This is a genomic window from Aporhodopirellula aestuarii (assembly GCF_023701485.1).
Classification (GTDB): domain Bacteria; phylum Planctomycetota; class Planctomycetia; order Pirellulales; family Pirellulaceae; genus Rhodopirellula; species Rhodopirellula aestuarii.
The window spans coordinates 57,672-173,014 of sequence record NZ_JAMQBK010000078.1; the positions used below are offsets into that span (position 1 = coordinate 57,672).

Annotated in this window: 57 protein-coding genes and 1 other RNA gene (2 of these 58 cut by a window edge); 33 read left to right on the forward strand and 25 right to left on the reverse strand. The window is 57.2% G+C overall.

Annotated elements, in window-relative coordinates; all coding sequences use genetic code 11:
• A protein-coding gene (locus NB063_RS25850; protein WP_407652716.1) for a DUF4159 domain-containing protein crosses the window boundary here: on the reverse strand, nt 1–1,987 show its 5' portion. Its footprint begins 494 nt before the window's first position; 1,987 of the gene's 2,481 nt are visible here — the first part of the coding sequence; the start codon lies at nt 1,985–1,987; its stop codon lies off the left edge, out of view.
• Nucleotides 1,988–2,284: 297 nt separating this feature from the next.
• On the opposite strand from NB063_RS25850, the gene NB063_RS25855 reads away from it, so the two are divergent.
• On the forward strand, nt 2,285–3,277 hold the full coding sequence (locus tag NB063_RS25855; protein WP_250932002.1) for an AAA family ATPase: 993 nt from the start codon (nt 2,285–2,287) through the stop codon (nt 3,275–3,277).
• Nucleotides 3,278–3,468: 191 nt separating this feature from the next.
• Here the strand turns inward: NB063_RS25855 and NB063_RS25860 are convergent, their stop codons facing one another.
• The 3 genes from NB063_RS25860 to NB063_RS25870 form a co-directional block, all read right to left on the reverse strand.
• The gene (locus NB063_RS25860) at nt 3,469–4,710 is read right to left on the reverse strand and encodes a Glu/Leu/Phe/Val family dehydrogenase (RefSeq protein WP_250931925.1); all 1,242 of its coding nucleotides are present in this window, start codon (nt 4,708–4,710) and stop codon (nt 3,469–3,471) included.
• 354 nt (nt 4,711–5,064) lie between these two features.
• The gene (locus NB063_RS25865) at nt 5,065–5,580 is read right to left on the reverse strand and encodes an NUDIX hydrolase (RefSeq protein WP_250931926.1); all 516 of its coding nucleotides are present in this window, start codon (nt 5,578–5,580) and stop codon (nt 5,065–5,067) included.
• A gap of 284 nt (nt 5,581–5,864) precedes the next feature.
• Entirely contained in the window at nt 5,865–12,032 is a 6,168-nt protein-coding gene (locus NB063_RS25870) for an alpha-2-macroglobulin family protein (RefSeq protein WP_250931927.1), read from the reverse strand.
• 205 nt (nt 12,033–12,237) lie between these two features.
• Between NB063_RS25870 and NB063_RS25875 the strand changes: the two genes are divergently transcribed.
• Entirely contained in the window at nt 12,238–14,937 is a 2,700-nt protein-coding gene (locus tag NB063_RS25875; RefSeq protein WP_250931928.1) for an MGH1-like glycoside hydrolase domain-containing protein, read from the forward strand.
• 29 nt (nt 14,938–14,966) lie between these two features.
• On the opposite strand, the gene NB063_RS25880 is transcribed toward NB063_RS25875, so the two are convergent.
• Complete coding sequence (locus tag NB063_RS25880) at nt 14,967–16,775, reverse strand: SLC13 family permease (RefSeq protein WP_250931929.1); 1,809 nt, start codon at nt 16,773–16,775, stop codon at nt 14,967–14,969.
• Nucleotides 16,776–17,212: 437 nt separating this feature from the next.
• Here NB063_RS25880 and NB063_RS25885 point away from each other — a divergent pair, with 437 nt between their 5' ends.
• The 3 genes from NB063_RS25885 (at nt 17,213) to NB063_RS25895 (ending at nt 20,523) form a co-directional block, all read left to right on the forward strand.
• Nucleotides 17,213–17,515: a DUF3311 domain-containing protein gene (locus NB063_RS25885; RefSeq protein WP_250931930.1), complete on the forward strand. Its 303-nt coding sequence runs from the start codon at nt 17,213–17,215 to the stop codon at nt 17,513–17,515.
• A complete protein-coding gene (locus NB063_RS25890) occupies nt 17,512–19,170 on the forward strand; it encodes a sodium:solute symporter family protein (RefSeq protein ID WP_250931931.1) in 1,659 nt (552 codons plus the stop codon). Before NB063_RS25885 ends, NB063_RS25890 begins: the two co-directional genes overlap by 4 nt.
• 165 nt (nt 19,171–19,335) lie before the next feature.
• Nucleotides 19,336–20,523 (forward strand): ribonuclease D, encoded by a 1,188-nt coding sequence (locus NB063_RS25895; RefSeq protein ID WP_250931932.1) that lies wholly within the window; start codon nt 19,336–19,338, stop codon nt 20,521–20,523.
• Here NB063_RS25895 and NB063_RS25900 read toward each other — a convergent pair.
• The gene (locus tag NB063_RS25900; protein WP_250931933.1) at nt 20,484–21,824 is read right to left on the reverse strand and encodes a lipopolysaccharide biosynthesis protein; all 1,341 of its coding nucleotides are present in this window, start codon (nt 21,822–21,824) and stop codon (nt 20,484–20,486) included. The two genes, NB063_RS25895 and NB063_RS25900, sit on opposite strands and share 40 nt — an antisense overlap.
• A gap of 155 nt (nt 21,825–21,979) precedes the next feature.
• On the reverse strand, nt 21,980–23,038 hold the full coding sequence (locus tag NB063_RS25905) for an FHA domain-containing protein (protein ID WP_250931934.1): 1,059 nt from the start codon (nt 23,036–23,038) through the stop codon (nt 21,980–21,982).
• 776 nt (nt 23,039–23,814) lie between these two features.
• Here NB063_RS25905 and NB063_RS25910 point away from each other — a divergent pair.
• Both NB063_RS25910 and NB063_RS25915 read left to right on the forward strand, forming a co-directional pair.
• On the forward strand, nt 23,815–40,704 hold the full coding sequence (locus NB063_RS25910; RefSeq protein WP_250931935.1) for a GEVED domain-containing protein: 16,890 nt from the start codon (nt 23,815–23,817) through the stop codon (nt 40,702–40,704).
• 317 nt (nt 40,705–41,021) lie between these two features.
• Nucleotides 41,022–43,478, forward strand: a complete 2,457-nt coding sequence (locus NB063_RS25915; RefSeq protein WP_250931936.1) for a dockerin type I domain-containing protein — start codon at nt 41,022–41,024, stop codon at nt 43,476–43,478.
• Between the two features lie 104 nt (nt 43,479–43,582).
• Here NB063_RS25915 and argF read toward each other — a convergent pair whose 3' ends face one another.
• The 3 genes from argF to argB are packed head-to-tail and all read right to left on the reverse strand — an operon-like array spanning nt 43,583 to nt 47,111.
• Nucleotides 43,583–44,524: an ornithine carbamoyltransferase gene (gene argF / locus NB063_RS25920; RefSeq protein ID WP_250931937.1), complete on the reverse strand. Its 942-nt coding sequence runs from the start codon at nt 44,522–44,524 to the stop codon at nt 43,583–43,585.
• Nucleotides 44,521–46,251, reverse strand: a complete 1,731-nt coding sequence (locus tag NB063_RS25925) for an aminotransferase class III-fold pyridoxal phosphate-dependent enzyme (protein ID WP_250931938.1) — start codon at nt 46,249–46,251, stop codon at nt 44,521–44,523. Before NB063_RS25925 ends, argF begins: the two co-directional genes overlap by 4 nt.
• Nucleotides 46,248–47,111, reverse strand: a complete 864-nt coding sequence (gene argB, locus NB063_RS25930) for an acetylglutamate kinase (protein WP_250931939.1) — start codon at nt 47,109–47,111, stop codon at nt 46,248–46,250. Before argB ends, NB063_RS25925 begins: the two co-directional genes overlap by 4 nt.
• 412 nt (nt 47,112–47,523) lie before the next feature.
• Between argB and NB063_RS25935 the strand changes: the two genes are divergently transcribed.
• Together NB063_RS25935 and NB063_RS25940 are read left to right on the forward strand one after the other, a co-directional pair.
• Nucleotides 47,524–49,128 (forward strand): 2-isopropylmalate synthase, encoded by a 1,605-nt coding sequence (locus NB063_RS25935; RefSeq protein ID WP_407652719.1) that lies wholly within the window; start codon nt 47,524–47,526, stop codon nt 49,126–49,128.
• A gap of 123 nt (nt 49,129–49,251) precedes the next feature.
• Nucleotides 49,252–49,788: a M41 family metallopeptidase gene (locus NB063_RS25940; protein ID WP_250931940.1), complete on the forward strand. Its 537-nt coding sequence runs from the start codon at nt 49,252–49,254 to the stop codon at nt 49,786–49,788.
• A gap of 15 nt (nt 49,789–49,803) precedes the next feature.
• Here the strand turns inward: NB063_RS25940 and NB063_RS25945 are convergent, their stop codons facing one another.
• From NB063_RS25945 to ilvN, 6 genes are all read right to left on the reverse strand, one after another.
• Nucleotides 49,804–50,178: a DUF2237 family protein gene (locus NB063_RS25945; protein WP_250931941.1), complete on the reverse strand. Its 375-nt coding sequence runs from the start codon at nt 50,176–50,178 to the stop codon at nt 49,804–49,806.
• 86 nt (nt 50,179–50,264) lie between these two features.
• Nucleotides 50,265–51,401, reverse strand: coding sequence for a Gfo/Idh/MocA family protein (locus tag NB063_RS25950; protein WP_250931942.1), 1,137 nt, complete (start codon nt 51,399–51,401; stop codon nt 50,265–50,267).
• Nucleotides 51,382–53,223 (reverse strand): SpoIIE family protein phosphatase, encoded by a 1,842-nt coding sequence (locus tag NB063_RS25955; protein WP_250931943.1) that lies wholly within the window; start codon nt 53,221–53,223, stop codon nt 51,382–51,384. The genes NB063_RS25950 and NB063_RS25955 overlap by 20 nt, the downstream gene beginning before the upstream one ends.
• A gap of 72 nt (nt 53,224–53,295) precedes the next feature.
• Nucleotides 53,296–53,898, reverse strand: a complete 603-nt coding sequence (locus tag NB063_RS25960) for a DUF4254 domain-containing protein (protein ID WP_250931944.1) — start codon at nt 53,896–53,898, stop codon at nt 53,296–53,298.
• 4 nt (nt 53,899–53,902) lie between these two features.
• A complete protein-coding gene (gene ilvC / locus NB063_RS25965) occupies nt 53,903–54,907 on the reverse strand; it encodes a ketol-acid reductoisomerase (protein ID WP_250931945.1) in 1,005 nt (334 codons plus the stop codon).
• A gap of 151 nt (nt 54,908–55,058) precedes the next feature.
• Complete coding sequence (gene ilvN / locus NB063_RS25970; RefSeq protein ID WP_250931946.1) at nt 55,059–55,601, reverse strand: acetolactate synthase small subunit; 543 nt, start codon at nt 55,599–55,601, stop codon at nt 55,059–55,061.
• Nucleotides 55,602–55,869: 268 nt separating this feature from the next.
• Here ilvN and cysS point away from each other — a divergent pair, with 268 nt between their 5' ends.
• From cysS to NB063_RS25990, 4 genes are all read left to right on the forward strand, one after another.
• On the forward strand, nt 55,870–57,489 hold the full coding sequence (gene cysS, locus NB063_RS25975) for a cysteine--tRNA ligase (RefSeq protein WP_250931947.1): 1,620 nt from the start codon (nt 55,870–55,872) through the stop codon (nt 57,487–57,489).
• Complete coding sequence (gene ruvC / locus NB063_RS25980; protein ID WP_250931948.1) at nt 57,471–57,998, forward strand: crossover junction endodeoxyribonuclease RuvC; 528 nt, start codon at nt 57,471–57,473, stop codon at nt 57,996–57,998. Before cysS ends, ruvC begins: the two co-directional genes overlap by 19 nt.
• Before the next feature lie 763 nt (nt 57,999–58,761).
• Nucleotides 58,762–59,352: a sigma-70 family RNA polymerase sigma factor gene (locus NB063_RS25985; protein ID WP_250931949.1), complete on the forward strand. Its 591-nt coding sequence runs from the start codon at nt 58,762–58,764 to the stop codon at nt 59,350–59,352.
• Entirely contained in the window at nt 59,345–64,039 is a 4,695-nt protein-coding gene (locus NB063_RS25990) for a WD40 repeat domain-containing serine/threonine protein kinase (protein ID WP_250931950.1), read from the forward strand. Before NB063_RS25985 ends, NB063_RS25990 begins: the two co-directional genes overlap by 8 nt.
• A 334-nt stretch (nt 64,040–64,373) precedes the next feature.
• Here NB063_RS25990 and ftsH read toward each other — a convergent pair whose 3' ends face one another.
• Nucleotides 64,374–66,590 carry an ATP-dependent zinc metalloprotease FtsH gene (ftsH, locus tag NB063_RS25995; RefSeq protein ID WP_250931951.1) on the reverse strand — a complete coding sequence of 739 codons (2,217 nt, stop codon included), beginning with the start codon at nt 66,588–66,590 and terminating at the stop codon, nt 64,374–64,376.
• A 202-nt stretch (nt 66,591–66,792) separates the two neighbouring features.
• Here ftsH and dxr point away from each other — a divergent pair, with 202 nt between their 5' ends.
• The 3 genes from dxr (at nt 66,793) to NB063_RS26010 (ending at nt 75,365) form a co-directional block, all read left to right on the forward strand.
• On the forward strand, nt 66,793–68,109 hold the full coding sequence (gene dxr, locus NB063_RS26000; protein WP_250931952.1) for a 1-deoxy-D-xylulose-5-phosphate reductoisomerase: 1,317 nt from the start codon (nt 66,793–66,795) through the stop codon (nt 68,107–68,109).
• Between the two features lie 61 nt (nt 68,110–68,170).
• Nucleotides 68,171–70,291, forward strand: a complete 2,121-nt coding sequence (locus tag NB063_RS26005) for a site-2 protease family protein (protein ID WP_250931953.1) — start codon at nt 68,171–68,173, stop codon at nt 70,289–70,291.
• A 436-nt stretch (nt 70,292–70,727) separates the two neighbouring features.
• The gene (locus tag NB063_RS26010) at nt 70,728–75,365 is read left to right on the forward strand and encodes a DUF4332 domain-containing protein (protein ID WP_250931954.1); all 4,638 of its coding nucleotides are present in this window, start codon (nt 70,728–70,730) and stop codon (nt 75,363–75,365) included.
• Nucleotides 75,366–75,514: 149 nt separating this feature from the next.
• Here the strand turns inward: NB063_RS26010 and NB063_RS26015 are convergent, their stop codons facing one another.
• Both NB063_RS26015 and NB063_RS26020 read right to left on the reverse strand, forming a co-directional pair.
• A complete protein-coding gene (locus NB063_RS26015) occupies nt 75,515–77,035 on the reverse strand; it encodes a tetratricopeptide repeat protein (protein WP_250931955.1) in 1,521 nt (506 codons plus the stop codon).
• Nucleotides 77,035–78,594 (reverse strand): sigma-70 family RNA polymerase sigma factor, encoded by a 1,560-nt coding sequence (locus tag NB063_RS26020; protein WP_250931956.1) that lies wholly within the window; start codon nt 78,592–78,594, stop codon nt 77,035–77,037. The genes NB063_RS26015 and NB063_RS26020 overlap by 1 nt, the downstream gene beginning before the upstream one ends.
• A gap of 889 nt (nt 78,595–79,483) precedes the next feature.
• Here NB063_RS26020 and NB063_RS26025 point away from each other — a divergent pair.
• Nucleotides 79,484–80,020, forward strand: coding sequence for a hypothetical protein (locus NB063_RS26025; RefSeq protein ID WP_250931957.1), 537 nt, complete (start codon nt 79,484–79,486; stop codon nt 80,018–80,020).
• A gap of 598 nt (nt 80,021–80,618) precedes the next feature.
• Entirely contained in the window at nt 80,619–80,945 is a 327-nt protein-coding gene (locus NB063_RS26030; protein ID WP_250931958.1) for a hypothetical protein, read from the forward strand.
• An 825-nt stretch (nt 80,946–81,770) separates the two neighbouring features.
• On the opposite strand, the gene NB063_RS26035 is transcribed toward NB063_RS26030, so the two are convergent.
• Nucleotides 81,771–82,436: a hypothetical protein gene (locus NB063_RS26035; RefSeq protein WP_250931959.1), complete on the reverse strand. Its 666-nt coding sequence runs from the start codon at nt 82,434–82,436 to the stop codon at nt 81,771–81,773.
• Between the two features lie 424 nt (nt 82,437–82,860).
• Here NB063_RS26035 and NB063_RS26040 point away from each other — a divergent pair, with 424 nt between their 5' ends.
• From NB063_RS26040 to NB063_RS26055, 4 genes are all read left to right on the forward strand, one after another.
• Entirely contained in the window at nt 82,861–86,781 is a 3,921-nt protein-coding gene (locus tag NB063_RS26040) for a protein kinase domain-containing protein (RefSeq protein WP_250931960.1), read from the forward strand.
• Nucleotides 86,782–86,959: 178 nt separating this feature from the next.
• A complete protein-coding gene (locus NB063_RS26045; protein ID WP_250931961.1) occupies nt 86,960–90,142 on the forward strand; it encodes an NAD(P)-binding protein in 3,183 nt (1,060 codons plus the stop codon).
• A gap of 37 nt (nt 90,143–90,179) precedes the next feature.
• A complete protein-coding gene (locus NB063_RS26050; protein ID WP_250931962.1) occupies nt 90,180–90,650 on the forward strand; it encodes a DUF3237 domain-containing protein in 471 nt (156 codons plus the stop codon).
• A gap of 235 nt (nt 90,651–90,885) precedes the next feature.
• Nucleotides 90,886–92,073, forward strand: coding sequence for an OmpP1/FadL family transporter (locus NB063_RS26055; protein WP_250931963.1), 1,188 nt, complete (start codon nt 90,886–90,888; stop codon nt 92,071–92,073).
• A 123-nt stretch (nt 92,074–92,196) separates the two neighbouring features.
• Here NB063_RS26055 and NB063_RS26060 read toward each other — a convergent pair whose 3' ends face one another.
• Nucleotides 92,197–93,480: a glucose-1-phosphate adenylyltransferase gene (locus NB063_RS26060; protein ID WP_250931964.1), complete on the reverse strand. Its 1,284-nt coding sequence runs from the start codon at nt 93,478–93,480 to the stop codon at nt 92,197–92,199.
• A gap of 27 nt (nt 93,481–93,507) precedes the next feature.
• Nucleotides 93,508–94,494 (reverse strand): ferredoxin--NADP reductase, encoded by a 987-nt coding sequence (locus tag NB063_RS26065; protein WP_407652725.1) that lies wholly within the window; start codon nt 94,492–94,494, stop codon nt 93,508–93,510.
• Between the two features lie 267 nt (nt 94,495–94,761).
• On the opposite strand from NB063_RS26065, the gene NB063_RS26070 reads away from it, so the two are divergent.
• The 4 genes from NB063_RS26070 to feoB all read left to right on the forward strand — a co-directional run bounded on the left by NB063_RS26070 (nt 94,762) and on the right by feoB (nt 100,323).
• On the forward strand, nt 94,762–96,282 hold the full coding sequence (locus NB063_RS26070; protein WP_250931966.1) for a hypothetical protein: 1,521 nt from the start codon (nt 94,762–94,764) through the stop codon (nt 96,280–96,282).
• A 2-nt stretch (nt 96,283–96,284) separates the two neighbouring features.
• Complete coding sequence (gene hemG / locus NB063_RS26075) at nt 96,285–97,778, forward strand: protoporphyrinogen oxidase (RefSeq protein ID WP_250931967.1); 1,494 nt, start codon at nt 96,285–96,287, stop codon at nt 97,776–97,778.
• A 257-nt stretch (nt 97,779–98,035) separates the two neighbouring features.
• Entirely contained in the window at nt 98,036–98,266 is a 231-nt protein-coding gene (locus NB063_RS26080) for a FeoA family protein (RefSeq protein WP_250931968.1), read from the forward strand.
• A complete protein-coding gene (gene feoB, locus NB063_RS26085) occupies nt 98,263–100,323 on the forward strand; it encodes a ferrous iron transport protein B (RefSeq protein ID WP_250931969.1) in 2,061 nt (686 codons plus the stop codon). The genes NB063_RS26080 and feoB overlap by 4 nt, the downstream gene beginning before the upstream one ends.
• A gap of 94 nt (nt 100,324–100,417) precedes the next feature.
• Here feoB and NB063_RS26090 read toward each other — a convergent pair whose 3' ends face one another.
• Nucleotides 100,418–101,734 (reverse strand): HD-GYP domain-containing protein, encoded by a 1,317-nt coding sequence (locus NB063_RS26090; protein ID WP_250931970.1) that lies wholly within the window; start codon nt 101,732–101,734, stop codon nt 100,418–100,420.
• 328 nt (nt 101,735–102,062) lie between these two features.
• On the opposite strand from NB063_RS26090, the gene NB063_RS26095 reads away from it, so the two are divergent.
• The 4 genes from NB063_RS26095 (at nt 102,063) to NB063_RS26110 (ending at nt 106,228) form a co-directional block, all read left to right on the forward strand.
• Nucleotides 102,063–104,009 (forward strand): alpha/beta hydrolase, encoded by a 1,947-nt coding sequence (locus NB063_RS26095; protein ID WP_250931971.1) that lies wholly within the window; start codon nt 102,063–102,065, stop codon nt 104,007–104,009.
• Nucleotides 104,010–104,179: 170 nt separating this feature from the next.
• Nucleotides 104,180–104,553: a transfer-messenger RNA gene (gene ssrA / locus NB063_RS26100) on the forward strand.
• Nucleotides 104,554–104,816: 263 nt separating this feature from the next.
• Nucleotides 104,817–105,167 (forward strand): VOC family protein, encoded by a 351-nt coding sequence (locus NB063_RS26105; RefSeq protein WP_261367596.1) that lies wholly within the window; start codon nt 104,817–104,819, stop codon nt 105,165–105,167.
• 221 nt (nt 105,168–105,388) lie between these two features.
• A complete protein-coding gene (locus NB063_RS26110; RefSeq protein WP_250931973.1) occupies nt 105,389–106,228 on the forward strand; it encodes a PP2C family protein-serine/threonine phosphatase in 840 nt (279 codons plus the stop codon).
• A gap of 143 nt (nt 106,229–106,371) precedes the next feature.
• Here NB063_RS26110 and NB063_RS26115 read toward each other — a convergent pair whose 3' ends face one another.
• Complete coding sequence (locus tag NB063_RS26115) at nt 106,372–107,355, reverse strand: site-2 protease family protein (protein WP_250931974.1); 984 nt, start codon at nt 107,353–107,355, stop codon at nt 106,372–106,374.
• Between the two features lie 433 nt (nt 107,356–107,788).
• Here NB063_RS26115 and NB063_RS26120 point away from each other — a divergent pair, with 433 nt between their 5' ends.
• The 3 genes from NB063_RS26120 to NB063_RS26130 all read left to right on the forward strand — a co-directional run bounded on the left by NB063_RS26120 (nt 107,789) and on the right by NB063_RS26130 (nt 113,564).
• Nucleotides 107,789–108,574 (forward strand): class I SAM-dependent methyltransferase, encoded by a 786-nt coding sequence (locus NB063_RS26120; RefSeq protein ID WP_250931975.1) that lies wholly within the window; start codon nt 107,789–107,791, stop codon nt 108,572–108,574.
• Nucleotides 108,575–108,863: 289 nt separating this feature from the next.
• Nucleotides 108,864–110,366 (forward strand): efflux RND transporter periplasmic adaptor subunit, encoded by a 1,503-nt coding sequence (locus tag NB063_RS26125; protein WP_250931976.1) that lies wholly within the window; start codon nt 108,864–108,866, stop codon nt 110,364–110,366.
• 87 nt (nt 110,367–110,453) lie between these two features.
• Entirely contained in the window at nt 110,454–113,564 is a 3,111-nt protein-coding gene (locus NB063_RS26130) for an efflux RND transporter permease subunit (protein WP_250931977.1), read from the forward strand.
• Between the two features lie 441 nt (nt 113,565–114,005).
• On the opposite strand, the gene NB063_RS26135 is transcribed toward NB063_RS26130, so the two are convergent.
• Nucleotides 114,006–115,343: the 3' portion of a sigma-54-dependent transcriptional regulator gene (locus NB063_RS26135; RefSeq protein WP_250931978.1), read on the reverse strand. Its footprint extends 75 nt past the window's final position; 1,338 of the gene's 1,413 nt are visible here — the last part of the coding sequence; the start codon falls outside the window, past its right edge; it ends in the stop codon at nt 114,006–114,008.

Sequence of the window (115,343 nt, forward strand, 5' to 3'; positions counted from 1 at the left end):
ATTGCTCCGTCAACGCGATCGGTTCGTCGACCGCAATGACCTCGACGGTGAGCTTCTCGCGAATGATCAACGCCGCATTGGGCAACGCCCGCTGCACCTGTTCTTCCCCGGCACCGAGTGCGCCGGCGGCGATCGGGATCGCTCCACGAGTCGGTTCGGGAGCTTCACCGGCGACAATCACACTGGCACCATCCAGTTTGTCCTTCAACTCACGTCCAGTGGCGTAGGCGAGGATATTTTCGCCGATCGTGATCCCCGCGACCACTTCGCGTCCGATCTTGCCCGGCAAATCCACCCCCCGAAGCAACGGAGCCCCTCGCGACCAACGGCACGTCAGGCTGCGAGGGGAATAAAACACCGGAGTTCGACAACACGCGCCGACACCATAGATCCAATAATCGCTGGCGATCGCGGCGGGATCCACGGGTGCCTCAGCAAACCAAACGGGATGCGACGTCGGTAATCGGTCGAGCCTTGATTGCGGGAACCATTCGCTGCACAGAGAAACGACACTGCGTTCAAACGCTTTGCCGTCACCGCACCCGTCGCCGGCAAGTGAATCGAACAGAATCGTGCCGCCTTGGTCGAGATACTGTTTCAAATTCTCTCGCAGTTTAACGCTGAAGTCCAACGTCCCCGATCCGGTGATGACCAGCACCGGTGATTTCAACAAGTCCTGAGCGGTTGCTTGATCAGCCACGATCGTCTGCCACGTGAGTTCTTTGGACCAATCGCGTTCAACATGCCGGACGAGTTCTCGCAACGCACCCGAATGCGGGAGCGAATCAGACTCTTTGTCGTTGACTCGCACGACCACATCACCGCGTCGGGCGGCATCGGCAGTTCGCAGCGACGGATGATCGAGCCGTCCGACGACAACTTGACGTTTCCCTTTTGCGAGAAACAGCAGCGCGAACGCGGTAGCAATGTCACGGTTCGATTCGACTACGCCCCCGCCTTTCCAAAACCCTTGAAACGCGTCCTGCAAACTGACCAAACGTTCGGCGCCTTCTCGATACCAATCGCGGTTCCCGATCAGCCGCCGGCCTGACAAACGCCCGACGCGTTCGACGGCATAGAGGTAGTAGTAATAGCTCAGCATTTCGTTGCCGGGATTGGCCCGGATCGTGAAGATTTCGCTGAGGAAATCCAATCCCCGTTCGAGTGCCTGATCCGTCGCGCCGCCGCCACAGCATTCGAGTCGATCGGCGTTTTTCGAATCGTCGAGATCATTCAGGCTGCTGCCACAAATCAGCAGCGACGCGATTCCGGCACACGTCATCGAACCGCTCGGCGTTGGCCCACCGTACGACCATCCCCCTCGCCGCAACTGAATTTTCCGCCAATACGCCGCCGCCGATTCGAACACTTCGGGAGCGACTTCGATCCCACGTTCCGCGGCCGCCCCTAGGGCGAGGACCGCGAACTGGGCGTTGGACGGATCACCGTTGCCGTGACCAATCCCATAAGTCCAGGCACCTTGATTTCGTTCATTTGGTCCCTTTTGTTGCTCAGTCAACCAAGCGACGTTGCGTCGAATGCGGGGCAAATCCTCCAACGCACCGACGGCACAAAACACGAGAGTTTGCAGCGATATGGAATACGTCTGTTGCGGTTCGAAGGTCCGCAAGTACTCGATCGCTCGGATCAGATCAGGATCTTGGCGTGAGACGCCGGCGTTCACCCAAGCGAGCGTACAGAGTGCCGAAAGCCCACACGATTGGCCCCCGTATTCGTCCCAGCCGCCACGTTCGGTTTGTGACTTCCGCAAATACTCGATCCCGCGATCAATCGAACGCTGCACCGTGATCGCATCGATTTCCGCGGTGGCGGGAGACAGACCGCTCATCGCGACGAGCAAGATGATTGCGATCCGTAACGCGGCCCCCCCAGCATGCCACGACGGGGTCACACCACTGGCACATGCCGGTTCGGTATCCTGATGCCTCACGTCGATTTCCTCATCCATGTCGCTGCGTCTACTCATTGTCGTCAACTTCGTGCGAGAACCCGATTTTGATTTTCACTGGTAACGCCTAGACTGATAACGTTACCCTGCACCGTGCAGCTGAACTCGGCTGTTTTCGAAATTCCAATCGCTCCACGAGCCCAAGCTCCCCCGATGACAGATCCGTCTTCGCCCACCCCACCGCCCGTGGTGAACCAACCTGCGACGCCTCCAGTGTCCCCGAAAACCGCAGCGTCTGCAAATCCGCCTGCGGCGAACACGGCACCGTCAACGCCCAACGCGGCCGCATCGGGGAAACCTCGCAACTTCGCCGATGTGTTACGTGAATTCGCCGAACATCAACAGCGGATGCGTGACGAACTCGGCAAAGTCATCGTGGGCCAAAGCGACACCATCGAACAATTGCTGGCAGCGATTTTTACCCGCGGCCACTGTTTACTAGAGGGGGTCCCAGGGCTAGCCAAAACGTTGATGGTCAGCACGCTGTCGGAAATCCTTGACGTCACCTTCAAACGGGTGCAGTTCACGCCCGATTTGATGCCGTCGGACATTACCGGAACGCAGGTTCTCGAGGAAGACGAATCGGGTCGGAGATTGTTCCGTTTCGTCGAAGGGCCCATTTTCACCAACATTCTGCTAGCCGACGAAATCAACCGGACGCCTCCGAAAACCCAAGCGGCGTTACTCGAAGCGATGCAAGAACGGCAGGTTTCGATCGGTCGCGACACCCACGCGTTGCCCGATCCGTTCTTTACCATCGCCACCCAAAACCCGGTCGAACAGGAGGGCACCTATCCGTTGCCCGAAGCCCAACTCGACCGGTTCATGTTCAACATCAGAATCGACTACCCGACGGCCGATGAAGAAGAACGCATCCTCACCGCGACGACACGTGGGGAGGCACCAACGGTCAATAAGGTGTTGTCGGCCAGAGCGATTTTGACGTGTCAAAAACTCGTCTCTAGCATTGCGGCCGGACCGCTGGTGATCCGCTACGCTTCCCAACTCGTTCGTGCCACCCGCCCGAGCGATGAATCGGCGCCGGATTACGTTCGTGAACTCGTCGATTGGGGCGCCGGCCCCCGTGCGGGACAAAACCTGATCGCCGGCGCCAAAGCGATCGCGGCGATGAACGGCCGATTTAATATCGAACCAGGAGATATCCAACGCATCGCACTGCCCGTCCTTCGGCACCGCATCGCGACCAATTTCCAGGCTCAAGCCGAAGGGATGGACACCGACGCAATCGTCAAACGGTTGCTCAAAGACATCGCAGTCCCCGAGCCACCCAAGATGACCAAATCGTAAGGCGACTAAGGACCGGGCTGGAAATGCCGGCCCGATCGGGTCGTGGAGATCGCCAAATTCGCTCCACCGAGGATTTCCGGCGAAATTGACATGTCATTTGGCTGTTTACTCGGCAGCGAACAGCCCGACTGTTCTTGAGCGTGCCAGTCGCTTGCGTTTCCAACACCTCCGTCACGTCGGGACCTGGACGGCTACGCGTTTCCGGCTAGCTCGGTGGCTCGTTTGACTCTTGAGATGCCGATCATGTAGGCGGCCGTTCGCAGCGACACGTCGTGCTGAGCCGACATTTGCCACACGTCTTCGAACGCTTCATTCATCGTGTGGTCGAGTTCCTGACGGACGCGATCGAGTGACCAGCGATAATGCTGGCGATTTTGAACCCATTCAAAGTAACTGACCGTCACCCCGCCGGCATTGGCGAGGATGTCAGGCAAAATGGTGACGCCGCGTTCATTGAGGATTTTGTCCGCCGCCGGATTCGTGGGTCCGTTGGCAGCCTCGACGATTACCGTCGCCTTGATTGCATCGGCGTTCTTCTCCGTAATCACACCGCCCAGCGCCGCGGGAATCAGCACGTCCATATGTTCGAGCTTCATTAACGCATCCAACGGCAAATGCTCGGCACCATCAAAGCCTTCGAGCAACCCTTTCGGATGCGCCAATTTATGACGGAGCAATTTAGGAAGGTTCAATCCTTCCTCATTGAAGTAGGTCCCCGTGATGTCCGAAACGGCAACGATCGGGAACTGCCCCTCGTGCAAGAACTTCGCCGCATGCGATCCCACGTTTCCAAAACCCTGGATTGCGATCCGCGTTTTCTCTGGTGCCATCCCGAGGCGTTTGATCAGTTTCTGAGTCAGCGTACCGACGCCCCGCCCGGTGGCCTCTTCACGCCCTTTGGCACCGTATTCCTCAACCGGCTTGCCCGTGATCACGGCGGGATTGAATCCGTGATATTTTTCCCATTGGTTACGGAACCAGCTCATCACTTGGTGATCGGTGCCCATGTCGGGAGCCGGGATGTCCGTATCGGGGCCGACGATATCGTGAATCTGATCCACAAACGCACGGGTTAGCCGTTCGATTTCGTTTTTTGACAACTGCGCCGGATCAACCCCGATTCCGCCTTTGGCACCACCGTAGGGCAAATTCACGACGGCGGTTTTCCAAGTCATCAGACTGGCAAGAGCTCGCGATTCATCCAAGTCGACTTCCTGGTGGTATCGCAACCCGCCTTTCATCGGTCCGCGAACGTGATCATGTTGGACACGAAAACCTACGAAATTGGCGAGTTTGCCGTCGTCACGGCGAATGGTCACCTGCACCTGGATTTCACGATCAGGCATCAGCAACAATTCTCGAAGCTCTTCACTGATATCGAGCTGATCGGCCGCTTCGTTGAAAAAGTACCGCGTGGCTTCGAACGCTTTCATGATGAACTTTCATGCGAAAAGGAAGAGACGAGAAACGACGAGCATGCAGAGAATTGTAGCGTGAGAACAGGTGACCTCGACACTCCATTCACAACCTCCCACTGACTACCACGATACGCCGTCGGCGCGGTGGAAGCGACCACGATGAAACCGGATCGCGATGTGCAAATTTTTTCCGATTTGCCTTCGGCATCCCCCGGTCGAAACGTTCGTATTCGCTGGCGAGCCGTCGTCTCATACGCGAACCAAACGACATCCCCAGCTGCCGACCAGCGTACCCACGGCCGGCGCCGAAAGGTACACCCACAAATTTGTCAAATACCCCGACGCATTGGCGTTGAAGCGACACGAGCACTACAAGTATCCCAATAGAAAACTCTGCAACCCCACCAAGGTTTTGGAATCGCGAATTTCATGTTCGCGCACCAATCGTACGACTTCCTCACGCGTCACGATACGCGTCGCGATTCGCTCAGTCGGTTCGAGTCGCTGTTCCCCCGCCGTCAGATCGCGTGCGACAATCATGTGCATCATTTCGTTGCCAAGCCCTGGCGCTGAATAGAACTCACAGATGACATCGAATTGCTGGGCGGTGTAACCGGTCTCCTCCGTCAGTTCGCGGGCGGCGGTTTCCAGCGGCGGTTCGCCCGGATCACGTGTCCCGGCGGGTAATTCGAGCAGCGTTTCCCCCACTCCGGTGCGTTCATTTTCAATCATCACGATCGTGTCTTCGTCGAGCAACGGTAGGAGCACGACCGCCCCCGGGTGTCGAACGTACGCCCGACGATGGACCTGACCATCTCGCGACGGCAACTCCATTTCGACAACATCAAAACGGCTGGTCTGCAAAAGCAGATTGAAATCAGACACGGTGGATCAATTCCTCACGGTTGCGATTCTCGGGCGGCAAAGCCCAAAACCGACACGGGCGACAGGCTGGCCCAAAGAGTAGAAAAAACCGACGCGGCCTAACACTCCCCTGCCGTCAGTTTCAGTCGCACCGCAGACTTGACACAGGCATGGATCTGTCGGGGGAACAAAAAACCCTCCCGCGACCGAAGCCGAGGAGGGTCAAGATAGGTAACTTATAGCCAGTCAACGCCCGCACAACAGGCGTCCGCCATGGGCGACATCCTAAGCGGCTTACCTTCGGATCAGTCGCCCACTTTCATCTCGTGGCTTTCACTATGACTGTTGTACTGCGGGGCATACATCGATTCGATCGTCGCGAGACCGGACTGATAACGCCCGCGTAACTGCACACGACTTCGCGACTCGAGCACGTAGGTTCCCTTCGGGAGATAGTCGATAAAGAAATGCTCGGCGGCATCACGTGTGCTTTGGTAATACCCCAGCCCATCTCGCCATCGATATCCCGACAAGACGTTCGTCGGTTCCGTTCCGCTGCCACGAGAATCCTTGAGGTGAATAAACTCCATCGCTCGTGAACTGCGAACGATCAAGCGAGAAACGAGTTCGTCACCGACCTTGATAGGTGTTCCGTCAACGTCGACGTTGTCCGTACCGTCGCCGGCAACGAGCCCACCGACCACCGGTCGCAGAACCTCGCCAGACGGCGTGCTCCGCACTACAAACAGTTGCTTTTGAATTTCCAGTGGAGTGCCTTCGTGCGGCGTGACCTCATCGATGTTCTGAAAATACTTCCAGTGAACACCACCCCAGGCGATTCCCGGTGTGGTCTTGGTCACGGTGATCGCCCCCATTTCCGGCGTGATCTCGGATCCTTCGAAACGTTGCTGGAAGAATCCTGTCCCCGCTTCGACGTTTTCTTGCACCACTTCCGTCTCGCCGACCTTCACATCAACAAGCGTTTGATCAGCAAGCAGCCCGGCACCTCGCAACAACAACGCGTACACCGCATCCGCTGTCGCTTTGGTGGTCTCCCAAGAGCGAGTTTCTTTTTGACGCAGCAACCATCCTTTGCACGATTCGACCGATTCCTGATCCGATGCGACTTCGTCGAACATCTCGATCATCATCGCTTGGGTTTCGATATCGGCTTGATACCAGAACCAACCATGGACTTCGTCGTTCCAATGCATCCCGGTTTCGTCCGTCACGCTGCGTTCCTTCAACGAAGCGACGATCGCCATCGCGTCATCACCACGTCCGAATCGTTTGAGGGCCACCGCGAGGTGAGCCTGACTCATCCGGGGCTGCGTCAACCAATGTTTCGCAGCTTGATCAAGCCAATACTCCAATGCCGGACGAGATGCCGCGTCAATGTCGGCATCACGCAAGAAGAAACTGCGTCCGTAAAGATACATCGCGATCGTCGTCGACAGATGGTTCGTGTTTCGATCCTTCGATTTGATCTCCGTGTAGACCTTCTTCGAGTAAGCATCCAAATGCGAAAGCGATTCGATCGCCGACGAAACATCGACATCCACACCCAAATGTCGCAGCCTGCCGTAACCGGTCGCAAGATACAGCGTGATGAACGGATTTGAACGACCGCCCGGGAACCAAGGCCAGCTGCCGTCGTCGAGCTGCAGGTCTTCGAGCCGTTTGGTCAGCCGGGCGACTTGCTCGTTGACGCGATTTTGGTCGAACAAGATCCCCACGTTGCGGCGTGCTTCGGACTCCGATTCCGCTTCGATCACCCACGGCGTTTCCGTCAACGCGATCGAGGCGAGATCTTCGTTCTGTTGCAGCGGCGACTCGAGCGCGTCACGCCCAGCGGGCTGGCCTTTGATCGCTCGAGGTTGGTTTCGCCAAATCTCGAACACGCGTTCGATCTTCGGGTCCGACGTCGCGATGTGCCGTGCCAACAGGTTCGCATATAACCGGTTGAACGTCTGCTCGCTGCACTCGTGCGGGTAGTCCATCAGGTAAGGCAGCGCCATCACGGCGTACCACGCCGGGTTGGACGTCATCTGAACCGTCAACGATTCGTTGCGAATCGAATTGGGATCCAGCGACGCGAGCTTGTCGAGCGTGAACGTTTTGGTTTCCTTGCCGTCGATCGGAAGAGCGATCGATTCGTGCACCAAAATCTTTCGTGACAGAACCGGCAGGTAGCCTTCCTCGCCGTCGGAAAGCCGGCCCGTCGACGCGACCGCTTTGTAAACCAGGAAACCGAGACCGTCTGGAACCTGGATCGGCCAAGAGAACGTCTGCGACCGGCCCGCCGCTACCTCAAACGATTGTCGGACCTGTGCATTACCGATCTTTGCGTCAACGCTTTCTCCGGTGCGTGCATCGGTGAATTCAAACGCAACGGTTCCTGTTTGGATCGTCGCGGATTGGTTGCTGACCTTGACCGTCAATTCGATCTCATCACCCTCACGCAGGATGCGTGGCGGATTCGGTTGAACCATTAACTCTTTGCTGGTGACTGCCGTATCGGTGATCAATCCGCCCGCCAGATCCGCGGTGTGTGCGAACCCGAGCAATTTCCAACGAGTCAACGCTTCGGGCATCGTAAAACTCATCGTGACGACACCGTTCTCGTCGGCGGTCAATTCCGGGAAAAAGAACGCGGTCTCGTTGAGATTTTTCCGTGGCGAAACATCCGACAAATCGATGTCGCTGCCGGGTTTATCGGTTGGAGGCGGTGCCGAATCCGCCATATCAGCACTTTCCGCTTCGTCCATTGCGAGCGCACTGTCGGCCATCATCATCGGCGCGGCTGAGGGCATTGGCATGCCTTCCTCAGCAATCATCCCTTTCTGCATCATCCGGCCGCCAAAAGCTCGACTTCGCATCATCCCGAACCTCATTACGGCGGCACCTTGCAGTTCTGGCGGATAGTCTCGATAGGTAGGCGTCGCCGAGGGAATCGGAATCGAGCGATGCACCGAAATCTGCTGCAGCCCCTCCCATCGATTCTGGTCGTTCACCGAAACGCGCGAGTAATCGGTGTAAAACAAACCAAACCCTGACAGAAAATCATGAGGAGCGAACGCATCGAGCGACGCGTCATATAACGTCGCGACCATCTCCGCCGCCCGCTTCATCGCCGCATCGGTGCTACCGGATTTGTCTTCGATGATCGCAGTCCAAGTTTCCTGTTGGCCCGGTTTAAGTTTGGACAAGAACCGTTCCCAACGGACGGTGAGTTCTTTATTGCTCCACGGTACATCAATCCGCTGCTCGTTGAGATAGAACCGGTTCTCTCGCACCATCCAGACACGCACGGTGAATCCGCCTCGCAGACTCTCATCGATATCGAGCGTGATTTGTGACTGCGTGCGATTTTTCGGTGTCCAGTATCGTTGCAGGGCTTTTCCGCGATGCGAAATTTCAACGAGTGCACGCGCCGACTCATAGCCGCTGCCCCAAACGGCCCGGAACGTATCACCAGGCTCGACACTGGCACTTTGCACGGCGAACAAATCGGCAATTTTGAGCTCACACTCTTCCGCATCCGGGTCGATCACCCGCAACGGCAAGATTGCCGAGACAGACTGGCCAGCGGAATCGACCGCGGACAACACGGCGCGGAAGTGCCCCGCCTCGAGTTCGACTTCCAAGCTCGCATTACCGGATTCGTCAGTCGTTAACTCAACCGTTTTGATGGTTCCATCGATCGGCCAAGAGTTCGGCTCTTCCGGGCGAACGACATCCTTGGGGGCATCATCGGCGTCTCCGCGAGGAGCCCAGTAGGGAACCGGATAACCAATTTGTCGGCGTCCGATTTTGTCGGGCGATTGGAGCGAGTGAATCTTCACGGTCACTTTGCTCGACACCGGGCCGCCTTGGAGCGTCCGCGTGGCGACCTTGATCTCGATCGGCTCCTCGTCGGTCAACCACTGTGGCGTCGCCGTGCTCAACGTCGCTTCCATCATCGTGTAGCCGACCAACACGGTCGTCGATCCTTCGCGAGTCTCGCCTGTCGTATCGATCACGTCCGCTTCGATTTTGTAGCGAAATTTCGGCTCACTTTCGCGGTCCACCGTACGATCCGGAATCGCTTCGAATGAGACCGAGAACTTACCCGCATCGTCGGTTTTGGTTTCCCCTTCGGCGATCGTTTGCGGCGGCATCGGCGACGGCGGCATCCACCAACATCGGTACCACCACCACGGCGGCAATTCCGTTTCACGAACGACGCGGTAGCGAACCGTCGCTCCGTCAATCGCGGCTCCGGTGTACGCGGTGGCAGTTCCTGTCACCGTGACGGATTCGCCGAGACGCACCGGGGCGGTTGGAGATTCCACCTTCACTTCGAACTTGGGACGTTTGTATTCTTCCACGCGAATCCTCTGGGAACCCTGGTAGGCCCCTCGCGTTCGCAGCATCATCTGGCCGGTCAGTCCACCCGAAGGAAGATTAAAGCTGCCATGGCAACTGCCGAGTTCATTGCACCGCAGTTCAGCCGTCTCAACCACCTTGCCGTTTGCGTCGAGCAGCTCGACACTGATTTTTTCGTCGGGAGCAACCGCGTATTCGCCCTTGGCTTGATTGGAACGCGTGCAGATCAGTTTGTATCGGACGATTTGCCCCGGCCGGTACAACGCACGATCGGTGAAGAAATGGCTCCGCGTGACGTCATGCGACGGGCGACTGCGTTGATGATAAATGTGGTACTCGTCCGACCACAGCTGATCCTTGCCACGTGAGGCGAGAAAATTGATGTTGTGCAACGACTCGCCCGAAAACTCGAACCGCCCCTCTTTTGTCGTCTTGAGTGTTTCCCTTAATTGTGGCTCGCTGATTCCGCGCCGTGGTTGACTCTTCCTTGCCCAGACGTCGACACTCACGCCCGCGAGTGGTTCCCCGGTCAAGGAATCGAGCACATAGCCGGTGAGCACGCCTTCTTCATGACGAGACTCCACCACCATCGACAAACCACTGACCCACACATCCGTGATCGCGGTATAGCTGTCGCCCAACGGAAAATCTTCCGATGTACTGGCGAGCAAGTAATAGGCGCCGCGTGGAACATCGACCCGCGAGGCAACGTCCTCGGTTCGTTCGCGATAGTCGTCTGTCTCAGGTAAGGCTTCCGTCCACGCGATAACGGGAGTCCGCTTGGTCAACATTTGACGCCCGACTTCGGTCAAATTACCTGGACGACGCCCCGACTTCCGCAGCGATTCGAAATCGAGTTGGACGAGGCGGAAGTGGACCTTGGTGACGTTGCGGTACCTGACCGTAATCACGGGACGCGACGAATCGTCTAGCTGCGGGTTCCAAACCTGTTCGGTTGAAAGGTCGATCGAAGGAGCTTCGATTTGTTTCACCAACGCGCGACACGCTGCTGCTCCCCGACTATTCGGATGTGCTTTGATCGCTGCGAGTGCGATTTCACGAGCAAGAGCGGGATCATCGTCTTCGCGTGCTAATTGGGCGAGTTTGAATTGGGCTCGTGTCGAGATTTCGCTCTTAGCATTTCGCATGACAAACGATCGCAACGCCTCTTTCATCCCATCGCCCACCGCGTGCTCATCGGCAAACTCAAGCCGGTGCAAGTCGGTGTCGATCAACGCGGCTGAGTTTGCGTCGTTGCGATGAAAAGCGAGCCATTCCTGATACAGCGTCGTGGCGCGGTACAGCGGCGAACGCAAATCGGTTTCCGGAACCTGCCACGAGATGAACTGGTCCACGTCTGCGAAAATCGGCGTTCCCACTTCCAATTCGAAACGGTCGGCCGGGCCGCTGTAGGTTTCGTTCGCGTCAGAGTAAAAATCGATCGCATCAGCGACGATAAAATCGTAAAGCGTTGGGCGATACTCATCAGGAGCGTTTCCCCCCACCAACAAGTCCGAATAATCTTCGATCGCGGTTTCTTGTAATGTCTGCTTACTGCCGTCGTCGTTAAGGGCGGATTCGAACAGAGCCGCCGATTGGGCAACAATCCGCTGCCGCGTCCAGGTCGAGATGTCTTCGAACGATTTGATCACGACCGGCTTCTCGGCGTCGACAATCCCCGGATCGACCTCCGTTCGGTCGCGAAAACGCCATTGGTTTTGGGAGTAGTAGCCCCAAAACCAATTTGCCAACAAACCGCGAATCACCGGACGGGTTGCCGGTGGGGCGGTTTCCAAATCGGCTTGCAATCGGACGATTCGATGCACTTCATCGCGTCCCTCGAGTTGTCCGTCGAGCGTCGCCCGGGTGGCCAACAAGCGAACAACGAGATCATGATCGCCCTTTTCAATCGCCCCAGGCAATTGTTTTTCGATTTCCGAGATTGCCGTTTTAGGTAACCCTTTGTTGATTGCCGCTTGAATCGGCTCCCACGAACGCGGTTGCGGGTTATTAGGTGGCGCAGCAGGCATGTCGGTCATCGTTTGGCCAGCAAGCAACAGGACTAGGAAGGCAAGAACGCCGATTAGACCATAGCGAGAGTTCATGGGAGTTTCGTGGGGAGAAGAGTGTCGAAGCAGTTTTTAACCAGAGGGTGCACACTTGCAATGAAGATAACGAACGAACCATAACTTCATTAGGCGGATTTCCATAAGAAATTGTGAGTCCCCGTCGCGGGGCATCTTCCGGGAAATGGTCAGGGCAGTATCATCGTTTCGTAACCGGTTCCGCCACGAGTAATTGCGTCGACCCATGCCAACACCTGAACACCAACGATTGCGACAGGATTCCGCGAGGGAAAAGAACTGGAAGCGTTGGGGACCGTATCTTTCGGAGCGGCAATGGGGGACGGTTCGCGAGGATTATTCCCCGGGTGGCGATTCGTGGAGCGATTTCCCTCACGATCATGCCCGCTCGCGTGCCTACCGGTGGGGTGAGGACGGACTGCTGGGGTTTACCGATCGCCAATGCCGGCTGTGTTTTTCGATCGCGTTGTGGAACGGCAATGACACGATTTTGAAAGAACGCCTGTTTGGTTTGACGGGCCCCGAGGGCAACCACGGCGAAGACGTCAAAGAGATCTATTACTACCTGGATTCCACACCGACGCATTCGTTCGCCCGCGCGATGTATCGTTATCCACACGCGAGATACCCGTATCGCGAACTGGTCAAAACCAACGCACAACGCGGTTATCTTGATCCAGAATACGAAATCGTCGACACGGGGCTGTTTCATGAAAATCGGTTTTTCGATGTCACGGCGACTTATGCGAAAGCGGACGCGGACGATCTATTAATCGAAATCTCGGTGACCAATCAAGGCCCTGATGCAGCGCCGATCACGCTCTTGCCCACGCTCTGGTTTCGAAACACCTGGGTCTGGGGGTGCCGACACGAAGGCTGCTCCGCCAAACCGCGTATCGAAAAACGACGAAACGCAACTGGACACGTTGTCCAAACGAAACACGACACGCTCGAACCGTTCACGTGCGTTTTTGAATCGCAAGACACCAGCGAATTGTTGTTCACCGAAAACGAAACCAACTTCGCCAAACTATTTGACGGCAAGAATTTTTCGGCCTACACCAAAGACGCGTTTCATCGCTATGTGGTCAATGGCGAGACCGAAGCGGTCAACCCGAAACACTATGGCACCAAAGTCGCAACGGCTTATCAATGGAATTTGGCGCCTGGCGAATCCCGCCGAGCACGGGTGCGGTTGACGAAGAGTTCCCCCGGCCCGACACCTGATCTTACGGACGGCTTTTCGGATGTGCTGCGTCTGCGGAGCAACGAGGCGGACGACTTTTACGCTCACGTCATTCCCGAAAAAGAAACCGACGCGCAGCGTCATATTTCAAGGTCAGCCTACGCGGGGCTGATGTGGACGAAACAGTTCTATCACTACATCGTCTCCGATTGGCTCGACGGGGATAAGGACGTGATGACGCCGCCGGAAGCTCGCAAGAGCGGCCGCAATCGTGATTGGCGACATCTCTACGCCCGAGACATTTTGTCGATGCCCGACAAATGGGAATACCCGTGGTTCGCCGCGTGGGATTTAGCATTTCATATGATTCCCGCCGCTCGGATTGACCCCGAGTTTGCCAAACGCCAATTGATGTTGCTGTTGCGGGAATGGTACATGCATCCCAATGGCCAACTTCCCGCGTACGAATTCTACTTCGACGATGTCAACCCACCCGTGCACGCGTGGGCATGCTTGCGTGTGTACCAAATGGAAGCCGAAGCGGGTCGGCGCGACACCATGTTTCTGAAACAAACCTTCCAGCGTCTGTTGCTGAACTTCACGTGGTGGGTCAACCGCGTCGATAGCAACGGGGACAATGTTTTCGCAGGCGGATTCCTTGGCTTGGACAACATCGGTGTGTTTGATCGCAGCAAAGGGCTCCCCGAAGGCGCCCAGCTCGAACAAGCCGACGGCACCGCGTGGATGGCGTTCTACTGCGGCACGATGATGTCGATGGCCCTCGAATTGGCGCGCGAAGATAAATCCTATTCCGACATGGCGTCCAAGTTCCTCGATCACTTCATTCGCATCATCGACGCGATGAATGGCCGCGGCGAAGGCGGTTTGTGGGATGAGGAAGACGGATTCTATTACGACCATTTGCAAATCGACGGCGAAACGATGCCGATGCGAGTGAAGTCACTCGTCGGGTTGTTGCCTCTGATTGCGATCGAAGTCCTCGATGACGAACTGCTCGATGAACTGCCCGGGTTCCGCAACCGGCTCACGTGGTTCATCAACAACCGCCTGATACTTGCCACCCACCTGCTATTTGGCGAGAACGATAAAGGGCATCGCGAAATATTGATCGCGATCCCCAGTCGCGAGCGTCTCGAACGAGTCCTCAAGGTAATGCTCGATGAAAACGAATTCCTCTCAGACTTTGGAATCCGTTCCCTCTCGAAAGCACACGAAGCCAACCCGTACAAAGTTACGGTCCGTGGCCAAGAGAGCACGGTCGCGTACGTCCCGGGCGAATCCGACAGTTGGATGTTTGGCGGCAACAGCAACTGGCGAGGCCCGATCTGGTTCCCGACGAACTATCTGCTGATCGAAGCGCTCCATCGCTACCATGAATTCTTCGGCGACGACTTCCAAATTGAATGCCCCACCGGATCGGGTGTGATGATGAATTTGAAAGAGGTCGCCAGCGAAATCAACCGTCGATTGTCATGCATCTTCCTATCGCCCGAAGGCGGCGGTGCCCGGCCCTGCTTGATCGGCAGCGGTATGATCGGTGACGAGAAATTGTGGCAGGACCACGTGCTGTTCTACGAGTACTTTCACGGTGACACCGGCGAGGGCCTCGGCGCGTCTCACCAAACCGGATGGACCGCTCTCATCGCGACCTGCATCGAACAGCTCCACGGACGCATCTACGAAGGTGCCCCCACGGAAACGCAGATGCCAGACAAGTAAGCAACGCGAAATCGATTCACGTAGACGCGTCAGCCGATCCCATACCAAGTCGACAACATGATCATCGTGGTCACAAACACGATCACACTCAACGGAAACCCGAACACGAGATAATCCTTCAACTGATAGCCGCCGACTCCATAAACCATCGTGTTGGTTTGGTATCCAAACGGCGTCAGAAAACTCGCAGACGCTGCGATCATCACGCATACAATTAATGGCGTCGGATCCATGTGCGTTGTTGCCGCGGCCGACCATGCAATGTGAAACATGATCACCGCGGCAGCGCTATTGGTGACCAGTTCGGTGCAGATCACCGTCGCGATGTAGATCGCCGCGAGTATCCACAACGGGTTGTCCCCCGCCAACTGCAACAGACCACTGGCAATCGCTTCGGCGGCACCACTTTGACGCATCGCTTCGCCAATGCCGATTGCGGCGCCCACGATGATCAGCACGGACCAATCGACGCTTCGCCTCGCTTCACCGGTCGTGCAGCAACGGAATGCGATCATGGCGACCGCAGCGAGCATGGCGGAAGTGAGAATCTCCATCAATCCGAGTGCCGCGACCAACACCATCGCGATCGTGATGACGAGCGACAGCGTCGCCTTTTCGTGCCTGCGCACCTCGCCATGCTCAACGCGGCTGACCAGATAAAAATCGCTCGAACCACGTTGGCGATGCAAGAACGACGGCGACGCTTCGATCAGCAACACATCCCCCGGCTCGATCCGCACGTCACCGAGTTTCCCCATCAAGCGTTGGCCCCCACGGGCGACCGCGACAACCGCTGCGTTGTAATTGGATCGAAACTTTCCTTCTCTGATCGTTTTCCCGATCAGTGAACAACGTGGGCTCACGACGGCTTCGATCAACGTCCGTTGCCACGCGGGCACTTCGAGTTTTCGAGACTGTCCGTCGGGCGTCGTTAAACCTCGAATCTTGCGAAGGTCCACAACGCTGTCCAACGCTCCGACCAAGATCAAAATATCGTGCCCATAAACCCGCTGTTCAGGCTTAGCCGCTTCGATACGCCCATCGGCTCGCTGGATTTCCGCGACGTAGAGCCCGGGCAGTGCCCGCAACCCTGCCTGCTGGATCGTCTTGCCGACCAACGGTCCGGTCGGATCGACCTGCATTTCGACCGTATATTTCTGTGGGTCGTCCGAAACGGAAATCGCCGCTTTGCGTTCGGGCAAAAGCCAGCGCGATGCAAAGATCATGTAGACCAAACCGAGTATCGTCGCGGGAATTCCAACGATCGCGGGGGTAAAGAACCCCAGGGCTTCGCCGTCAAAGTGCTTTTCGGTGTACAGATCTCGTACGATCAAATTGGTGCTTGTCCCCATCAGCGTGCACATCCCACCGAGGATCGCAGTGTAGGACAACGGCAGCAACAGCCGGCTCGGCGAGACGCCGATCCGCTTGCTGACGTCATTGATGACGGGCAGTAACGCCGCAACCACTGGTGTGTTGTTGAGAAACCCGGACACGACGGCGACCGGGCCCAGAATCCGCACCAGCGCACTGCGCAGCCCCTTGACTCCGCCGAGCAGCCATCCGGTTGCAAACTCGGTTCCGCCGGTGAGTTCCAGCCCCGAAACGATCGCAAAGAGCAGCCCGATCGTGACGAGCCCCTTGTTACCGAATCCGGCAGCCGCCTCGCTAGGCGAAGGCAACTTGTCCGTGCCCGTCAAATTCTGAGCCAAAACGAGTACCGACAAGGCACCCAGCGCGAGCAAATCCGTTGCCGCCAAACGCATCGCGAGACTCAATAGCAAACCGCCGGCCACCGCGAGCGTGAGCCACATCTGCCAATCAGCCGGAATCATCATGAAGGTTGAATATGAAAAGACAATAAAAGGAGGTAATGCACCCGAACGTATGCCATTCCCCACGAAACTGCCGCCCCTGCGGCTACCCACGGCGGAACTCGCTCCGCAGCTAGGCGGCGTGGACGAAGAATCGTAGCGAACGAAACACTTGCCATCCTGCAAAGTTTATAAAGACGAAGCATGATACTCGGTGGCCAATTTTTTTGCTGGTTAACGCCCGGTCAGGTCTGCGACGGCGTATATGAACGCCCCCGGGGCCGACAATGCGATGAGCCCAGCGTAATTGAAAGCACCGATATCGTCGCCCCCGTTAAGACACTAAACTACTTCCCGCGTTCGCAATTCCCGTGTGGACGCCCCGCCATTTCCTCTCCTCTCGCCTCGATACCTGCCCTATGCCGGACACGCCTGAATCCCCACGCACTCCTGATGCGTCTGTGAATCTTTCTCGTTCTTCCTCGTCAGGGGGCAGTTCCCACACTGGACTCTGGATCGTCGCAGGGCTCGTCGTGGTGCTGCTGGTGTTACACCAAGACAATTGGTTCTGGACCGACGGACGGTTGGTGTTCGGATTCATTCCGATCGGCCTGTTTTGGCACGCGTGTCTGTCCGTGGGTGCGTCGTTGACGTGGTTTCTCGCCACTAAAATCGCGTGGCCGGTGGAACAGGAATTTGAGGCCCGGGTCGCACCGGGATCGCATGTCGATGCCGCCACCAGCGAAAAGGAGGCGGGACAATGAATTCACTTCCAATCATCGCGTCGTTCTTGGCGCAGGCCCCAGCGGCCGAAGGTGGATTGCTCAACCATCCTGGATTGCCGCAGTTCGTCATCATCCTCATTTACCTCTCGCTGTTGCTCGCACTTGGAGTTTTTTCCAGTCGGCTGTTTAGCGGAACCAAAGAGGACTACCAAGTTGCGAGCCATTCGATCGGCCCGTTCCTGCTGCTGATGAGCATCTTCGGCACGACAATGACCGCGTTCGCACTGGTTGGCAGTAGCGGTGAGGCATTTAAGGAAGGCGTGGGGGTCTACGGAATGTTGGCCAGCAGCAGCGGCATCATTCACTCACTGTGTTTCTTCCTGATCGGCGTCAAAGTCTGGAAGTTCGCACGTGTTCATGGCTACACGACGCAAATCGAATTCTTTCGCGACCGCTTGGATAGCGACTTCATCGGCCTGCTGTTGTTCCCGATCCTCGTCGGGCTCGTGATCCCATATCTGCTCGTCGGTGTGATCGGCGGTGGTACCGTCGTCCAAACGCTCACCGCAGGTCTGTCCCCGGATTGGTTTCCGGTTTTGATGCCGGACGGGTCACCCAATCGCGGTCTGCACGGCGGGATTCCCCCGTGGCTCGGTGCACTGATGATCTGCAGCGTGGTGCTGATCTATGTTTTCATGGGCGGCATGCGTGGCACGACTTGGGCAAACACCTTTCAAACGATCGTCTTCATGATCCTCGGTGTGGTTACGTTTGTGATGATTGCCAATCGTTTAGGCGGCCAAGACGGACTGTTCGCAAACTTGAAGGTGCTCGGTGAATCGATTCCCGAAAACAGGGCCACACGTTCGGAAATGAGCAAGAGTCTGTTCTTCACCTATCTCCTGATTCCGTTGTCGGTCGGGATGTTCCCGCACCTATTCCAACACTGGATGACGGCCAAGAGCGCGGCATCTTTCAAGATTCCTGTGATATGCCACCCGCTCTTCATCATGATCGTTTGGGTTCCCTGTGTGTTGGTGGGTGTTTGGGCCACCGGAGATTTTGCGCCTCGTTTGCCGCGGATTCCGGGAACAGACATTGTGAACGCGAATGCGGTACTGCCGTTTTTGGTCAAGACGCAAACGGGCCCGATTATCGGCGGACTGCTCGCGGCGGGAATTTTGGCCGCCATCATGTCGAGCTTGGATAGCCAGTTTCTGTGTATCGGCACGATTTTCAGTAACGACATCTACACGCACTACCGAGGTGCGGAAAACGTCAGCGACAAACAACAGGTTTTCACGACCCGGATGTTCATCATCGGAATTGTCGCGGTCACGTACTTCCTAAGCCTTGGCAACCCGACGAGCGTCTTCGCCCTGGGAGTGTGGTGCTTTAGTGGATTCAGTGCGTTGTTCCCGATTGTCTTTCTAGCGTTGTACTGGCGCGGTCTGAGTGCAGCGGGTGCCATCAGCGGCGTGTTCGCGGCGATCATCAGTTGGAGCATTCTGTTCTATCACGGCATCCACTCTCCGAAGGGGCTTCGTGAATTTCAGTTCCCGATTTCGTGGGGAGGTGAGGAGTTCGAGATCATGCCCGTCGTGGTCATGTTCCTGGCCTGCCTGATCACGACCGTTGTCGTCTCATTGGTGACACCTAAACCGAAACCAGAAACGCTGGCGAAGTTTTTCTAGGTCGCCATGGCGACCTGAAAATGCGACTCCTCGCACCGGAATCACGTTGATATCCGGTGTGGGGCACGCCGAGAGCACCAAACACTCCTACTCGACCGACGGCTTATTGCCCGCTACAGTTTTCGAGCACAGCCCACTCCACTCGACCGTCGGGAAATCTGGCAGGTGAACTACGAATCAATCACGACTCACTCGCATTTAGTTGAGTTCTGCAACAAGATCTCCACCGAGAGCGTGATCGGGTTCGACACCGAATTTGTCTCGGAAGACTGTTATCGACCGGAGCTGTGTCTCGTCCAAGTTGCGGCGGGAGAACACCTGGCAATCATCGACCCTTACCCGGTCGGGGACACCCAACCATTTTGGGATTTGTTGGTCACGCCCGGTCGCACGGTGATCGCACACGCGGCACGTGAAGAAATCCGGTTTGCATACCGCTACACAGGCAAACCGATCGCCGGATTGTTCGACACGCAGCTCGCCGCCGGCTTTGTCGGGATCGAGTATCCCGCGTCCCTCGGCACCCTTGTCCATCGTTTGGTCGGGACGACGTTACCTAAAGGCGAGACACGAACCAATTGGCGACACCGACCGCTAACGAACGATCAATTGACCTACGCCTTGCATGACGTCACTACGTTGCATGAGATGTACGAAAAGTTGTCGGTCGATATCAACGGTCTCAATCGCCGTTCGTGGGTCGAAGAAGAAACCGCACGACTACAAAACAAAGTGATCGAAGCTGAAGAGGCTGAGAACTGGCATCGCGTCAGCGGTAGTTCAGGATTGAAACCTCGGCAACTCGAAATCGTGCGTCAAATCTGGCTGTGGCGGGAAGAGATTGCCAAGACCAAAGACCGACTGCCGCGACGTGTTATGCGAGACGACTTGATCGTCGAGCTGGCCAAACGAGGTTCCTCGGACCCCAAGAAGATTCGCAGCATCCGGGGACTCGAACGTCGAAACTACGTCGATCAATACGAGGCGATTGCGGCGGCAATCGAAACGGCGCTCAATACTCCTGACGAAGATCTCCCGCGCCGCACACGAGGCCGCTCACGCACAGCTTCGCCAATGCTGAGCCAATTCCTTTCCACTTCGATCGCCTGCATCAGTCGACAACACAAATTGTCGCCCGCGATCGTAGGTAATTCGGATGACGTCAAAGATTTGCTGGCGTACGAATTAACTCCACGCCGCGGCTCGCCTACTCCGGCCTTACTCGAAGGTTGGCGCGGCGAAATCGTGGGCAAAAGTTTTCGCAAAATCCTCGAAGGCAAACTGGCAATTCGCGTTGCCGATGTGAGCGAGGATCAACCGCTCGAATTCTTCGATTGCGAAACGTCGGTGTAAACGATCGCCGACAACCAGACCAAACAGATCACTTGGCCGACGAGAGCGGCAATCGCGATCGCAACCGCTCCCTGAGATTCGAGTAATGCGGCGACGACGATGATCATTGCGATCACCGCAACGATACGACATCGAATGGAAGCCAACGGTCGACCACGCCCTTTGACGTAGCTGTCGAGTCCCTGCAAGATTCCTTTGATTGCAGAAACCGGTGCCAGCCATAAGGCAAACTTCACCGCCGGATCAAACTCGGCGCCGTACACCAGATTCACCAACGGCCCGATCACCATCATGAATGCAATCGTGGAAACCGTCTGAATCGCGATCGAACCGCCGAGAATCCGATGCACATCACGCGTGGTCAGCGACCTGGATTCATCCGCCCCCGCATTGAACAGGAAAATGCCCAGCGTGTTGGGGATCACGGTCAACGGATAAACAACAGGCACCATCGCGGCATAGAAACCTTGCGTGACTAAAGGGATCAGCCACATCACCAACAGCAGGTCAATTCGCTCAAAAAAATCCGACGCGAGCATCGAGATCCCGTACGGGCGACTTTCGCTGAGCAGCTGTTTCACCGGCGGCTCGCTCGGACCGGAAAGAGGCTGCTTCAGCCCCACCAAACATGCGGCCATTCCGATCAACGTGGACGCAACAAACAAGACGCAGGCTAATTCCAGCGTGACCTCGGTAACGATCGCAGCGATCAACAGCAGCGTCGGGAACGCCGCCGCAGATACGAAACGCAGGACGTTGTAGGCGACGAACTTTCCGGCGCCGCGATCCACCGCCGTCATGATCAACATCACGTGTTGGCCGATCACACTGATCGCGCACAACCAACCGAGCGGCATCAGAAATCGCTTTTCGTCCGGCAGCGCGAACGCGTTGCAGGCGATGACAAGGACCGTGGTGATCGCTCCAGTCGTAATCCCCAACCACATCGCAGCCCGGCGAAGATGATGGAGTTCGGTTTTACCCTCCGCCGCATAACGACAGATCACCTCTAAGCCGCCGAACAGACCGACGTAGAGCAACATCTGGACGTAGAGCACGGTCGTCGCATATTGCCCCCGTCCCTCGGGACCGAGCAACCGGGCCAACAAAATGCCCTGCGTCATCTGCAGGGCAACGATCGCGAACGCAAACCCGACAGTTTGAACAAACGATCCGAACTTGCCGAGCTTGTCAGCTCGGCTCCGCAGCCTACCGACCGTCGTTGAAGTCGAAATGTCGTCCGGCACGATATCCACAGGATGCGGACGATCACTCACCGCAGCGGAAACGCTATCGTTCATTGTGGAAGCGGACTCCGGCAGGCAAGCCTCCATTGGGGACGAGGCAGCGGAAGTGGTTTGGGAGGACGGCATTGGCTGTCAGAGTATACTCGCCGATAGCCAAATTCGTCACGATCCCCCCGCAAAACGCCTAAGTCGACTTAGGTACAAGGGTATTAATCGATACCATCGATAACACGCGCGGGCGGTCCAGAACGAAACTGGATGACTTGGTAAACGCCAAATCCCAGCACGGCGACGGTGAGAGCTACCGCCAGGACCAGTTTCACCTTTGCTATCACTGGATTTTCGCCATCCATGGCGGCACTCCGCTTGGCCGATTCAACCCGGAGGGCGGTCCGCTTCTGATTTGCCTTCTGTCTTTTCTGTTCACGTTTGGCGCGAGCGGCCTCGGCCTTTTTCTCAGCCGGACTCAGGATTTTTGCCGCTGGCACGTCTGTGACCGTGGACGACGCCCCGCGCGGAACCTCCGCAAGCGTGTCGCTAGTCGATAGATTCAATCCCGACGCCGCTGAATCCAAGAACGGTGCGTCTTCGTCGAAGCTCTCTTCGTCTTCGAGAACCCCCGATTCGTCACTTTGCAGTTTGGTGCTCGCTCGGATTTTTTCATATCGAACCTCTCGGTCGGCCTCATCGTGTGCCGCTAAGAACGCAGCCACGTCGGCGCCCTGCCAAGCGTCCCCCGACAGCATCTTTTCGGATCCCTCGGGACTCGTTGGCGTTGCCGAAGCGGGACTCAATGTCGCTCTCACAACCTTTTTGGGGCCTGAATCAGCCTGTGAATCCGCCTTTGAGGCTGACCTTGGCTTCGGTTCGAGGACGACCTGCCAGGCAATTTTTCCGCAGCGAAGCTCGCTTCCGTCGACAACCTCGACCCACTGGCGGGGCGGGATCCGCTCGCAATTGATTTTCGTCCCCGAAGTGCTTCCGAGGTCCACGACATGAAATCGGCCCGTCGATTCGGAGCCGGGACCGTCCGGAGACAACAGCTCGCCATCTATGGCGTCCAGCGATACCGGCGTTTCACATCCGAAATAGAGCAGACAGTGAACGCGAGACACCGAACGCGTTTTGGGGCGGATCTGACAATTCTTGTCCCGACCGATCAAATAGAACCCCGGACGGATCGGCGCGATCAGCCCTGCGCGACTGCCAGTCGAAAGTACGAGCCGGGCTTGGTTGATCACAGGTGCGGTCAAAGGGGAACTACTCATCTGGAGAACGCTCGACACCGCATACGAAAAACACGTCCCGCCTCGCAAATCAATGGGAAGCAGGAGGTTCTAGCGGAGAGCGGGGATTGTAACGGAACCATCTGGACTTGCCTAATCGCCCGGAGAAACACACGGAAAATTCAATATTCACGCAAAAGTGCAAGGTTGCAGACCAAACCGTCCCCTTGGCGTGTGTCTCTGGCGGGTTGCTGGCAGTCGACTGCAATCAAACGGCTCCGCGACACGTTGCGGCGCCGGCGAACGTGAAATCCTGCCCCCCTGTGGTCGCCTGCGACCGACGCTCCCCGGCTCGCCACCACGATCAACATTCCGCCATCCAAATCGGACGCGTGAGACGACACCTTTGGGGGGGACGCGTCGGAGCGTGGGCGCGTCAAGAGTGTGCGACGCGCAAACACCATGGAACTTTTGTCACATTGAAGGCGTCAGATCGCCGGTACGAACGTCGCGACCGGTGCAATCGTTTTGTCCGGTCGCAAGAGGCGCAAACCCTGCCCAGAACGTGTTTTTCGTTGCTATGCCGGACGTCCCGACTACACTCGCAACGTGAGAGAGAGCACATCCTGCGCAGGTCCCTCATCTTATCCAGACTCACATTCTCAACCCACTCACGTTTTCAGGCCTCTCGCGAGGCAGGCTTCCACGTATTGATGGGCTTTGAGGGTGTTATTGCAACATGAATTTCAGCTTCCTGTCCCCCAATCACGCATCCACTTCGGAACGCGGATCCTGGGGGCGGTATCACGAGGCCACTGATGACGATCGGTAAACCGGGCAAACATTCCTCAGGACGTAGTTTCCGCGAAAATCTCGCCACTCGGCTGGGATTGGGCGGCAATGAAGCCACGCAACGACGACGCGGAAAACGCACCTCCAGTGTGCGCGAGCGACGGGCATCCATCGAGCGTCGATTGCATTCGCAATCCCTCGAGCCACGGCAGTTGTTGGCTGGGCCTGAACTCATCGGAATCCAACCCAACAGCGGCGAACTGATCCGTGGTGGCACGTCGATCGAGTCGACACCGCTGTTCGGAACCGATCTGCTACAGACGGCCCCCAACGAGCTGCGATTGCGATTCGACAGCAACTCATCCATCGACGTGGCAACGTTGCTCAACCCGGCCACGGCGAACGACGACACGTTGTTGCCACTGGGACTGAGCATCACCCGCGCGGGCAGCGACAGCCGATTTGAGACCGCGACCGCCCTGACCGACTTCGGTACCAGCGTCAACTCGAACGTCAACAATCGCGTTGAAGTTGAATTCCGCGCCGCAGCCCCTGGCGTGTCTGGAAACGACACCGTCGTCCGAATCACGAGCGCGAGCGTCGCCGGCAGTGCCGCGCCGGTTGTGATCGCCTCGGTCGATCCTGATCTGAAAACGATCGACATCCGCTTGAACACCAACGCGCCTCGTGCTGCGACCGTTCGCGACCTGATCGAAACACTGAACAATCACCCCACCGCCGACCAGGTTGTCACAGCATTCTCGGTCCACGGTTCGACGCTGACCGCGATCAACAACCGGCTACCGGCCGGCGGTCTGACTTTGACTCTCGACGGTGCCAACACCGCCCGCGCGACCACGGACTTGGGTCTCGGCGACGCCACCCAAGTGCGTTTCCTGGCCAATCAGTCGGGAGCCTCAGGCCGAGACATCAGCGTCAAAATCGTTCCGACGAACCTGGGCTCATCATCAACACCGTTGGTCAGCGTCTCGAACAATGTGATCACGGTCCGGATCAACTCATCGGCCAGCGCCCCAACGTCGGTTGGTCAATTAGTAACAGCCATCAATAATTCGGCGACCGCGTCGAACCTCGTGACCGCGTCGCTGCAACGGGGCAGCACGGCGAGTCTCATCCCGACGACATTCACTACCGTGACCACGGCCACCCCATCGGGCCTGGCTCTCTCTGGCGCGAGTGACACAGTCGTGTCCCCCGGGTACGTAGGCATTGGCGATACGCCTAACGAAGTCGTGTTCCGATTTGCCGAACCGTTGCCTGATGACACCTACCAAATCGAAATCTACGGCGAAGGCGAACGAGCACTTACCAACACGGCAGGTGAAGCCTTTAACGACGGCGTGGATTTCGCCGTGCAGTTCGCGATCAATGCCCCGCCACAAGTCTTGGCTGTTGTTCCGGAACCCATTACCAGACAGTCGGATGGTCGACTGATTTCGGAACCCAACGTCATCGAGGTTTACTTTACCAGTGACGTCAACGACTCGGTCTTCAACCCTGAGTATTACACCGCTGTCTTCACGCGCGACACCGTCACCGGTGGCGACGACGAAGCGATCAAACCGTTTGCCGTCGAAGCACTCGATGGCCGCACCGATGCAGTCCGAGTGATCTTCAACTCGCCGTTTTCACGCACACCGGATCCCGACAACCCGGGATCTTCGATCGAGGGTTCGGTGCGTTTCCGAATCGGCGACGACACCGCCTTGCCAGCGTCTCCGATCGAAACTCCGGTCACCGAAGCTCAATCGGGTGACAGCATTTTCCGCAACGCGGCATCGCCGATCAGTGAACCGGGGCCGATGGTCCTGACGAATTTCACCGGTGTCAATCTCACGCAGACAAGCGCGATCCGTCTGACCGGTGGCAGTATCGAAAACACCCTCGGTGAGATCCTGCAATTCCCGGGCGGCACGAGTTACGAAGGCGTCCGCGACATCCGTCCCGATGATCCGACCGCCAACGACCGCGTCGTGCCTTTAGGAATTTGGCGTACCGAAGGAGATACGACCCCCGGCATCAGCACGATCTATTACAACTTCCCAAACGAGTGGCAAGGCGAAGACTACGGGACGCAAACCACAGACCTGAACGAGACCTACAGCAACGCGATCACCGAACAGCAAAAAGAACGCGTTCGCGAAGTCGCTTCCTTGTTCAGTGAATACCTCGGCATTCAATTTATCGAAGTCGGACAAGACGCTGCTGCCGCAATCACCAGTCCTGCTTTCACCGGCGAAGTCGGGCCTGTCTACAGCATCGGTGTGGGTGAATTGTCGAGCACCTTCGACGGAACCACCGCACGCGTTAACAGCGAAGCCGGCGGTGTCACGGTGGCGACCCGAGAACTCGATGATTTGGGCAACACGTTCTTGCCGCTGCTTGCTGATACGCTCCCGGTTAACGGAAACCAACTGATCGTTCTCGACGGTCAAGACTTTGATCAGAGCACCGATGACTTCACCGGCGGTGAATTCTTCCGCGGCGTGTTCTTGGGCATTGGCCAGTTGCTCGGCTACGGTTATGCCGATCACCTTCCCCAGCCCATTACCCAGTCGACCGACTCGGTTCTCGATCCTGTTCAACCGGTTCAAGATGAAGTCCCGGCGACGACAGCCGAACTGTTGCAACCCAACGAATCATCGTTCCCAAGTCCAGCAGATATAGTCAACGGGCAGTTCTTGTATCGCCCCGAGAGCAATGACATTGACCTGTATCAGTTCACGCTCGCCAACGCCGGGACGCTGAACATTTCGACGATCGCCGAACGATTGGCTTCGTCGAGCACGCTCGACACGATGCTGCGTCTGTACAAGATTGAAGGCGGCGTGCCGATCGAAATCGCTGCTAACGATGACTACTTCAGCAACGACTCGATGATCGAAATCGAAGTCGAGAAGGGAACCTACGTCGTTGGCGTGAGTGCCTCGGGCAACGATCAATATGATCCGATCATTGCCGGCACCGGTATCGGTGGCGTCAGTGAAGGCGACTACGAAGTCGCGATGACATTCACCCCAACCACGACCGCCGCATCGGCCATTTCGGACGGATTGAATGTCCTCGACGGCGACGCCGATGGCGAAGCGGGCGGTTTGTTCCAATATTGGTTCGAACCCAATGACGCCAACAACACCGTTTACGTTGACAACTCGGGTACCACCAGCGGAACCGGGATTCTCGGTTCGCTGACGAACCCATACCGAACCCTCGCACAAGCGTTCAGTGGCGTTGAAAGCCGACGTAGCACAGCGAACCCGGTCGAAGTGATTCGCGTCGTCAGCGACGGCACCTACAAGATCGGCCGGACTCAGCTCGGTTCGGCGTTGAGCAACGGTGAATTGACCACAATCGACGTTCCCAAAGACGTCAACCTGATTCTCGATGCCGGCGTTCGTTTTGAAATGTCAGGCAGCCGAATCGGCATCGGCAGCACGTCAGCGTCGGTCGACCGCAGCGGCTCGTCGATCCAAATTCTCGGTACCCCGGACAATCCTGTCGAACTGGTCGGCTTCGGAACCAACCCGCAAAAGGGCACCTGGGGCGGCATCGAAATCCGTGGCGATATCGACTTTGCCGACGACAGCCGCACCAACATGGAAGAAAATGGCGTCTTCCTCAACCACATCCAATACGCTGACATTCGAAACGCCGGTGGACCGGTTCGAGTGGATGGAGCGACGCGGACGGTCTCCGCGATCGAGTTGGCGGAATCTCGCGCGACGATCATCAACAGCATGATCACGCAGTCCGGTGACGCCGCAATCGCAGCGACGCCAAACACGTTCGCCGAAACGCGTTTCGATGAATCCCGCTTCCAGAACGAAATTGCTGCCGGTGCGGGTCTGTCGGACTACTTCACCAGCGACTTCGTCCGCATCGGACCACACATTCGTGGCAACACGATCACGGACAACACCTACAACGGCTTGCTCATCCGGATCAACACTCCGAGTGGTGGTAGCACCGAAACGCTCGACCTCAACGCGCGGTTCGATGACACCGATATCGTTCACATCCTGATCGAAAACCTTCTCATCGAAGGCAACCCGGGCGGTCCGGTCAGTTTGAGCGAGAGCCCAAGTCTGTTGCTCACCCAAGCGACGGCCCGTGTGAACACGCCCACGATCGACTTCGGTGACATCCCTCAAGGGCAATATGCCTACCGGATGACCTACGTCACCCGCGACGGATTTGAAAGCACCGCGAGTGACGCCAGTCTAACGGTCACGTTGTCGGCAACCGGCGCCATCGCCCTGTCCAACTTGCCGACCGTTGCCTCAGGTGCGGAATACACGGGACGTCGTTTGTACCGTGCTCCTGTCACCGGAACCGATGCGAACGGACAGCCGATCTACGGCGAATTCACACGAGTCGGTCGACTCAACACGTCTGATACTTCGTTCACCGACACGATCGCAATCGGCCTGACTGCGTTGGATCCCGATCGCGTCGGCCCCGCCAGCCTCGCTTTGTCGGGCCGACTCGATCCAGGCCTGACGATCGATCCAGGTACGATTGTCAAACTCAACGACGCACGTATCGAAGTGACCTTCGGTTCGCGACTGTTCGCCGAAGGTACCGACACGGCACCCGTCGTGCTGACGAGTTTAAACGATCGTCGTTACGGAACTGGCGGAACGTTTAATACCAACGGTCTCGCCCAAGATTCCACACCGGGCGCGTTATCCGCCGGCGAAGCAGGCGATTGGGCAGGCATTTACGCCGCGTTCGGCGCGGATATTTCGATCGACCACGCTGTGATCGCGGGCGGTGGTGGCGTGTCGCGAGTTGAGGGCGGCTTCGCCAGCTTCAACGTCATCGAGGCACACCAAAGCGATCTGCGAATCGCCAACACGCGTTTCGAAAACAACGATGACGGTCGCTCGTTCGTCAACGACAGCAGCAACAGCAACAACAATCCCGACGACCCACTCGAATCACGTGTCGGCCGCGTGAACAACGCCAGCGGCACGATCTTCGTTCGCGGATCACAACCGGTGATCATTGGCAACACGTTCATCGACGGCAATGGTCCGACGATGACCTTCGACGTCAACAGCTTCACCTGGCAAGAGCAAACCGACTATGGACGTTCGACCGGTGCGATCGACGCGATGGAACTACGAGGCAACAGCGGTCCGTTGATCAAGGGCAACCTGATCGACAACAACAGCAACAGTCTCGCTGGACTCGAAGTCCGCGGCGGTACCGTCGCCACTGAAGTCGTGTGGGACGATACCGATATCGTTCACATCGTTCGAGATACCATCGAGATCCCGAACCAACACATCTACGGCGGCCTTCGCATCGAGAGCGATGCACGTGCCTCTTTGGTCGTGAAATTCGACACGCTCGGTGACATTCCCGAGCAAACGGTCTTCATTTCCGCGAGCAACACCGCCACCGAACCGGCGGACCTTCCAGTTCCGGGTGATGCTGCTTTCGTATCACTGGGTTCACTCGACGAACCGGGCGAATTTCAGTCCGTCACCCCCGCAGACGCTACCGATATCGATTTCGGGATCGAACTCGGCGACGATTACGTCGAATTGACGATTTTAGAAACGGTCAGTGCACAGATCACCGACAATACCTTCAACGGCATTCAGATCAGCCCCGAATTTGACCTGGGAGCCTTCGATAACGCGACACTCAATATCGGCGGAACGACTCTCTCCGGTTTCAACAACAGCCGTCTGATCGTCATCGACGGCGTCATGTTCCTCAATCTCGCAGGTTTGACGTTCCAACCGAATGATGTCGTTCGCATCAACACCGGAACGATCTTCCCCGAGAGCGACGTTCCTTTCCAAGAAGACGCGTTGCTGCGGCGGCAAGCGGGAATCGTTGTTGGTGGTAACACCTACACGGCCGAAGACGAGCTGATCGGAATCGCTGATCGCATCGGCGGCAGCCTGCAAGTCATCGGACAACCGGACTTCCCCGTCGTCATGACATCGCTCGCCGACGACAGCGTGGGTGCCGGATTCACGCCTTCGGGCCTGGCAAACCTGAATACCGACGGAGCCGACAACAGCCCGACGGCGGGTGGATGGGACGGCATCGTGATCCGCGAAGCGGCCTCCGATTCCAACGCATCGATTACGTCCGAAAATGAACCATCTAACGTGGGCCTCAGCGACACGAATGCGGTCGCTAGCCGTGCACAGTTCCTCGGCGAGATCGCTCCGGACAGCGCTTCGGGTGATGAAAGTCGTCGTCTCGGTTTGATCGTCGACGGTGAGTTGTCCAGTTCGAGTGACGTCGACGTCTATTCGTTCGTCGCCGAAGCCGGCACGCAAGTTTGGCTGGATATCGACCGTACCAATCTGAGCGTTGATACCGTTATCGAACTGGTCAACGCCAACGGCCAAACGTTGGTCCTTTCTGACGACGCGATGGCGGAAGCCGCGTTGATCGAAGAACTGCTGAGCCTCGACGCCGCTGACCCCACCACAGCCGCTCGACGTGAAGAGCTGCGAACGCTGATCAGCGCACGCACAGGCCGTGGCAATCAAGCACTCGATATCGACTCAATCTTTGGATTGGCAACCGGTCAAATCGACGCCAGTGCAGGCTTGGCCGCCTTCCAAGACAACTATTCGATCAACAGCCGCGATGCCGGTCTGCGGGTGATCCTGCCGGGTTCCGTCGGCCAACGCACGCTCTATCACGTTCGTGTCCGCAGTGCATTGTCGACCAGCTCCAAAGGCAACCTCACCAGCGACGGCAAGAGCCCGATGGTTGTCGGCGATACCAGCAACGTTGCCGACAACGAAGAATCGCTGTTGAATCAAACCGGTGGTCTGCGAGCGGGTCTGACCAAGGGCTCGTACCAGTTGCAAATTCGGATCCAAGAATCCGACGTTACTCCAGGGACGCAGATCCGTTACAGCGACGTGATGTATGCCGACAACGGCGTGCAGATCATCGGCGGTCCGTTGCACAGCCCACTCGCCGGAGAAGATTTCGAAACCGCCAGCGACAACGGCACCTTCGGCAATGCTCAACGTCTCGGTCTTTACGACACTCAATTCACCGGCGACCCGGCACTCGATCCGGCAGCCGTCGTGCAGCCTGATGGATCGATCTTGATCTCGCGTGACTCCGGCACCATCGACCGAGTTGATGTTCAGCTCAACAACGGAGCCGGCCCACTGTCGTCGGACCGCTTGGCCAAGAACATCTCCGGCTTCATCGACGACATCAACGATGTCGATTGGTTCGAATTCGAGATCGAGTATCAACAACTCACTCGCGACGATGCCGAAATGTATCTCGCGACCGTGTTCGACATCGATTACGCCGACGGTGCATCCCGCGCCGACCTTTCGCTGTATGTCTTTGACGCGGCAGGTAACCTCGTGTTGATCGGGGGCGACTCGAATATCGCCGACGACCTCAATTCGTCTGGCTCGGCGAACACCTCGGATCTGTCACGTGGTTCGTACGGCACCGCTGACCCTTACATCGGCTCGGCGGAACTCCCCGAAGGCACGTATTACGTTGCCATTTCCAACAAGTTCCAAGCACCGGCGCAGTTGGATCAATTCACGACTCGCAACCCAACCAACCCGTTGATTCGCCTCGAACCGATCGACAGCACTCGACGGATTGCCGAAGAAGGCTTCGAAAACCTCGGCCTCCCTTCGGATTACACGCAAGTCGCCGAAGGCCCGGTCGTGCCTGTCTTGTTCGATAACAATTCGATCATCGATCACACGCTCGACGACGTCTTCCTGTACGTCAACAGCGGCACGCAACTGTTCCTCGTCAACCCATTCACGGGTGCCCGGTACGCAACCCTCGGCGGATTCGGAACCACCATCCGCGACGTCGCCTTCACCGCCAATGGTGAATTGTTCGGTTACACGGTCCCACAACAACTTGACGACGCGAATTACTTTTACGCCCGCATCGACACGGCAAACGCGACATTAACACTGCTCGAAAACACGGGCATCGCAACGTCTCACGATCAGGAAATCGAGACCGACGCCGTTCAAGTTCTCGACCAAGACAGCGATGATGGTTTGATCGTGGAAGCGATCACGATTCGCGACCGCTTCGGTTCAGAGACTGGTTACTTCGTGGCCGACCGGCCACAAGTTCGCCAGGGATTAACGCCGTCTGCTACGTTCAACCGTCAAGGTTACACCACCAACATCCTGTACGCGTTTGATGAAGAAACCGGTGAAGCCACCGGCCCTGACTTCAACCTCACGCTGGCCAACGCCGGTGCCGGTACGGACATTCGCGAAGTCGGCCAGATCGACACGAGCGAGGATCCGGATGACGGACAACCCGATCAAGCCAACGTGCTCGGAATTTCATCGGCAACTGCGGTCAATTCGGCCGGTGTCGCGGTCCCACAATTGTTCGACGGCGACAACTTCACGCTGACCAACGGTACGCAGTTCGTCACCTTCGAACTCAACCAGGGCTACACGCTGATTTCGTCAAGCCCGGCGACAATTCCTAACGGCACGACCCTCTCCGTGTCTCTACCCGGTCGCACGCCGGTTACATTCGAGTTAACCAATGCTCCCGATCCGACAACGCCGGGTAACATCGTCGTCAACATCGACCGAACGGCGAGCAACACGGTGTTTATCGAGCAGCTCGCTGCAGCAATTCGGGCACAAACACCAAGCATTCCGGTCTCATTCAAGGGAACCCAGTTGGCATTCCCGACCGCGACCGCGGTCACGCTGACCCCGCCAAACGCCAACCCGGTGACGGGCATCTCGCTCAGCGGAAGCAATCTGGTGCAGACCGGTAACGTGGCGGTCACCCTGTTGCCAACCGACTCCGCCGAAACGATCGCCAACCGCATCGTGCAAGCCATCGCGACGCAAAACGCGAGCGGTGCTTTGCCGACGGTCATTGGCACTTCGCTCGGCCGCGCCGTGCAAATCACCGGTGTCGTGGTAAGTGCCAACTCCGCTGCCGGAAACCTTCGTTTGGGCGGCTTCGCCAACGGTGGATCCATCACCGGTATCGAATTGGTCGGCAACAATCTGTATGCCGTCTCCGATGCGGGTGGACTCTACGTCGTCCCGTCGGGACGACTCGGCGTCAACGGAAGTGCGGGTAGCAATGCCAATGTCGGCCAATACATCTCCTCGTCGACCGACCTGATCGGCATCAATTTCTCCGGTCTTCGGGCAGGCCCGAATAGCCTGCGAGATGCCGAAGGACGACAAATCCTGTTCGGCATCACGAGCAACGGTGACATCCACGCGTTCAACCTCGATGGCGAATTGCAAGCGGTATTTGCTGGCGGACGCACGTCGATCAGCACCGGTATCGGAAACGCGCAAGGTCTCGACTTTGCGACGCTCGATTACAACCTGTGGCACGTCACCGACGCCCGCGACTCGGACGATGGTCACGGCATCAACGAAGCCTTCCATGGTGCTCGTCCCGACCAGGGCAACGCAAACAGTTCGCTCGTGTTCAACTACACCGCACAAGCGTTCAACGGCAACTACCTCGCCGGTGAAGCTCCCGTGCAAAACCTCAACACGGCAGCCGAAAACGTCCGTCAGGACGGACAAGCGGTTCAGAACACGTACAACTTCCCCGGTGGTGCACGCGGAACGGTTCAGTCCAACGCGTTCTCTTTGGCGGGATACTCGGCAGCAGATTTGCCGACGATGTACTTCAATTATTTCCTCGGAACCGACGGCGTCGACGAAGACACCGCAAGCACCAACGATTCGGATTTGTTCGCCGAAGACCAAGACACGCTTCGCGTTTACGTCGTGGATCAATTCGGCGTCGAGCATCTCGTCGCGACCAACAACGAGTCGCGTCGTGACGGCCTCTTCGACGATGAGTTTGACGACCCGTTCCCATCCGGCATTTACGACGACTCGATTGACGTCGATGTGCAGCAGCTTTACGACAACACCGGAACATGGCGTCAAGCACGCGTGCCGTTGGGCGAGTTCGCCGGTCAGAGCGGCTTGTCGTTGCGAATCGAATTCTCAACAGCGGGAACAACTTCGACGCTGACAGACGAGATCCGAACTGTTGCGGCGAGCGAGTTAATCGATGGCGAAACGCTAGTCATCAACGGTGAGACTTTCTCAATCGACCTGGCCCCCGTGGTCACGTTCTCCTCGGGAATCTCGCTCCAACAGCTCTACCAAGACCAAACCGCGACGTCCACGTTTACCATCGACGGCCAGACCTATCTGCTCAACGATGGCACCCGTACCGTGCCAGCCGGAGTGATCTCGATCAACTTGCTCGCCGATCGCCCCATCGGTACGACACTCGCCGCTCTAACCGCAGGTGACATCGCCCGCACGGTCGCCGACACGTTCGATCGCCAAGTGGACTTGAATCGAATCCTGCCAACGGGAACCGAGATCGAAGAGTTTTACGACAACAATCCGATTCCGATCGGTTCTGATCCGGACACCTATTACGCGCAAAACCCAGACAAACTCTTCACCGTCTATCTCAACGGTACCGAGTTCGTTCTTCTGGACACCGACACCCAACGAAGCGACTTGACACTCGGCTTCAACAACGACTTGTTCGCCCGTCGCCAACAAGTCGATGTGCTCTCGTTGTTCCAACTCTTGTCTGCCGATGGTGCGGACATCACATCGCTTGACGATTTGTCTGCGGACGACGTCGCATTGGTTATCGGAAACTTGATTGGCGAAACCGACTTTGCGGTCGACTACAGCCAACTCGTTCCGAGTGCCACGATTCTCGACAATTACTACACCAATAGCGATGTCGTTTTCATCGTCACGATCGACGATATCGAGTTCGTGCTCAACGATGGGCTACGAACCGTTACCGGGACGCAAGTATCGGTGCCGTTGGGTACCGACGTCACCCAAGCCGACATCGCAGGCGAACTGCAAGCGATCGTGGAGTCCACCTTCGGCATCCAAACGCCGGTCTACACTTCGATCGACCAGTTTGATTTCAGCGACCCATCGGACCCGACCGATCCATTCGGCAACCCCAATCCGGCTGGCGAAACCGGCCGCAACGACCTGACATATGAAGCCACCCCGATCGATTACGAGGGCGGCAACTTGGTCGTCAACGGTCGAGGAACGCTGGGCACGATCACCTCGACGTTGATCACCAACCGTGGTGACATCGACCTGGTGAGCATCGACAACCTCGTTGCCGGAACGACCGTGAGCGTCAGCGTGACTTCGGATCAGCCGGGCGTCGACAACAATGTACGATTCTTTGACGAGTCGGGTATCGAACTGCTCGCCACCGGCGGTGGGGTTCTCGCGGTGGAAAACATCGCCGACGGAACGATTTCGGTGGTCATCCCGAGCGACGGGTTGTACTACATCGGCATCAGTGGGCCAGAAAACTCGACCTACGATCCGCGGATTTCGGGCACCGCTGACGCCGCACAAACCGGCGGTTACGCGGCGACCATCTCGATCGAAGCCGACATGAACATCACCGCGGATGGCGCGAGCGTCGAGTTCGGCGGTGCCGGTCTGGTGAGCGTTGGTGCCGCCCAAGTGACCAACGGTGCCGCGGACGGATTGTCGGCGAGCAACCAAAACCCACTGACCGGAACTCCAATCGTGGTCAGCCGCAGTGATACCGCCGCAGAGGTGGCAGTCGCGTTGCAAGCCGCCTTGGCAAAACGATTCGCCGGTGGTGACACGACTTTGATCCCGGTTGCTGGCTCGGCAGTTCGCTTGCCGCAACTGACTTTCGACGATGACCTACTCGGACCGTTCGTCTCCACGGCAGAGCGATACGGCGATCAGTTCGGTGGGAACTATCAAGCCGGAGCCTCGGCCAACGACGCCGAGGGTGCCTACATTGACGACATCATCATCGGTTTCGCCGAACGCGGTGAAATGGTCACCGCGGCGACTCCGATCGGTGCCGAGGAAGGGTTCGTTGACTCGGGCGAACTATCGCTGACGTCGCCTGCGGAATCACCGCGTCCGACCTCATCGGGTTCCTACCAACTCGAAATCCGCGACGCGTCGGAATACATCGCTTCGGGTTCGGTGCTCACCGACTTCCCGAACTTGACCGATGCCCGGTTCCGTGCGTTCGACACGAACGAGCGATTGGTCTCCTCGAGCGTTTCGTTGGTCACCAACCCCGCGTCTGAAATCCTGGACGGATCGACCTTCACGATCGCCGGCGATAACAACCGCGTGACGTTTGAGTTTGACATCCTTGATGCAGCCGGAAACAGTAACGGCTTTGCTCAAAATGCGAACCGCGTGCTCGTTCAAATCGCCGCCGACGCGACTGCGGAAGTGGTCGCCGACACGATCATCGGCCGCATCAATTCGCAACAGGTCAGCACCGTTCTGGGCGTCTCCGCGACGCGTGGCAACTTGACCCGAATCAACACGCCAGGCAGTGTTGCAGACACTCGCATCAACCTCAACGGCGCGACCTCGATTCGCACCAACGCGATCGGAGCTACCGCGTTCGTCTCGACCACGACTGAGGATCTTCGCGGGGATACCAACCGTGATCGCACCGAACAGGGCGTGATCATGATCGAGAACAGCCGGTTCATATACAACGAAGACGCCGGCGTGCAGATCTCGCGTGATTCTTCCGAGTCCGTGATTTCGAACGCCCCGATCGACGCGACTCCATCGTTGGTGACTTACGCCCGCAACTTCTTGGAACTCAACACCGAGAACTTGATTCCAGGCGTGGTTATCCGCAACAACACCTTCGCGTTTAACGAAAACGTCGGCATCGACATCAGCGGACTGGAAAACGGTGGCTTTGCGGCACAAAACCCTGTCGGCTTTGACCGGATATTGAACAACACTTTGATCGGTGGATCGATCGAACAAACCGCGAATCTCGGTTCGCAAATCTTCGAATCGACGTTCTTCCCACACGGTGCGATTTCGTTCGCCGATCGTGTGCTCGACGAAGAAACCGTCGCGGGCCCTGACGTCGAAGAATCGTTCACGGATAGCGAAGCCGCGCTCGGTTCGCCTGACTGCTTCGGCGTCTCGACAACCGACCCAGAGAACGGTCTGTTCACCTTCTCGCTCGGTTCGGGCGGAAGTGCAGTCTTCGCGTTCGACGACAACTTGCTGACGGGCAGTTCGAGCAATCCTTCTGCGGTGATGGGCGTCGGTGACGGCATCGATGACCTCGTGATTTTCGAAACGGGTATTCCGGAACGCGTTCGCGTCGAAATCAGCCGTGACAATATCACCTACTTCAACGTCGGCGAGATCTTCGGACTCGAAAACAAAATTGACCTCGACGCGTTCGGCTTTGGTTTGAGCGATCGATTCTCGTACGTACGCTTGACCGACCTCTCGCCTTCGGGAACGAACAACTTCGGTGCCGGCGGTGCTGACATCGATGCCATAGGTGCGATCTCAACCGTCCCGCGTGACCAGTACATTGCCGGCCAAACGGGCATTCAGATCCAAGACAACTCCGCGCCGACGTTGCTCAACAACGTGGTCAGCAATTTCCAAGTCGGTCTGGCGGTTGCCCCAACCCCAACCCTCGCGAGTGGTCTAGTTGACGTCTCGGCCAGCCTCACGGTGATCGGCGGAACAACATACTATCGAAATGATCAGGCGTCTCTGATCGGCGGTATCGCTGGAATTGGCCAATCGGCCCAGTTCATTGACGCCAGTGACTCAGTCTTTGTTGATGCGTTCAACTTGATCTTCACGCCTCAGTCGCGGACGCCGATCATTGACAGCGGTATCGCGTCACTCGAAGATCGCGCATCGTTGATTTCGCTGCGTAGTTCGCTCGGACTTCCTTCGAGCCCGATCCTGGCACCGATCTTCGACGCCAACGGTCAACTCCGTGTCGATGACCCGAACTTCGATACCTCCTTCGGTGTCGGACTGAGCGGTTTCATTGATCGCGGTGCCGAAGAGCGGACCGACAACGAAGGACCACGTTTTGTCCTCACGTCACCACGCGGCCAAGACCTGATCTTCGACGCAACACGCAATTTGTTCGGTCGCTCGATCACGCAAGGCACGATTTACGACGCCTTTGAGATCCAATTGATTGACGGGATTATCCCCGCCGACACAGGCTACGGTGTGGGTGTGAATGACAACACCGTTACCAGTGAAAATTTGTTGGTGACCCGGTTGGTTGTCGGCAGCACGAGGGTCGAGTTGCTCGAAGAAGGCCAAGACTACAAGTTCTCGTACGAGCCTTCTGACAACACGATCCGGATCACACCGATCGCCGGCATCTGGGCCGACAACGCGGTTTACACGATCGAATTCCTCGGAACCGAAACCGGTAGTGCCGACGGATACAACGCCGTCCTCAAGGCCGAAACCGGGATCGACTACGCCGACGGCGAGAAGACATTTATCGATGGCCAAATCCTCGAGACGGAACTCGGCATCCAACTCGCCGTTCCAGCGTTCGCGTTGACGGAAACGGACTTGCTCACTGGATTGACCGTCTCCGCCATTAACGGCCAAACGATCACCGTCTTTGATGGGATTAATCCTGAAGTCACGTTTGAGTTTGTCACCGACATCACAGAAGAAGTGATTAACGGCATCGTCACCTCGACGGGCAACTACGCGATCCGTTTGCCATCAACCGCGTCGGCTCAGCGAGTTGCGTTGTTGCTGACGCAAGCGATCAACAACCTGTCAGCATCGCAACCGAACGTGTTGAACATCGAAGCGGTTTACTTGGAGGACGATGGCACCAGCACCACGGGTCGACTGCAACTACTCGGCACGCATGCTAACAGCAGGCTGGCGTACATCAGCGTCGAAGAAGACTCGTTGGTCCGTCAAGTCAATCAAGAACTCGATGTGCAATTGTTGCCACAAATCGACATCGACATCGATGGATCACGACTTACCAACTACAACGAAACGATTGTTGTGTTCGACGGCACCCGTGAGGTTGCATTCGAATTCGACACCGATGGTATCGTCGCCGTGGCCAATCCCGATGAAGATCGAGTCGTGTTGGCGGTTGCCGCAGACGCCTCGCTTCGCGAGTTAGTCCAAACGCTGCTGCAAGGGTTCCAGGCCGAAGGTCTTAACCTTCAAGCATCGGGTGCCTCGGGTGTCTTCCGTGTTCGCGGAACCGACGGACCGATCTCGCTGACCGCGGAAGGCGGCGGTGCGTTAGTCACCGGCAACAGCAGCATTGGCGTATCGCTCGGTTTCGGCCTGCAAATCCCCACGACCGAAGGCGAAATCTCCGATGCGGTTCAGGACGGCCAAACCTTCACGATCGCGAACGGCCTGAGCACCCCTGTCACGTTTGAGCTCGACTTCGATGGTGAAATGCTCGACGCAAGTGCTACACCGGTCACGCTCTTTGGTGGCGGTTTCGGGGGCTCACCCGACGCACTCGCCACCGCAATTGTGACTGCCGTATCGACCGCATTCCCAACTTTGACACCGGTTAATCGCGGTGGCGGAACGATTACCCTCGGCGGCGATTCAGACTTCCGCGTCAGTACCGCAGGAACTGTGATCGAACAAGTCGGTTCGCCTGGCGACCCGGCATCCCAAGCGGTTGAAATTCGCTACAACGACGATGCCAACACCGTTGCCGAAGCGTTCGGTGACGCAGCCGTGGCCGCGGGTCTCGGCGGTAGCGACGGAACCGGTGTTCGTCAGATCGATAACCGCGTGTTGTTGAAGACCATTGCGACGCCTATCGGTGACGCCGTGGTGACCGAATTCATCGCTGACAAAGCGGGCAACCGTCTGCAACCGGCCAGCGAACAGGTCAGCTCGCGTGTCGAGATCCTCGTCGGTGAACTTTCCGACTACGGTGACGCATCATTGACATTCGGCGGTGGCCAAAACTACCCGACGACGATCCAGACCGGCGGACCGAGCCACACGATCGTCGACAACGACGAAGACGCGCTGTTCCTCGGAGCTTCGGTTACGGCCGACGTCAATGGATCCAACGACGACCTCGATATCGATGACGGTGTCGTCCAACTGGGAACGCTGCAGCCCGGATTCAGCAGTGACTTTGAAGTCTCTCTGAACCAACGTGCCGGAGCACCATCTCCGTCGCAAACCAGCTACCTCGACGTTTGGTTCGACTGGGACGGAGACGGCTCGTTTGAAGAAGCCGCTGGGGAAGTGCAACGCTTTACGTTCCCCGCCAACACACCATTCCTGGTCAACACGCTGACGGTCCAAGTACCGGCAATGGCCCAGCTCGGTGACGTTCAGGCTCGATTCCGCCTCAGCTACGAAGCGGATCTCGGTCCACTCGGGGCAACTAACGCCGGTGAAGTCGAAGACTACGTGTACACGGTGGTCAACAATCCGTTCACGGCACGAACTCAAGTCGAAGACGTCAACGACAGCGGTGCGGTCACGCCTCTTGATGCGTTGTTGATCATCAACGTGCTCAACGCCAACGGCGGTGCCATTGATCTGTCGAATATCCCACCTGGACTGTCACTGCCGACATATCCCGACGTCAACGGCGATGGCATGATTTCGGCAATCGATGCCCTCCGGGTCATCAATTTCCTCAATGCCAACAACCGCCCTGGTCAGGTCCCAGGCTCCGAACCGCTCGCCGAAGCATCGACCCAGTCGGTTGCTTATTCACCCGTCGCCGACGGGGTCCTGGCAACCAACTCGACGATCATGTTCGATCCGACCGTTGTGTCGCCTACGCAAAGCGTTTCGACACCGGCGGGTGAACCGCTACCGACCGTGGCCGACGCACCGTCGATCGAGGAATCGATCAGCGAATCGTCCAAGACGAGCGTCTTTGACTCGCCCGCGTCGATGCAGCTCGACGGTATCGTCGACTCGCTCGCTCAAGACCTGCAGGACGTACAATCGTCGCGATCGGATGAGAGCGTCTCGGTGCTCGACGATTTTTTCGCCGAGCTGGGGTGAATTGGAGAGAGTTCGAATCAGACTAGGAGATAGACGACTGACGGAAGGTTGACCATTCACGTCACGAGCCCCCCATCGGGAGAGCATTTCTCTTCGAAACGGGGGTCGTGTCGCCGGACGTATCAACCGTGACCGTCGTCAAATCGATGCGTCCAGGCCCGTTCCCGGGTTCCCTGCTCCCGTTTCGGAGCTGGGACGTGCCGATTTGAGGAAACTCTTGCCGGGTTTCTCGCGTCTAACCACCTACTGGCACCGCCTGCGCGTTCCAACACGCGCAGATCGCTGGTTTCTAGTCTCCTAACTCCCCCGATCTGCCCGTGCCGCGTCCCGATCGCAATCGAAAGCGTCCTCGTCGCCCGAAACTCGAAATTCTCGAGAATCGGCGGGTGATGGCGGCTGAATTGCCTTTCGGAGCGACGCCTCAGGATACGGCCGAATTCCTTCTTGGAACGGTCACCGTGACACCGATTTTCTTGGAATCGGATGGCTCGATCGACACCAACACTCAGAATTGGACCGCCGGGGAAATCGACGCCGTATTGGCCAACATCACAGCAGGCGTGAACTGGTGGAAAGACGCACTGGATGAACTCGATACGGTTCATTCCCTCGAATTCATTATCGACGACACTTACGCCAAAACCCCCGTCGCGACCGGTTACGAGCCCATCGCCCGAAACAGCAACAACTACAACAAATACGTCAACGAATTTTTAGACTTCGCTGAAATCGATGCCTCGCTGCAACTCGATGACGGCATGTTCGCGTTCAACAACGCTCAACGGGAGAAATTCGGAACCGACTGGGCATTCTCAATTTTCATCGCCGACTCGTCGGAAGATAGCGACGGCTTTTTCCCAAGTGGCGGCTCTTTCCGAGGTGCCTTTGCGTTCGCCGGCGGGCTGTACATGGTCTCCCCTTCGACGCGCCCCTCGAGCACCTTCGCTCACGAGATGGGGCACATTTTCTGGGCACTAGACGAGTATTCCGGCGGTGGGAACTACGCCAGCTCGCGTGGTTACTACAACACTCAGAATGAAAACGCCTGGGACAACCCAACGGAGGGATTCCAGCAAGAGGACAGCATCATGGCGGGTTACGATCGCCTCGTTGCTTCCTACGTCTCGCATACTTCGGCGGCATCGACGCTAGCCCTCGTCGGATGGCAAGATAGCGACGGGGACGGCATTTTCGACGTGCTCGACGTGCCACTGAATCTGCAAGGCAGCGGAGGATTTAATCCCTCGACGTCCCAGTTTGAGTTTGTCGGCGAAGCCTCTGTCGCCACACTTGAGAATCTCAATCCATCCGGGCACCAGAGCGACATCACGCTCAACCGAGTCAGTCGTCTGGAGGCATCAATCGATAACGGCCCTTGGCAGGTCATCGCAGAGCCGAACTCGTACACCGCGACATTCGATCTCGACATCAGTGTCCCTTCGAATTTCACACGAATCGACTTGCGAGTCGTTGACGCCCAAACCGGCATCACGAGTGAGATACTCTCGGCAACGCCAACCACGCCGCTGCTGCCAAGCACCGCGGGCGTGTCCGGCTACGCGTTTCTTGATCTCGATCGAAACAGCGTCATGTCGGCAAACGAAGCACTCCTCAGCGGTGTGACACTCACCCTGCAAACCGCAGACGGCAATGACTTGCCGCAAGGAGATTTTTCTGCCGCCGCTGCGCCGCTGGCTACCGAACTGGGCAAGGTCGATGGGATCACGTTACAGGGCAACATCATCGCCACCACGGCCGATGTCGAAGCCCGAACGGTCGCCACATTGGACGACCAAGCCCTCTTTCATGTCTTCGACCCGCAACTTCAATTTTGGACGTCGCGGTTGGGGCAACGGGTCAGCATTCAAGCTTTGCTTGACGAACCGACCAGCTACGTCGAAGTCGATGTGGTCGGTATGGAGAGTGGTGATTTCGCCTACGCGCGAATCGAAGGCTACGACGCTGCGGGCAATCTGATTGACCGAGCGACCACCGATCTCAGTAACGACACCGATGGCAAACTCGGATTCGCAGAGACACAAACGCTACGGTTAAGCGACCCGAACAATTTGATCGCGTCGGTTCGCATCGCCGGCCACGCTGACACGTCCGTCGCAATGACGGCGATCCGCACGGGCATTCCAGATGTTTTGACAACCGATGCGTATGGCGGCTTCTCGATCGACGATCTTCCCGCGGGCGCGTATCGCATCACAGCGATGGCGGACAACGTGACGTACGGTTTCGATCCGATCGAAATCAATCCGGCTGCCACCGGACCGGTTCTTTTGGCGGCCACCGTCGTCAACAGCCCTCGCTATAACACGTTGGACCCGTTCGACGTGAGTGAGGACGGAACCGTCACGGCCGTCGACGCGTTGCAGATCATCAACGACCTCAACCTCAACGGCTCCCGAACGCTGACTTGGAATGAGGCGACGGGTAACAAGATCGATGTGACCAATGACGGTGTGATCACGGCACTCGATGCTCTCCGAGTGATCAATCATCTCAACGAACGAAGCAACTTATCGGCCAACAGCGAACCGGCGACAGCGTCCCGTGACACTTCGATTGTTAGTCATCAAGCCGCGGCTTTGATGCCTCAGCAGGTTCAATCGACGAGGGTGAGTGACGCCAGCGTGGCCACGGAGACCGAGGTTGCCGGCATCGACGAGGTGCTCGCAGAACCTATCAAATGGATCAGTCGCCCCGAATCGGAACCGTTTGACACCTCAACCGGCCTCGTATTCAACGATACCGTCGAATCGTGATTTACCGCGATCATCGATCGCAAATCTCAACACGACGCCTTCCGTCGACATTCAGCCCGGCCGGTGATGCCGCCCCCGACCGAATCACTGCCATCGGGAATTCGCTACTCGAGCGTGACGTTCTCTACGATCCATTCCGGGCGAAGTAAGAAGACCAAGAGCGCCTTCTGCGCGTGCATGCGATTGCCGGCCTGGTTGATCACGTCACTCTGCGGTCCGTCGATCACGCTATCGGTAATCTCTTCACCGCGAACCGCCGGGAGGCAGTGCAGCACGCGTGCCGTGGGCGGCGCCGCCGCCATCAATTCATCGTTGAGCTGGTAATCCGCAAACGCCTTGCGGCGCACTTTCGACTCGGCTTCCTGCCCCATGCTGGTCCACACATCGGTATAGATCGCATCGGCATCTTTGACCGCCAATTTAGGATCCGTCACCTGTCGAATCTGAGATTTCGGGTAACGTTTCGCAATGCGTGTGAGCCATTCGTCGTCCAGTTCGTACCCTTCAGGGCAAGCGAGCGTGAACCGCAGTCCGAGCATTGCACATGCGAGAGCGAGCGACCGAGAAACGTTGTTGCCGTCACCGACGAAAACCAAATGCTTCCCGTCGAGGCTACCAAACGCCTCCTGAATCGTCATCACGTCGGCGATCGCTTGGCAGGGATGTGAGAGATCCGTCAAACTGTTGATGACGGGAACGGCATCGAAGCTGGCCAGTTGCTCGACGCAATCATGACTCTTGGCACGACACGCCACCACATCAACAAATTGGCCAAGGACTTTGGTGAAATCCGAAGGTGACTCGCGTTTGCCCCAGCCGACATCCTCGCCCAAAAAGAGGCTGTTGCCACCGAGCTGGGTCATCCCGGTTTCGAAACTCACCCGCGTCCGCAGGCTCGGTTTCTCAAACAACAGAGCCAACGTATAGCGAGCCAAGATCGGCGGCCGCAGACCCTGACGCAAATCTCGCTTGAGATAGCATGCCGTCGTCAGAATGGTATTGAGTTCGTCCGTTGTCAGATCGAACAGCGTTAACAGATGTCTCATAATTGGGTCTCCGGATCGGTTTTCGAATCCGAGTCGTCAGCGTCATCGCCCGAAGGCTCGCCGTCGATTTGGGATCGTTTCGCGTCATCTTCTTCTAATTCGTCATCGTCTTCTTCCGATTCGCCTTCTTCGGATTCATCTTCTTCGGACTCGACGTATTCGTCTTCATCCAGATCCGCCTCGTCTTCGTCATTGACGTCATCATCTTCGTCGAAGTCATCGTCATCGTCATCGACTTCCTCATCAGCGTCGTCAGTGTACTCTGCGTCTACTGCGACTTCTTCCTCATATTCATCGTCTTCGTCTTCGTCTTCACTGTCGTCTTCGTCAACAAACTCGTCCGCTTCGTCGTATTCACCCTCTTCTTCGAAGTCTTCGTCGCCCTCTTCACTCCCGTCCTCGACTTCGTCAGCCTCGGACTCTTCAGCTTCGAAATCGTCGCTCTCGAGATCGTCATCCGCGCCCGACTCTTCGCTGGCACTTTCATCGATCACCAGGGCAGTTTCCGATTCCACATCCGGCTCCGAAATCTCATCCGATGCGTCTACCGCGGCGGGCTCGTCGGATCTTTGCTCTTCGGCTTCGATGGCTTTAAAAACCATGTCGATTCGATCGAGCAAATCGGCTTGCGCGTCTGCATCCAAGATCAATGGCGGCTGCAAACGAACGGCAAAATCGCCCGCGGTCGCGACAACCAGTCCCAGACCTGCTGCCACCTGTACCCATTGTAGCGAGGGCAGATCAAGCTCGATGCCGATCGTACGTCCCACGACGTGTAAATCGCGGACACTTTCTCGCGCCGCTAGTCGTTCCGCCAAAGACGTTGCGAATGAGTCCACCTCTACCGACTGCCACGACTGAGTGAGCCATTGATCGAGCGTTGCGTTCACCGTCTCGGCAACATAGGCACTCACCGGCATTTCTCGTTCACCGATGTTCGAGCCGGAGCCCGATCGCTCGCCGCCTGCAAGGTGCGGCCACAGGGTCGAATTCAGCACCAGGACGCCACCCTCGCCGCCGCCGGTCAAACCGGCGGACATCAACACGGCGTCCGCGGCGATTTCCGCAATGGAATCGTGGACCCAAAAATGACCGCCACCCATCGGTGGCAGACAACGATGATCGATCACGAGGCACGCATGATGTTGATCACACGCTTGGCGGATTGCGGTCAGCTGCTCGCCAGTGACCGGCTGCATTCGATCATGCAGATCCAGCGGCGAAATCAGCACCATGGCGACGCGATCATCGATCCGGGATGGCAAGGAATCGAACGGCGCGTGGACGAAACCGGGCACCAACGGCCAACCGGCTTCTCTAAGATCGGCCCGCCCGCTCGCCATTCGTCCGACCATTCCGCGGCCGTGATCGCTGCCCACGGCACATAAGATTTGTCCACCATCATCGCCCGCCGAATCGGAATCGGACGCGTCAGTCGCGGTGAGCTGATGATGTCGACGGCAGAGCACGATCGCCCATTGCAACAGATCTTCTTGTGATCCAGCAGCCAGACACCCCGCGATCGCCGCGTCATCATTCCCAGTGACCTGACGCATCCGCTCGCAAAGTCGCACCGCTGATGCCCGACCGTTGTCGGACTCCGCCGACCAATGCGTGAGTGCCCACTGCGACATCGCCTCGGCGAGATAGTCTCCCATCCGTCCCGTCGGTGAGATCAAACCCGCGAGGGCGTCGAGCTCACGATCACCGTTTTGAGATTGGTTCATGCGTGAATCTCAGTACCGACTCCATCGGTGGTGAAAATTTCGAGCAGCAAGGAGTGTCGCAATCGGCCGTCGATGATGTGGACTTTTTGGACGCCGCGATCGAGCGTCTCCAAACAGGCTTCGACTTTCGGAATCATCCCACCACGAATCACGCCGCTGGAGATCAGTTCTCTGGCCTCCTCTGCGGACATTGCCGGGATAATCGACTTGGGGTCGTTCTCGTCACTCCGGACGCCGTTGACATCAGAAAGGAAAACCAACTTATCAGCGCCAAGTGATTGCGCGACCGCCATCGCTGCGGTGTCGGCGTTCACATTGTAGAGCTGCCCTCCGTCGTCATAGCACAGTGACGGGATCACAGCGACCTGATCGGTGTATGCGAGCCCCTCGATCACATCGCGATCGACCGACGTGACTTCACCAACGAAACCTAAATCCCCGTATTCGGGGTCAAGCAACTTTTGTCCATGCAGCACACAAGTCGTCCGCGGCGACAGGTTGATCGCACGCCCGCCCAAGCGTTCCATCATCTCGGTCAGTTCGATGTTGAGTTCCCCGGCGAGGACCTGCTCAACCACTTTCAGCGACGACTCATCGGTCACCCGACGGCCTCGAATGAACTGGGCAACGATCCCGGCATCCGCCATCGCTTGCGTGATCGCCTTGCCGCCACCGTGCACCACCACCGGGCGCAGTCCGACGGTTTCCATGAAGATCACGTCGAGCAATAGGTGATGCAGCGCCGTCTGATCTTCGAGCAGACTACCACCGAGTTTGATCACCGTGGTCTTCCCCCGAAATCGGCGGATCCACCCCATTGCCTCGATCAGTGTATCCGCTTTTGCGATCGCTTGATTCATTTCGAATTGCCGAGAAAGAAAAGGGGAAAAGTCTAAGGTTCCTCCGTTCTCGGGTCAATTCGGCTTGTTTTTCTACGCTATCGGTATTTCCCGAACTTCTGCGGTTAAGAATCCTTCATTTTGAACGCCCGCCTGCCGAAAACCCCATTGCAAGGCTTGACCACAGCCGGACTCTCTGTTTATTTTGATGCCATGCGAAATCAACTAGCTCTACGACTTATTCTCGACCTCGGCCTGCTTTCCGGCAGCTCGAGCCGATTCGTCGTGGGTACGTAGAGCCAAGCTTTTCCGAACACCACCGAAAAACGAATTAGCCCGAGCCGCCTTGATTGTGCGTCTCGGGCTTTTTTTTTGCTCATTACTCGTCTGTCTCACACTTCCTATCCCAGCACCTTCAGTCACCTAGATTCTCATGTCTGAAACCACGACCGTCACGGACCAAGCAGCCTCCGAACCGACGCCCGACGCACCGATGCGTCACATTCGAATTTTCGACACCACCCTTCGCGACGGCGAACAATCGCCCGGTGCGAGTATGAATCTGTCGGAAAAGCTCGAAGTCGCTACGGCTCTTTCGGACATGGGCGTCGATGTGATCGAAGCCGGGTTCCCGATCGCCTCTCCCGGTGACTTCGAAGCCGTGCGTCAAATCGCGATGACGGTCCGCGGGTCGACAATTTGCGGATTGGCCCGTTGCAATGAAAAAGACATCGATCGAGCTTGGGAGGCACTCAAGGTTGCTTCGAGCAGCCGCATCCACGTGTTCTTGGCCACTAGCGCCATCCATCGTCAATTTAAATTGAGAATGACGACAGACGAAATCGTCGAACGTGCGATCGCCGGTGTGAAACGGGCGGCGTCCTACTGCGACGACGTCGAGTTTTCCCCCGAAGACGCCTGCCGCACCGAGCACGACTTCCTGTGCCGCGTCGTCGAAGCGGCGATTGATGCGGGTGCCACCACGATCAACGTTCCCGACACGGTGGGCTATGCGACGCCGGGCGAAGTCTATGACCGATTCGATATGCTGCGAAACCGCGTACCGAACATCGACAAAGCCATTCTCAGCACGCACTGTCACGACGACTTGGGCATGGCCGTCGCCAACTCGATGGCCGCCGTGGCGGCCGGTGCCGGACAGATCGAATGCACTATCAACGGCATTGGGGAACGCGCGGGCAACGCGGCTTTGGAGGAAATCGTGATGGCGATCAAGACCCGCCAAGACTACTTCCACCTGACCACCGGAATCGATTCGAAACGACTTGTTCCTGTCAGCCGATTGGTGAGCAAGACGACCGGCATCAACGTCCAACGCAACAAAGCCATTGTTGGCCGCAACGCATTCGCGCACGAATCCGGCATTCACCAAGACGGCATGCTGAAGGAACGCAGCACGTACGAAATCATGTCCCCCGAAGAAGTCGGATTCTCAAAAACCGATCTCGTGTTGGGCAAACACAGCGGCCGCGCCGCATTGGCCGATCGCGCCAGACAACTCGGCTTCACACTCAACGGCGAACAATTGCAGTCCGTCTTTGACCGATTCAAAGTGCTCGCCGACAAGAAAAAAGAGATCTACGACGGAGACATCGTCGCCCTCGTCCAACAACAAATCAGCGGCACGGCAACGTCAGAATGGACCTTGCTCGATTACGAAGTCAGCAGCGGGCGGAACCAGGCTCCGCGAGTACGCTTGACTCTCCAACATGGCGACAAAGAGTTCACCGAACAAGTCGAACAGGGAGACGGTCCGATTGATGCCGCGTTTTGGGCGGTCGAAAAGATCACCGGCATCGAACTGGTCTGCAAAGACTTCACTGTCCGGAGCGCGACTCTCGGCCGTGATGCAATTGGCGAAGTCAACTTGGAGGTCGAACACAAAGGCCGCAGCTACCGCGGCGTCGGCGTGAGCACCGATAGCGTCGAAAGCACGATCCTCGCCATCCTCAACGCGATCGATCGGATCGCAGCCGGAAACCCTGCACAAGCCGAACCGGAACTTCCGCAACCCTAAGGCAACCGAGCAATCGCCTCACGGCCCCGATTCTGAAACGCTGCCTGCCGAATCGCAACTTCGGCAGGCAGAAACGGGCCACACACGTTTATTGATGACGATCACCTTCCAATGGAACCGGCAATGGATTGGGACTGGGAACCCGATGAAGATGAAACCCATACTGCCTATCACGAAGCCGGACACGCGATCGTCGGCTGCGCACTGGGCGCCCAAATCGATCGCGTCTCCCTCTCTCAGGCATCCGCGTACGATGATCTCGATGACGGACTACCGTCTCGATTTGGCGATTGCTTAGTGAACTGGGGGCGAGTCGATCCGAACCAAGCCTGGCAACAACAGCGAGAACTGCTCACGATCCTAGCCGGGCCGATCGCTGAGCTGATCTATCGCGCCGAAGATGCAGACCAAATCGATTTGGCGGCTTGGGAATTGGATTGGCAGCAAGCTCAGCAATGTGTGCGGCAGATGCATGCCCAGCGTGAAATGCAAAACCGTATCCTGCGCGACGCCGTCTCGCGTCTCAAACAATTGATTGGCAATCCGCCGGTGTGGCCGGCGGTGGCGGCGTTGGCCGACGAACTGGCTATCGGCGATGAGATCGACGGCGAACGAGTCGCCGAGTTGGTGCGTTTTTGGTGGCGACGCGCGGGATACTGATCCCTACACCCCAGCCTACAATTGATACTGCTTCAATTCTTCCAGGCTGGCAAACTCCAGCGCCGAGATATGCGTCGCCTCCAAATGCACGCGAGGTGCCGCCCCCGCGTCGTAGGCCTCTTTCCAACGTGCCGCGCAAAGACACCAGCGGTCGCCCGGTTTCAACCCAGGAAATTCATACATCGGCATCGGAGTGGACAGGTCGTTGCCACGATCGCGGCTGAACTCAAGAAACTCAGCCGTCATCTCGCAGCACACCACGTGTAGCCCCACGTCCTGTCCCCCCGTGTTGCAACATCCATCGCGATAGAATCCGGTCATCGGATCCGTACTGCAAACCTCTAGCTCCGTTCCGAGAACATTCTTCGCACCGGATTTTCGAGCAGGCATGATATTTTTTCACCAGTAAAGAAGATATTCAACACAACGAATCCCAACACTCCGCGATAGCAGTGATGGCGACAGGAAACTGAACGTTACAGCGTAATCCACTTACCGTTCTCGGCATCACTCCGCCGCAAACCGTCTAGGACGCGTTGCGTTTTGATCGCGATATCGCGCGCACGGTCGTTTGACTTTCCATTCAAAATCGCATCGCCAAAACTACGGATCATGCGAACTTCCTGTGAGTCCGCTTCACCGGAGGCATGCTCGGCAACGGCACCATAGGTGGTGTGCCGCCCAAAATTCCAACGGCAATTATCGACCTGCAGTTCGTGCGAATGCAACTGCCATTTCGATTCCGCATCCACGAAGGGCAGAACAAAATCGTCGATGGTAAGATACCCGCGATCGCCCGTCACCGTTGCGGTTTGTTGATTGACGCAGCGGAACGAACAAAAGAAACCGGCCGTCAGATCGTTTTTGAATTTGAGTTCGCCTTGAAATTCCGACGGAACACTGCCGTCGTCGTACACCGATACCGCGCGACCTGAAACGGCAATCGGTAGCTCATCGTTGGCCGCCCCAAGACTAAACCGGATGCAGTACCACCCCAGATCGCCAAGACAACCGTGCGGTTCGAGCTCCGCACTCGCCCGGATATTTCCCGATTCAAACGAATCATCGGCACAGAACGAAAAATGCGTTTGGATCCGCCGCATCTTCCCGAACCGCTGAGCATCGGCGAACACCTCTTTGACGGACGGCAAGCGTGCGGAGTGATCGAACATCACGCCGTCCATGAACTCGACACCGTTGTCACGACAGGCCGCAATCATTTCCTCGGCGTCATCGGCATGAACGGCCATCGGTTTTTCGCACAGCACGTGCTTGCCCGCTTTCGCAGCCGCGATCACCCATTGCTTTCGCACCGCAGTCGGAAGGGCGACATAGACGGCATCGACATCATCGCGATCGAGCAACGCCTGGTAGTCGCCAAACGCGACCGGCCTAGCCAACGTCGCCTCGCCATCCTTCCCAATGACGACGGGAGGAACTTCCATCGAACAATCATGAATGAACGCTTCCGCTCGTGCGGCATCCCGACTCGCGACCGCGGCGACGACGCCGTTGCCACTCATCCGCACGGCCTTCCAATTTTTGCGAGCGATTTGGGCGGCGCCGATGAACCCCCATCGGACAACTTTCGAGTCAGGTGTCGACTGTGTCATTCAGTTTGCTTTCATCAACCGTAGTGGGAGTGTCCGAGAGCCCTGAAAGGTCTCTTTCAGTTTGATCGAATTGGTTTTCAACGGTCTCGTTGGCGCTGTTGTTTTTCGGTGGGTTTTCCGTCCGTTCGATAATCACCATGCACATATCATCGAATTGACTAGCATCGCCCATGTGGTCGAAGACAGCGTCGATGATACGTTGCTTCACAACAACTGCGGCGACTTCCTCACCGCCGGGCATCACGAGCGTTTCGCGGACGATTTTCCGAAGGGGATCGGTCCCCCATTCTTCGTCATCGATGTCCATCGCCTCGTTGATCCCATCGGTATACATCACCGCGAGATCGCCTTCTCGGAACGGGAATTTAGTGACGGCGTACTCCATGCCTTCATCGATCGCGATCGGCAATCCGGAATCTTCATCCCCCGGCTCGACGATTTCTCCGGTGGCGGCCACGCGAATGATCGGAGGCATGTGACCGGCGTTGACGATCGAAATCGAATCGCTGTTGGGATCAATCACGACGAGCAGGTAAGTCACAAATCGCTCGACGTGAAGGCCACTCATTAAATCGTTGAGCCGCTCGATCGCGCGGGCGTGATCCGGCTCACTGGCGAGGCAAAAACGAGTCTCCGCGGCCAGCTTCGCCATATACATCGCCGCCGCAACGCCATGGCCGACCACGTCCGCGACAACGACCGCGACCCGACCATCAGACAATTCGACGTAATCAAAGTAGTCGCCGCCGATATGGTTGGCCGCCTGGTAATAGCTTTCTAGCCGATACGTCGGGACCTCAGGCGGGTGCGATGGCAAGAACGCACGCTGCACCTCGGTAGCGAGCTTGAGATCGGTCTCGACTTCTTTCTGTCGCAACGATTGCTCGTGCAGCCGAGCATTGTTAATCACGACGCTGGCCTGCGCGGCAACCCCGGTGAGCAAGTCGATGTCTTCGTCACGAAACTGCCCACGGCCCTGGGTCGAGTCGATTTGCAGTGCGCCAATCGCTTCGCCGTCCGCGTTGTGCAGCGGGGCACACATCATGGAACGGATGGAAAAGTCCGCGATCGACTCACTACTGTCGAACCGGCTGTCGTCCATCGCATCGAGCGAGAGGATCGTCTCACCGCTCTCCATCGTTTTGCGGATGATCGTGCGACTGATCCGCACCGTCTCGGTTTCGTCCACCTTCGTCCGTGTTTTGACCCAGCGTGGCACCAATGCTCCATCAGGCGACTCCATCACGACGAACCCACGGTCCGCCGATGGAAAGACTTCGAAGAGACTTCCGAGCACCTTGGGCAACACCTCGTCGAGCGAAATCGCACCGGTCAAATTACGATTGATTGCAATCAGCGCCGCGAGTTTCGCCTCAGGCGTCGCGGTCATTTTGAGACCTTGATCGCTGCTGCGAAATTCGATCTTCGAACTCGCGACGACCTTGGTGTCGGTTTCGTCGACCATCTGGATACCGAAATTGGTACCGTCAAAGGTCATTTCGCTGGTGCCGCCGCGGGCAAATTCGGGAACCTCGTCGCCGTGGAACAACAACTCCACTTCGCTGATCCGAATCCGGTCGCCTTGCGCGAGGGAATGAGGCCGAGTGAGCAATTGGCCGTTGACGAAGGTTCCGTTTCGGCTGCCCAGGTCCTCGACCACCCAGGCCTCACCGACGCGCCGGACCTTGGCATGGTACCGACTCACTGCCCCGGCATCGACAACGATGTCGCACTCCGGGTGCCGACCGATTTTCATTTCGTCGCGATCGAGCTCGAATTGGTCCGATGGCGTGCCGTTGATGGTGGACGTTACGTATGCCATGACAACTGCAGGTCCGATTTCGAGAGTTAGCAGAAAAACCAATCCCGCCGCGACGTACGTAGCGTTCGGCGTTTAGCCTTTCGCCCGATAAATTTCGGGGTTCAACGACGGATCATTGTACATCTTCATCTGGCGATACGTCTTGTGCTGCTTGCGACCGGCGAACAAATCATCCACCAGCGTTTGCAGGCTATGTGACAAATCGGCATGCTGCACTCGGCATAACTCGATCCGCTGGCTGACTTTCTCGCGATGCTCGTCGGTCGCATCTTCACGATCGCGTTGCTCCGCATAATGGTACAACCGCAGCGACATGATGGACAAACGATCAATGGCGCTGCCGGAGGTTTCGGTATTGATCGGCAACGCCGATGTATCTCCAACTCCGGCCGCCGCCAAAAGTTCAGTGATCGCATCGTCAATCTTTTCGATCATATCGTTGCGAGCCTGGTTCAGCTTGTCGATCGACCTTTTGACTCCGGCGATTCGCTCATCGGTGGCCTCGGGACTACGGGCGATGTCTTCCTCGTGCCAAAGCCGATAATTGAATTCGTGTTGGCGACAAACCAATTCCTCAAATCCGGAATACGGGTTTGAAATCGGTTCGTTGTGCCATTTCTCGACGCAGTCAATTTGCAACTGCGTCAGTTGAGATACCGGAGGTAAGGTTGTCACTGAATCAAACCTCTTTCTCGTCGATCCAGCTCATCATGCGGCGAAGGCCCATGCCGACCTGCTCGACTTCGTGCAATCGCTCACGACGACGGGTCGCCTTGAAGAATGGTGCTCCCGCACGGTTTTCGCTGATCCATTTCCGGGCAAACTCGCCGCACTGAATCTCTTCGAGGATTTTCTTCATTTCCGCCTTGGTTTCAGGCGTGATGATCCGCGGGCCCGAAACGTAATCGCCGTACTCGGCGGTGTTGCTGATGCTGTAACGCATGTAGCTCAGACCGCCTTGGTACAACAAGTCGACGATCAGCTTGAGTTCGTGCATGCACTCGAAGTAAGCCATTTCGGGTTGGTAACCGGCTTCGACGAGAGTTTCAAAACCGGCCTTCACCAATTCGCTGACGCCACCGCACAACACAACTTGTTCGCCGAACAGGTCCGTTTCGGTTTCTTCGGCGAAGGTGGTTTCGATAACACCACCACGGGTTCCGCCGATGCCCTTGGCGTAGGCCAATCCGATTTGCTTCGTTGTTTCCGAAGCGCCTTCACCGAGAGCGATCAAGGCAGGCACGCCGCCGCCCTTTTCATACTCGCTGCGGACCAAGTGGCCGGGGCCCTTGGGAGCGACGAGCAGTGTATCGATGCCCTTGGATGGCTCGATTTGGCCGAAGTGGATGTTAAAACCGTGCGAGCACATCAACACGTTGCCCGGCGACATGTTGTCACGAATTTCATTGCGATAGATGTCGCCCTGAACTTCATCGGGAAGCAGGACGTTGACCACGTCGGCAGCCTTGGTGGCTTCGGCGATCGACATGGGTTTGAACTTGTGCGACACGGCGAGATCGTAGTTTGCCGATCCCGGACGTTGGCCGATGACAACATCGACACCACTGTCGCGAAGGTTCTGTGCCTGCGCGTGACCTTGGGAACCGTAGCCCAAAATCGCGACTTTCTTTCCCTTCAGATGGGAAAGGTCAGCGTCGTTGTCGTAGTAAATCGTTGCAGCCATCAGAGTCGAAACCTTCGAAGGGTACGGGGGAGGATATAGGGTGACGTATATAACTGTGTGAGATATTCAAACGCCGCGGAGGGCGTTCTCATTGGCGAGCAGCATCCCGATCACGCGAGATCACCGCATTCGTCGTTTGCGGACGTTGAAACTAGGCTCGCAACGCTTCCGCACCGGTCGTTGCTGGCGAATCCGATACACCGTCGCTGCGAACCATGGCGATCCGGCCGGTGCGGACTAGCTCACGGATACCGTACGGACGAACGCGTTCGATGAAGGCTTGCACCTTGCTTTCGCGACCGCTGATTTCGATCATGACCTCATCGGGGCCGACATCCACGATCTGGCCGCGGAAAATATCAACCAGTTCACGGACTTCCGAACGAACGCTGCCTGCCGGCGCGCTAATCTTGACCAACAACAGATCTCGCTCGACGAAATCGTTCGAGCTGATATCGAGAACACGGACGACCGTGACAATTTTTTCGAGTTGTTTGCGTACCTGCTCGAGTACTCGCTCATCGCCCACGACAACGAACGTCATCCGGGAAAGCGTCGGGTCCTCGGTTTCGCCGACGGCGAGCGAGTCAATGTTGAATCCACGCGATGCGAGCATTCCGGAAATGTGAGCCAACACCCCGGGCACGTTTTGGACGAGTGCCGAGAGGAGGTGGCGGTAGTTCGAGTTGGACATGACGCAAATACACAGCTTCTGAGCTGTCAAAGAGGGTGCGGGTCGCGACGAATTGGAGCGGCATGATAATTTTGTCACGGTTAGCTGCCAAGGGCGGCAAAGCCCACCGATTCGAAGCCGGTAAGGAAAATTCAATGCTGATCGGCCCGGACTGCCCGCCAGCCTTCCTGAGCGTCAAAAAAGGTGGACTCGCCCTGAGGTGCCGATGTTTCCTATACTCCCGGAGTAGCTTGCCTCCGATTTTCCCTCCAATTTCTCATGTGAAACGATGAGTTCGATCGCCACCTCCCCCGCTCTCGCTGACAAAAACGTTGAATCTCGGCCCTCCATCCGGGTTTACAACACGCTCAGCAAGACGAAGGAACCATTCTCTCCACTGCGTCCGCCCCGCGTGGGAATGTATCTGTGCGGCCCCACCGTTTACGCCGAATCGCACATCGGGCACATGGTCGGGCCCGTGATTTTTGACACGATAAAGCGTTTCCTCACGTACTGTGGGTACGACGTGACGTTTGTGGTCAATATCACCGACGTGGACGACAAATTGATCGCCAAGAGCAAGGAACGCGGCATCCCGATGAGTCAGATCGCATCGGAAATGACCGCGGATTACCTCGCAAACCTCAAAGAACTCGGCGTCAACCAGATCAATCACCTGCCTCGCGCCACCGACCACATGAACCAAATCATTGCGTTCATCGGCTCGCTTGAGGAAAAAGGGTTCGCTTACGCGATCGACGGCGATGTGTTTTTTGACGTCACGAAGGACCCGAATTACGGACAATTGTCCAACCGCAGCGTCGAGTCTCAACAGGGCGAAGGCGGTGGTGCGGCAGCTAAAAAACGCAACCCTGGCGATTTCGCACTCTGGAAATCGGCCCGCCCGGGCGAACCGAGTTGGGAGAGCCCATGGGGCGACGGACGCCCCGGCTGGCACATCGAATGCTCGGCGATGAGCCACGAAATCCTCGGCGAAACGTTCGATATCCATGGCGGGGGCCTGGACCTGATGTTCCCCCACCACGAAAACGAGCGGGCCCAAAGCACGTGCCGGCACGACTCCCCGATGGTGAAGTACTGGATGCACAACGGCCTAATGCGGGCGGGTGAAAAAGGCAAAATCGGGGGCAAGAGCGATCGTGAAAACTCCGCCGCCGAATCCGCTGAATCGGTCGAAGAAGCCGCCTCAGGCAAAATCAGCCGCAGCAAGGGTGCAGGCGGATTGGCCGAGCTGATCCGCACCCAAACCGGCGAACGCATCCGATTCTTCCTGCTGCGAACCCACTACCGCAGCACGATCGTGTTCAACGACGAGACGCTCGCCGAAGCCGGCACGTCACTCGAAGCGTTCTATCGCTTCTTCGAACGGTTCTCCGAAATCAGCGGCAAATCGTTCTACGCGCTCGAAACGCCTCGCCTCCGCAGCGAAGGTGACCTTGACGCTGGCAAAGATCCGTTGCTCAACGAGATCAAATCGATTCGCACGAAGTTCCTCGCCGCCATGGACGACGACTTCAACACCGGGCTCGCGATCAGCGTGCTGTTCGATTCCTTGCGGACGCTCAACCGTTACATCGATTCCGAAAAACTTGCCCCCGGCAGCGACCCACAATCGCCCGCGGTCGAGAAACTGGTCACCGCCACGACCGTGATCGCTGAACTGTCTCGCGTGCTGGGCCTGTTTGTCCGCCCACCCGTCGCCGCCGGTGGCGACGATTCAGCGGCCGAGTTGCTCGACGGTGTCATTCGTTTGCTAATCGACCTTCGCAAAGAAGCACGCGAACGAAAAGATTACGCGACCGGCGATGCGATCCGTGACCGCCTGTCCGCCCTCGGCGTCGCCCTACTCGACAAAAAAGAAGGAACGTCTTGGGAACGCAGCTCGTAGTCGACCGTCCCGACGTCGCCCAATGCATTTTGGGGATCGACCCGGGACTCAACACGACCGGTTACGCAGTCATCCGCCGCGATGGCGGAAGCCTGCGTCTGATCGAGGCGGGCATCGTCCGCAGCCGAGCGCGAGATCCGTTGGCGACCCGTTTGAAAGAACTCAGCGACGGTATTCGTGAAGTCATCGCGTCACATCCGATCGACGCGATGGCCCTGGAACAGTTGTTTTCACACTACGAGCGACCGCGGACAGCCATCCTGATGGGCCACGCCCGTGGTGTGATCTGCCTCGCCGCTGGCGAAGCCGGCTTGCCGGTCTCGAACTACGAGCCGACGCGGGTCAAAAAAGTCCTCACGGGCAACGGCCGCGCGTCGAAAACCCAAATGCAGCTCGCCGTGAAGCTGCAACTCGGACTCGAAAACGTCCCCGAACCCAACGACGTCGCTGATGCGATGGCGATCGCGCTGACCGGGCATTACCTCGCCGGCAATCCGCTCGGCGTTTGAGCCGGTCTGGGCCGTTTCGGCTGGGAGCCATTCTCACGATCGTCACCGCGCGAATGAGCCCGCCACACTCCTTTTCATCGAGTCGGGCTCGGCATTCATTGCGACTCGCCCCGATTCTTCTGCGAAAGCGTTCGCCGCTTAAAACACTCCGGTTTTGCAAGATCCCTCGCGCCGTTGCTCGCGATCTAAATGGAAGGTCAGGTTTCTCGGTGCCAGTGTTCGGAATCTCCCGACGCTCCTCCGCAACGCAACTCAGGAACGCCTGAACGTTAGCCCGGTCAATGTGCCCGCAAGCACACGTTCCCCATCAAGTTGTCACGTCCAACGACACCAAACCTTCTTCTGCGACGAGACTGAGGACATGCCAACCGGTGCCGCTGGCCACAAGGTACACAGAACCTGTTTATCCGGATGGCGTCTCGCAATTGATGGATACCGCAGCATTCCATCTCGAAACATTTCAAAACTCACAAAAAATTTTCCGGACGGGCCGACGGTTTTTCGTTTTAAATTGCGTTCGCAAATCCGGGCAAACAACAACACTCCGTCGACTCGATCACAGCGACTTTTAGTAGGCGTCTGTTTTGACGGATTGTGTTCAGGCCACTCAGACCTCGCTGCCAAATTCCTGGCATGCGCCCCCCCCGCTGACGACAGAATCAGGTACATTTGCACACCCCTCTACTTAATGGGCTCAGGTTGTCGTGCGATGTGCCTTCCGCCGTTGTATGGCTGCCGAGTCCCCGTCTCCAAACACAACACCATGTCCGTAAAACGTCCCGAACCGGGAACGATCACGCTGTTACTCCAGGAATTGGAAACGAGCCAAGACGATGACGAAATTCTGAAACAACAGCTCTATGATCGTATTCAAACCCACTTCCGCACGGTCGCAACACGCTTGCTCGGCAGTTACCCCGCACATCAATCGCCGCCGGTCACCCAGATCACCGACGACGCCTTTCTAAAACTGCTCGACAGGGCTGATTTTCGGTACTCCGATCGAAGGCATTTCTTGCGTTCGGCGGCGATCACGATGCGAGGTCTCGTGGTGGATCACTTCCGGGCGGTCGCCGCGGAGAAGCGGCGAGTCGACCACGAGGCCATCCCGCTGTCAGGAGATTTCCTGGTCGACTTACGGGCGGGACTGCCCGAGCAAATTGTGGAGCTAAGCGACCTGATGCAGTCGTTATCAACCAAATACCCCAAGGCGATGGAGGCGTTGGACTACTCTCGCTTCGCTGGCATGACCTACGCCGAGATCGCGGAGCACATGGGAATCACGGTGAACCAAGTCGACTCGCTGATCCGGCTCGCTAAAGCAAAAATTCGGCGGGCAATCACACATGGCTGATAAACCGAACGCGGACCAACCAAGCCTCAATGAATCGCGAATCATCGAGCTAACCGAACAAGCGAAGAAGCTACCGGTTGAGCAGCGAGATGAGTTTTTGCATTCGCAGCTCGACGGTGATCCCGACGCTCAATCGCTCGTGCGGGAAATGCTTGCCAACACGAACGGCGATGATCCGTTTGCATCTGTTTGGCGTTTCCTCGAACAGAAACCAACGTGCCGTGCCGACGATCAGCCCACTCAGGATTTCAACACACCCGCAGCGAACGATGACACAACCGAGTTCTCAACCGGTTCGAAGTTTTCGCCGTTGACATTGACGAAGGACGCAACAACACTCCCCAAAATCAAAGGGCATCGATTGGATGCTATTTTGGGAAGTGGTGGGATGGGCGTGGTGGTCAAGGCGTTCGACGAAGGGCTCGAAATCGATGTGGCGATCAAATTGATGCAGCCCGCGAAGATGCAGTCCGAGCGGGCACGAACCCGTTTTCTGCAAGAGGCCCGCAACGTTGCCAAGTTGCGGCACCCGCACATCGTTGGAGTTTTGCGTGAGGGGCAAACGGCCAACAATACGCTGTGGTTTTCAATGGAGTTGGTTGATGGAAAACCGCTGAGTGAATTGGTCCCCGAACGCGGCATGGACTGCGACGAAGCTGCGAGAATTATCGGCCAAGTCGCACAGGCACTTGCGACTGCACACCAAGCCAAGATTTTCCACCGCGATATCAAGCCGGCCAACGTGCTGATCGATCAAAATGGTCAAGCGAGAGTGGTCGATTTTGGACTCGCCAAAAACGTTCAATCGGACTTGTCGCAAACCATCGACGGTCACGTTCTCGGCACGCCACAGTACATGGCCCCGGAGCAGATTGATTCATCGGTCGGCGAGATCGGTGCAGTGACGGACCTGTATGCCCTCGGTGGGTTATTGTATTTCCTGCTGACGGGTCAACCGCCGCACGGAAAGTCGAATCAGTATGAACAATTCCAAGCGGTGCTAAATCAGGACGTCCTCTCACCATGTCGGCGACGGGCGGACGTTGACAAAGACCTCGCCGCGATCTGCTTGAAATGCCTGCAACGGGAACCCGGTCGACGGTATGCCAGCGCCGATGCCTTAATCGCAGACTTGCAGCGTTACGCCGATGGGCGTCCGGTGACCGCGAGATCGATTGGGCCGATCGGTCGGTCAATCCGCTGGGCCAAACGAAACCCGATCGCAGTCGGTGTGGTTGGGATGCTGTCGACGCTGCTACTTCTCGCTGGCTATTTCTGGTATCGAGCGGGTGAACATGCTGCAATCGCCTCACAGCGGGCCAAACAACTCGACGAGCAGAAAACTGAAATTTCCAACAAGGCTCATTCACTCGCACAAACCAATGCGGTGATGAGGCGACAGGTATACGGAGCAGACATTCGAGACGCTTTTCAGCGACTCACCGACGATGATTTTGCGGGGGCATTCCACCTCGCGTGTAAGCTGATCCCGGAGCCGGGGGAAGAAGACTTTCGTGGCATCGAATGGCGACTGTTGTGGCATCGCTTAGTTGGTCCCTATCGAATGCTGCATTCGCCGGGGTCTTATTTTGGCCACAACCAAAAGCACTTTTCGATCAGTCCGGACAACGAATCACTGGCCTACACCGCCATCTTGGGAGGAACCTTCGTTTGGAATTACGCCGAAGGCAAATTGCTTGCCCACTATCCTGAGATTCAGATTCCACGGCACCTCTTAGATAACCGATCCGTCGTCTGTCTTGTTAATGACGAGTTGGCGATCTGTGACGCATCGAGTTTCAAACCGCGAATGACCCAACCGATCGATGGCGAAATGCGCGACGCTTTCTCATCGCCCGACGGCAAGAAGTTTGGCGTGGTGATTCGTGACGGGGACGGCAACTACATCAACGTGTACGAAACCTCGACGTTTGAGAAACTCTTTACAACCGCTCGACAAGAAGCGGTCATTCGCAAAGCATGCTTTTCTCCAGACGGCGACGAATTGGCCGTCGCGCACGACGATTACACGTTTCGAATTACAGATCTGACTGACGGATCCATCACAACGATCAAAACGCAATTCAAACCAATTGGCGTCGACTACTCATCCGACGGTCACTTCTTCGTCGCTTGTCCGCTTGGATATCGTGCGCAAATTTGGGAAACCAAAAACTGGACTGAGATCGCAAGCCTTGGAGGCAACGACAAGGCTTGGAGAATGGCGAAATTCACGCCAGACGATCGTTATCTCATCATGGCTGGTTTCGACGGGCGGATTTGGCAGTATGAAACGGAGAACTGGACACTCGTCAGCCAACACGATGCGGACCTCACCGTATGGTGGGGCGACATTTCCGAAGATGGCCACACATTGATCCTGGGGGGAGTGACAGGGAAGCGAAATCGCTCTGAAGGTTCGAGTGATGGTGGGACCGGGCTGCGTCTGTTTCATCTCGATCGAGATTTTGAATCCGGATTTAAGTGGCATGATTGGGGACGCCATATCGGGCTTTCCAACACCGGCGGAGACCGGATCGATTCTTCGCCGGCGAGCGTCCTGACTCATCTCTCTCAGTTGGAAAATGGGAACAAACAAATCGAACAAATCACATGCGACGACGCAGGAGGCTCCCGTTCGAAGACGATCTCATTAGAGAATGAGGCGATCGCGGTTCAGGATTTCTTCGGAGGACGTTTTACAGGGGTCCTCTTTGCCGACGGCACGGTCGGATACGTCGACTGGGAAACGCTGGCGATTCATATGGTCGAAACTCCAGCGGATGCGCGAATTCTTTACCGCGATCACACTCACCCCGATGCACTGTGGATCGTCAACGACAATAGCGTGACGCGGTTTGTGCCCAGTTCGGAGGCGGAGCGTGAGCAGTTGAAAACGGCCGAGTTTGATAGTCTGCCCAACGTCATGGCGATCGACCGCATGGGAGGACAGACCTTCATCGCAAACACCGAGACGGTGGTCGCGTTGGATTCGAAGTTGCAAGAACGTTGGCGACATTCGGTGAAGGCGGGCACGCTACTCGCGATGGCGGCAATCGACAAGGATTCCGTCATGATCTCGACGGATCAACAAAAACTACAGGTCGTCGAGCGTGATGGCGTCATGGACTGGGCGAACCTGCTCAAAAGTGCAACCCACATCGGATTCACTGATCAGGGCACGCGACTTCTACTCCGTGACAATCAACGATCAATTGACGCGTGGGATGTCAACACCCGGCACCGCATCGCGAAATTTGCCACTGCTGATAGAAACCAGGGTTTCGAGGTGGATTGGGATGGAAAGTGGCTCATGGTCCACACTTCTCGCACACGGATCTTTCAATCTCCCACGGAACAAGCCGTTCTCGATGATCTCTTAGCGATGGCGGAAACCGAGAACGCGAACGATATCGTGCTAAACGGTCTTGAACGTCAACTCCGTTGGATAGGACTGGATGACGTCGACGTCAACGCGGGCCTTCGATTGGCGAAGCAAAGATCCCGTAACGTCAATTCTCAGCGTCAACTGGACGCCTCATCGGAGGTTACATGGACTGTCCGCACGCCCGATCCAGCCTCATTGAGCCAGCATCAAACTGCCGCGAAAGATGTCGTTCAAAAAGGGATTGCCGAAATGCAATCGAAGATACCCGATGGTTCGATAGAATCGCTGTGGCTAGGGCAACGATTACACGTAGACGAACTCCAGAAGGAGCAGTACGCGCGGGGGCGTCGCCGAGAGATATTCGATGAGTTCGTTGAGCAAATCGAACCCGGTACGAGGCAACCGCTATCCAATCTTCGCTATCACCGAATCGCCTGGATCGACGATCGAACGCTATTGGCATTCGATCGCAACGCAATTTTTCGTTTGGATCTGCTTACGGGTGAGCGAAGTCTTGTTGCGACGGTTCCGGATTATGTCTGGTGTGCGGTAAGTGACTTAGAACGCGGATGCGTGTATGTCGGGACGGGAGGTACCTGGACAGCAGAGACGAAAAGTGTCGTTTCCAACTATCCCGTTCAATTGCTCCGGTTCGACACCGCGACTTGGGAGCGTGAGACGCTCTATCAATTTGACGAGGGAAAGATCCTCTTTTTGGCACTCGCTCAAGACAAAGGCTCTCTCATAGCAACCGGAATAGGCACGAAAGGCGTGCGTGTTGACCTCGATTCGGGCGAAGTAACAACCGTGGATGCGATGGTCAACCGAAGTGCGATCAGTCCGATTCCGGAGACGAACCTCGTCGTCTGTTCCAATAACTTGTGGCATCCAATTAAATTAGTGGATATGTCTAGCGGGCAAGTCTTGCGAACCATGAAAGATCCCCATAAGGGAAATGTCGAATACGTTCACCCTCTCAACGGAGGTCGATTCTTTGGATTCGTCGTGCCTACCAAACTCATTGCCCTCATGGATGGGGAAACCGGTAAATTCATCGCTAAGCACGAGATCAAGATGCAGTATGAAACGCACTCGACGGGCACCGATGATTACTTACTCGCAGGCATTCACGATGGCCGCTTATTCCAAATGTTTGCTGATCCAAACATGCCGACGCGAATATTTCAAATCGGAGGGAATCGCTGCGCGGGAGTGGCCATGCTTCCAGGCCATCCTGACACCGTTGTGCTGTCCACCGATCAAGGCATCAGCCTGATGCGTCTCCCACCGGTCGATTGATCCCGTCCTAAGCAGTTATGCAGGAATCATCTGGCGAAACTGCCGCGAACAGTAGGCCGGACCGAGGCTTTGCGANNTCACGATCAGCGGAATTGTCGTTACACCGAATCACTTCTATGTACCTGCCTAAAAGCAGTCTTTTCAAAATTAGACGGCAATGTCCGGTTCAGTCGCGCGTCCAAAGGATCAGCCGGCATCACCAATGATTGGCACGTTAGTCAACCGGTTCTCAGATGGGTAACCCAAGCGTCCCGTGTGCAAACTGACTTCATCGAATTCAATTTGGCGGTTACCGACAGTCAGGCAAACCGTGCGGCGTTCGAACCGCCGTCCGTCAGCTCGACTGCACGGTGTCGTCGGTCTTTCGATGCACGATTTTGGCTTTGGGTTTTTCGTTAACCGTACCGGGAACCAGCCACGGGCCTGCGCTGTGTTCGCGGATCAACCGCATCAGTTCCTCGCTGTCGATCGCTTCGACTTCGAGCAGCCTCTGCGTGACAGCCTCGAGGACCTCGCGCCGTTGCTGCAAAATCTCCCGCGTTTGAACGAGCATGTCTTCAACGATTCGCGACACTTCCTTGTCGATCATCTTGGCCATCTCTTCGCTGTGCATGATCTGGTAATCACCCATGCCACCGCTATTCAAAAACGGTGACCGCGTGCTGCGCCGGAGATTGATTCGACCGAGCCGACTCATCCCGTAATCCATCACCATGCCGCGTGCCGTTTCGGTGCACCGCTCGAGGTCGTTTTGGGCACCTGTGCTGATATCTTGGAAGATCATTTCCTCAGCGAGCGTTCCCGCCAACATGACTTTCATCTGACTTTCCAGCTCGCTCTTGGTCATCAAGAATCGCTCCGACTCAGGACGCTGCATCATGTAGCCGAGCGCGGCGAGCCCGCGAGGGATGATGCTGACCTTGTGCACCGGATCGGTGTTCGGCAACGCCGCGGCAACGATCGCGTGCCCCGATTCGTGATACGCGACGCGAATTTTCTCGTCTTCGTTCATCACGCGGTTCTTCTTTTCGAGTCCCGCGGTAACCCGTTCAACGGCGTCGTTGAACTCCTCCATGCCGACTGCAGGACGCTCGTTGCGAGCCGCCAACAAGGCGGCTTCATTGACGAGGTTTGCCAGGTCGGCACCAACAAATCCGCTGGTGATCGACGCGATACTGCGGAGCTCGACCGATTCGTCGAGCTTGACGTTCTTGACGTGCACCGACAGGATCTGCTCACGCCCGGCAACGTCGGGACGATCGACAAGCACGTGGCGATCGAAGCGACCAGGTCGCAACAACGCCGGGTCGAGTGTTTCGGGGCGGTTGGTCGCGGCGACCACGATCACTCCCGAGTTGGATCCGAATCCGTCCATCTCGACGAGCAATGCGTTAAGCGTTTGCTCGCGTTCATCGTGTCCACCCACGGTACTGCCGCTACGGCTCTTGCCGAGTGCGTCGAGCTCGTCGATGAAAATGATGCATGGCGCACGATTGGTCGCTTGGGTGAACATGTCACGCACTCGCGCCGCGCCGACACCGACAAACATCTCAACAAAGTCACTCCCCGAGAGGCTGAAGAACGGCACTCCCGCTTCGCCGGCGATCGCTCGGGCGAGCAACGTTTTCCCGGTTCCTGGAGGGCCAACCAACAGAACACCTTTGGGAATGCGTCCACCGAGTGATTGATATTTCTCACTATTGCGGAGGAAATCGACGACTTCGCGAACTTCATCGACAGCCTCCTCGATGCCCGCGACGTCCTCAAACGTGGTCGGCAAATCATCTTCGCTGTACAGTTTCCCACGGCTGCGTGAGAACGACATCGGCGACCCGACACCGCCCATCCGCCGCAGCATCACGATCCCAAGCGCGATCAGCACCCCGATCATCAACAGCTCGGGCCAGTGATTTTCAAGGAAACGGCTCGGCCGATCGTTGTCCCAGGAAACACCAGACTTTTCGAGCAGACTGATGAAGTCCGCGGCAATAGCGTCGTTGGGGTAACCACGAATCGTGATGAACTCCACCGTCGTGGGCTCGACCTTGGCATCGCTGGCACGACCGGTGAGCACGCGGTATTTGACCTTACCGGTGATCCGATCGTCCGCGACTCGAATCTCGGACGGACTGCTGTATTCGTAGGCGACTTTCCCGTCGACACCGGCGACCACGATTTTGGGCACCGCGGCGGTGGTCCGCCGGGTAACCGTTTGAATCGGTGCCGTCTCGGACTCGGACGCGTCGCCTTCGTCCGCTGAATCGGCCGAGGACACTTGGGCAACAGACTCGGTCGATGAATCGGAGGACGACGGGGACTCCGCCGGCGATTGCGATGCGTCTACTGACGATGCGTTTTCAGCGGACTCACGCAGATTGGCGGCCTGGGTAAGCAACTCCTTGAGTTGCGGGTAGGCGAGTCGTTTGCGGTTATCAGAAACGAGGAACGCGCTCACCAGCACGGCGACGGTGATCACGATCAAGACGAACCAAATGTTGCCGCCACCTCGATGTTCGGAAGATCCACGTGAAGATTTCGGGTTGTCACTCATTCGAAAAGCTTGAAGAGGCGAAGGGAGGAAAAGGCTAAAGTTAACCGGCAGGGGCGATTTTTGGGCATCAGGAGCCGGAACGCGACCGTCCAGTCGTCATCCGCCGTGACACTGAAACGGTTATCCGGATTGTGATTCCGCGGCCGCTTGTGCATCATACGGGCCGCACAGGGTTTTGGTTAGAAATAAACAAGGTGGAAAAATGAGGGACGGACGCCGGATCGCGATCCTGGGAGCGACCGGCAGCATCGGGGCGGCCACGCTCGATGTCGTCGCTAGTCTTCAGAAACATGCGCCAACCGAGAACTGGGAGGTGCTCTCGGTTTCCGGACATAGCCGAGTCGACAAGCTCGTCGAGTCGGCGCGCGCCGCGCAGCCGGTGCCGCGAACGATCGTCGTCTCTGATGAACAAAACGCCACCCTCGCACGCGAGGAAATCGCTCGCCACCAGTTGACCCGGCACTGCGAACTCGACGTAGGGCCCGACGCTTTGGTTCGCGCGGCCACCGATGTGGATGTCGACACCGTCGTGGCGGGGATCGTGGGTAGGGCGGGGCTGGAATCCACCCTCGCGGCTGTCGAAGCTGGTAAACGCGTAGGTCTGGCAAACAAGGAAACGCTGGTAATCGCTGGCCCTGTGGTTACCGCCGCGGCCGCTCGCAGTGGATCGGAATTGCTTCCGATCGACAGCGAGCATTCTGCGATCTACCAGTGCCTCGCCGAAGCACGCTGTCTGGCTGCGCACCGATCGCAGCCCAAGAATCCGCCAACTTCATCGATCAATCCGGCCGAGGCAACAACTGCCCCGCAAAGAATCGAATTCGGGTCCGCCGATCACTCGCTGCCCGGTGTCCGCCGTCTGATTCTGACCGCGAGCGGCGGCCCCTTCCTGGATTCGACGCGGGAAGAGATGGAAGCCGCCACGCCGAAAGAAGCGCTCAACCATCCCACTTGGGACATGGGCGAGAAAATCACGATCGACTCAGCCACGATGATGAACAAGAGCCTTGAGATCATCGAAGCGAAATGGTTGTTCGATGTGCCGGCTGATCGGATCGAAGTCGTGATTCATCCGCAATCGATTATCCATTCCCTCGTCGAGTTTGAAGACGGCAGCGTGATCGCGCAGCTCAGCCCACCCGACATGCGGCTGCCGATTCAGTATGCTTTGACGTATCCCGATCGCCTGCCGTGCCCGGCGCCGCCGCTCGAACGCACCCAGCGATGGGACATGAGCCTGATCCCGGTCGACCACGAGCGATTCCCAGCTTTGGAGCTCGGATTCGAAGTCGCACGGGTTGGCGGAACGGCCGGCGTCGTGCTCAATGGAGCTAACGAAACGGCGGTTCCTCTGTTCCTGAGCGGAAAAATTCGCTTTACTGACATCGCTCGTTTGTGCAAACAGACGCTCCTCGACCACAATCACGAGACTTCACCGAGCCTCACGCGGTTGCTCGAACTCGACACTTGGTCCCGCAAACGGGCCGCTCAACTCGCCGAAACCATTTCTGTGGCGTAGTCGTAGTTTGACTTCGCCCTCCTGAATTCTTGCCTTTCCGATTTTTGCCGTAGCCCCACTTATGTCATTGCTGTCTGATTTTTCCTGCCTCGCCACACTCTTGGCGGCCACGGATGAACCCGGTTTCCTCGCCTCGCTGTTGGGCGGAACCTGGCTGTGGACGAAGGTACTCGTCGGCATCGGATTGGTCATTTTCGTTCACGAACTCGGTCACTTCCTGGCCGCAAAACTTTTCGGCGTGAAATGCGAAAAGTTCTACGTGGGGTTCGACGTGCCGTTGCAAATCGGCCCGATCAAATTCCCCCGAACGCTAGGCAAATTCACCTACGGTGAAACCGAATACGGCATCGGCATCATCCCGCTCGGCGGCTACGTCAAGATGCTCGGCCAAGACGACGATCCCCGCAAAGCCGAAGAAGAGGCCAAACGGATCCGCGAAGGTGGTGAAGGCGACGAGCCCGGCAAGCTCGATCCACGCAGCTATCCCGCGAAAACGGTATGGCAACGCATGATCATCATCAGCGCGGGCGTCGTGATGAACGTCATCACCGGGATCCTGTTCGCCGCGATCGCTTACTTTTACGGCGTTCCCTACACCCCAGCGATCGTCGGCGGTGTGACCCCCGGCGGGGCAGCTTGGACCGCGGGCGTTCAACCGGGCGGGTTGGTGACCTCGATCGCTGACTCCGAAGACGACGACCAAATGCATTTCACCAAAATGCAAACGGCCATCATGACCGAAGGCATGGACAAGCCCGATGAGCCGATCGACGTGCGATTTTCCTACGGCTCCGAGACCCGCGAATATTCACTGATGCCCCAACCGCACCCGCTCGAACCGAGCCTGCGGATGATCGGCATTCACGGCCCGATCAGCTCCAACTTGTTGCCAACAATCTACGCGATGCCGGGCAGTGTCGCTGCCAACGCGCTGACCGACGATGACGCCGGTGCCAAGGTTGTCGCCTGGAACGGCAGGGAAACCGATCCTGAATCGATGATGCCGATCGCTCCCTTTCTGAACCAACTCTACAGCCAACCGACCAAGCCGATTGAGATCACTCTCGTGCGGCGTGATGGCGAAAAACACACGGTCACGCTCCCACCTCAAGCCGAAAAGGATTTTGGTATCCGCTTCCGGATCGGAAAGATCACCTCGATGATCAAGGACGGCCCCGCCGATAAAGCAGGGATGAAAGTCGGTGACCAGATCGTCGCCATCAATGGCGATGAGGACATCGACGCCTACACGTTGCTGCTGCAATCCTGGCCAGCGGGCGAGGCCGTTGAAATCACCGTAGAACGCGGCAGCGGCAACTCAGCCGAAACGAAAACGCTCACAATCATCCCGAATGACGGGTTCCAAACCAAACCGCCCGTCTCCGAACTCGGCGAATCGATGGCCAGCACTCCGCTCGGATTGGCCTACAACCCGACCACAACCATCCAAGCTGTCACTCAAACCGACACCGACCTGCAGCCCGGTGATGAGGTGCGAGAGGTCCGAATTCGGTTCCCTGACCCAGCCGCCCGCGAAGCACTCGCACGTCAACTCGGCGAACCCACCATGGTCAAACTGACCGAAGGCTGGGAACTCGGCGCGACCATGCCGCTGGGTGTGTTAATGGAAACGGTCCAGGTGCTGCCCGTCGGCGCCGAAGTCCTCGTCAAAGCCACGCGTCCGCCTGAAGGCTCCGTCATCGAAGCGGCCATGAAGGTCCAAACGTCTGACCGAGACTGGTACGAACGCGGCTTAAATTTCAGCGAAATTGAACAGATCCAAACCGCTGATTCATTCGGAAACGCGCTGGCACTCGGTCTTCGCGAAGGCATCCGCGGACTCGAAAACGTCGGTCGTTTCCTGGGAATGTTGGTTTCAGGCAAGGTCCAAGCGAAATTCTTGGGCGGCCCGATTCGAATCGCACAAATGGCGAGCTACGAAGCCGAACGTGGCATCTCGGCCCAGCTGTTGTTCCTCACAATGCTGAGCATGAACCTCGCGATCCTGAACTTCCTACCGATCCCGGCTCTCGATGGCGGTCACATGTTGTTCCTCATCGCCGAAGCGATCCGAGGTAAAAAACTGGACGAAGCGTTGGAGATGCGACTGACTTTTGCGGGTGTATTGGCGCTGCTCGCGCTGATGATCTTTGTCTTCGCCAACGACATTCTGCATCTCTAGACCTGACACGGCACTACTGCGTGCCACACCCCTCACGCGTCGAAACCGACCGTGGGGTGCGGTCCCTGTCCGACATAAGCCGAGTCGGGTTGCTAAGTCGGTGTGTGGAAACGCCAGCCTGAAGGCGGAACGGCGTTCTCGACCGGGCAAAAAAAATTGCTTTTTGTTCACCCCACCAACGGGACGCGGCGTCCCTCTAACCTAAGAAAACGCCCTTTTTTCAGCGAAATCGCGTGAAACTCAAGGGCTTGCGGGTCCGTTCCAGTTTCACGATTTAGGTCTTTCGGAAAAATCCCACTTTCGACTAAAGTTCGCCCTGGAAATAACCCCGGCGCGGGAACCCGCTCTGTGCAGGACTGCCCAGAACCCTCGCCACTGTCGGTCGGCCCCTGTTAGGCGTCGACCGCTCGCACCCAAGGAATGGAGCGTTAGCACGATGTTGTTGGATCGCATTGAAATCGACAGTCACGGCCCGTTGAACCGAGTCGAACTGGGTCCCCTCTCTCACCACCTAAACGTGCTCGTCGGTGCTCCAGGGTCTGGAAAGACCGCCATCGGCCGCTTTATCCGTGATTCGCTGATCGACCGCGAATACCCAAGAGGAATGCTCAGTGGTTCCGCAGGCCGCGTCGTGTGGGTCGACAACAACGGCTGGATCCATTGCCGCCGCGAACAAGACGGCACGCCTGGCGGTCGCCGCAGCGTTGAATTTGAACCACGCAGCGAAACGGCAGGCATCTGGGACGGATACACCGAAGGTTGGTTCGACGGTCCGCACGCCAACGCCATTCACCGTGACGCCTACGGCTCCGAGATCGCATCGCAAACCGCCTCCGCCTATCGATCTTCGCTCGCATCGCGAACCCTCGGCGGAATCCGAATCCCCGAGTCGATCGTCGATGGCGTGATGGTCGACACGACCGTAAGCAGCGTCTCGCGAGTCGTCGCCTCGTGCGTTTCCGCAGGTCTCGATCGCGAAGATCTTGCCCGCCTGCCGTTCGAAAACGAAACCGCCCAATTCGCTCAGCAAGGATTCACCGACGCTCCCGTCCGTGATCGCGACGACCGTCAACGCCGCGCCCTCCGCAGCGAACTCGCCGACGTCGAAGCGGAACTCAGCAAACTCAGTGCCCTCGCCGATCGCAATCCAACCGAGGAAGCCGCGTCGCCCCTGACCAATGTCGACTACGATCGCCTCACCCGCGAACGTGACCAATGCGTTCGTCGCCGCGATGAACTGATCGCCCGGCGTGAAGAATCCATCCGTATCCGCGGTAGTCGCTACCGCGCCCCGGTCGCAAACTACACGAGTCCTTGGGGACCAATCGACTCGCGGTACGCTTCCACGAACTGGGATGCAAACACCGCCCAACTACGTGCTCTCCATCAGCGTGCGGACTCACTGCGTTCACGCGCCGCGGAACTCCAACGCTGGATCGCCGAACTCGATTCGCAGTCCCACGCCCGCTCGGCTGTCGATGTGCCGTTTGCCGGTTACGACGTGCAACCACGATACAGTGCTGACTACACGCTGCCACGTCACTGGCAATCCACCTCAACGGAACACCTGCAAAATAAGATCCGCCAAGCCGATCGTGAAATCGTCTCGCTCCGCCGCGTGCTCGCTGACGTCCGCGGACTGCGTGAGATGATCGGCACAACGATGCGGTCAACCACCCCGTACACCGAATCATACGATTGGCTCGACGACAGTTGGATGCAGGGCCGACGCTACGACCACTTCGTCCGTGCGATGGACCATTACCGCAGCGATCGACCGTGGGTCGACTTCTACGACCGGGCCTACCAACCACTACGACCGGTCGACGACCTTGCGATGCGAATCGAAGCCACCACTCGTCACCTCGATTGGTTGTTGTCGCGATTTGACGTTCCCGGATCGACAGTCGACTCCCGCCCATCGGACCCTTACACGTGGCTCCATGAAAGCGAACGAGCTGGATTCATTGAAGAATCACTCCGCCGCGTCCGCAACCAACTCCGCCAACGAGACTTCTTCAACACCGCGCACCTGGACGCGATCGTTGTGGAATTGACCCGTTCGCTCGATCATCTGATGTTGCAGCGTCGCCGTGTCGTGGAATCGCTCGCCGCACAGCACACCAATTCGAATCGTGATTTCACCGGCCTTTCGGGTCATCAGCTCGACTGGGTCAACGAACGCCGTTCCGCCAACGAAGAGCTTGCGAGCATCGAGAGTGAACTTCGCCGCGTGCTCGACCAAACCGCGACGCTTCGCCATTCGCAACGTTACCTTCCGATCGTCGACCGCGCTTATCCGATCGGCACGGGCATCTACGACAGCCCGATCGGATCAACCTACGGAACCTACACCGGTCTGGATCAGGGCCAGTCCGAATCGCTGCGTGCGGAAGTTCGCTCGATGGATGCCGAAATCGCACGTTTCAACCAACGCCTCAGTGACCTCGACCTTCGAATCCGCGCGCTGCGTGCACGTCCGGCTGTCGCTCCAACGCCTTATGGCGACATCGCTCGCCTTCGCCGTCGCCGCGACGAACTGATCAGCCTGCTGAACCGACATCGCCCTGTCGCGCGCCGTGAATCATCACTCTGCGAGCTCGCGAGCCGATGGTTAATTCGACTTTCGGGCGGACGTCATCGGGTCGTGACTTGGTCCGTTTCCCCGACTGCGGTCGATCCCTACACAACACTCGAAACCGCGTCGGCGGATCGCGACAGCGCACCCAACGGGCGCATCGAAGGTCGCCGCATTGGCGTCACCATCGATAACGTTGACGAACGCAACGTTCCCGCCGCCACCCGCGCAATTGCCTGCTTAGCCGTTCGCATGGCCGCCGGTGAATTGCTTGGACGGATGGGTCACGCCATCCCGCTCGTTCTCGAAACACACCGCGAACTATTCACCGCTGGCGAGCCGCAAACCGCAGCTACAGACGGCTACGTGCCCGCGAGAGAAGCGGACGCGTATTCGCACTGGACTCGCGAAGGACTCTGCGGTGATTCGATCGCATCGGCGTTTGCAGACTACGCTGCGGCAGGTCGCCAAGTACTCGTGTTGACCGAGCACGCCCCACTCGCCGATGTGTTGCGTCGATCCGGTGCCCGTTTCTTCCAACTGCATACGCAGCGAATCGTCCACCCACACCGACCGCTTTGGCGCAACGGTGAACGAAACGATCGCTACACCGGCCCTCATACGATCAACGTCGACGGACTCCCCGCCTCCAATGGCCACGAAACAATGGACTGGGCGGATGCCGGTTCGATCAACCGTGAATTTGATCACGCCTGGCGTGAAAGCGCCGGACTGCGAGACGAGGCATCGTATTGTGCCACCGCAACGGACGCCCCGGGCGCTGGTGCGGCACACCGTGACGGCTACTACTACGCCGACAAAAGCTCAACGTATCCGGTCGCATCGAACGTCAACGAAGTTTGCAGCGGCAACGCTGGCCAAATGGTTTCTCAAAGCCTCACCGCCCGGCACAACACTCCGGCAGATACGAACGACGTGCCATTTTTCCTCACGGTCGACAGCCCCATCGATGCCGCCCCTTCGATCGACGCCGTCGCCGCACAACGACTGCGTCGGATCGGCATTTCACACATCACTCACCTGATGAACCAAGACAGCAACCGTCTCGCCGACACGCTCGGCCTAGCCGGTGTCGATGCCAAGACGGTTCGTCGTTGGCAAGCCGAATGCCGGTTGATGTGCCGTGTCCCACAACTGCGTGGTTTTGATGCCCGCGTCCTCGTCGGGTGCGGAATCACCGACCCGGCTCAACTCGCCGCCATCCACCCGACCGATCTGCTCGAACGCGTCAAGACATTCCTGGCGACCGAACGAGGTCAACGCATTCTGTTGTCCGGCACGAGCTACGAGTTGTCACGCATCACGAGCTGGATCGCATCGGCCAATCAAAGCGTTCACACCCACACCCGGGCTCGCACCGTCGAAGGCCGCCGAGTCCGCACCCGCGTCATCCGTGAAGACGGCGACGACACCATTCAAACAGCGTCACGACACAAAACGACGCCGCGCACCCGCTACGTCGAGAACGACGACGTCTACTTGACCGACGATGACTTCGACCAAGAACGATACGAAGTCGAAGTTGAACGTCGTGCCGATCGTATCGTCGATGACCTCGACGAACTCGCCCGCGACTATGACGGCGGACGAGACCGAGATGCACACGCCAGCGGCGACAGCCGAAATTCAGGAACCGATTCGTCCTCACGATCAAGCCGAACTTCGCGTGGAAATCGGTCGAGTGACAACGGTTCATCGAGTCGCTCATCGAGCCATTCCTCCGGCACATACTCGTCTGATCGCGAAAGTAATCGCGGCGAACGCAACTCCCGACGACGACGCGAGCGATCAAGCGAATCTGACCGCAGCCGATCGGCTCGCGGCGAACGTGAGAGTCGCCGCACTCGCCGAAGCGATTCGGACCATCGCGGCTCCAACCGTTCGGGCATTCACACCGTCGCCTCGGACACCACTCGCACAGACCGGGACTCGTCTTCGCGAAATGGTTCGTACGATCGAGAGTATCGTGAGCGAACCACAAACAGCGAACGGCAAACCACACGTTCGAGCGAACGCAACGAATCCAGTGAACGCGTTCTCAAGTTCTATCTTGAGCGGGCCAGTGATGTGGTGGACGCCCCATCGATCGGTCCTCGCATGGCAGAACGATTGAACAAGATCGGCATCGAGACGGTCGATGACTTGCTCAACGCCGATCCGGCCGAAGTTGCCGCCGGACTCAAAAATCGTCGTATCGACGAGTCGACAGTGCTGGAATGGCAACAACAAGCGACGCTGGTTTGCCGGGTTCCAATGATGCGAGGCCATGACGCTCAATTCCTCGTCGCCGCAGGCGTCACCACCCCAGAGGAACTCGCTGATTGCGATCCAGTTTCTCTTTTCGCCACCGTCGAAGCCATCGCCAACTCAAACGAAGGCAAGCGGATCGTTCGTGGTGGCAAAGCACCTGACCTCGAAGAGGTTACTGAATGGATCGAATTCGCTGCGGACCACCGCCCACTCAAAGCGGCCTAAGCGACAACCGTTCGCGTGAGCACGCGAGCAACCTAACATGACGCCCAATGACAGGGGCGAGGAACCGGTGGTTCTTCGTCCCTGGCCTCGTTTGGAGCCAGCACTGGAAATCGCAATCGGTTTCGCCACCGACCCTCGCCTCGGCGAGCCTACGCCAGCAGTCGATCTTTGATCCGGTGAACCGGTTCGGCCCAATTACCAAACTCGGATTGGCGACTGATCACGGTGTTGGGGTACCACGCCGTCGACACGCCACTCATCAGCCATCGCCAATCCGGCACGCGGCCAAGCAATAAGTGCGTTCGCACGCCGAGGGCTCCGGCTAAGTGGGCGATGGCGGTGTCCGTGGTGACGATCGCGTCGAGGTTGCACAGGACCGCGGCGGTATCCATGAATTGCCCCGTCGATTGGTCGAGCGTTTCTGGCAACCGGATGATCGAGTCTGAGAAATCGACTTGATCCAATTGCTCGATGCCATGGCCGAACTGCATATTGACGACATCAAACTCACCCGACTCGACAATCGGCCTGAGCACTTCCAACTCCACGCTGCGATAAACGTCGGCGTGGTGTTCACGGTTCCCCTGCCAATTGATCCCGATGATCGGCTTGGCAAGCGCATCGCCCGTTTGCGACGCTGATGCACGCGCCGAGGTCAGCCAATCGGCCCACTTGCCAATCGCCGTATCCGAAACATTGAGATAGCCCGGCACACGCGATGGATTCGAACTCGCGACCTGAGCGGCATCACCTTGGAACAACGACTCGCCGAAGTACATGGTTTGATCGCGCTGATACAAACCGTCGAGTATTTCCAGAAACGATCCCTGGTAGTCTGCCTGAGTCATGCTGCCATGCAACATCGACATTCCCGCCGCCAAGACATCGCCTCCACGATCCGCCGGGACCACCTCCGCGACGAATTCGTCGATGCCCGGGGCTGAGGAAAACAGCGGAATGAGCTTTTCACTGCAAGTCACGATCACGGTCGCGCCGCCCGCTTTCAATGCCGCCGCGACGCGGATGAAATGGATTGCGTCGCCGAGGCCCTGCTCGGGATAGATCACCACGACTCGGTTTTCGAGCGACTGGCCGGTCCACACGGGAACATGAATCCCGGTCGCTCGCCATGCCTCGGTGACGGCGGACCGTGCCACACCAGGCATTCGCCATCGCCATCGAAACTCTTCAAACCCACGGCGGTAATCGCCCATCAGCAACGAGATCACGCCGAGGTTACGGTGCAGCTCCGCGTTATTCGGATCGATCTCCAAACCACGCGCATACCACTGCAGCCCACGTTCGACATCGCCATTCCACACCCACAGCGTGCCGCGATTTTTCAGCGCCGAAAGATATCCCGGCTGCAGGTCGAGAGCTTTCGCGAAGCACTGCTCGGCTTCGTCAATTTCACCCCGCATCCTCAACGAGTTGCCGAGGTTGTTCCACGCGATGGGGAATTGGCTTTTGATCTCCAAGGCTCGCCGGTACGACTCGATCGAACCGGCGAAATCCCTCAGATCAAATTGGGCGATCCCAAGATAAACCCACGCTTCGGCGGAGTTTGGAATTTGAGCTAAAACGCCGCGATACAACTGCATCGCGGCGGGAACATTGCCACTCTGGTGAACCTGCCAGCCCTGCTGGAGAACTTCGCCAATCGATGGCATTAATCCAAGAACCCAACCAAATCTTGGCTACGGCTAGGCTGCTGAAGCTTACGAACCGCCTTGGCTTCGATTTGCCGGATCCGCTCGCGGGTGACCTTGAAGATATGGCCAACTTCCTCGAGCGTGTAGCTGTAACCGTCACCCAAACCGTAACGCAGTTTAATGATCTCACGCTCACGATAGGACAACGACTTCAGCACACCGGTGATCCGCTGGCGAAGCATTTCCTGAGTCGCACCGATTTGCGGGCTCTCAGCGGTTCCATCGGGGAGCAAGTCACCGAATTGGCTGTCTTCACTGTTACCGACCGGGCGATCCAACGAGATCGGGAATCGACTCATCGTGAGCACACGACGGGCTTCTTCCACCGTCACGTCGGCACAACGGGCGGTCTCTTCGATCGAAGGCTCGCGGCCGAGTTCTTGCAACAACGCACGAGCGACGTTGCGAACGCGGCTCATCGTTTCAACCATGTGAACCGGAATCCGAATCGTCCGGCTTTGATCGGCAACCGCACGGGTGATCGCCTGACGAATCCACCAAGTCGCATAGGTGCAGAACTTGAATCCACGGCGATATTCGAACTTGTCAACGGCCCGCATCAAACCTGCGTTGCCTTCTTGGATCAAATCGAGGAACGACAAACCACGGTTGCGATACTTTTTGGCGATCGAAACGACGAGTCGCAAGTTACCTTCGCTCAGTTCACGTTTGGCTTGTTGGTATTCGCTGTACACACGGCCGAGCATTTGGCATCGGTTACGCAGCGACGTCGGTGTTTCTTGGCACGCGGTCAAGATCTGACGACGTTCATGCAGCAGCTGATCGCGAACTTCGCGGCCATGCTTGGTACGTTTTTGATCTGCGATCAGGGCGTCGATCTCGTCGAGACGGCGTGAAAACTTTTCGAGCATCGCGATTCGAGTCTCGATCCGCTGAGTCCGCAGACCGAGTTCCTCGATCAAACGAACGGCGCGACGACGACGACGTGCCAGAGCCCGCCACGCTTCGGCACGACGACGTGCAGGCGTGCTCTTGCTCATCGCAACCTTCCAGTCGTGCCGGTTACGGCTCAGGAGGGTTTGCAGGGTACGAAGGTTGTGTGGCAAACGGCCGACGATCTGGTCTTTCTCAAGACGATCGGTCACGCTGACCTGGACGGTGCGATCAAACGGCAACTGCCCGCGGTAGACTTTCTTGAGCGTCTTGTACGCTTCGACGAGAACGTAGTGGTTCTCGAGCAATTTCGTGCGGAAGCGTCGACGGGTCTCTTCGATCCGCTTTGCCAGTTCGATCTCTTCGCGGCGCGTCAGCAATGGGATCTCACCCATTTGCGTCAGGTACATGCGGACAGGATCGTCCGACCAGGTTTCCGATTCATCGATCGCGATCAACTCATCGGGGCTCTCCAACTGCACCTGCCCGTCGCCAACGTCACTGACGTTAACGCCCGTGTCGTCCTCGTTGTCATCAACAGGAAGTTTACGGAAGCCACCTGAGACGACATCGGTGTTTGTTGCCGAAACATCGTCAAAATCATCCATTAACGGATCGAACAAAGTATCAACTCCTTCAAGGTTGTGTGTCTATTTCTTATCGCTGAGGGATCCGTGCCAGGATTCCACCTGGACTCGTCCACCAATCGTGTTGAGCCGTTTGCAAACGAACTCTGCGTTATTTTTTGTCTACGTGCGGGTTAATCGAGTCCGAGTGTAATTCGACGAAACGTCAAAACGAGACGTGTTGCGACAGTTTGTTGGCGTTGACGAAGCGAAGCACATCAACACGGATCATCTTGCCTTTAAATTCTTATTGCGTTTCGTTAATCAATCTTCTGGTACTGTCAATCTAGCACCCACATGCGAGCCCGCCGGAACGACCTCCTCAATTGGAAAAACATTCCGATTGGCTAAATTCCCCGATCTTGCCGAACGTAACATCTCCGAAAGCTGTGCCTTCGATTTGATAGAATGATAGCCCTATGGATAACTTGCTTCGACGGACGAAGCGGACGGAGAAAACGACCCTTTTTCTTGAAAACCTTACCCCCTCATCCGAGTGTGGATGTGGATGTTCGAGCGTCAATTGCACCTTCTGATGCAACCAACGGTCGGTCTTCAAATACCATCCTGGCTAATCTGAGGAACCACGCACCGTAGGGTGGCGCGAACCCAATCCCGTTGGGTTGCGAAGACGAACGATAGTTCGTTGTGGTGGTTGTCGCGAATCATCGGTGAATGTCCGGCCAAATCCCCGCAATGCGGACACCTGACGGGAGCGACTGGTCGTGTGTTAACCTCAGCACACGGCAATGTTAGTCTGTCGGAGCGACTGGTCTACCCGTGCAGCACACGAATTGTGAGCGTATCCGGGGGGGACGATCGACCTTCCAGTTCAACTTACCTTCATTACTTACTCCTTCTTTCTCGATTTTGTTCAGGCCCGACGATGTATCAATTGACATGCCCCCACTGTGAGACGGCCAACCAGGTGTCAACGGCCAAAGCGGGCGGGCAGATCGAATGCTCAGCATGTCAGGGAACCATCCAGGTCCCCAAACTCGGCGAATTGCGAAGCCTACCCACCGCCGAACCGAGCCCCCAAGAACGCGCCGCATCGACCGCTGCGGGCCTCTCGGGGGGGCGTTCAATGGCTTTCGCGGCACTCGGTCTGGTATGCCTGCTGAGCCTCCTTGGTGCCGCATTTTGTGGCGTCAATTGGTCCAATATCGAAGTCCCACTGACCACCGAACGGCACTTGGAAATGCTCGAAGAGTCGTACGCCCAAGCCAACGCGGCGCAGATGATTCGCGAATTCGAAGACATCACGAAATATGGCGTCGACATTCCCAATCCGCTGGAATACCGGACGATCGAAATGAGGAAGCAAGCCTGGGGTCAAAAGACGATGGCCTTCGCCGTAGCCGCCCTCGTCGCTTTCTTGCTCGCGCTTTTCGTGGGCCGTAAACCTCGGACCGCGGCCTGAGAAACGCCCCGGCATCGCCTCATTAACAACCGTCAATTGGCTATCCGAAATGCCGGAAGTTAGTGAGGTTTTGCCCACCCCGTCCGACGACGGCTACAGGACACTTGGGGATCAGCTCATCTGACGCGTTTCGTGACAAAGCAACGGCGTGATTTGGATGCCTCTCGAGCTCATCGGTTGCCATCGCCAAACTAAACCCGACTTATCAATCCCAACAAAAAAACCTCGCGTGAATCTCATCACGCGAGGTTTCGTTTTGGTGTGCTCTCGAATGACGAGAGTGGGGATTAGATGTCGGTTGCGGCATCTGGTGTTGGAGCTGGAGGAGCTGGCGGTGCAGCTTCTTCAGCGTCGCTGCTGCTCGGTACCGCATCAGCTGCAGGAGCGTCAGGGGCGGCGTCGGCAGCGGGAGCGGCCGGAGCTGCGTCAGCAGTTGGAGCTTCGGCTGGAGCTGGAGGTGCCGAAGGAGCTGGAGGTGCGGAAGGAGCTGCGGCCTCGGCCGATTCGCCACCTACCGTCTCAACGCTACCAGGAACAAGAGTTTCACCCGGAGCAAGTTCGATACCTTCGCTACTGACCGAAGCACCAGCTTCAACAGTTGCCGAACCTCCGCATCCGCAGCCAGCGCCTACTTCAACAGTCGCCGAACCACCGCATCCGCAGCCAGCGGCTACTTCAACAACGGCTTCGCCACAACAAGGAGCCGGGGCTGGCTCGCAGCAAGGCACTGGTTCGCAGCATGGTGCTGGTTCGCAGCAAGGGGCTGGTTCGCAGCATGGAGCTGGTTCGCAGCAAGGAGCTGGTTCGCAGCAGCAAACGGGCTCGCAGCAATCGTTCGCCTTCAAAGCACGCAGCTTGGCGAACAAGCCACCGCCACCGCAACGAGTTGGCTGGCAACAATCATTCTTTGCGAAAAGAGAGCTGAACAGACCACCAGCTTGTACCGGTGCGCTCAACGTCAACGTGGCGGCCATGACCAATGCGAAGGCGGCCGTTCCTTTCACCAAATTCCGAGTCATCTAATTCTCCCAAAAGGTTTCGGAGTTTTCGGTGCGATCCGAGTTCGCACACACAAAACAAACGAAGTGCTATCTAGCACCTCTGTGATTTCTGTCACGGGACGCGAACGCACGCTGCGGACGAGTCCAAACTCAGGAACAGCTTCTTTTTCTTCCCCTCGACGAGGAAGATGTGGACGGCACGACAGCAATACCACTGAGATTCTGCTCCCAATTCGTGCCTACAGTAACTTCAGCGTCACCGATGTCAATTACCCAAACCTCCTAATTAGACAACTCAGCACGCCCAAAAGCCCTGCTCTGAGTCCTCGAATTGCTCTTCACCGAACGCCCGCTGCGAATCGACAACAATCCCCGCAATCCGGCTGGGCAGGATGCGGCAGCAAAGCGAACTGGGGTGGGCCATCTCGATGACGACCGGCCGTCACCTCGCATCGCGGCCAAAAGAAACGACTCGCGACACCGCAAAACGTGTCATCGAGCCGCAAAAGACGGCATTTTAGCCATTCAGAAAAAGACGTAGGCGTTCAGTAGGTAGCACGTTCGCCTGAACGTGAGCCACCGTCTGGCGACGGTAGCTACCGTTAAAACTAAATATGCTCTCGAGCGGTCGCGCCGCCGCATGACCTGATCGGCACCTGCGACCAACGCTTCTACCACTGATCAGCCCGGTGTGCCGGATGATTCGAAAAACATGGCGGCGATTTGGAATCCGTCGCCTCGGGACGACCTCAGCGGACCGGATTGGCTTCCGCGGAAGCGGGCGAGGTAGCGGTTTGGGTGCTCGGTTCGCCGCCGAGAATTTTCGCCATGTGCTCACCATTTTCGAAGTCGAGAACCAACGGCGGCTCGTCAGCACTCATTTCGAGAATCAAACCGGAAATCTTCCAATTGTTGTCCTGCAACACCACCGACCACACGACTTGGTAGCTCTGTGGCGGAGAAACGGGAGCTCCCGCGGCGTTCAGAGCCGCCGGTTCGGTCCAAATGCAGTGCACCAATCGTCCGGTGAAACCTTCGGCGGCAACCGTCTCGTCGACCGGCATCGGCGTGCTGCGGGTGATTTTGAAATGAGCGTCAGGCGACCCGATCGGTTGGACAACTTGACCGATTCGGTTCAATTCGGATTGCGCCCGGTCAGTTAGCAATGCCATCGCATTATGGTTTTCGCCACCGCGGCGAATTCGATCTAGGAAATGGCTAACAACGGCTTCCGCCTCGGAGGCTTGCGGAGCGTTCTGACGGGTCGCCGTTGAACTCGCGTTGGTCGCCACCGCTTGCGTCGCATCTTGCTTGCTACAGCCGGCCTGCAAGACGACAAAAGTGAGGGCGAGCACGCATCCGGTACTAAGAATATGACGCTTCATTTGATTGGTAACCGCTCTGAGTCCGTTCATTTGGTTGGGAAAGCACGATCGAATCGGGCGATCGTTCCATCCCTGTACGTGGACCAGCGGTTGGACGTCAAGACGATCCCAACGGTTTCTACACCGTGTTCGCTGCGAGCAGACCCAGCTCCGAACATCTCAATAATCACAAATTGCCCATGCATCCCGTCCGGCGGCGGTTCGAAAGGGCAATGACGCTACCAAGCTGCGTTCGCAACACGCTTACACCAACGCGAACAATTAACCATTGACTGAACCGTGATCAGTTTGATCCAACCGGTTGCTCAGGTTGGCATTGCAGCTCTCGTGAAACGCTGTTTACTAGTGTCTAGCTAGTGTACACTGCAGGGGGTTCTGAACCGGTACGATTCAGCTGCGGGTTTCCCCCCAATTCGATCATTCGATCCCTTCACTTTCCATATTTCTTGCCCGCATGCTCCCAGTGAAAGAGTTTCTTGGAACGAAACGATACGAACTCAGGGGCGTGATCGGCCGCGGCGGAATGGGCGTCGTTTACCGAGCTTACGATCGTGAGCGAGGCGACTTTGTTGCCCTTAAGACGATTCGAGAAATCGATCCGTCATCGATCTACCATTTTAAAAATGAATTCCGCTCGCTCGCTGAGTTGGTGCACCCCAACCTGCTGCCGCTCTATGAACTGGAGTCTGACGGTGAGCATTGGTTCTTCACCATGGAGCTGGCGGAAGACGCAATCGACTTCTACACGCACGTGCGCGCGATCAAGAGTTTGGCGTTTGGCATGACCGAACGCTACGACAGTGCCCCTCCAATCAACCACTCCGCCCCAACCGGCAGCGACAAATCCTCAGGCTCCAACGAAACTTTCCTGGATCCAATTACGTCTCCGGTTAGCCAGGACACGCAAGCGTGTCATGAAGATACGGACAGCGAATCGCGGGAGAGCTGTCCTCCGCGAACCACACCGTCCCCCCTACCCGATGAAATCTACGACCGCATTCGAGATGCGATGCGACAACTCGTCGATGGTGTGTGTGCCCTACATGATGCGGGAAATCTGCACCGCGACTTGAAACCGGCAAATGTATTCGTCCGCGCAAATGGGCGTGTCGTCTTGTTAGACTTCGGATTGGTCGCGGAGTTGGCCAGCATTCCCCGATCCGATCCGAACGATGAAAAAGCCCCCGAGTCATCGAACGATCCGCAGCCCCTCTCCCATCAGTCACTCAGTGGCCGGATTACGGGAACGGCCAAATACATGGCGCCCGAGCAAGCGGCGGCGGGACGGTTGACGACGAGCAGCGATTGGTACGCCGTCGGAGTGATGTTGTTCCAAGCCATCACGGGCCAACTTCCGTTCGACGGCTCGCGAAACGAAGTGCTTTACAACAAGCAAAACCTCGACGCCCCCGCGCCGTCGGATCTGATGCCGGGCGTCCCCGACGATCTCAACAGCCTCTGCATCGATCTCTTGCGACGAGACCCTAACGATCGTCCGACGGGGCCCGAGATTGCAGCCCGACTGTCGCCCGACAAGCCCCCGGCAGAGGCGTCGATTGAAAACTCGCACCCTGTTGAACTCCCCTTTGTCGGACGCGTCGAGCACCTTGCCAAACTGCGAGGGGCGTTTGAACAAACGCGACAAGGTTCCACTGCGGTGGTCCGTGTTCACGGACGTTCCGGAGCGGGCAAATCGGCCCTCGTCCAACACTTCTTGGACAAGGTACAGTTCGATCCGGACACCGTCGTGCTATCTGGTCGGTGTTATGAACAAGAATCGGTGCCGTATAAAGCGGTCGATAACCTGATCGACGCATTGGCTCGCTATCTGATGCAATTGCCCGCCGCTGAAGTCAGGTCATGGTTACCCGATTCCATTGCCGCGTTGGCTCGCATCTTTCCTGTGCTGCAGCGAGTCGACTTAATCGCAGCGGCAGACCCTTCGGCCGCAAATGTGCCTGACCTTCGTGAACTGCGTCGGCGGGCCTTCCATGCACTGGCGCAATTACTTCGGGCAATCAGCAGTCAAAACAACCTCATCTTGTCGATCGATGATTTGCAATGGGGCGATGTCGACAGTGCGTACTTACTCGCGGAATTGCTGCAACCCGCCAACGCGCCGAGGATGTTGGTCGTTCTGAGTTACCGGAGCGAGTACATCGTCTCGAGCCCCTGCTTGATCGCGTTAGACGAACAGATCGGACCGACGTTGCAACAAACCGAATTGCCCGTCGCGGAGTTAACGAAAGACGAAACACGTGCGTTAGCGGAAGAACTGCTCAATCACGCATCGTCATCGAACCCTGATTCGATCGATTGGATCATCCGCGAGTCACAGGGCAGCCCTTTATTCGTTTACGAACTCGTTGGATACGTTGCCGGGGGCAGCAACCTCGGCAACGATTCACGTGAACTCAACCTCGACGATGTGCTCTGGAATCGCATCAAGGAATTGCCCGAAGCGTCCCGAAAATTGTTGGAAATCATTTCGGTAGCGGGACAACCCATTCCCGCCTGCGACGCACATGCTGCGGTCGGCTCGCGCACCCCGTTAATTGCATCCCTCCGCAACCTGCGCGGAGAACGTTTGATCCGCAGCACCGGACCACGTGTCATCGACCAAGTCGAAACCTTTCACGACCGGATCCGCGAAAGCGTTGTCTCGCATTTACCGAGCCCCGATCGTAAGAACTGCCACGCTTCGCTCGCCAAGACACTCAGGGAATCTCGCAGCGCAGACACGGAAACCATCGCCGTCCATCTCCACAAATCGGATCAGTACGAAGAAGCGGCTAAGTTTTACGCATCCGCGGCGGACGAATCCGCCCGCGCACTTGCGTTCGACCGAGCAGCCAACCTGTACCGACTGTCATTGACCGCCCGCGCACCGAACGGTGAGGCAGCCTGTTCGCTGTACACCAAATACGGAGACACGCTCGCCAACGCCGGGCGCCCGCATCCCTCCGCGTCGCAGTACCTCATCGCTGCGGAGTTATCCGATGGAGCGACACGGATCGACCTGGAACGAAAAGCCGCTTACCAACTTTGTGCCGGCGGCCACCTTGACCAAGGCCGTGAAGTGCTCGGTCGCGTCCTCGGACGCGTCGGAATGCAGCTGCCCAACTCACAGAAAAAGGCTCTCGCGCTGTTGCTGTGGCGACGTTTGAAACTCCGCGTGCGTGGCACACAATACAGCACCGAATCCGCGATCACGGCCGATCAAAAAGACAAGATCAACGTCACTTGGTCAGCTTCCGCTGGAATGGGGACAAAGAACATTGTTGTGTCTCCCGCGTTCCAAACGCTGAACCTGTTACTGTCTCTCAAAAGCGGTGACCAGTTCAGCATCGCTCGCGCGTTGTGCTGGGAAGCGGTCTACACGGCTCACGATGGTGTCGGTGCAATGCGTTATTCACGCAAGCTGATTGACCAAGCCGCCGAAATTGCCGCCCAACTCGAGTTGCCCTACATCAACGCGATGGTCGAACTGGCCGAAGGAGCATGCGGTTTCTTAACCGGCCGATGGCATACCGGCAGCACCCGCTGCGACCGCGCCAGCAGCATCCTGACCGAACGCTGCACCGGCACCTCTTGGGAACTCGGCCAAGCCGCCACCTACATGCTATGGTGCATGTCATGGGAAGGTCGTTTCGGCGAAATGTCGCGTCGTTCGGCAACGATTCTCGAAGACGTGCGCGACCGCGGTGACTTAACCACCGCCGCGAATCTCAATTCGTACATGACGCCGTTATCCCATCTCACCGCAGGGGACGTCGACGCGGCTCGAGCGAGTTTGGCCGAATCACTCGCCCAGTGGTCTCGCAAGGAATACAACATTCAGAACATGACCGCATTGATGGGCGGCGCGTGCGTTCACCTCTACGCCGGCGAATACGCTCAGGCACACGAACGGATGGTCAATGAATGGAACGACCTCAAACGCAGCCTGATCCTGCAAGCACAAGTTTGCGCGGTCGTGCTCCCTGAACTTCGCATCCGCAGTGCCCTGGGAAGCTACGTTCACCAAACCGAAGATCCGAAACTACTACGCGACGCGGAACTCTTTCTTCGTAAGATGAACCGCAAACGCGTCCCGTATGCCGCCGCCATGTCAGCGCCGCTGTACGCGGCATTGAGCTATATCACAGGCGATCGATCGCGAGCGATCTCCCAACTACGCGAAGGGATCGAACTCCTTCAGGCCCAAGACATGAACCTGTTTGCCGCTGCCACGCGGTTCCGCTACGGGCAGCTACTTGGCCCGGGCAACGGCGGAGATCATCAGGAGGAAGCCGTGACTTGGATGCGATCTGTCGGCGTCCAAGATCCGATCGCAATGATCACGGCTTACACCCCCGCGTTCCCGAAGTTCTAGCCCACCCCTAATCAGGCAACTGCACCCCACCACAGAAGCGACATGCGTTATGCTGGTCGTCTCCAACGAGTCGCCTCCTGTCTTCCGGCACAAAGACAGATCGCACCGTCTTTAAGACGTTGAAGTCAGACACGCGACCAAACGACTATCAATTACCTCTTTTGGTCAGGAACGCAGAATGGGAAAGCAAAAGATTGCGGTACTGGGCGGCGGGCTAGGTGCGTTGAGCACCGTTTACGGACTGACCCAGACGCCGAATTGGCAAGACCAATACGATATCACCGTTTACCAAGTCGGATGGCGATTGGGTGGCAAGGGTGCCAGCGGCCGCAATTTGGATGAAGGCAAAGGCGCACGAATCGAGGAGCACGGGCTCCACATCTGGTTCGGTTTCTACAACAACGCCTTTCGGATGATGATCGACACCTATCGTGAATTTCATCAGAAACAACTCGCCCCCGATTCGCCCTATCAAACCGTCAACGAAGACTTCCCGGCGTTCAAACCGCTGAACATGGTCACCGTGATGGAAAACGTTTCCTCCGGGTGGCAACCGTGGACGAATTACATCCCCACCAACGACGAACCGCTCGGTAGCGACAACGAAGAGTGGTCGCCATGGACACTAATGAAAACTCTCGCGGCGTGGCTCCGCCGGATCTTTGACGATTTCATTTCGAACAATGATCTTTCCGCCGTCGTCGCGAAAACGGACGCCAGCAAGGTTTCGCTGGAAGGTTGGGTCAAAGCAGAAATACGCAGCCTCGACTCGTCTTTGCAACGAACCGAAGACCTTGCCGGGGTCAGCCTGCTGCATCTATCTGAACGTTTGATTCATCGGATGAGCGATGATCCTCAGCAGCATTCGGCACACCAATACAATCTGATCGATTGGCTCTTGACCAAACTTCGCGACGAGATCGAGCACCTTCTCAATGGTGCATTGGCCAGCAATACCGAACTGCGGCGTCTCTTCATCGCACTCGATCTCGGGTCGTCGGTATTCCGGGGCGCCGTCCGCGATGGAGTCTTCCGACACGGTTGGGACGTGATCGACAAATATGACTTTCGCGAATGGCTCAATCTCAACGGTTGCCATTCGTCTGACTCAGCGCCGGTGCGTGCCGCCTACTCACTCGTCTTCGCATACGTCGGTGGCGACACCGAGAAACCGAACTTTGCCGCCGGCGCATGCACACGTGCCTTCGCCCGGATTTTGCTGACCTACAAATCCGCAATTCTTTGGAAGATGCAAGCTGGCATGGGCGACATCGTCTTCTCGCCGCTGTACCTCGTCCTCAAAGAGAAAGGCGTGAAGTTTGAGTTCTTCCATAAAGTATCCGATCTCAAACTCAACGCCGATAAAACCGCGATCAGCGAAATCGAAATGGAGATCCAAGGCACCCTCAAACCCGAATGCAAGGGAACTTACGACCCGTTTGTGTGGGTGCACGGCTGTCCGTGTTGGCCGAGCACGCCGCGATACGACCAGATCGAACAAGGCGAGCAATGGAAAGCCAAAGGCCTGAACCCGGAATCGTTTTGGTGCGGGCCACCTGCGGTCAAAACACGCTCGTTGGTGGCGGGACAGGATTTCGATCAAGTCGTTCTCGGGATTTCGATCGCCGCGTTGCCACACGTCGCGGGGGAACTAATCGCCCACGACAAACGATGGAAAAACATGGTCGATAAAGTCCTGACTGTGCAAACCCAGGCCTGCCAACTTTGGTTCAACGAAACGACCGACCAGATGGGCTGGGAACCGTGGTATCCGGCGCCGGGGCAAGGAGAGAATCCGCCACGCGAACAAGCCCTGGTCGGTGCGTTCGAAGAACCGCTCGACACATGGTCGGACATGTCACAAGTGATCCCGGCAGAGCGGTGGGCACCGGAAGATCAAGTGCAGAGCATTGCCTATTTCTGCGGTGCGATGAAAGACGCGGACACCTTTCCACCAACACCGCCACCGAACGACTGCGGGTTTGTGCAACAGCAAACCGAGATCGTGAAAGACAACACTCGAACAATGTTGTCGCAACACGCGAGACCCTTCTGGCCTGCGGCAACCCAACCGACGAATCCCGATGCGTTGAACTGGGACGTCTTGGTGGATTCATCCGGTGGCGTCGGCGAGGCGCGGCTCGATGCCCAGTACGTTCGAGCAAATATTGCTCCGACGGAGCGTTATGTTTTGTCGGTAAAAGGCAGCACCGAGTATCGACTGCGGCCCGACGAGAGCGGCTACACAAATCTCGTGATCGCGGGTACGTGGACCTACAACGGACTCAATGTCGGCTGCGTCGAAGCGGCCGTGATGTCGGGTCTGGCTGCAGCCGCGGCGATCGAAAGTTCTGAAAAATGCAGCCTTACCAGCACCGATCACTCTAACGCTCAACCTTCGAAACCGAACTACGTCGTCCGCGGTGGAGAAATCGCTTTCCCGGGGGCTTACGATTTCCCAAACGTCACGCTCAGCGCGTTTGCGATGCAATCAACATGGTCGGCGTTACAGAAACTCTGCGACCAATCACTCAACGGTCCGACCGGCAGCGACGGGATATACCAACCCTTGCTCCCGGGATTCATCATGATGGCGGCCGACTTTCCCGTCATTCGAGTCAACCCCGGGCAAGCCAACGAATTCGGATCCCCAGAGGTCGACATCAACCTCGCGTTTCCAGTCGTGAAGCTAAAGAAACGCGGCCCGATCCAGTTGGTCGAACAAATCGCTTGGTTCTTTCCCTACGTGTTCGTGAACAACTCGTGGGCGACGGTCTCGGGTCGTGAGGCATACGGCTTTCCCAAACAGGATGCCCGACTGACGGTTCCGCGCACGCCCTCCGACCCGGCGGTCTATCGCGTGGAAGCCCGGTACGTCGAAACTTTTGGCCCGACGGCGATGACGCAACAAGGCGTGCTTCTGGAAATGAAACGACAAGGCGACCAGCTGTTCGGTTCACCTTCGGCGGATCTCGGCAATTTCGCGGGCGCGATGCAGGCTCTGCTGCAACCGTTGCTTTCGGCAACCGGCGAGATCACGCTACCCGGTATCGGCATCATCGTTCAAGCCTTAGAGATGCTCGTCGACCCAACCGTCCCATTCATCTTCCTGAAACAATTCGCGGAAGTCGACAGCCGCGAAAAAGCGTGCTTCCAATCGATCGTCGAAGCGCCGCTGAAGATTAAACGGTTCCACAGTGCGGGAATCCTACCCGGGAAATATCAACTCACCGCGTGCGATTACGCCAGCCATCCGATCGTCAGCGATCTGGGAATGCAAGCGGTGTCGCAGGAAAGTCTCGCAGCTGTCACAATGACGGTCGATGCTGAGTTACAACTTGGACGGACCGTATGCCACTAATTCATCAATCCCCCAAACGACTGCGTAGGATTCAATCATGATCGACTACAAAATGGAGCCCCTTTTTTCCTATACCGCGACGGTCGGTAATCCGGAGATCGTCGGCCCCGTGCCCGGTGGAGTGCGTGTGAACTTTAACGTGACCGGCGGTGTGGTTTGCGGCGATAAAATTTCGGGCAAAATCCTGCCCGCCGGAGGGGATTGGTTATTGATGCGAAACGACGGAGTCGCCGATGTCGACGTTCGCCTGACCATTCGCACCGAAGATGACGCATTGATCAATGTGCATTATCACGGCATGGCCGACTTGGGCGAAAACGGGTTCGAAGAGTTCATGGCTGGGCGAGCCCCGGTACCCGGCACACCGCTTCGGATTTTTCCTCGATTCCATGTCGCCGCCGAGAAGTACAGCTGGCTCAATCGCCTCGCGTGCATCGGCGTCGGTGAAGCCCACGTGGATTTCGCGACGGAATCGAAAATGATCTTCGACATTTACGCGGTGAACTGACCGCGGGTCGGGATGTAACGATTGCATCGGTCACGCGGCGGAAAATCCGTTCAGTAGTGCATAAAACACGAAACAGCCGGTAATGCGCGACCGAACAGGACGATTGATCCTCTTGAGTGGCGCAATCGTTTATCAAGGGCGATTGCCCACAACCGTCGCAACTGTTGCGGCGAGCTGTGGACAAAGGATTGTCTGCAGGGGCATGATTGCAGGCGCCGTCCAGGAGGGACTCCACATGTCGACTATCCAGCGACTCACGATTTTTTTGACACTCGCGACTGGAATTGCCGCCACGGCGTTTTTCCCGTCCGGCACCGTCAACGCTCAAGGCATCTACTTGACCGGGGTTGGTCCGGTGAACCGTTCGATGGCAGGCGCCGGAACCGCAGCCCCGCTTGACGCGGTCGGTGCTTTGGCTTGGAACCCGGCTTCGATCTCCGGCTTGGCCAATAACGAAGTCGGTTTCGGCGTCGAACTTTTGTTGGCCGACGTTGAGCTTACGTCGAGCCTCGGTGGTGGCACCGAGGGAGACGCCGGTGCCGCGGCGGTCCCATCGATCGGATGGGTCCACCGCATGGATGATTCTCGTTGGACGGTCGGTCTCGGGCTCGCCGGTGTCGCGGGTTTCACCAACAACCAACCTGCCGGTAACCCGATTCTGGGTGGAACCCCCGCGTACGCGATGTCGGAATTCCTGCAGATCGCACCGACGGTTTCCTATCTGGTTACCGACAAACTCTCAATCGGTTTTGCGCCGCTGATCAACCTGGGTGAAGTCGGATTTGACCCGATCGGCCCCTCGGTCATCACACCGACCGCCGAAACATCCCAAGGTAACCGCAAACATTGGGGCATCGGATTCCAGGCAGGTGTGTATTACATCACCGACAATCATTTTCATTTCGGAGCGAGTTTCCGCAGCCCGCAGTGGATGGAGGATTTCCGCTTCTTCACTCCGAGCGGCCTCGTCAAATTTGACCTCGACCTGCCGATGATCGTTTCGCTGGGCACGGCCTACACAGGATGGGAAGATTGGACGTTTGCCGCCGACTTCCGCTACATCGGATACGATGACGCGGACGGTTTCAGCGAATTGGGGTGGAGCAATTTGTTCGCCGCCGCGTTCGGCGTTCAGAAACAGGTTTCCGACCGCATCTATCTACGCAGCGGAATCAACTTCAATCAATCACCGATTCATGAAAGCGATGTCGCCCTCAACGTGATCAGTCCGTTGATTCAGCAATACAACATCGCTACGGGCGGCTCGTACCGTTTCGCTAAGAATGTCGATCTCAACCTGTCGTACGTCTATCTCGGCAAAAACGATGTGACGGGAACCGTACCGACGGGCGGCGGTCCGGTCACCGTGACCAACGAGGTTTCCGCTCACTCGCTGATCGCGGGCGTGACGGTTCGCTATTAAGCCCCGTGCGATCGTCGTCTTCGGGTGACTGCAAAAAAACGGCACACGAACCCAAATGCCGGGTTCGTGTGCCGATCGGTGAACACGATTGGCGGCCGTCATGAAATCATGGCGGCGAAACGACTAATTCTGGAAGTCGTTCGCGATCTGACCTTCTTTGACCACAATGCTGATGCCGTCGCGAATTTGCAGCGGATCGTCTTCGCCCTGATGGTCCACACCGGCCGCGTTGGTGATGCGAACATTGGTTCCGATCCGACAGTTCTTGTCGAGAATCGCACCAGAGATATAACTGCCCGCGCCTACTCCGAGAGGCAGCTTGCCTTCACGTTGAGTTCCACGCATCTCGATGAAGTCAGCTCCCATCACAACGCTGTCCTTGATCGTGACGTTGTCGCCGATCACGGTTCGCAGACCGATGACGCTGTTTTCGATCGTAACATTGTCACCGATACAACATCCGTCGGCGATGAGGCTGCCGGTGATGGTCGCGTTACCCATGATTGTGGGCGGCAAGAAACGCGGGCGGCTGTAAATGGGTGCGTTTCGGTTGCGAATATCAAATGGCGGATTCTTGCTGGCCAGCGAGAGGTTCGCTTCGTAGAACGAACGGATCGTTCCAATGTCTTCCCAGTAGCCATCGAACAAGTGCAACTGGACTTTGTGCGTGTTAATCGCTTCCGGGAATACCTCTTTTCCGAAGTCACTGTGCAGACTGTTTTCGAGCAGGTCGACCATCAAATCTTTGTCGAAAATGTACAACCCCATGCTGGCGAGCAGATCACGACCTTGGCTTGGGATACCGCGTGCATCGATCCAGCTTGGCTCCATGCGAACCTTCGCGATTTCTTCTTCGGTTTGCGGCTTTTCGACGAATCCGCGGACCTGCCCGGAATCATCGACCTGCATGATTCCCAGCGCCGAAGCGTCTTTGCGTGTGACAGGGATTCCCGCGATGGTCGCTGCCGCGCCGGATTCGATGTGCGTTTTCATCATGTCCCGGAAATCCATCCGGTAGAGCTGATCGCCCGACAGAATCAAAACGTGCTTGATCCAACTTTCACGCAGGTGCACGAGATTCTTTCGCACCGCGTCGGCGGTTCCCTGATACCAATCCGTTCCCGAATTGACGGTTTGCTGGGCGGCGAGCAGTTCGACAAATCCGCCACTGAAGTGGTCGAAGGTGTAGGTTTGCCGGAGGTGCCGGTGCAAACTCTCCGAGAGGAACTGCGTCAACACGTAAGCCCGATTCAAGCCGCTGTTAATGCAGTTACTGATCGGGATGTCGATCAATCGATACTTCGCCGCCAAGGGCACAGCAGGCTTGGCCCGGATCTTGGTAAGCGGAAAGAGCCGGGTGCCGCGTCCGCCACCAAGAATCAACGCGATCGTGTTACTGAGGTCCATGTTGTCTACCCTGTGAGGAAGGTGTGCTTACCAATACTTTTCAAAACGAATCGTCCCCGCCCGATGTTCCTGTACATCATCGCGGAATCCTGCCGCTCGCAATAACGGTAGCATACCAGGATTCTCGGGTGTATCAGCACCGGGGGGAATGTATCCAATCATGTCGGGATTCCCGCAAAGGAACACATGAGTGTTTGATGGCTCGAGCGGGTCTTCGGCAATCTCGGACAGTTTGCCGCTCGTGAACATCGACTGCAAATATTGCTTGCCGACAAAATTCGGATGATCGGGTTGAAGGTTTTCCGGTTCACGAGTGGTCAGCGGAAGATACAGATAGTTGGGGTACTGCCGCATCAGCACTTCGTGCTCATTCTTGTAAGCACAGTCATGATGATATCTCACACTCGTGGCGATGATCACGCGGCCACGGTGCCCCGTCGCGAGCAGCTTCGCCGCCATCGCGTTGTGCGGCGCTTCGCCCGTTCCGGTACCAAGAAACAACATCGTGTCGTCGGGCTTGTATTCACCGAGTTGGTACTTGCCAGTAATCTTCCGCTCCATCACAACGCGGTCGCCGACTGATTTCCCAAACAATCGCGGCGTCAATGCGGGCGGTTTGCTGACCACGGTGGCCCCACGACGAACCAACGTGATGTAGAACTCGAGGTAATCCACCGAATCCTGAGTCGCCAGCATCCCGTGTTCGTCCAACATTGGACACGAAATCGAATAAGCTCGTCGCACGATCTTACGTGCTTTGTTGATCGGAACGTCTTCCGGTTGGGTGCCGATCAGTCGAGGCTCCCAGTTCCCCAACCCGAGCGCGACATATTGTCCCGGTTCGAATTTCGGGATCGGGGCATCGGGACGGATCCGAAATTTGGCCAAATCCTCGGTCGCATCGATGCGGCCGATAATCGTCGCGTTGTAAAACCGTTCCCGTAATAGTCGCTGCTCCTCAGCATTGGGCGGCTTCTCGAGCGGTCCAACACCGGAGCCCTCCTCCGCCGCGATCCTCGTTCGTGTTTGCTCGCCTACAGGTGCACGAACACCTGAGGGAGTTTGATCGTCGTTCGGGTTGGGATTGTCGGAAGCACTCACGAAGCTCATTCCTTTCGCGATTCATGGCGCGGGCGGGGGCACGAACCGGTTACTATAATGCAATGAGACGGCGTGATGGGGAGTCGGCCGCGAGGATTCTGTCTCCCCTGGAACAAAAACCGTCTTGGCAAACCTAGCCATTCATTGCCGCATTTCTTCGTTCTTTTTGGAGCTTCGATCATGCTCTCCTGTTTTCACTTCGAATGTTCTACGCCACACCAGCGGGAAAAGCTGCTCGTGGCGACAAAACGACTCATCCCCTCGCTCGGTACGATGCGATGCCGCCACGGAAGAACGCTGCTGCTTTTCTTGAGCGTATCGATCTTGCTCGGCACGAACGCGTGCGTCGCCGAAACGTGGACCAGCCTCAGCGGTGACCGCTCGATCGAAGCTGAAATGGTCGGCATGTGGGACAACCAAGTCGTGCTGCTCTTGTCCAGCGGACAACGCATCAACGTTCCCCTAAACAGCTTTGAAGCGACCAGCCGTATCCAAGCGGGCAAGATCGCTGAACGACTTGAGCAACAACGCGCGGCGCTGACCGAAGAGATCAAACGTGTCGCGGCCGCCGAAGCCGCACCGGCCCCCGAGCCGATCCCGACGCCGCCCGACGCCCCGCCGTACTCGCCGCCCAACGCGAACATGGCGCCCGACCAAGCCTTCGACACAATCGCCCAACAAATTCGCAACGGACATCTCGTAGTCGTGTACGACGCACTGCCGCCAAAGTATCGCCGACAAATTGACCAACTGGCCCAACTCACCACCACCAAACTCGACCCAAACGCAATCACCGAACCGCTCGGCCAGCTCTACCAACTCGCTGATCTGATCGTCACGCGGCAAAATTGGATTCTCTCGCACCCCCGTCTTCGTGATCCCGCAGGCGACGCCGACGATTTGACTCTGGCAGGCGAAACTTTCACCAAACTCGTCTTGCCCGCCGCGGGCTTGCTACAGTCCGGTTTGACCCCCGACGGTGTCTCAATCGACACGATCCGCAGCAACGGCTTCGGCGAATGGCTGCACGAACGAGACGCGGCGATCGCACCGTATCTCGCCGTGCTGTTGGAAACGTACAGCATGCCGAAATCCCAATGGAGGCTGCTCAAAGCAACCGAAGACACCGCGATCCTCGAAACTGAAGGCCCGGTGAGCAACAACCAATCACCTGCAGGTTCCAACAGCAGACGGATCGAGTTGACCAAAGTTGACGGCTTTTGGATCCCGGCGGCAGTTGCCAAAGGATTCGAAGATTGGATCACGCAACAAACCGAAATGCTCACGGCCTATGACGACGCCAGCATGAGCCTCTCGGATTGGATAGGGGGCAGCTACGTCAGCGTCCCCACGACACCGACCCGGCCACAATCCAATCCGTACGATGACTCGGGCTATGGCCCTGACGATTACGACATGTCACAGTACGATGAGGGTCCCGACGAGTACATGGACTCTTACGAAGATGATGATTTCGGGTACTCCGGTGGCCCAGGCTACTCCAGCTCAGTCAAAGCGAGAATGATTGAACCACCAGCGATCACGCCCGAGATGATCGGCAGCATTTTGCAATCGGTCGGTGGGTTCGCATCGATCGCCGCGCCGCTTCAATCCGCTACCGACGCGGCATCCTTCCATCAAGCAGCCGACCAGATCGTCGGATCGATCGAAGGAATCTTGGCGATGGTCAGCGGCGGGTGAGCATGACGGTTCCCCGAATCGCCATCATCGGCGGCGGGCTCTCTGGGCTCGCCGTGGCAACACACCTTCGTCTACTTTCGGCGGCTGAGGCTGCGCCTGTCGCGATAACAGTATTCGAAGCCTCCGATCGCATCGGAGGTGTGATCCACACCGAACGGATCGTCACCGAAAGCGGTGAGGAATTCATCGTCGATCACGGCGCCGACATGTTCGCAATGCAGCCGCCCGCAGCGATCGAGCTTTGTCGCCGACTCGGTGTGGAAGATCGCCTGTTGCGTCCCAACCCGGAGGGCCGCGGTGCGATGATCGCGCGGGGTAACGGACTGATTCCGATCCCCGAAGGCTTCGTGCTGATGCGTCCGACCAAACTCATGTCGATGCTGACAACGCCTCTGCTTTCACCGATCGGAAAAATCCGCTTGCTGGCCGAACGCTTCGTTCGCCGCCGGGCAGCCAACGTGTCCGACGAAAGCGTCGGTTCTTTCGTTAAACGTCGGCTCGGAAGTGAATGCCTCGACAATATCGTGGCTCCCCTGGTTGCTGGGATTTATACCGCGGACGTGCATCGGCTCAGCATGGCAGCGACGATGAAGCCGATTTGGGACATGGAATCCAACGACGGTTCGCTCGCTCGCGCGACGATGAGACGGATCCGTGCAGGCGACGACTCGACCGAGCGCGGCAGCAGTGGTGCGCGTTACGAACAATTCCGTGCGTTCCCCGGGGGTATGATTGAACTGATCCAAACGCTCGCCGAGGCGGTCGGCCCCGAACACATTCGCACCCAATCAAAAATTGAATCGATGTGCCATACCGATGCCGGTATCCGCCTCGACCCGTGCGGCGAGCTGTTCGACGCGGTCGTGCTGACCGCGCCGGCACCGGTGTCCGCCCATCTGCTCACGCAATTGCAGCCGTCGCTCGGCGTAACCGCCCAATCCGACGCCGTTGCTGAAGTCGCCGATAACTTGCTCGGGATTCCGTATGCGTCGACGGCAATCGTCGTGATGGCGATTCCCCGAACGCGAATCTCGCGGATGCCCAAAACCTTTGGGATCGTTGTCCCACCTCGTGAAAACCGTTCGGTGCTCGCGGTGAGTTTCGCGAGCGAAAAGTACGCCGGCCGCGCGCCACAAGATTACGTCATCGTCCGCGCCTTCGTCGGCGGAATGCTTCATCCGGAAATCCTCGCTAACGAAGACGACGCGATTATTGAGATCGTTGCCCAGGAACTCGGTGACCTGATTGGCCTCGACACGTCGCAACGAATGCAACAATTCGCCGCGTTCGTCAAAGTCGTCCGGTGGAACAACGCGATGCCTCAATACGAAGTCGGCCATCTCGACCGAGCCGCCGCGATCCAATCGGGCATGAGCAAAATTCCCGGCGTTGAACTGATGACAAACGCCATCGGCGGAGTCGGCATCGCCCCTGTGATCGGCGCTGCCCAGCGGACAGCCCAAAAGCTTCTCGCCAGCTTCGCCGCAGCGGATTGACCCGCCCGGAGCAACCTTCGTTTCTCTCGCTCAGCGACACAGAAAACCGATAACACGTTAAATAGCAGGTTTTCGCTCGAATCTGCGGTCGGGACAGAACACGTGACGGCTCGAAAAAATCTCACGAATCCCGCTCGATTCCGTCGCGAACCCACTAGGCTCAGACGGCTCGGATGTCTAAACTGTTCCTAACGAGAATCATTCTCAACTAGAAACGCAGCGTCATTCGCCCCGATTCCATTGGCAGCCCCACGCTTATGTTCAGCGAAATCACTTTGGATCACTTCATCGGTACCGCCGGTGAAATCGCACGCTTGGATCTTCCCGAGGCGTGCGCGATTCGTTTGAAATCACTCGGCTTGTTCGAAGGGCAGTATGTCCAACTCGCCCGCAGCGGCAATCCGATGATCGTGAAAGCGGCTGGCGGCAAAATCGCCGTCGCTGGTGATATCGCCAAAGGCATCTACATGCGAGTGGCTCATTCATGAGCACTTCGGTCGACTCGACCGAATCGGATCACTTAGGCACGTCGGGACAAAAGAAATCAGGCGACAAAGTCGTCGCGATGTTGGGCAATCCCAACGTCGGCAAGACGTCGATATTTAATCGCCTTACCAACCTGCTCGCGAAAACGTCGAATTTTCCTGGCACGACGATCGATCGCCGGATTGGGCGGGTCGAGCTGAGCGACAAAAAATCGATCACGCTGGTCGACCTGCCTGGGATGTATTCGCTCGAGGCTACTTCCCCGGAAGAAGAAGTCGCTCGCGATTTCGTGCTCGGTCAATCCGATGAAGCCCCCGACGCGGTCTTGATCGTCGTCGATGCAACCAATCTGCAGCGGACTTTGTTCGTCGCCCGACAAGCGTTACAGCAAAGTCGTCCGACGGTGGTTGCGGTTAATTTCATTGAGGCGGCGCGGCGTCGTGGAATCGAGATCGACCTCAACATTCTCAGCCGCAAATTGGGCTGTCCCGTCGTCGGCGTCTCGGCAAGAACAGGCGAAGGGTTCGACCGTCTAAAGTCCCAACTCGCGATCGTACTGGCCGGCCCCGCACTGCCGCTTCTGATCCAAGGCGGCTCTCCCGAATGCCCGCCTACGCCTGCCGAAAATGTTCTGACGGTTATCTCCGATGACGAATCGTGTGGGTCCTGCCGTGTGTGTCCGTTTGCCGACGGACACTTGTGGGCGGCCGCGTTGGCTCGCGAAAGTATCCGTGATGGGTCAGTTGTCTCCGATGAAACCGCTGACCGCGTTGACCAATTTTTGACCCATCGATTCATTGGTCCGGTCGTGTTTGCCATCGTGATGGTGTTGGCATTTTCGCTCGTATTCTCATTCGCCCAAGTCCCAATGGAATGGCTCGACAACGGGTTCGGGATGTTGGCGACTTGGGTCAGCCGTTTTCTGCCCGAAGGCGATTTCCAGAGTCTCGTCGTTGACGGGATCATCGGCGGTGTCGGCGGAGTGATGGTCTTCCTGCCACAGATCTTCATCCTGTTCTTCATGCTGGCGATCTTGGAAGATTCCGGCTACCTCGCTCGCGCCGTCGTGGTCGTCGATCGCTGGATGCGGCGGGTCGGCCTGCCGGGACAAGCATTCGTGCCCTTGCTAGCCGCTCACGCCTGCGCGATTCCCGCCATCATGGCGACGAAAGTGATCGAGAATCGCCGCGATCGTTTGGCCGCGATCATGGTCATCCCCTTGATGACCTGCTCCGCCCGATTGCCCGTTTACACGATGATCGCCGCGATGCTGTTCCCGAGCAATCCGATGTACGCTGCGATCTTGTTTGCATCGGCCTACGTGCTCGGCATGGTAGCCGCGTTTGCGATCGCATTCCTTTTGAAACTCACGATCCTGCCAGGCGAACCTTCTCCGTTGATCCTGGATCTGCCTCCCTATCGGGCGCCGTCGATCCGCAACGCTCTTCGTTACGCATACGAACGAGGCTGGACGTTCTTGCGAGATGCGGGCACCGTCATCCTGATGATTTCGATTGTCATTTGGGCTCTGTCGACCTACCCCAAACTCTCCGACGAACGCTTCGCTGATGAAATGGCTTCCCGCAGCGTCGCGGTCGAACAACTCAGCGAATCGGAACTCGATGGTGTTCGCGCAGCCGCTGATCAAGAGCACGCGATCATCGGTCGGTTGGGCCGCGTGGTCGCCCCCGTATTCGAGCCGCTCGGATTCGACTGGAAGATTAGCGTCGGCGTGATGACGAGTTTTGCGGCGCGAGAAGTCGTCGTGTCCACACTCTCGATCCTTTACGGGCTCGGCCCCGAACCCGAAGAAGAGTCCAGCCTGCAAAACCGCTTGCAAGCGGCGAAGTATCCTGACGGAAGTCCCGTGTTCACCACGGCAACCTGCGTCAGCTTGCTGGTTTTCTTCGTGCTGGCGATGCAGTGCTTGCCGACCCAAGCCGTGACCAAGAAAGAGACCGGGTCGTGGAAATGGGCGGCATTTCAATTTGTCTACATGACAATGCTCGCCTACGCCGCGGCATTCGTCGCGTACCAAACCATCTCGCTGGTGAGCTAGCAATCGCGTCGGTCATGCCGCTCGCATTCGCATCGACATGGCGGGGCAATCCATGGGTAGCGAATGCGAAGCAGCAATCCGAACGCGTCTTTAATCAGTCAAAAATGAGCTCGTCCGCAGGGCTCCAACGCATCGTCTCCATCAGTTCCCGGGGCAAACGGGCTTGGTTACGAGAAGGATCCGCCACCGGCTGAATCATCGCTTCGGTTTCCATCGACAAATCGATGCGGGTACCGTCTTCGCATTGCAAGACCGGATTCGCATAACCTTCGAGCGGTCGACGAATCACTTCAGCGACACGATCTTCGTTCAGTTGAACGCGGCTCCCCAACGGGAACAACGATTCAACTCGAAGGAACGCCCGCACCACCTCAGGATCAAAGATCTGATATCGGGCCTGATACAAAATGATGCCGAGCGCGTCATGAGGAACCAATGCGCTCCGGAAGCTTGTGCCGGTTGTCAGCCGAAGAAATGTATCGCAAACGTTGAGAATCCGGGCATACAGGTTGGCGCGTTTGCCTTCGATGCCGAATGGGTATCCCGATCCGTCAAATTGTTCGTGAACTTGTTCAATCGCGATCAAAACTGAGTGCGGAATCTCGGAGACCTCACGCAAGCAGTTCGACGAATTGATCGGATGCTTGCGGTACTCCCACATTTCTTCATCGTTGAGCGGCCCACGGCCGGGGATAACGAGTGCTGGGTTCATCGTATATAGGCCGATGTCGTGCAGCAGTCCCGTCGTTCCGATTTCGAGAATGGTCGGGCCGTCGAGACCGAGTTCAGTCCCAACCGCCATTCCTAATACGCTCAGCCTGACGCTGCGGTCGGTCAAAGACATCGCTTCTTTTGCCGTCACAATATCGGCTACGGTTTGATCGTGATCGTCGACGATCGCGCTGGCGAATGCGGCGGATAGATTATTGAGCGCCTCAATAGTTTGCAATTTACGCTCGGTGATATCCAAACGTATCTGCTCAAACTCGTCCCGCGCCAATTTCACATGGCCCCGAAGCAACTCGCGACGAGACAGGTTGATGGGTTCGTGATGCCGATTTACCAGATTTTCCTTCAACGGCACACCTTTGGGCCATCGCGAAGGATGTTCGGGACGAAACGCTTGTTCCTTTTGATTTGGACTACTCGACACACGTCGTTTCTGGGACGAACCTGTGGGATCCTGTCGTCGCAGCGCATCGACTTCGTCAACGCTGACGGCGAGCTCCTCGATTTGGCGATCGATCAGACCTTGAATCAGTTCAGCAGTGATCGTCGTACCGGCTCCGAGAAGAAGCAGGCCGTTGTCGTCTTCGAGCGGAAAGCGACAGATTGCGCCGACGTGTAGCTCGTCTACCGGCACCATCACCATGTCGCTTTTCCCTTTCGCAGCTTTCACCGCGTTAATCATCGTTTGCCCCGATAATAAGGAAATGGACCCGTCGTTGCCCGAGAAATGCCATCATCTCGCGCGCATCGCCGTCTAGATAAACGGTAGGTTTCTTCTCCCGCGAAATTTGCGCACTTAACAATTCTGCCCCAACAATCACGCAATCGGCCGGAGATCCGATTCCGAAAGTAGTGGTCCTGCCGACTAAAGGAGTGCGTCTCCCCTCCCGCCATGCACCGCCCGCGACCCAATCAACATGGACTCCTCGCCCCCCGATCGCTTACAAGCAGGGCTGTCGTGTTAATGACGACATCTGGAATGCAACAATACGGCGTTTTGAGAGCACGCAATGGACTGGCGCATCAATCAAATGTGGCTTGCAGGGGCTGTGATCGTTTTAGTCGGGGGATGCACGCGCGCCCCCGCGCCGATGGCGGAGAACAGTTCGTCCGCCCACGAAATCGAGCTTCCCTCCGAATTTTCGACACCGCATCAATTCGGCGAGTCGAATTCGCTGACCATTGATCAACCGCCGACCGTGGAAGAACCGCCAGCGGCCGAAAATTCACCGCCCGCCGAGGCCCTCCCACAGCAACACCCGTCCCTTCGACCGGATGTCGAAGTCGGCCCGGTATCCCCGAGACAGGTAACGAATTCCGGCTACGACTCGTCCTTTCAATCCGACTCCACGCCAGATATCGCTTCGGATCCCAAACGCGAAAGCAACCCGTACCACAAGAAATCCAGAGGCCCCTACTCCTCGAAATCGTCCGAGTCACTCGGATGGGCACTGCCGTCCGAGCAATCCCATCCGCAAGCCGTATCCCGTGAACCTGCCGCATCCCACACAGCCGCGGCAACATCCGCTCCTGACATAAGTAACAACGGGGTCGGCTACGGTTCGATGGACAACGTGGCGACCGGAAGTGCCAACAAGATGATCTCTGGCGAGACAGCCCGCATCGAAATGGCGTTCGAAGAGGCTGCCGCTGGAGAGATGGCAATGGACCAACTCGGCCCCGCCGGTATGGCTGCCGACGAAGCCGAACTTGCCACCGGTGCAAGTGTCTCGAACGAAGACGACCTCCCGTTTCAGAGCATCAACGTGCTCTACGCGACCGACCGAAAACAAGACACCCGTCCGCTCGCGGCCTATCAACTCACCGGACAACGACAACTCGTGAGTCTTCTCGGGATTGGTGTTGCCGTCACCGCAGCACTGAGTTTGCTCGCCTGGCTGCTGCGTCGTCCTGCCACCGCGAAACTTTCGGCCGGGCTCACGTGCGTCATGTCCGCCGCCGCGGCGGGCGTGTTTTTCACCGGCGCCGCAACGATCGAAAAACACGGCGTCACCTATACCGGTGACCGCGGCCAATTAGTCCGCGGCGTGTGCCGCGTGACGATCCCCAAAACGCATACGCGTGGGACCGTCGAACGTCCAAGCCTGCTCAAATTCGAAGTCTCCGAAAACCAATCCAAACACGTCGTATTGACGAGTGTTGACGAACTCGACGGTGACGCGTTCACCCGACGGATGAGCGAAGAACTCGAAGCGGCCGAGCAACCTGACCTGATGGTGTTCATTCACGGCTACAACGTCGACTTCGAATCCGCCGTTTTGCGAACCGCTCAAATCGCCGTCGACCTTCCCTTTCGCGGCGTGCCGGTTTGTTATAGCTGGCCAAGCCAAGGGACGTTGCTCGGCTACCCCGTCGACGAGAACAACGCCGCTTGGACCGTCGGGCATCTCAAAGAATTTTTGAACGAATTGGTCGACGAGAGCGGAGCCAAATCGATTCACGTCGTCGCGCACAGCATGGGCAACCGCGCGATGACGGCAGCGATGCAGCAAATGTCGCTGTCGCGCCAGGACGACGAACCGATCTTCGACCGCGTCGTACTCGCCGCTCCCGACGTCGACGCCGATCTGTTTCGCAAAGATCTCGCCGGTGCACTGACTGAAGTCGCCGAGCAGGTCACCCTGTACGCTTCATCCGACGATCAAGCGCTTGTGGCATCCAAAGCCGTCCACGGTTATCCCCGAGCCGGGGAGACAGGCGAATTTCTCGTCGTCGTTCCTGGAGTCGACACCATTGACGTTTCCGGGATCGATCTGAGTTTGCTCGGGCATAGCTATTACGGTGATAGCGAACCGATCTTGCGAGACCTCTACGAAGTCTTGCTCTCGCGACTGCCCGCCTACAAACGCAGCTCGCTGATTTCGAAGGATTATCAATCTCAAGTTTATTGGCAACTCGCCCACGGCGGCACGTTAGCGAGTGGCGTTACCCAGTGAGCAACGGGCGCAGAAATCCCTGCGTTTATACCGCCTGGTGGCCAATCAACGCGAAAAACCGCGTTTTGCAGGCCCGAATTCCGCGAACCTTCCCCCACCAGCTTACGTCTGATAGAATACCCTGAGAGTACGAGCGGCGGTGAAACGCCGTTTGTGTTCTCCCAAGCAAAGGGGGCGACTTGGAATCGACCGGATGACAAGAAGCGAATACCTGCGTGTCGTGGTTGATCAGAAGGCCACGTAAAAATCTGATCAAAAATTTTAGTTGCAGAAGAAAACTTTGCACTCGCCGCCTAAGAACAGGTAGCGCGGACTGAGGGGGATCGCCAGAGTCGCCCGAATGTCCGTCACAATTCTGGATCGTCCGCCGTCCTACTCGAGACGCGGTGGATTAAAAAAGATTCGAGTTAGCCGATCGGGGAGCCTGTCAGGTAGCGCCTCGTGAAGCGAAATGCTCGCAAGAGCACAAATAGCTTGACTACACATGTAGACGGTGTCGTGGATGCATCGCGGGACGGGAGTTCAATCCTCCCCGCCTCCACTCTCAAGAGCCTGCTCTTCCCTGCGAAGAGCAGGCTTTTTTTGTGGCTTGCCGGCATCGGGTTCGTCTAATCTGGACCACCCGTTGACGTTCCGGCAGCTCTTGCAATTTGATCCCACAACCGCATTCGTGAAAGACTGCTGGAAATCGCGGAGTCAGCCAGTCGATTGCTTCACAGCATCCCCCAGAGAAAAATGTCTCAATCTGGGTCGTGGCGGACAGCGACTCAATTGAAAAACAGATCGAATCGGGACGGGACACGACGTATGAAGATCTCTGCAGTTACGTTGCCGACAAATTGCATGTCAGACTCAGTGCGATTTTACCAACGGTCGGGATTCGAACTTCAACGTGGTGGCGCCCACGCTTCGTTCAGCACGTTTCGCGTCGGTGAACAACATATCAATCTCAGGTTGGTCAATCGTGAGACGCCAACTCAAAATGAGTCGCTTGTCATCTTTTTCGTCGATGATGTCGATGCCAAGTATCAATCGTTCCTGGACGCCGGTTTGATGCCTGACTTCGAACCGCGAGACGCCCCCTGGGGCGAACGATACTTTCACATTTGTGATCCCTACGGGAATACACTCAGTTTCGCCCGTCCGATTGCGAGCTAGCAAAACTCTCGTTCGCGAGTGTCCCCCCAACTGTCAATTGAATCGCGTTTCGCGATTTGGGACGTCGACACGAAGACTCGCCCCGGTCTGCTCCATGTTGCTAGGCTGCTGGCCCCCCACCGACTTCTTCTGGCTCTCGTGTCGGACGGTAACTTTGGCATACGGAGTGCATGCGGTAGCAAACACATTTGCGTGATTACTTAACGCTCCAGGATGCAAGTATGTCCACAGGTCTTAAACCAACCTCCTTTGCCGCGACCGACATCGGGGTGACACGAGACACCAATGAAGATCGTTTCTTATGCGATGATTCGTTGAAGCTGTACGTCGTCGCGGACGGGATGGGTGGTCATGCCTGCGGTGACATCGCCGCAGAATTGGCGGTCGATGCGGTGGCCGAATTTGTTCGCTCGGGTGAAAAAATGCTGGCCAGTTCCATCGACCCGAAGGACGACGTTGCCTTCCGCACGGAATTGGTCGAAGCGGCCGTCGAACACGCCGCAGCGGCGGTTCATCATGCTCGCAACAATCAACCGGGGTGCGAAGACATGGGAACGACACTGACCCTGCTGCTACTCGTCGATCAAGACGCCTTCATCGCGCATATCGGCGACAGCCGAGCGTATCGGATTCGCAAGGGCCAGGTGGAACGTCTTACCAACGATCACACGCTACAAGCAACGTTAGTTGCCGACGGCGTCGCCCCTGAAACGATCAGCGACCGCTACGGTCACATGCTTGTCCGTTCGATCGGCGGCGACCCGAGCCCTAAAGTCGACGTGCGTGTCGAAACACTACGCACCGGCGATCGGTTCCTCTTATGCACCGATGGACTGAGCAACCAATTCACCGATGAAGAACTCGCGGTGATGGTCGATGAGGAGCAAACCTTGGAAACGATCGTCGAAAATTTAATCTACGTCGGCAAACTGCTGGGAGGACGCGACAATCTCACCGCAGTATTGGTCGAAACCAAATCGCAAGCCACTCCCGAGTCGCCCTGCCCGCTCGTAGACCACGTCGCCCAATGGTTCCATCGTGCAATCCATATGATGGATTGATTCATCGAGCGTCGAATGACGAACAGCATACGGTTTCGATATCGATGCGGCGGTCCCGTAGAAATTGGCCGGGTCGCTCGAGCACGACAAATGTAGCGGCGTTCTTTAGCCACCGCGACGAATCACTATCCGATGAGCTTCATTCAGGCTGCCGTCCCCGGGTGCACCTCGCGATACGGCAACAGGCGGCTGATCAACAACCGCTCAAGCGGGATCGATCCCAGACCGTTTTGGACAACTGTTTGCAAGTCATGCGTCCGCACGATCGCGACCGCTTCGCCATGACGTGAGACAAGAAACTCGTCCTCCAACACACCTGACAACTGACCCAACGCATTGCCCGCGTCCCACTGGTCACTGATCACCGGCAACGGGCTCGCGGGTATGGCGCCGATCACGTTCCCTCTCGCATCCAGCAGTGTCGCCTTGCTGGACCTTGCAACCCGCTCGGCTCCCGCAGTTTGCATCGCGAGTTCCGCACTGCCGGCTAAGAACACGAATCCGGCGACGAGGACGAGGATCAAGTTCCCCGTCATGATGCCGAGAAAACCTAATGCGACGGCTGCGACCCGGCCTACTCCGACGGCAACTCGTGTGGCTTTTGAATAAGGCAACGCCATCGCGAGGATCGCACGCAGAACACGCCCGCCATCCATCGGGAATGCCGGAATCATGTTGAACACCACCAACGCTCCATTGACCCAGGCGAGATCGAAAAGGAAATCCGCGACCGCAATCGGAAGCACCGAAGATCCGCCCAAAATGGTTAGGCCGACAACCAAGAGCGTTGCAATCACGACGTTAACCGCCGGCCCCGCCACCGCGATCGCGAGTTCTTGTCGGGGGTTTCTCGGCATGCGTTCCAGGCTGGCAACCCCGCCGATAGGCAGCAGCGTGATGTCGCGAGTGTGAATTCCGTAATGACGTGCGGTGAGAGCGTGGCCGTATTCGTGGAGCACGACACATGCGAAAATAGCGAGCACGAACAAGACTGCCACGACGGCAGCGAGAGTACCGCTACCGGCAGCCATCTGTGAAAAATAGATCCAGATAGGCAAAAGTAAAAACGTCCAGTGAATTCGCACGTCAATGCCGGCGAATCGTCCCAAATGCCACGAGTTATTCATCTACAAAGCCTTCCTAATACGAGTAGTGAAAGACCTCCAGTGCACTGCACGTGCCAATTGCGATTCGCCTGGATTTTGAAACGAGCCTTGATGGAGGCATCACCGCGACATTATTGGGACCGGCCCAGCACCTGAACGAGGGAGTCGCTTGCGAGTTCGACCCGAAATCCCAACCGCAGACAATCGTTATCAATCAACTTGCCGGTTTGGAATTGGCGCGGTCCAGTTAGTGCTTTGTCAGCGTTAAAATTCCGTGTGGAACCGGACGATTTGCGACGTTCCGCTAAGACTTTTAGGCGTACGACACGAACCCTCCGGTGCAGGCAACGCCGAGTTCAGGTTGGAAGAAGCATTAGGAACCGAGTGGGATCCGTTTTCATCAATGGATCACCCAAGTCTGACTACCACGCGTCAACTCATACGAGAATTTCGGATGAATCACCAAGAGATACTGGCCCACAATCGTGATGCATGGAACAGGAACGTCGAAGACGGCGATCGATGGACGAGTCCAGTGAGTACCGAAACGATTGCAAAAGCTCGCTTGGGTGATTTCCGCATTGTTTTGACGCCTACCAAACCGGTTCCCGCAAATTGGTTCCCTCGGCTTAAGCAGACGAAAACTCTCTGTCTTGCATCTGGCGGAGGACAGCAGGCTCCGATTCTGGCAGCGGCAGGGGCGATCGTCACCGTGCTGGACAATTCGCCCCGACAACTGGATCAAGACCGTTTTGTTGCCAGTCGAGACAAACTCGAACTGCAGTTTATCGAAGGCGACATGGCGGACCTCTCTCGATTCCCCAGCGAATCGTTCGACATGATCTTTCACCCATGCTCGAATTCGTTTGTGCGACGGGTTCGACCGGTCTGGCAAGAGTGCTTTCGGGTGTTGCGAACCGGTGGCGTGTTGATGGCGGGGTTCACCAACGCGGTGCGATACATTTTCGACGATGAGCGGAAAGAGAATGGGAATCTCGAAGTTTGCTATTCGCTGCCCTATTCAGACTGCGATCATCTGGAGGAACCTCACATCCAGGCGTCAATCAAAGCAGGCAAACCACTCGAGTTTGGCCACACACTGACCGATCAAATCGGTGGACAATTGGAGGCTGGTTTTATGTTGAACGGGTTCTATGAAGACCGGTTCGCGTCTACCGATCAAGATCCGCTGTCGCGGTTTCTCGATACGTTTATCGCAACCCGTGCGATCAAGCCGTGATCCAAACTCGCGCGATCGAATTACCGACATCGGGCAAATGCGCTCATCAGCCCGGCGTGTACAGAAGGACGCCAGTACAAAGAATTCGTTTTGCCGGACGTGCCATCTGTGGACAGAATCTGTCCATCGTAGTGGTGAATGTCTTTCTCTTCGGAAGCTGTATTGATATCGCGCTGCGTCATCGAATCCGTTAAACACGGCAAAAACCTAGTCGTGGGGTGAACGGTACGGATCGTGCATTTGCAGTCTGGAGACCCAAGGACGACTCCCCTTTGCACAACGGCCCGAGATGAGCATCAAGACCACCGCCCCTGCCGAAGCCGATCACGTGAAGCCAGGGGTGATGCAGTCGTTAACCCGATTCGGCCCTACGCTCTTTGTCCTGGCCGTGATGGGAGTCGGGTGGTTGGCGGTGCATGAAATCAATACCAGCGGTGTTTCGGATGAAGAGCCCGCAGAAGCGGAGGCTTCCTCACCGAATGTGATCGTATTGCCCGCAGGAAAATTGAATGCAGCCAAGCTTGTGTCCATGCCCGCGGGGATTCATCCAGTCAAACACGTCCATACGATTCCCGGACGTATTCGCTACGACGAAACCAAACACGTCGACGTGAAAGCGCCGATGGATGGAATTTTGGCAGAAGTCTTGATCACACCGGGCGAAGACGTCGAGTGCGGCCAGTTGATCGCCGTGCTGCGCAGCACCGAGATAGGGCGAGCACGTGCCGAAATCCTGAAACGTCAGAAACAACTCGAGATCGCCCAACAGGTTTTGCAACGTGAAGTCACTCTCGCGAGAAACATGAGTGATCTATCTGTGAGGTTGGACGAAGGACAACCGGTCGAGGTGATCGAGGAAGCCTTCCGCGGCCTTTCGCTGGGACGCTATCGACAGGACATCTTGTCCGCCTACGGTAAAAAGCAACTGGCTGCGGAATTGCTCGACAAGATCCAACCTCTCGCTGATTCGGGTTCGGTATCAGGGCGAACGATTCGGGAGCGTCAGGCGGAACGCCAGTTAGCGGAAACTGAGTTTCGGACCGCTCGTGATCAAGCAACCTATGAGGTCAACCAAGCCTTGATGATTGCGGAGGGTGACGTGGCGGAGGCGAATCGGCAACTCGATCTTGCCTGGCAGGCTGTCGAATCGTTGCTCGGATACAAGGAAGACCGATCGTCGGTAGTTTTGAACGACGTCGAGTCGTTGTCGCGTCTCGAGGTTCGCGCACCTCTCTCCGGTACGGTCGAATCACGTGCGTTTGCCAACAACGAGCGAGTCTCTCGAGGCGATTCGCTGATTGTGCTCGCCGACACCAAATCGCTGTACGTCGCGGCCAACATACGCGAGAGCGATTGGTCGGCCGTGTCTCTCGCCGAAGGAACGCCGGTGAGCGTGATGATCCCTGCGTTGAATGACCGTGTCTTTGAAGCACGCATTCGCTACTTCGGTCGCGAGGTGCAAGCCGATACCAATTCGGTACCGCTGATTGCCACGATTCAAAACAACGAGCATCTTCTGCGGCCGGGGATGTTCGTGCGGGTCACGATTCCGATCGGAGAGAGTCGAGAAGCACTTTCGGTGAAACCCGAATCGGTTGTCCAACACGAGAATCAGTCGTTTGTCTTTGTGACCACGGACGATCGTGCGTTCCAGCGAGTGGATGTTTCAACGGGCCAAGCTTCCGACGATTGGGTGGAAGTGACCGAGGGACTGCGTCCCGGTCAACTCGTCGTGACCGAAGGTGCTTTCCTGCTGAAGTCGGAGTTGTTGCTGCAAGGCGAGGGCGACTAACGAGGGCGATCGCTCTGCGATCCGATTTCAGCCGCTATTTGCAATGTTCGAACGCCCCCGCGTTCGGTCGCTCCCTCGATTAACAACATGCTCACAAAACTCATTGAATTTTCGGTCGTTAACCGCGGCCTCGTCATCATCCTGACGCTGTTGATGGCCGGTGCCGGCGTCTACTCGGCACTCAAATTGCCAATCGACGCGGTGCCGGATATGACGAACGTCCAGGTCCAAGTCGTCACCGATGCTGGTTCGTTGTCACCGGTCGAGGTGGAACGGTACGTAACCTATCCGGTCGAGAACACGATGGGCGGTTTGCCTGACGTGGAGGAACTCCGCAGCGTTTCCAAGTTTGGCATTTCCGTCGTCACGATCGTTTTCGAGGAAGGCACCGATATCTATCGCGCCCGTCAACTCGTGGCAGAGCGATTGCCGGACGCCGCCGCGGTCATTCCGCCGGGATACGGAACTCCGACGGTCGGTCCGCTAACAACAGCTCTCGGTGAGATCCTGCAGTTCGAAGTTCGTAGCGAACGGCACTCGCCGATGGAGCTGCGGACGATCTTGGAATGGGATATCTCGCCGCGTTTGCGTGAAGTCGCCGGGGTGACGGAAATCAACACCCACGGAGGCTACTACAAGACGTTCGAGGTGCAGCCGGATCCAGATCGGATGACGAGTTATGGCATTCCGATGGATCTGCTGTTTTCGCGTTTGCAAAATAACAACAACACGTCAGGCGGCGGGTACGTCATCCACCACGGCGAGCAACGGTTCATCCGAGGCGTTTCGCTATTGAAGTGCGCCGCCGACATCGAATCGGTGGTGATCCGTCGTGAACCCGATGGCAATCCGATTTTGGTACGTGATATCGCCACAGTCAGCATCCAACCGATGACCCGCCAAGGTGCCGTGACACGAGATGGCCGGGGCGAAATCGTCACGGGGTTGGTGATGATGCTGATCGGCGAGAATTCACGCGAAGTCGTCACTGCGGCGAAGCAACGTTTGAAGCAAATCGAAGCGACGTTGCCCGATGGCGTGCGATTGGAAGTCACCTATGACCGTGCGGCACTGATCGGTCGCACGCTCAAAACCGTGCTGACCAACCTGACCGAAGGCGGCATGCTCGTCATCATCGTGCTGTTGTTCATGCTCGGAAACCTACGTGCCGGGATCATTGTCGCCTTGGCGATCCCGCTGTCGATGTTGTTCGCGACCAATGTGATGCTAGCCGGAGGTGTGACCGCCAGTTTGATGAGCCTCGGCGCGATCGACTTCGGTTTGATCGTCGACAGTAGCGTCATCATGGTCGAAAACTGCATTCGCAAACTGTCGCACGACAATGGCGAATCGAAACACGAAGACATCATTCGCGATGCGGCCGTCGAGGTTCGCAAGCCGACCATGTTCGGCGAATTGATCATCGCAGTCGTCTTTTTGCCGATTTTGCTGCTAGAGGGAACCGAAGGCAAATTATTCCGTCCGATGGCATTGACGGTGCTATTTGCGTTGGGCGGGTCGATGATCCTATCGTTGACGTTCATGCCCGCGATGGCATCAATCTTCTTGCCGAAGAAAATGCGAGAGGATGAAGTTTTTCTCGTCCGCATCGTCAAATGGATCTATGAACCGATCGTGACCCGAGCAATCAGGCACCCGGTCGTGACCATCGCCACAACACTCACGCTGTTTTCGGTGAGCTTGCCGATGGGGCGTCATCTTGGGGCCGAGTTCATGCCGCGATTGGAAGAAGGCGATCTGTTGGTCGAAGCCTTGCGACTCCCCAGCGCGACGCTGGAGGGTTCGGTCACGATGTCGACGCAGATCGAGAACATTCTGAAGAAGTACCCCGAAGTGAAAACGGTGTTTTCAAAGACCGGCCGTCCCGAAATTGCAAACGACGTGATGGGCGTTCATCAAACCGATGTGTGGGTATTGTTGAATCCGGTCGCCGATTGGCCAACGCCGAAGACCAGAAATGAACTCATCAACGAGATGTCGGAGGAACTGAACGCAAACGTTCCAGGCGTCGCGTTCGGTTTCACCCAACCGATCGAGATGCGAGTGGACGAGTTGGTCGCGGGAGTGAAAGCCGACGTAGCGGTATTGCTCTATGGCGATGCCCTGGAGGTATTGGCGAGCAAGGGCAAGGAGATCGAAGCGGCCTTGAAGGCAATCGACGGGGCCGTCGATGTGAAAGCGGACTATCAAGCGAACTTGTCGACGTTAACGCTCGAGACGAAACCGGAGGCGCTGGCTCAATATGGAATCGACGCGCAAGTCGTGTTGGACGTCGTGTCTTCGCTCGGAGGACATCAAGTGGGGCAGATTTTCGAGGGACGGGCACGCTATCCGATTCTGGTCCGTGTGCCGCAACAATGGCGCGAAAATCTGTCGCTGCTCGAACAGGTCCCCGTGACGGATTCCAACGGCAATGCCGTTCCACTGAAAGAACTGACAGAGATCCGCCTCGAGGAAACCCCGCCAACGATCGAACATGAAGGAAACCGTCGTCGCACGTTCATCTCCGCGAATGTCCGCGGCCGAGATGTCGCGACGTTTGTTACCGAAGCACAACGTGTTATCCCTGCGAAAGTTGACATCCCGGCAGGCTATGAAATTCGCTGGGGTGGCGATTTTGAAAACCTGCAATCAGCCAGCCGTCGACTCGCAATCATCACACCGATCGTGCTCATCGTGATCATGCTGTTATTGCACACGAGTCTGGGATCATTGCGGCTCGCGTTCCTGATCTTCTTGGCCGTGCCGATGGCCGCGTCGGGTGGTGTGATCGCACTGTATGTTCGTGAGATGCCGTTCAGCATCTCCGCCGGGGTGGGCTTCATCGCCTTGTTCGGTGTAGCCGTGCTCAATGGTTTGGTGTGGGTCAGCGCGGCCGAACATCTTCGTGCGACCGGCATACCTCTTGGGGACGTCGCACATGAAACGGCATTGGTCCGTTTGCGGCCCGTGCTGATGACGGCGTTGGTCGCCAGCCTCGGATTCCTGCCGATGGCGATGTCGACCAGCGACGGTGCCGAGATGCAGCGTCCCTTGGCGACGGTCGTGATCGGCGGATTGATCACCTCCACGCTGCTGACATCGCTCTTCGTACCAACGGTTTATCCCTGGTTCGCGAGTGGACTCAAACCGATCAAACTCACGCACCACGGTGAACCAGAACCCACGCTGCACTAATGCTTGATCCGCATTGAAAAATAGCGGTGAACCCCGACGGCTGGCGTTATCTCGCGATAGGGCGGAAGAGATCCGGTTCAGGTCCGCCACAAGTGCAGTTTAGACGAAGCTCTCACTGGACAGCGACACCTCTCACGTAGCTCGGTCTCGGGGACGGTGATTGTTCTAGTACTTTTTATATCGGAACGGCGCGAGCCGTCCGGTCCCGAGTTACCGGACGGCTCGCGTCGTTCCGCTACATTTGAAATCCCGCAGTAATTAAATCGATGTCCCGAGGGACCGAGCTACGTGAGAGACGAAAGCTTCAATACGTGTGCTAAAAAGCGGCATTGTCAAGACGAAAGCATTTTGGAACAGGAGTAGGTTCTTGATACGTCGCTGCGTTCGCCAGAACCTGGTCCACCGACTGGCGACGGTGGCTACAGCGCTAATATCAATGCACTAGGCGTAGTCGGTGGCGTCGATGCCGAGTGATTTAAGCTTGCTGCGAAGCGTGACACGAGAGATGCCTAGCAACGTGGCGGCTTTGAGTTGATTCCCGGCGGTATGCCGGAGGACTTGCCGAAACAATTGCCCTTCCACTTTGGCGATCGCCTCGGCGTGCAGATTGTCGGTGCCTCTTTCGAGCCTGTCGGCGATGAACGAGCGGCTCAACAACTCGTCCCCGCTATCGCTGTCAAAAAGTTTGGTGTCCGCTTCGGCGAGAGGCGGCACAAATTCCGGCAGCAGCACGTTTCCACGTGCGACGAGCAACGATTGCTTCATCACACTCTCAAGCTCACGCACGTTGCCGGGCCAATGATAGCGTTGCAAGACTTCGAGCGTTCCGGGAGCCAATCCACGGATATCTTTTCCGAACTCTTCGCTGTATTTGCGAAGGAAGTATTCGGCTAAGACCCTCAGATCATCATCCCGCTCTCGCAGTGGCGGGAGATGGATGGTCACGACGCTCAGCCGGAAGTACAGGTCTGATCGAAACAGCCCTTCGGTGACCAATCGTTTCAAATCGTGATTAGTTGCCGCAATGATTCGTGCGTCAACTTTGATCGGCGTATTTCCGCCCACCCGCTCGAACGTTTGATCTTGCAGCACGCGCAGCAACTTGCCCTGCGTCATCGGGGACATATCGCCGACTTCGTCCAAGAACAACGTACCGTTATCGGCTTGCTCCAATTTTCCGATACGTTGCCGATGGGCGTCGGTGAAGGCACCTTTTTCATGGCCAAAGATTTCACTTTCGAGGAGTGCGTCCGGGATCGCGGCACAGTTGATCGCCTGGAACGGACCGTTCGCGCGGCCGCTATGATGATAGATCGCTTGTGCGACGACCTCCTTGCCGGTGCCACTTTCTCCTTGCAAGAGTACGGTCAGATTTTGCGATGCCACACGCCCGATCGCCTTGTAGACCTCCTTCATCGCGTTGCAGCGACCGACGATCGCATCGGCTACGGTATCTTCTTCATCGGCAAGTACCGGTTGAACACGTATCATGCGGCTGAGATTGAACGCTTTGTCGAGCAACGTCCGGATTTCGGCCAGTTCGAGCGGCTTGAACAAATAGTCGTATGCGCCGAGTTTCGTCGCTTCGATGGCTGATTCAACGGTGCCGTGCCCGGTGATAAAAATAACCGGAACACGCGAGTCGATTTCCCGCAGGCGTTTGAAACAATCGAGCCCGGAAGCATCGGGAAGGCTGAGATCGATCACGACGACATCCGGTTTGGCTTCCGTAAAGGTCGCTTCGCCGGTCGCGGCATCTTTCGCCGTCAGCACCGTTGT

Excerpts from the sequence above, each read along its gene's own strand:
- NB063_RS25870 (WP_250931927.1), bottom strand. The coding sequence starts at position 12,032 with ATGAACTCTCGCTATGGTCTAATCGGCGTTCTTGCCTTCCTAGTCCTG.
- NB063_RS26010 (WP_250931954.1), top strand. The coding sequence starts at position 70,728 with ATGTTGTTGGATCGCATTGAAATCGACAGTCACGGCCCGTTGAACCGA.
- NB063_RS25985 (WP_250931949.1), top strand. The coding sequence starts at position 58,762 with ATGTCCGTAAAACGTCCCGAACCGGGAACGATCACGCTGTTACTCCAG.
- NB063_RS25860 (WP_250931925.1), bottom strand. The coding sequence starts at position 4,710 with ATGAAAGCGTTCGAAGCCACGCGGTACTTTTTCAACGAAGCGGCCGAT.
- argB (WP_250931939.1), bottom strand. The coding sequence starts at position 47,111 with ATGAATCAAGCGATCGCAAAAGCGGATACACTGATCGAGGCAATGGGG.
- NB063_RS26080 (WP_250931968.1), top strand. The coding sequence starts at position 98,036 with ATGTTCAGCGAAATCACTTTGGATCACTTCATCGGTACCGCCGGTGAA.
- NB063_RS26045 (WP_250931961.1), top strand. The coding sequence starts at position 86,960 with ATGGGAAAGCAAAAGATTGCGGTACTGGGCGGCGGGCTAGGTGCGTTG.
- NB063_RS25875 (WP_250931928.1), top strand. The coding sequence starts at position 12,238 with ATGCCAACACCTGAACACCAACGATTGCGACAGGATTCCGCGAGGGAA.
- NB063_RS26025 (WP_250931957.1), top strand. The coding sequence starts at position 79,484 with ATGTATCAATTGACATGCCCCCACTGTGAGACGGCCAACCAGGTGTCA.
- feoB (WP_250931969.1), top strand. The coding sequence starts at position 98,263 with ATGAGCACTTCGGTCGACTCGACCGAATCGGATCACTTAGGCACGTCG.
- NB063_RS25945 (WP_250931941.1), bottom strand. The coding sequence starts at position 50,178 with ATGCCTGCTCGAAAATCCGGTGCGAAGAATGTTCTCGGAACGGAGCTA.
- NB063_RS25925 (WP_250931938.1), bottom strand. The coding sequence starts at position 46,251 with ATGAACCAATCTCAAAACGGTGATCGTGAGCTCGACGCCCTCGCGGGT.
- NB063_RS25940 (WP_250931940.1), top strand. The coding sequence starts at position 49,252 with ATGGATTGGGACTGGGAACCCGATGAAGATGAAACCCATACTGCCTAT.
- NB063_RS26040 (WP_250931960.1), top strand. The coding sequence starts at position 82,861 with ATGCTCCCAGTGAAAGAGTTTCTTGGAACGAAACGATACGAACTCAGG.
- NB063_RS26095 (WP_250931971.1), top strand. The coding sequence starts at position 102,063 with ATGGACTGGCGCATCAATCAAATGTGGCTTGCAGGGGCTGTGATCGTT.
- NB063_RS26050 (WP_250931962.1), top strand. The coding sequence starts at position 90,180 with ATGATCGACTACAAAATGGAGCCCCTTTTTTCCTATACCGCGACGGTC.
- ilvC (WP_250931945.1), bottom strand. The coding sequence starts at position 54,907 with ATGGCTGCAACGATTTACTACGACAACGACGCTGACCTTTCCCATCTG.
- NB063_RS25910 (WP_250931935.1), top strand. The coding sequence starts at position 23,815 with ATGACGATCGGTAAACCGGGCAAACATTCCTCAGGACGTAGTTTCCGC.
- ftsH (WP_250931951.1), bottom strand. The coding sequence starts at position 66,590 with ATGAGTGACAACCCGAAATCTTCACGTGGATCTTCCGAACATCGAGGT.
- NB063_RS26005 (WP_250931953.1), top strand. The coding sequence starts at position 68,171 with ATGTCATTGCTGTCTGATTTTTCCTGCCTCGCCACACTCTTGGCGGCC.
- NB063_RS26090 (WP_250931970.1), bottom strand. The coding sequence starts at position 101,734 with ATGATTAACGCGGTGAAAGCTGCGAAAGGGAAAAGCGACATGGTGATG.
- NB063_RS25900 (WP_250931933.1), bottom strand. The coding sequence starts at position 21,824 with ATGAACGATAGCGTTTCCGCTGCGGTGAGTGATCGTCCGCATCCTGTG.
- NB063_RS26110 (WP_250931973.1), top strand. The coding sequence starts at position 105,389 with ATGTCCACAGGTCTTAAACCAACCTCCTTTGCCGCGACCGACATCGGG.
- ilvN (WP_250931946.1), bottom strand. The coding sequence starts at position 55,601 with ATGTCCAACTCGAACTACCGCCACCTCCTCTCGGCACTCGTCCAAAAC.
- cysS (WP_250931947.1), top strand. The coding sequence starts at position 55,870 with ATGAGTTCGATCGCCACCTCCCCCGCTCTCGCTGACAAAAACGTTGAA.
- NB063_RS25935 (WP_407652719.1), top strand. The coding sequence starts at position 47,524 with ATGTCTGAAACCACGACCGTCACGGACCAAGCAGCCTCCGAACCGACG.
- NB063_RS26035 (WP_250931959.1), bottom strand. The coding sequence starts at position 82,436 with ATGAACGGACTCAGAGCGGTTACCAATCAAATGAAGCGTCATATTCTT.
- NB063_RS25990 (WP_250931950.1), top strand. The coding sequence starts at position 59,345 with ATGGCTGATAAACCGAACGCGGACCAACCAAGCCTCAATGAATCGCGA.
- NB063_RS25905 (WP_250931934.1), bottom strand. The coding sequence starts at position 23,038 with ATGAGTAGTTCCCCTTTGACCGCACCTGTGATCAACCAAGCCCGGCTC.
- NB063_RS26130 (WP_250931977.1), top strand. The coding sequence starts at position 110,454 with ATGCTCACAAAACTCATTGAATTTTCGGTCGTTAACCGCGGCCTCGTC.
- NB063_RS26060 (WP_250931964.1), bottom strand. The coding sequence starts at position 93,480 with ATGGACCTCAGTAACACGATCGCGTTGATTCTTGGTGGCGGACGCGGC.
- NB063_RS26055 (WP_250931963.1), top strand. The coding sequence starts at position 90,886 with ATGTCGACTATCCAGCGACTCACGATTTTTTTGACACTCGCGACTGGA.
- dxr (WP_250931952.1), top strand. The coding sequence starts at position 66,793 with ATGAGGGACGGACGCCGGATCGCGATCCTGGGAGCGACCGGCAGCATC.
- NB063_RS26070 (WP_250931966.1), top strand. The coding sequence starts at position 94,762 with ATGCTCTCCTGTTTTCACTTCGAATGTTCTACGCCACACCAGCGGGAA.
- NB063_RS26015 (WP_250931955.1), bottom strand. The coding sequence starts at position 77,035 with ATGCCATCGATTGGCGAAGTTCTCCAGCAGGGCTGGCAGGTTCACCAG.
- hemG (WP_250931967.1), top strand. The coding sequence starts at position 96,285 with ATGACGGTTCCCCGAATCGCCATCATCGGCGGCGGGCTCTCTGGGCTC.
- NB063_RS26120 (WP_250931975.1), top strand. The coding sequence starts at position 107,789 with ATGAATCACCAAGAGATACTGGCCCACAATCGTGATGCATGGAACAGG.
- NB063_RS25880 (WP_250931929.1), bottom strand. The coding sequence starts at position 16,775 with ATGATGATTCCGGCTGATTGGCAGATGTGGCTCACGCTCGCGGTGGCC.
- NB063_RS26125 (WP_250931976.1), top strand. The coding sequence starts at position 108,864 with ATGAGCATCAAGACCACCGCCCCTGCCGAAGCCGATCACGTGAAGCCA.
- NB063_RS25955 (WP_250931943.1), bottom strand. The coding sequence starts at position 53,223 with ATGGCATACGTAACGTCCACCATCAACGGCACGCCATCGGACCAATTC.
- NB063_RS25890 (WP_250931931.1), top strand. The coding sequence starts at position 17,512 with ATGAATTCACTTCCAATCATCGCGTCGTTCTTGGCGCAGGCCCCAGCG.
- NB063_RS26105 (WP_261367596.1), top strand. The coding sequence starts at position 104,817 with ATGAAGATCTCTGCAGTTACGTTGCCGACAAATTGCATGTCAGACTCA.
- argF (WP_250931937.1), bottom strand. The coding sequence starts at position 44,524 with ATGAGACATCTGTTAACGCTGTTCGATCTGACAACGGACGAACTCAAT.
- NB063_RS25950 (WP_250931942.1), bottom strand. The coding sequence starts at position 51,401 with ATGACACAGTCGACACCTGACTCGAAAGTTGTCCGATGGGGGTTCATC.
- NB063_RS26115 (WP_250931974.1), bottom strand. The coding sequence starts at position 107,355 with ATGAATAACTCGTGGCATTTGGGACGATTCGCCGGCATTGACGTGCGA.